This window comes from Pseudoxanthomonas sp. 134C1, assembly GCF_057773065.1.
Window position 1 is genome coordinate 224,462 of the sequence record NZ_JBYMTH010000004.1, and the last position, 112,643, is coordinate 337,104.

Here is a 112,643-nt window from a genome sequence, read left to right on the forward strand (position 1 = left end):
ACCGCCAGCTTCACCGGCGGACGGTAGCCGTCGCGCTCGGCGGGCGGCCGGTTGCCGAACTGCCATTGGTCGCGGTCGAACGGTCGCGGCAGCGCGAGGCCGCGCCGCAGCAGCGCGCGGCCGGCGAACTTGTACAGCGGATCCCCGGCCGGGAGGGCGGCGGCGTCCTTCGACAGGGTCGCGTCATCCAGTCCGGACAGCAGGCGGTCGATCTCGCGGGCATTGTCGGCGCGGGCCTGTCCGGTGAGGACGGCATCCTGCCGCGCCAGCTCAGCCGCACGGGCGACGGCGGCGGACGCCTGGCCCCTGGGCGTGGTCGGACCGCTGACCTGGGTGGTCGCGCAGCCGGCGAACAGCACGGCCAGCAGCAGCGGGGCGAGAATCCTTGCGAAGCGCATTTCCATAGGCATCGGCGACGGCGGGGCGGAGGAACCGGCTACGATTCTACCCCTGCCGAAGGATCCCCACTGAATGCCCGCCGGAACCCTGTTCATCGTCGCCACGCCCATCGGCAACCTGGCCGACCTCTCGCCCCGGGCGCTGGAGACCCTCCGCCAGGTCGCGGCCGTCTGCGCCGAGGACACCCGTCGCAGCGGTCAGCTGCTGGCCCACTTCGGCATCGAGCGGCCATTGATCGCCCTGCACGAGCACAACGAGGACGCGCTGGCCCAACGCATCGTGGCCCGCCTGCAAGCGGGCGAATCGCTGGCCCTGGTCAGTGACGCCGGCACACCGTTGGTCAGCGACCCCGGCTATCGGGTGGTGCGGGCCGCGCGCGCGGCGGGCGTTGCGGTCAGCCCGGTGCCCGGCGCCTGCGCGGCGATCGCCGCGTTGAGCGTGGCGGGCCTGCCGAGCGACCGCTTCGTGTTCGAGGGATTCCTGCCGGCCAAGGCTTCCGCGCGCCGCGATCAGTTGGCCGCGCTGGCGGGTGAGTCGCGCACGCTGGTGTTCTACGAATCGTCCCATCGCATCGCCGAATCGCTGGCCGACATGCGCGCGGCCTTCGGCGACGGACGTCCGGCGGTGCTGGCGCGAGAACTGACCAAGCTGTTCGAGACCGTGCTGGACGGCAATCTGGCCGATCTGCAGCGGAGAGTGGAAACCGACGACAACCAGCGCAAGGGCGAGTTCGTGGTCCTCGTGCAGGGCGCCGGCGAGGACGCCGACGCCCAGATCGCCGAAGGCCGCCGCGTCTACGCGCTGCTCAACACGCACCTGCCGCCCTCGGCGGCCGCCAAACTGGCCGCCGAGATTACCGGCGCTCCGCGCAAGGCGCTGTATGGACAGAAGGACTGAGGTTTTCGCACGCAGGCATCGCATGGATTCAGCACCGCGCGTGCGCGCCGTGAGACAATGACGGCGGCGGAGCCGGCCAGACAGTCGCGTCATGCGCAAGCATGCCGAGGAAAGTCCGGGCTCCACAGGGCACGGTGCCAGGTAACGCCTGGGCGGCGCGAGCCGACGGAAAGTGCAACAGAAAGATACCGCCGAACGGCTTTTCGGAGTGCGTGGCAAGGGTGAAATGGTGCGGTAAGAGCGCACCGCGAGTCCGGCAACGGATCGGCACGGCAAACCCCACCGGGAGCAAGACCAAATAGGGAGGCTATGCCGCGGCCCGCGGTGCTTCCGGGTAGGTTGCTTGAGCGTAGCGGTGACGCTGCGCCTAGAGGAATGACTGTCCACGACAGAACCCGGCTTATCGGCCGGCTCCGCCGCTTCTTATATGCCGGACTACCCAAGAGTTCACGAGAAGTCTGTCCCTTGTGGGTGCTACCCGAAAGTACGGGTAGGGTTGCGCTGGAAGTCGAAAATGAACGTACTCGTCGCCGCAAGGTGGGACGAGTTAATGCAATGGTTGCATCGATGCAATGATTGCACTATGGTTCGTCCTTATGCCGACGATCATTCGTTTTGCGACCAGCGTTATCACCATGTATGCCGCCGACCATCTTCCGCCGCACTTCCATGTGCGCACAAACGATGGACGTGAAGCGTTGATTATCATCGAATCACTCGCGATTCTTTCTGGCAAGTTGAGCCGCCGTGAATTGCTCATCGCGCTTGAATGGGCAGCAGCGAACAAGGTGGTCCTGATCGCCAAATGGCAGGAGTTGAATCCATGAATCATCGTCAATTCGTCGTCACCCAAGTGAAGGCTGTGGACAATTACAAATTGGCTCTGACCTTTGCGGACAGCTTCACCTGCACGGTTGATCTGGGCGAGGTGCTGGCTTCGCATCCATCTCTGAAGAAGGCGCGGATGCCGCATGTATTCCACAAGGTTTCAGTCGATGAATGGAGTCGTGGCGTCATCTTCGATGGTAACGACGCTCTGGTCCTTGCCAGCGACAACCTGCGTGCGCTGGCGGTTGAACAGGCCGGTGACTATTCGCACCAGCAGGTCATTGCATGGATGTATCGTCACGGCCTGACGCTTGATACCGCCGCTGAAGCGTTGGGCCTGAGCCGGCGCATGCTGGCCTACTACCGCAGTGGTGAAAAGCCCGTCCCAAAGACGGTTGGGCTCGCAATGCTCGGATGGGAAGCTGAGCAGGAAGGGTTTCACTACCCCGCAGTTGCGTGACGGGCATCTGCGATTTCGCTGGTGGATTGGGTAGACCCGCGGACGCTGAATCCCTCTGTACAGGGATAGATCTTCACCCTCCCCCCGCCAACCAGATGCGTCATGCTCTGTCCATCCACACGGTTTGCTCGCGTTTGTCCCTTGGATTGGCTTGATCTTGCCAACGCCTATTCAGTGATGGGCGGACCTTTATTCGCTTTTTTTCTGCGGTTATCGTTCACGGGCTTCATCATCAGTGGGAGGACGAATGGCGGAAACCGGAAACAATGAGAATGAGCGGAGAGCTCGGGAGATCACGCGTCTTTATCTTCAGAATGCGACACCGGAGCAGTTGCATCTGTATGTTGCCCGGTCAAATTACGACGGGAACAGGGAGGAACTGAAGTGGCTCGCTGATAATCCGGGATTGGACCGCGCTTCCGCAATGTTGATGTATTGGTCCCTAGGCGCGGCGTGGTATGTGCAATATGCTACGGACGACGAGATACCTTCCTTTGAACGGGATGACTGGCGGTTGATCACGCGGTTGGCTGAGCGTTATCAGCAAGGGTTTTATGCCAACCATGGAATTTGTTTCGATCCCATGCGTTCCGGGAGCGGAAGGCCCGACGACTACCCGGACTTGCCCGTCCGCCGTCCCGTCGCCGCGGCGTTGTTGATGGCGGCGGCGGGGGATGTATGCGTTGATCTGGACGACGCGAACTACGATGACGGTTTGCCCCTCGCCATCGCCGAGGAGATTTTCGCGTTATACGGTTAGTTTTGAACCACTGGCTTGACTTTGGCGTGGATGGTTGCTGGGTGAGCGCGATGCTGCGCTGCGGGTATGTGCTGGTGTTCTTTTTGAATGAACCATGGCCTTGGTGCGGCATGGTCATCGAATATGTGAGTGCGATTCAGTCCGGTCAATAGAAAATTTCCCGGCCTTGATTTGACAGAGACGCTGCAAGCCCATGTCCAAAAAGTCCTACAGCGAGTACCTGCTTGAACGACATCCCGAACTTCACGACCTTTTTCCTTGGTTACGAATCTCTGGGTATGGACGAGTCCGTGCTGTGGGCATTGAGCGAAAGCCGGGGAGAGCCCGCCGTGGCCGTGGCTGCGCTGATTCACGGGTTTTGCAGCGAGGTCGTGGCCGCCGGCGACAGCCGTTGGCTGGAGCAACTGCACCAAGGAGAACTGAACATCAACGACGGCCCGTTGCTCAGCAATGCACGCAAGGCGCTGGGGCGCCTGCGCGAACTGGGTGTTGCCGACGAACTGTTGTTGCCCTTGGTGCGCGCGGCGCAGGCGCAAGCGGTCAATGACATCGCGGCCATGATCGACCTGAGGCCGGATATTGGTTGTCTGCCTTTGCCGCAAGGGAAGGAAGCGCACTGGCAGTTGTTTGACGTGGACGCCGATGACGGCGAGACACCGGGCAAGGGTTTGAGCGGCTTTGCCGTCGTTGTGCGGCAGACGCCGGATCGCTAGAGCTTGCCGCTGCTTTTGGATACGGAACGGGTCGATTGCGACAGACTCGGCCCTACGAAGAGATCCGGTTGGAAAGGGTGGTTTCGCCCAGCAGGTTGCCGTCCGGGCCGAAACGGCGCTCGCTGATCCAGCCGTGGCCTTGACGGTCGATGGCGATGATCGTGCTTGCGCGGGTGCCGTAGATCGGATTGCGGATGAAGGCGGCTGACAGCAGGCGCTCGCGTTCCGGTCCTACGCCGGTATCGGGCAGTTCGCGGTCGGCGGCTAGATGTTCGTCGGCCAGGCCGCGCCAGAGCATGTCCACGTCTTCCTGGCGACTGGACACCCAATCGGTCATCACCCGCATCAACCGGACCGTCTTCGGCCAGGGCTCGTCGAGGTCGCCGTTGGACAGGCCGTGCACGCCGTCGGAGAGCATCATTCGGCGTGGATGCGGGTAGTTGCTGACGTATTCGCAGACGTTCGTGTCCGAAACGAGCAGGTTGAAGGGGGCATAGGCCTCCGCACCCGCTTCGACCGCGCCGGCATAGGCACCCGCGGTGTGGTCGCCACCGAGGAAATCGGCGGCCAATGCCCCTCGCGAAGGCGCCTGGGGCACCACGATGCGGGGATCCCGGACGTTGGTCACCACGGTCATCCGTCCGGAGAGATCCATGCCCGCCCAGGTCCCTCCCGAGCGCAGGTCGCGGCCGGCGAACACCCCCGGGCGATCGGCCCAGGCGGCGAGGGCGGCGGTCGGCCGCTCGTGGGCCTCGTCGCGATTGCCGGCCATGACCAGCCGCCAGCGGGGATGGGTATTCCAGGCGATCGCGAGCAGGCACATGCCACGCATTCTGGCGCCGCGGCATGTCCGGCGTCAGCCGTCGCATTCAATCGTGAGACAAGGATCACGTCACGCTCACGTCGGTGAATCCTCACCGAATCTCAAAATCTGAGACGAAACAGCAACTTGTGGATAAGGCTTGAACAAGTCTCTGAAGTTTGCTGCAAGCCCTTGATACATCAAGCGATTTTTTGTCGATCTGCCTGTTGACAACCTTGTGCGCGATGCTAATGTGGGCATCCGAGGGAAAACCGGGTTTTTCGTGGTTTTTCGTGGTTCAATTACCGCCTTCGTGCGGACGGGCAAGGGCAGGATTCGTGTTTCAGGGTGAGACCGCCATCACGGTTGACGACAAGGGACGGCTAGCGGTGCCTACCGCTTACCGCGACCAGGTCGCGCGTGAGTGCGGCAACCGGCTGGTCATCACCTACAACCCGTTCGAGGCCGGCAGCCTGTACCTGTACCCCGAGCAGGAGTGGCAGCGGGTCCGGGACGAGGTCAGCAAGCTGCCCAGCACCCAGCGCGCCCACCGCAGCCTGCAACTGAAATTGATCGGCGCCGCCACGGTGGTGGAACTGGACGGCAACGGCCGCATCAGCATTCCGGCGAGCCACCGCAGCGCGGTCGGCATCGAGAAGAAGGCCGTGCTGCTGGGCATGGGCGACAAGTTCGAACTGTGGAGCGAGCAGGCACACCACGCACAGATCCGCCAGACCATCGGCGACGAGGATCTCAGCGCGCACATGCTCGAGTTGCGCTTGTGAGGACCGGTGACGGCACGCGGCAGTCCGCGCAGGCCGGTCACCTTTCAGCGCTGCACTTGCCGGTGTTGTACACGCAGGTCATGGAAGGGCTGCAGGTGAAACGGGATGGGACGTATCTGGACGGCACGTTCGGGCGTGGAGGACACGCGCGCGGTGTGCTGGAACGACTGGGACCGGGAGGTCGGCTGCTGCTGATGGACAAGGATCCCGAAGCGATCGCGCATGCCGAACGGACGTTCGCGGGCGATGCGCGCGTCGCGATTCGCCGCGGCAGCTTCGCCGGCATGGCGGAATGGGATGCCACCGCCGACGGTCTGGATGGCGTGCTGCTGGATCTGGGTGTCTCCTCGCCGCAGCTGGATGTCGCCGAGCGCGGTTTCAGCTTCGGCAAGGACGGTCCGCTGGACATGCGCATGGATCCCGAATCCGGCGAGAGCGCCGCGCAGTGGGTGGCCCGCGCCGACGAGCGCGACATCGCCGACGTGCTGTGGACCTATGGCGAAGAGCGCATGAGCCGCCGGATCGCCCGCGCGATCGTCGCGCGCCGCGCCACGCAGGCGTTCACCCGCACCGCCGATCTGGCCGAGGTGATCGCGTCGTCGATGCCGCGCGGCAAGCACGACATCCATCCGGCCACCCGCAGCTTCCAGGCGATCCGCATCCACATCAATCGCGAGCTGGCCGATCTGGAAGCAGGGCTCGACGTGGCATTGGCGCGCCTGAAGACGGGCGGCCGGCTGGCGGTCATCAGCTTCCACTCGCTGGAGGACCGCATCGTCAAGCGGTTCATCGCCGCGCATGCCAAGGCGCCGCCTGCCAACCGCCGCCTGCCGGTGCAGGAACATTTCGTGCCGACCCTGCGCGCCATCGGCGACGCCCGGAAGGGCACGGCGGAAGAGATCGCCGGCAACCCGCGCGCCCGCAGCGCAGTGCTGCGCGTGGCGGAGAAACTGGAGGCGGCCGCATGATGCGCTTCCTGATCGCGGTGCTGCTGCTGGCGAACGTGGCCTCGGCCATCGGCGTGATCTATGCCCGCCACCGCCATCGCCAGCTGTTCGTCGAGCTATCGCGGCTGGAACGCTCGCGCGACGAACTGAACATCGAATTCGGCCGGCTCCAGCTGGAGCAGGCCACCGTGGCCGAGAGCAATCGCATCGACCAGATCGCGCGGGTGCGGCTGGGCATGAAGTTCCCCGAGACCAATGACGTGGTGGTGGTGCGCCCGTGAACTCGCGCAGCACGCCGCCGCTGAAGAACCGCAACCGCGCCCGCTTCAACCTGCGCGGACGGCTGGCGCTGGTGATCGGCGCGCTGGGCCTGTGCTCGGTCAGCTTGATCGGCCGCGCCGCGTACGTGCAGCTGATCAACCACGACTTCTATCAGCGCCAGGGCGATTCGCGCTTCCTGCGCGAGATTCCGATCCCGACCTCGCGCGGCATGATCACCGATCGCAACGGCGAGCCGGTGGCGGTGTCCTCGCCGGTGGAATCGGTGTGGGCCAATCCGCGCGAACTGCTCAAGGCGCCCGACCGCCTGCCGGAACTGGCGCAGGCGCTGGGCGTGCCGGTGGATCATCTGACCAACCGGCTGTCGCAGCGGGCCGACAAGGAATTCGTCTACCTCAAGCGCCGGATCAACCCGGACGAGGCGCACCGGATCCTCGCGCACAAGGTGCCGGGCGTGTTCTCGCAGCGCGAGTTCCGCCGCTTCTACCCCCAGGGCGAGGCGATGGCGCACGTGCTGGGCTTCACCAACATCGACGATCGCGGCCAGGAAGGTCTGGAACTGGCGTTCGACGAATGGCTGCGTGGCAAGGCCGGTGCCAAGAAGGTGATCCGCGACAACCGCGGCCGCATCGTGGAGAACGTCGACCTGGTGCGCTCGGCGCAGCCGGGCAAGGACCTGACCCTCAGCATCGACCGCCGGATCCAGTTCCTGGCGTTCCGCGAACTGCGCAACGCGCTGATCGAGCACCAGGCCAGCAGCGGCTCGATGGTGATCCTGGACGTTGCCACCGGCGAAGTGCTGGCGATGGTCAGTCTGCCCACCTACAACCCGAACGCGATTGGCCAGGTGGGCGCGGAAACCCGCCGCAACCGCGCGGTGACCGACGTGGTCGAGCCGGGTTCGACGATGAAACCGATCACGGTCTCGGCCGCGCTCAAGGCCGGCGCGGTGACTCCGAACACGCTGATCAACACTTCGCCGGGTTACATGTCGCTGGGCCGCTACACGATCCGCGACGTCCCCCGGAACAACGGCGTGCTGACCGTCACCGGCATCATCACCAAGAGCTCGAACATCGGTTCGGTGAAGCTGGCCGAGAAGCTGCCCAACGACTACTTCTATTCGGTGGTGCGCAGCTTCGGCTACGGCAGCGCCCCCGGCAGCGGCTTCCCCGGCGAAGCGGTCGGCATCCTCGCGCCGCCCGCGCGCTGGAACGGCCTGCAGAAGGCCACCATGTCCTACGGCTATGGCCTGTCGGTCACGCCGCTGCAGCTCGCGCGCGCCTATGCCGCGCTCGGCAATGGCGGGCGTCTGGTGACCCCGACTTTCGTCAAGGGCGAGCACCACGACGCGCCGCAGATGCTGGACCCGGCGATCGCCCGCGAAGTGGTCGGCATGATGGAAACCGTCGTCACCCAGGGCGGCGCCAAGCGCGCCGGCGTGCTGGGCTATCGCGTGGCCGGCAAGACCGGCACCGCGCGCATGGCGTCCGGTGGCGGTTACGCGCGCGGGCGCTACGCCTCGTTGTTCGCCGGGCTGGTGCCGGCCAGCAATCCGCGCTTCGCCGCGGTGGTGGTGATCAGCGATTCGCAGGAAGGCGGCTATTACGGCGGCCTGGTCGCCGCACCGGTGTTCCACAACGTCATGGACGGCGCGTTGCGCCTGATGGATGTGCCGCCGGACGACATCGAAACCTGGCTGGCCGTGCAGGCCAAGGCCGAAGGCAAGCTGGCCGGCAACAAGCCGGCCGCCGTCGTTCCGGCCATGCCCGCGAGCCTGGACGATGCCGCCGACATTACCGATTCGCCCACCTTCGACGCGCCGCCGCCGGTGGTCGCACAGGGCACGGGAGGCGTGCGATGAGGCGCATGATGGCCCTCGCCGAACTGCTGCCCGACGTGGACGTGCCGCGCGACATCGTGGTGCGCGGGTTGGTCCAGGACAGCCGCGCGATCGAGCCGGGCGACGCTTTCGTGGCGATCGCCGGCTTCGGCGCGCACGGACTCAACTTCGTCGACCAGGCCCGACAGAAGGGCGCCAGCGCGATCCTGTACGAACCGCCGGCTCCGGCCGACATGGCCGTGCCCCGCGACGCCACCGCCGTGCCGGGTCTGCGCGCGCGGATGGGAGCGATGGCCGATCGCTTCCACGCCTATCCCTCGCGCGACATGAAGGTGGTCGGCGTCACCGGCACCAACGGCAAGACCTCCACCGTGCAGTTGCTGGCGCAGGCCTGGCATATCCGCGGCACCCGCTGCGGCAGCGTCGGCACGCTGGGGGCGGGCATGTACGGGGAAGTCGTGCCGACCGGTTTCACGACCCCGCTGGTGCTGCAGATGCATGCGCTGCTGGCGCAGCTGCGCGACGCGGGCGCCAAGGCGGTGGCGATGGAAGTCAGTTCGCACGCGCTGGATCAGGGACGCGTGGACGGGGTGCATTTCGACGTCGGCGTGTTCACCAATCTCACCCGTGATCATCTCGACTATCACGGCGACATGGCGACGTACGGTGCCGCCAAGGCGCGCCTGTTCGCATGGCCGGAACTCAAGGCGGCCGTGATCAACCTGGACGACGAGTACGGCCGCGTGCTGTATCCGCACCTGCCCGCCGCGGTGCAGGGCGTGGGTGTGAGCTCGCGCGGCCGGCAGGACGCCACGCTGCGCGCGGAAGGCCTGCGCCTGGATGCGACCGGCATCGCCTTCGATCTGACCACGGTCGAGGAATCGCACCCGGTGCAGTCGCGCCTGCTGGGCCGCTTCAATGTCGACAACCTGCTGGCGGTGGCCGGCGTGCTGTACGCCCTGGGCGAAACCCCGCTGGAAATCTCGCGCACCCTGTCGCGCCTGCAGCCCATCCATGGGCGCATGAACCGGTTGGGCGGCAATGTCGACGAGCAGGGGCGTCGCCTGCCGCTGATCGTGATCGACTACGCGCACACCCCCGACGCGCTGGAGCAGGCGCTGTCCAGCCTGCGCGATCACGTGGCCGGCCGGTTGATCTGCGTGTTCGGCTGTGGCGGTGAGCGCGACACCGGCAAGCGTCCGCAGATGGCAGCGGTCGCCGAACGGCTGGCTGACCGGGTGATCGTCACCGACGACAACCCGCGCAACGAGGACGGCGACCGCATCGTTGCCGACATCATGGCCGGCTTCGCGAAGCCGGAAGCCATCACCGTGCTGCGCGACCGTCGCCAGGCGATCGAGCGCGCGGTCGGCGAGGCCGGCGAGGATGACATCGTCCTGATCGCCGGCAAGGGCCACGAGCCGTACCAGGAAATCAACGGCGTGAAGCATCCGTTCGACGACACCGCGGTGGCGCGCCAGACGCTGGAGGCGCGCGCATGAAGCGTCTGCCGCTCTCGCTGCTCGCGCACTGGGCCGGAGGCGAACTCCATGGCGACGATGCCGTGGTGGATGCGATGACCCAGGACACCCGCGCCTTGCAGCCGGGCAGCCTGTACGTGGCCCTGCGCGGCGAGCGCTTCGATGGCCATGACTTTGCCTACGACGCGGCGATGCGTGGCGCCAGCGCGGTGCTGGTCGAGCACGTCGTCAAGGTCGATCTGCCGCAGATCGTGGTCGGCGACAGCCAGCTCGCGCTGGCCCGGATCGCCGCCGGCATCCACCAGGATCAGGCGGGCAAGGTCGTCGCCATCACCGGCAGCAACGGCAAGACCTCGGTCAAGACGCTGCTGGTCGCGATCCTGCAGCGCGCTGGCGTGACCTATTTCAATCCGGGCAACCGCAACAACGAGATCGGCCTGCCGCTGGCGGTCATCGATGCCCCCGACGACGCCGACTTCGCCGTCTATGAAATGGGCGCGGGCCAGCCGGGCGACATCGCCTACCTGACCGATATCGTCGCTCCCGATGTGGCGCTGGTGAACAACGTCGCCGCGGCCCATCTGGAGCGGATGGGATCGCTGCTGGGCGTGGCCGAGACCAAGGGCGCCGTCTACGACGCCCTGCCGGCGTCGGGCACCGCCGTCATCAACGCCGACGACGCGTTCGCCGAATACTTCGCCGAGCGGGTCGCGGATCGCCGGATCCTGCGCTTCGGCCTGGAGGCCAGCGCCGACGTGACCGCGCGCGACATCCGCACCGACGCGAACGGTTCCGCCTTCGTGCTGGTCGCGCCGCAGGGCGAAGTGCCGGTCGAACTGCATCTGCCGGGCCGCCACAACGTGCTCAATGCGCTGGCGGCGGCATCGCTGGCGCTGGCCTGCGACGTCTCGCTGGCGATGATCGCCGAGGGACTGGCCGCGGCGCAGCCGGTGGCCGGCCGCCAGATCGCGCATACGCTGGGCAATGGCGCGGTGCTGATCGACGACAGCTACAACGCCAATCCGGGTTCGCTGGCCGCGGCGATCGACGCGCTGGCCGCGACAGGGAGCGAAGCCTGGCTGGTGCTGGGCGACATGCGCGAACTCGGTGCCGATGCCGAGGCGTTGCACGTCGACGCCGGCCGCCGCGCGCGCACCGCCGGCATCCGTCGCCTCTACACGCTGGGTCCGCTCAGCCAGCACGCCGCGCAGGCGTATGGCGACGGCGCCCGCCATTTCGACACACACAAGACCCTGGCCGAAGCGCTGCGCGCCGATCTGCATGCCGGCGTGCGCTGCCTGGTGAAGGGTTCGCGCGGCAGCGCCATGGACAAGATCGTCACGGCGCTGCTGGCCGAAGGGGAGGGGAAACCGCATGTTGCTTGAACTCGCGCGCTGGCTGCAGAGCCTGGAGAATTTCTTCGGGCTGTTTGGCTATCTGACCTTCCGCGGCATCCTGGCCGCGCTGACCGCGCTGTTCCTGTCGCTGTGGTGGGGACCGGCGGTGATCCGCCGGCTGGCGCAGTTCAAGGGCGGCCAGCCGATCCGCCAGGACGGTCCGCAGACCCATTTCTCCAAGGCTGGCACGCCGACCATGGGCGGTGGCCTGATCCTGATGACCGTGCTCGCCGCCGTGCTGCTGTGGGGCGATCTGCGCAACAAGTATGTGTGGACGGTGGTGCTGGTGATGCTGGCGTTCGGCGCGATCGGTTGGTACGACGACTGGATCAAGATCGTCAAGCGCGATCCCAATGGCCTGAAGTCGCGCTGGAAGTACCTGCTGCAGTCGATCTTCGGCCTGGCCGCCGGCCTCTATCTGTATCTGTATGCCGATGTGCCGGCGGCGACCACCTTCTATGTACCGTTCTTCAAGTCGATCGCGCTGCCGCTGGCGGGCATCGGCTTCGTCGCCATCGCCTACTTCTGGATCGTCGGCTTCTCCAACGCGGTCAACCTGACCGACGGCCTGGACGGTCTGGCGATCATGCCGACGGTGCTGGTGGCATGCGCGCTGGGCATCTTCGCCTACGCCTCGGGCAACGCCGTGTTCTCCAACTACCTGCAGATTCCGCAGGTGCCGGGCGCGGGCGAACTGGTGATCATCTGCGCCGCCATCGCCGGCGCCGGTCTGGGCTTCCTGTGGTTCAACACCTATCCGGCCATGGTGTTCATGGGCGACATCGGCGCGCTGGCGCTGGGCGCGGTGCTCGGCACCATCGCGGTCATCGTGCGCCAGGAACTGGTGCTGGTGATCATGGGCGGCATCTTCGTCATCGAGACGCTCTCGGTGATGATCCAGGTCGCCTCGTTCAAGCTCACCGGCAAGCGTGTGTTCCGGATGGCGCCGATCCACCACCACTTCGAACTGAAGGGTTGGCCGGAGCCGCGCGTGATCGTGCGCTTCTGGATCATCTCGGTGGTGCTGGTCCTGGTCGGACTGGCCACGTTGAAGGTGCGCTGATGAACGATCGCGCCCGCCAGGCGACACGACTGGAGGCCATCGGTGGCCGCTATGACCCGTGGCTGCTGGGCGCGGCGCTGGCGCTCGCCTCGCTGGGCGTGGTGATGGTGGCGTCGAGTTCGATCTCGCAGACCGCCACGCCGTTCTACTACCTGATCCGCCACCTGATGTTCCTGGCCGGCGGCCTGGGCCTGGCGGTGTGGGCGATGCGCACCGAACTGAAGACCGTCGAACACTACAACCAGCTGCTGCTGCTGGGCTGCGTCGGTCTGCTGCTGTTGGTGTTCGTGCCGGGGCTGGGGGTGAGCGTGAAGGGTGCGCACCGCTGGATCAACCTGGGCGTGTCCAACTTCCAGGTGGTCGAGGCGGTCAAGGTGTTCTTCATCGTGTGGCTGGCCAGCTATCTGGTGCGGTTCCGCGACGAGGTCAACGCGACCTGGATCGCGATGCTCAAGCCGCTGGGCGTGGTGGTGGTGCTGGTCGCTCTGCTGCTGATGCAGCCGGACTTCGGTTCGTCCTCGTTGCTGCTGGCGATCACCGCCGGCATGCTGGTGCTGGGGGGCGTGAACATGCCGCGCATGTTCGGACCGGTGCTGGTCGGCCTGCCGGTGCTCGCGGTGATCGCCATCGCCGAGCCCTACCGCATGCGCCGTCTGACCTCGTTCGCCGATCCGTGGGCGGACCCGTTCGGTTCCGGCTACCAGCTGACCAACGCGCTGATGGCGATCGGCCGCGGCGAGTGGGCCGGCATCGGTCTGGGTGGCTCGGTGCTCAAGCTCAACTATCTGCCGGAAGTGCATACCGACTTCATCTTCTCGGTCATCGGCGAGGAACTCGGCTTCGCGGGCATCTGCCTGGTCATCGGCCTGTATGCGCTGCTGGTGGGCCGTGCCTTCTGGGTCGGCCTGCGCTGCGTGGAGATGCGTCGCCACTTCGCCGGCTACTGCGCATTCGGCATCGCCCTGTGGATTGGCCTGCAGAGCTTCGTCTCCATGGGCGTGAACCTGGGACTGTTGCCGACCAAGGGCCTGACCCTGCCGCTGATCTCTTCCGGCGGCTCCAGCGTACTGATGACCTGCGCGGCAATGGGCCTGCTGCTGCGAGTGTCCTATGAACTCGAGCGCGCGCAGCGCCAGGTCGCGCTGCGCGGCGAATTGCAGGCCGGCGCCGAGCCGGCCACGGCGACGGCGGACATGCCTGCCGATGCGCCGGCATCCACGCCCGCCGCCGCTTCGTCCGCCGTTCCCGCAGCCGTTGCGCCCGTGCGTGGCACCAGCCGGCTGCGTCAGCGCATCGAACCCATCTTCGGGAGGACCGCATGAGCGCGGCCCAGCCCGTGATGATCCTGGCCGGCGGTACCGGCGGTCACATCTTCCCCGCGCTGGCGGTGGCGAAGGTACTGCGCGCGCGCGGCGTGCCGGTGACCTGGCTGGGCGCGGACGGCGCGATGGAAACCCGTCTGGTGCCGCCGCATGGCATCCCGCTGGATACGCTGCCCATCGCGGCGCTGCGCGGCAAGGGCAAGCTGGCGCTGCTGGGCGCGCCGCTGCGGGTCGGCCGCGCCATCGCCGGCGCCATGGGCCTGCTGCGCGCGCGGCGTCCCCGCGCGGTGATCAGCTTCGGCGGTTTCGCCGCCGGCCCGGGTGGTGTCGCCGCCCGACTGCTGGGCAAGCCGCTGCTGGTGCACGAGCAAAATCGCGCGCCGGGTCTCACCAACCGCGTGCTGGCGCGCTTCGCCCGCCGGATCCTGAGCGGTTTCCCGGGCAGCTTCGCCAGCGGCGAAGAATATGTCGGCAACCCGGTGCGCGAGGAAATCGCCGCGGTGGCGCCACCGGTCCAGCGCATGGGCGGCCGTGAAGGTCCGCTGCATGTACTGGTCCTGGGCGGAAGCCAGGGCGCGCGCGCGCTCAACCTGGCGATGCCGCGGGCAGTGTCGATGCTGGGCGCGGAAGTCGCGGTGGAGATCCGCCACCAATGCGGCGAAAAGATGCGCGAGGAAGCGGCAGGGGCTTACGCCGAAGCAGGCGTGCCCGCCAGCGTGGAAGCCTTCATCACCGACATGGCCGCGGCCTATGGCTGGGCCGACCTGGTGGTCTGCCGCGCCGGCGCGTCCACACTGGCCGAGCTGTGCGCGGTCGGGGTCGGCAGTGTGCTGGTGCCGTTCCCGCAGGCGGTCGACGACCACCAGACCCGCAACGCCGAGTTCCTGGTCGAGCGCGAAGCTGCCGTCCTGCTGAAGCAGGACGACTACCTGGCCGAACGCCTGCATGGCGTGCTCAGCGATCTCGCCGGGCACCCGGACAAAAGACTGGCCATGGCCGAAGCGGCGCGCGGCCTGGCCCGCACCGATGCGGCCGACCGCATCGCCGACATCATTCTGGAGGAAAGCCGTGATTCGTGATTGGGGACTGGAGATTCGCAACAGCAACGCCACCGGCGACGTCCGGTGGCGCGCGCAAGCGTGCGCGAATCCCCAATCCCGAATCCTCAATCCCGGTCCGGGAGGTGTCGCATGATGGCCGCCGCCCGTGAGCGCCGCCTGCAGCACACCGGCAACCTCGCGCGCGAGTTCCGCCGCGTCCACTTCGTGGGCATCGGTGGCTCCGGCATGAGCGGCATTGCCGAGGTGCTGTGCACGCTGGGCTATGAAGTTTCCGGTTCGGACAACGCCGACAACGCGGCGACCCGCCGGCTGGCGTCGCTGGGCGCGCGCGTGATGCGCGGCCACAACGCCTCCAACGTGCTGGGCACCGATTGCGTGGTCGTGTCCAGCGCGATCAAGCACGACAACCCGGAACTGATGGAAGCGCGTTCCCAGCGGATTCCGATCGTTCCGCGCGCGGCCATGCTCGCCGAGTTGATGCGTTTCCGCCGCGGCATCGCCGTGGCCGGCACGCACGGCAAGACCACCACCACCAGCCTGACCGCGGCGGTGCTGAGCGAGGGTGGTCTGGATCCGACCTTCGTCATCGGCGGGCAGCTGCTGGCGGCGGGCGCCAACGCCAAGCTCGGCGACGGCCAGTGGCTGGTGGCCGAGGCGGACGAGAGCGATGGCAGTTTCCTGCGCCTGAATCCGCTGATCTCCATCGTCACCAACATCGACGCGGATCACCTGGAGAACTACGGCAACGACTTCGAGCGGGTCAAGGCGGCGTTCGCCGAGTTCCTGCAGCGCCTGCCGTTCTACGGCTTGGCGGTGCTGTGCATCGACGATCCCGAAGTGGCCGCGCTGGCCGCGGAAACCCCGCGCCACGTGATGACCTACGGCATCGCCGACAATGCCGACGTGCGCGCCGAGGACGTGGTGCAGGAAGCCGGTCGCATGCGTTTCACCCTGCGCCTGCCGGAGGACGCCAGCATTCCTGTGACGCTGGCGCTGCCGGGCCGTCACAACGTGCTGAATGCTCTGGCCGCGGCCGCGGTCGGCTGGCAGCTGGGCGTATCGCCGGAAAACATCGCCGCGGCGCTGGAAAAGTTCGCCGGCATCGGACGCCGCTTCAACGATCTCGGCGAAGTCGCCACCAGCAGCGGAGCGCGCGTCCGCCTGGTCGACGACTACGGCCATCACCCGAAGGAACTGGCCGCGGTGTTCGCGGCCGCCCGCGGCGGCTGGCCGGACAAGCGCCTGGTGGTGGCATTCCAGCCGCACCGCTACAGCCGTACCCGGGATCAGTTCGACGCGTTCGCCGCGGTGCTGTCGGAAGCCGACGCGCTGGTCCTGAGCGAGGTGTATCCCGCTGGCGAGGCGCCAATCGCCGGCGCCGATGCCCGGTCGCTGGCGCGCGCCATCCGCGCGCGCGGCCGCAACGAACCGGTGGTGGTCAGCCAGGTCGGCGAACTGGTCGAGGTGCTGCCGGATGTGCTGCGTGACGGCGACCTGCTGTTGCTGATGGGCGCCGGCGACATCGGCCACATCGCCCAGCAGATCGCGGCGCATGGTTTCGTCGATCCCAATGGCGCGAAGGCGCAACAACACTCATGAGCAAGTTTTCGTTCCCGTCGCCACGCGTCACCGACCCGGCCCGCTTCGGCCGCGTCGCGGTGCTGCTTGGCGGCACCTCCAGCGAAGCCGAGGTTTCGCGTGATTCCGGCCGCAACGTGCTGGACGCGCTGCGCGCGCGCGGCATCGACGCCACCGCCGTGGATGGCATTCCCGCCCTCGCCGAGGCACTGGTGCAGCGCCGGTTCGATCGCGTCTTCAACATCCTGCACGGCCACAAGGGCGGTGGCGAGGATGGGGTGGTGCAGGGTCTGATGGAAGCTTTCGGCATGCCCTACACCGGTTCGACGGTGCTGGGTTCCGCACTCAGCATGGACAAAGTGCGGACCAAGCAGGTCTGGCTGTCGCTGGGCCTGTCCACGCCGCGTTACGTGCGCCTGCTGAAGGGCGACGACGTGCATGCCGCCGCCCGCGAACTGGGCCTGCCGGTGATCGTCAAGCCGGCCAATGAAGGTTCCAGCATGGGCGTCACCCGCGTGTTCCAGGACAGCGATCTGGATGCCGCGGTGGAACTGGCCATCCGCTACGACGGCGAACTGCTGATGGAGCAGCTGATCGAAGGCGACGAACTGACCGTGGGCATCCTAGGCGGTGTCGCGCTGCCGTCGATCCGGATCGTGCCGAAGGGGCAGTGGTACGACTACCACGCCAAGTACGTGGCCGAGGACACCCAGTACCTGTGCCCCGGCCTGGAAGGCGACGACGAGACGGAGATCCGCCGCATCGCCCTGGCCGCGTTCCAGGCGGCCGGCTGCCGCGGCTGGGGTCGCGTCGACGTCATGCGTGATCGCGCCAGCGGGCGTTTCCATCTGCTGGAAGTAAACACCGCGCCGGGCATGACCAGCCATTCGCTGGTGCCCAAGGCCGCCGGACAGGCCGGACTGGATTTCGCGGAGCTGTGCTGGCGCATCCTGGAACAGACGCTGCCGGAGGTGGACGGCTGATGAACGCCGCGCTGCGCATCCTCGCCTGGCTGCTGGCCGTCGCGCTTGTCGCGCTGCCGGTGGTGGCGGTGGTCAATGGCTGGATCGGCGCCGACCGCTGGCCGCTGACCCGCCTGCGCGTGCACGGCGAATTCGAGCGCGTGGATCCGGCGCAGTTGCGCGCGGTGGTGCTGCCCTATGCGAAGCGGGGCTTTTTCGCGGTCCGCCTGCAGGATGCGCAGGACGCCGTGGAGAAGCTGCCGTGGGTCGAACGCGCCGAAGTGCGCAAGCGCTGGCCCGACGTCATGGAGATCAGCATCACCGAACACCGCCCGTTCGCCCGCTGGGGCAAGGATCGCCTGCTGTCGGAGCATGGCCGGTTGTTCCCGACGCCGAAAGCCCTGCAGGCGCTGAAGCTGCCGCAGCTGGGTGGCCCGGACTCGCAGGTGCAGGAAGTGATCGCGCTGTACAACGAAGCACGCCAGCTGTTTGCGCCGCTCGGGTTCAACGTGGAAACCCTGATCATGGATCGTCGTGGCAGTTGGACGCTGACGCTGGGCAACGGCACCGAAGTGGTGATCGGCCGCGCCGACGCCCGTCCGCGCCTGAGCCGCTTCGTGCGCATGCTCCCGCAGATCCTCGCGCGCCAGGGACAGCCGCTGCTGCGTGCCGACCTGCGCTACACCAATGGTTTCGCGCTCAGTTGGGGCGACAAGCCGGCCATCGGGAATCGGGAATCGGGAATCGAAAACGCCCCGGCATCCCCGTCTCCCCCGGCGATTGCAGCCATCAGCAGGCTTCCGGCAGCGCTTTCATCCATTCCCCATTCCCAATTCCCCATTCCCGGTCTCGCAACATGAATCGCAAGGGCGACAAATCGCTGATCGTCGGTCTCGACATCGGCACCTCCAAGGTCACCGCTCTGGTGGGCGAATACGCCCCCGGCAACCCGATCGAGGTGATCGGCATCGGCTCGCATGAATCGCGCGGGCTGAAGCGCGGCGTGGTGGTCGACATCGAATCGACCGTGCAGTCGATCCAGCGCGCGGTCGAAGAAGCCGAACTCATGGCGGGCTGCGAAATCCGTTCGGTCTATGCCTCGATCTCCGGCAACCACGTGCAGTGCCGCAACTCGCCGGGCATCGTGCCGATCCGTGATGGCGAAGTGACCTGGGGCGATCTGGACAGGGTGCTGGAAGCGGCCAAGGCCGTCGCCATTCCCGCCGACCAGAAAATCCTCCACGCCATCCCGCGCGAGTACAAGCTGGACAACTCGCAGGAAGGCATCCGCAACCCGGTCGGCATGACCGGTGTGCGCCTGGAAGTGGACGCGCACCTGGTGTTCTGCGCGCAGTCCGCCGCGGCCAACATCAGCAAGTGCGTGCAGCGCTGCGGCCTGCAGATCGACGACCTGATCTTCTCGTCGCTGGCCTCCAGCGTCGCCGTGCTGACCAGCGACGAGCGCGAACTGGGCGTGGTCCTGGTCGATCTGGGCGCGGGCACCACCGACCTGGCGGTGTTCATGCAGGGCGCGATCTGCCACACCGCCTCGTTGCCGATCGCCGGCGACCAGGTCACCAACGACATCGCGCACATGCTGCGCACGCCGACTCCGGAAGCCGAGCAGATCAAGGTGCGCTACGCCTGCGCGCTGGCCCAGCTGGCCACCGCCGAAGAGAGCATCCAGGTGCCGAGCGTGGGCGATCGTCCGCCGCGCCGCCTGCCGCGCCATTCGCTGGCGCAGGCGGTACAGCAGCGCTACGAGGAAATCTTCGAGATGGTCCAGGCCGAACTGCGCCGTTCCGGTTTCGAGGAGCGGGTGCGCGCGGGCATGGTCCTGACCGGCGGTGCTTCCAAGATGGAAGGCGTGGTCGAACTTGCCGAGGAAATGTTGCAGATGCCGGTGCGCGTGGGCATCCCGCAGCACGTCACCGGTCTGGGCGAAGTGGTCGGCAACCCGGTCCACGCCACTGGCGTGGGCCTGTTGCTGATGGGCAGCCAGATCGAGCACCCGCGGCGGCCGTCGTTGCCGACGGGCAAGGCGGGAAGCTGGTTCAAGAAGATCCAGAACTGGTATCGCGGTGAGTTTTGATCGCCGGGAATCGGGAATAGGGAATCGATAGTCGTAGAAGCAAAAGCAAGACAGTGGCAGGTTGGAAAGAAGCAAAGCGCGGCAGGCAGGTAGAGACGTAGTTCATTGGCGGTACGCAACATCACTTAAAACACAACAACTCGCCGGTTGCGGCAATGGTGCAGGGAAAGGCTTCTTCGATTCCCGATTCTCCATTCCCGATTCCCGGCCCAAAGAGGACAACGGACATGGCACATTTTGAACTGGTTGAGAAGATGGCTCCGAATGCGGTGATCAAGGTCATCGGCGTGGGCGGCGGTGGCGGCAATGCCGTGGCGCACATGGTCAATGGCAGCGTGGACGGCGTTGAATTCATCACCGCCAACACCGATTCGCAGGCGATCAAGAACTGTGGCGCCAAGCTGCAGCTGCAGCTCGGCGGCAACGTCACCAAGGGCCTGGGCGCGGGCGCGAATCCGGAAGTCGGCCGCCAGGCCGCGCTGGAAGATCGCGAACGCATCATCGAAGCGCTGGACGGTGCCGACATGGTGTTCATCACCGCCGGCATGGGCGGCGGCACCGGCACCGGCGCCGCGCCGGTGGTGGCGCAGCTGGCCAAGGAGATGGGCATCCTGACCGTCGCCGTGGTCACCAAGCCGTTCCCGTTCGAAGGCCGCCGCCGCATGCAGGTCGCGCTGAAGGGCATCGAGGAACTGAGCCACCACTGCGACTCGCTGATCACCATCCCCAACGAGAAGCTGATCACCGTGCTGGGCCGCAACGCGACGATGATCCAGGCGTTCCGCGCCGCCAACGACGTGCTGCTCGGCGCCGTGCAGGGCATCGCCGACCTGATCGTGCGCCCGGGCCTGATCAACGTCGACTTCGCCGACGTGCGCACCGTCATGAGCGAAATGGGCCTGGCGATGATGGGTACCGGCCACGCCCGTGGCGATGATCGCGCCCAGGCGGCGGCGGAGAGCGCCATCCAGAACCCGCTGCTGGACGACGTCAACCTGTCCGGCGCCAACGGCATCCTGGTCAACATCACCGCCGGCCCCGACTTCACCATGGCCGAGTTCGACGAAGTGGGCCGCACCATCGAGGGCTTCGCTTCGGAGGACGCCACCGTGGTCGTCGGCACCGTGCTGGATCCGGACATGCAGGACGAAGTCCGCGTGACCGTGGTCGCCACCGGCCTGAACCGCTCCGTCGCCCGCCAGCCGGTGGGCCGTGGCCTGGACCGCGAGCCGGTGCGCGCGCCGATCAAGCTGGTCCGCGACGCCACCACCGGCCTGCCGGCGTTCGACGCGATGGCCAACGTCGATCCGGTGGCCGACGCCGTTGGCGGCCTGGGCCTGCGCCGTGGCTCGGCGGCTCCGGCCGCCGCCTCGGCACCGTCCTCGGCGCCCGCCTCGGCCGATCTGCCGGCGGACTACCTGGACATCCCGGCGTTCCTGCGCCGTCAGGCGGACTGACCTCCGCCATCTGAACACCCCTCCCGCCGGTCCGGGGGAGGGCGCGGTACCGCCATGTCCCTTCGCTGCCGGGCCTGCCCGGCCCGGCAGCCCTTTCCGTCCCATCGGGAACCGGACAGGCTCGCGCGGCATTGTTTCAGCCGTGGGACAAAGCAATTCTTCCGTTAAGATTCAGCTAATTGCGTGCTATTCTCGCCGCTCTTGGTCAGCACCTTCACCTCGGTCCCCCTCCGATGGCCCAGCAACGCACCCTCAAGAACGTGATCCGCGCCACCGGCGTGGGCCTGCACAGCGGCGAAAAGGTCTACATGACGCTGCGTCCGGCCCCGGTGGATACCGGCGTCGTGTTCCGGCGTGTGGATCTGGATCCGGTGGTGGAAATGCCGGCCAGTGCCGAACTGGTCACCGAGACCACGCTGTGCACCGGCCTGAGCTGCGACGGCGCCAAGGTACAGACGGTGGAACACCTGATGTCCGCGCTGGCGGGCCTGGGCGTGGACAATGTCTACGTCGAACTGTCCTCGGCCGAACTGCCGATCATGGACGGTTCCGCGGGCCCCTTCGTGTTCCTGCTGCAATCCGCGGGCATCGCCGAACAGAAAGCGCCGAAGCGCTTCATCCGCATCAAGTCGCCGGTGGAAGTCACCGAAGGCGACAAGGTCGCGCGGTTCGAACCCCATGACGGTTTCCGGGTCGGCTTCACGGTGAAGTTCGACCATCCGATGATTCCGGCCTCGCAGTCGCGCGCCGAGGTGGAGTTCTCCACCGGCGCCTACATCAAGGAAGTGTCGCGGGCCCGCACTTTCGGTTTCATGCGCGACCTGGAATACATGCGCGAACGCAATCTGGGCCTGGGCGGTTCGATGGACAACGCCATCGTGCTGGACGAGTTCCGCGTCCTCAACGACGACGGCCTGCGTTACGCCGATGAGTTCGTCCGCCACAAGATCCTCGATGCCATTGGCGATCTGTACCTGGCCGGGCGGCCGATCCTGGGGGCCTACGAGGGCTACAAGTCCGGTCACGCCCTCAACAACAAACTGGTGCGCGCGCTGCTGGCCCAGCCCGAGGCCTGGGAAGAAGTGACATTCGAGGACACCGGCCACCCGTCGCCGGTGCTCTACGGCGCCCCCGCGACCGCCACGGCCTGACCGCCAGTCCATTCCCCAGCGAATGTTTTCTCCTGAAACCGTATCCGGCGGGATGCGTCCGGAGTCCATTGTCGTTTATGTGATTCAGGTCTTATTTTGAGCCTGAATTTAACTTGTTTTTAACTTTCGTCTAACGACCCGGGCTGCCATGCCCGGTACCATGCTTTCGCCTTCGCGTCGCGGGACCTAGCGCTTCCGCCCGCCGCGCCGGTTGTCAGGAGCAGTACCTTCTCCGGCGGAGTCCGGGGATTCCAAGGATGCCAGGACAGCCGCAAGCGCTTTACGCGAGGCTTCCGGAACAGGTGGTGCCGTGGTTTCTGCCCGGGAATTCGGGTGGAGCGGGGCGGTTGTTGTTTTGATGGTCACCTCGGTGACCGTCAGTCCGACGGATCGGGCGGCATCAAGCAGTTCGGCGGAGGCGAGCCTGAGTTTGGCTCGCCACACGGGGGAGTCGACGATAAAAACGAGCCGTTCGCCGGCCACGTTTGCCAGACGGCAATGCGGGGCCAGGGCGGGCGGGAGACAGGGGCGGAGTTGCTGTTCCAGGTTGTCGAGCCAGATGGCGCGACGAACCGGGTCGGCGGCAGCGTCCGTCAACGCGGCCTGGAGGGCCGGTTGCGGAGTGCTTGCGCCACGCGGCTTGGACTTCGAATCAGACATCGGTATCTATGGCTTTTCAAAACATCGTAAACAATTCGCGTGCCTGGTTGGTCCAACATCTCGCCGGCCCCGCCTACAAGGTACGCGTCCTGGTCCACGCAAGGCCGCTCACCGTCGCTTCCTGTCTGCTCGCCGTCGGCCTGGTCGCCGGCCTGGCCGGGCGCAGCGCCATGGGCATGGCCCAGGTCTCGCTGCTGCAGGCCAAGACCGAACGCCAGGATGCCGAACTGGAGCAGGTGCGTCGCGGTGCGCAGCAGGAAATCAACGCGATGGCCGCGCGTCTGGGTGAACTGCAGGCACAGGCCAACCGCCTGAATGCGCTCGGTGACCGCCTGACCCGGATGGGCCAGCTGCAGGACGGCGAGTTCGATTTCGAGGAACCGGTGGGCGTGGGCGGCAACGACGCGGCCTATGACATGTCGCCGGCCGAACTGGATCAGGGCGTCGGCCAGCTGGAGCGCCAGTTCGCCGCCTCCGGCCAGCAGCTGTCGGTGCTGGAAGCCCTGCTCTTCAACCGTGAGCTGGACAAGAACGCCACGCCTTCGCGCATGCCGATCGCCAATAGCTATATCACCTCCGGTTTCGGTGGCCGCGCTGATCCGTTCGGCGGTGGCGGTCAGTACCACAAGGGCATCGACTTCAAGGCCAGCGTCGGGGATCCCGTGCTGGCGGTGGCCGACGGCGTGGTCAGCTTCGCCGGCATCAAGGGCGGCTACGGCAACGTGGTCGACGTGGATCACGGCAACGGTTATGTCACCCGCTACGCGCACAATTCCCGTCTGGTGGTGAAGTCCGGTGATCTGGTGCGGGTCGGCCAGGAAGTCGCCAAGGCCGGTTCGACCGGCCGCTCGACCGGCGCCCACGTGCACTTCGAGGTGTGGGAAAACGGCCGCGTGGTCAACCCGCGCAAGTTCCTGGGTGACGGCCCGACCCCGGTCGGCAAGATCAAGCGCGGCTGAGCGCCCGCGCGGGACCTCCGGCAGGGTTGATTCCCCCGGGGGCGCCCCAAGCTACAATACGGTGTTGCCAGACAGGGCGCATAGCGCCCTGTTTCGTTTTGGGGTTCCCGCCAGGGTGATTGACGACGGCCCCCGACGCTCATTTCCAACCGGTTCCTTACATGATCAACAACTTGCTCACCCGTGTCTTCGGCAGTCGCAACGAACGCCTGCTGAAGCAGCTCCAACGCAGCGTCGGCAAAATCAATGCCCTGGAACCGGAGATGGAGAAGCTCTCCGACGACGAACTCAAGGCCAAGACCCCGGAGTTCCAGAAGCGCATCGCCGATGGCGAGTCGGTGGACAAGGTCCTGCCGGAAGCGTTCGCGGTCTGCCGCGAAGCCAGCCGCCGCGTGCTGGGCATGCGCCACTACGACGTCCAGTTGATCGGCGGCATGGTGTTGCATCTGGGCAAGATCGCCGAAATGCGCACCGGTGAAGGCAAGACCCTGGTCGCGACCCTGCCGGTCTACCTCAATGCGCTGGAAGGCAAGGGCGTGCACGTGGTGACCGTCAATGATTACCTGGCGCGCCGCGACTCGGCCTGGATGGGCCGCCTGTATAACTGGCTAGGCCTGTCGGTCGGGGTGGTCTACCCGGGCATGCCGCACAGTGACAAGCATGCGGCCTACGCGGCCGACATCACCTACGGCACCAACAACGAATTCGGTTTCGACTACCTGCGCGACAACATGGCGATGGCCAAGGAGGACCGCTTCCAGCGCGGCCTGCACTACGCCATCGTCGACGAAGTCGACTCCATCCTGATCGACGAAGCGCGCACGCCGCTGATCATTTCCGGCCCGGCCGACGAATCCCCCGAACTCTACCTGCGCGTCAACCAGATCGTGCCGAAGCTGATCAAGCAGGAGAGCGAGGAAGGCGAGGGCGACTTCTGGGTCGACGAGAAGGGCAAGCAGGTCCATCTGTCCGAAGCGGGCATGGAGCATGCCGAAGCGCTGCTGCTGCAGGCCGGCATCCTGAAGGATGAAGAGGACAGCCTGTACGGCGCCAACAACCTCACCGTCGTCCATCACCTCAACGCCGCGCTGCGCGCTCACGCGATCTACCAGCGCGACGTCGACTACATCGTGCGCGACGGCGAAGTGGTGATCGTCGACGAATTCACCGGCCGCACCCTGCCGGGCCGGCGCTGGTCGGACGGCCTGCACCAGGCGGTGGAGGCGAAGGAAGGCGTACCGGTCCAGCGCGAGAACCAGACGCTGGCCAGCATCACCTTCCAGAACCTGTTCCGCATGTACAAGAAGCTGTCCGGCATGACCGGTACGGCGGACACGGAAGCCTACGAGTTCCAGAGCATCTACGGCCTGGAAGTGATCGTCATCCCGACCCATCGCCCCACCGTGCGCAAGGATTCGCCCGACCAGGTGTTCCTCAACCGCAAGGGCAAGTTCAACGCGGTGCTGGCGGACATCCAGGATTGCTACCAGCGCGGCCAGCCGGTGCTGGTCGGCACGACCTCGATCGAAACCTCCGAGATGCTGTCGGAGTTCCTCAACAAGTCCGGCGTGCCGCACGAAGTGCTCAACGCCAAGCAGCACGAGCGGGAAGCGCACATCGTCGCCCAGGCCGGTCGCTCCGGCGCGGTCACGATCGCCACCAACATGGCCGGCCGCGGTACCGACATCGTGCTGGGCGGTTCGCTGGAAGTGGAACTGGAGACGTTGCCGGAAGACGCCACCGACGCGGATCGCCAGCGCGTCAAGGCCGAATGGCAGCAGCGCCATGAAGCGGTCAAGGCCGCCGGCGGCCTGCACATCATCGGCACCGAACGCCATGAATCGCGCCGCATCGACAACCAGCTGCGTGGCCGTTCCGGCCGCCAGGGCGATCCGGGTTCGTCCCGCTTCTACCTGTCGCTGGAAGACAACCTGATGCGCATCTTCGCTTCGGACTGGGTCCAGAAGGCGATGAAGCTGATCGGCATGAAGGAAGACGACGTGATCGAGGATCGCCTCGTCAGCCGCCAGATCGAAAAGGCGCAGCGCAAGGTCGAGGCGCACAACTTCGATATCCGCAAGAACCTGCTGGATTTCGACGACGTCAACAACGACCAGCGCAAGGTCATCTATTCCCAGCGCGACGAACTGTTGGAGGCCGATTCGGTCAAGGAAAACATCGACGGCATCCGCGGCGACGTGGTGGCCGAGAGCGTGGCGCGCTTCGTGCCGCCGAATTCGGTCGACGACCAGTGGGATCTCGCCGGACTGGAACGCGAACTGGCCGAGGAAATGGCCCTGTCGCTGCCGATCACGGCCTGGCCGAAGGAGGCGGACGAACTGGATGCCGAAGCCATCGAGCGGCGCGTCCAGGAAGCGATGGACAGCCATTTCGATGAAAAGGAAACGGTCATCGGCGGCGAAACCATGCGCGCGCTGGAAAAGCACATCATGCTGACCGTGCTGGACAAGAACTGGAAGGAACACCTGGCCCGCATGGACTACCTGCGCCAGGGCATCCACCTGCGCGGCTACGCCCAGAAGCAGCCGAAGCAGGAATACAAGAAGGAAGCCTTCGAGCTGTTCTCCGAGATGCTGGAGCGGGTCAAGCGCGAGGTCGTGACCATGCTGGCACGCGTCCGCATCCGCACCGAGGAGGAAGTGGCGGCGCTGGAAGCGCAGGAGCGCGCGATGGCCGAGGCGCAGGCCAGGCAGATGCAGTTCCAGCACGCCGACGCCGGCGGCTACGGCGCGGACGAGGAAGCCGAGCAGGCCCAGGCCGCACTGGCCGGGCGACCCGTGGCGATGCCGGCCGAAGCCGGTCCCAAGGTCGGCCGAAACGACCCCTGTCCCTGCGGCAGCGGCAAGAAGTTCAAGCACTGCCACGGCCAGCTGGCCTGATCACCGGCAAGTCGATTTGAGAAAAGACAGGCGCCCGCGAGGCGCCTGTCTTTTTTTGGACGTTCTGGCGGTGTGCCAGCACCCAGCAAACCAGATCCGCTCCCTCGTCCCTCCTCGTGAGTCCCGCACCGCGCGGCATGACCCCTCGCATTTGCATTCGTGCGGAAATTACCGGCAAGCTTCAGCCATGTCCTCCGAACCTCTGCGATCGATCCACGTCGTTGCCGGCGTCATCACCGATGCCCGTGGCCGTATTCTGCTGGCCCGGCGTACCGAAGGCCGGGATCTGGCCGGGTGCTGGGAATTCCCGGGCGGCAAGCGCGAAGCGGGCGAAACCGAGGCCGAGGCGCTGATCCGCGAGTTGCAGGAAGAACTGGGCATCACCGCCGAGGTGGGCGAGCCCATCATCAATGTGCCACAGCAGTATCCGGACAAGCGTCTGCGCCTGGATGTCCGCCGGGTGCTGTCCTGGAAGGGCTCGCCGCGCGGGCACGAGGGCCAGGCGCTGGCCTGGGTGGTACCGGAAAAACTACCGCGTTATGCCATGCCGCCGGCCGACCGGCCGGTGGTCGCGGCGCTGCTGCACCCGGACCGGTACCTGGTGACCCCATCGCCCGCGGAAGTGGCGGATGCCGCCTGGCTTGGCGCCTTGCAACGAAGCCTGGCCACCGCCGACGTCCGCCGGATCCAACTGCGCATGCCCGGCGTGGAAGAGGGCAGGCGGCGGCGGCTGACGCAGGCCGCCGTGGCGGCCTGCCAGGCGGCCGGGGTCGACGTCCTGATCAATGCGGACATCGGTCTGGCCCGTGAACTCGGTACCGGCGTGCACCTGCGGGCGGCGCAGTTGCCGGAGCTTTCGGTCCGGCCATTGCCGGATGATCAGCACGTGGCGGCGTCCTGCCATACCGCCGAGGAGCTGCGTCGCGCCGAGGATCTCGGATGTGATTTCGCGGCGCTCGGGAGCGTCCGGGAAACGGCCAGCCATCCGGGCGGCACCCCGCTGGGATGGGAAGGTTTCGCACGCCTGCGCGAAGCGGTGTCGCTGCCCCTGTACGCCATCGGTGGCCTGCGGCCGGATCATATCGGCGAGGCGCGCCAGCACGGCGCGCAGGGCATCGCGGCGATTCGCGGTCTCTGGGGCGGGTGAAGAGACGGGCCGGGCAGAGACGGGTCTGCGCTTGACGTCTGGGGCGGACGGGTTTGCCCCCATCCGCCTTCGGCACCTTCCCCGGCAGGCGGGGGAAGGGACGACCTTGGGGCTGTCCTCTACCGGATGGACTCGGTCGCCAGGCGGCGGTAGCGCGTGTCGAGTTCGCTGACCGCGTGTTCCAGATGACCGATGTCGCCGTCGTTGACGACGATGTCGTCAGCCAGCGCGAGGCGCTCATGGCGGCTGGCCTGGGCGTCCAGCATGCGTTCGGCCAGGGTGTCGTCGATGCCGTCCCGCAGCATCAACCGTTGCTTCTGGACTTCGCGAGGGACATCGACCACCAGGATTCGGGACAGCCACGGATAGGCGGCACGTCCACCGCCCTCGGTCAACAGGGGGATGGTCGCAATGGCGTAAGGGCTGATGGCGTCGCGGCAGAGCGCCTGCATGCGCAGGCGGATGCGGGGGTGGAGGATCTCTTCCAGCACCCGGCGTTCGATTTCATTGCCGAATACACGAGCCCGCAGCGCTGCGCGGTCCAGGTGCCCATCGACCTGCAGCACGCCCTGCCCGAACCGCGCCACGACTTCGGCCAGCGCCGGCGCGCCGGGCTCGACGATCTCGCGGGCGACCCGGTCGGCGTCGGCGATGCCAATGCCGCGCGCGGCGAAAGCCCGTTCCAGCGCGCTCTTGCCGGAGGCGACGCCGCCGGTCAGTCCAATGACGTATTCGCTCATCCGTCCATTATTGGCCGGAACCGCGCCTTTGTAGAGCGGACACCGCCCCGCTGCCGTGGCTTTCTTCCGCTCGCGTGAGCAGGCGCCGGAGACGGGAGGAGGCAATCGGGAAATGCGAACCTGGTCGCCAGGCCGAGCAGGCCCGGCTCTACTTCAGGCCCGCGAACCGCAGGTAGGCGTCGATCAGATCCTGGCCCCAGAAGAACACCACCCAACCGGCGACGGCCAGGTACGGTCCGAACGGGATGGGGGTGGCCCGGTCACGTCCCTTCGCGGCCAACCAGACGGAGCCGATGATGGCGCCCACCAGCGAGGACAGCAGGATGGTGGGCAGCACGCCCTTGAGACCGACCCAGGCGCCGATGGCCGCCAGCAGCTTGAAATCACCGTGGCCCATGCCTTCCTTGCCGGTCAGCTGCTTGAACAGCCACCACACCGACCACAGCGACACGTAGCCGGCAATCGCGCCCAGGACCGCGGCCTTGGGCACCATGTAGAGGTTTTCCAGACTGGCGATCAGGCCCAGCCACATCAGCGGCAGGGTCAACTGGTCCGGCAGCAGCCGGGTGCGCAGATCGATGCCCGACAGGGCCACCAGGAAGCAGCTCAAAAGCGAGGCCCCGAATCCCTGCCAGCCGAAGCCGAAGCGCCAGACCGAGGCCACCACCAGCAGCGCGGTCAGCATTTCCACCAGCGGATACTGCGGCGAGATGGGCGCCTTGCAGTGGCGACACTTGCCGCGCAGGGCCAGCCAGCTGATCAGCGGAATATTCTCGAACCAGGCGAGCTTGTGCTTGCAGTGCGGGCAATGCGAGCTCTCGACCACGATGCCGGGTGGCGGCGGGTCATAGATCTCCGGCTCCTCCAGGATCTCGCGGGCATCGCGCCGCCATTGCCAGTCCAGCTTGCGCGGCAGGCGCAGGATGACCACGTTGAGGAAGCTGCCCACCAGCAGGCCGAGGCCGGCCGCGACCGGAAAGCCGAGGCCGGGGTGTTGATCGAGAAATGCCATGGGGCGAGTTTAAATGGTCGCAGCAAGCTTGAAGATGGGCAGATACATGCCGATGACCATGCCGCCGACCAGGATGCCGATGATGACCATGATGAAGGGCTCGATCAGGCTGGACAGTGCATCCACCGCATTGTTGACCTCCTGCTCGAAATACTCGGCCACCTTGAACAGCATGGTGTCCAGTGCACCTGCCTCCTCGCCGATGGCGGTCATCTGGATGACCATGTGCGGGAACAGGTTGACCTGCTTCATCGACATGTTGAGCGGGTAGCCGACTGACACGTCGTCGCGGATGCGGTGGATGGCCTTCTCGTAGACGGTATTGCCGGTGGCGCCGGCCACCGTGTCCAGCGCTTCCACCAGCGGCACGCCGGCCTTGAAGGTCACCGCGGTGGTGCGTGCAAATCGCGCGACCGCCGATTGGTGCATGATCTGCCCGACCACCGGGACCTTCAGGATCGCGCGATCGACGAAGTGCTGGAACGCCGGCGAGCGCTTGAACATGAAGACGGTTAGAAAGAGCGCACCCAGCACGATGATCAGGATCAGCCACCACCAGCTGACCATGAATCGTGACATGGCGACGATCATCTGGGTGAACGCTGGCAGTTCACCGCCAAAGCTCTTGAAGGTCTCCTCGAACTGCGGCACCACGAAAATCAGCAGGATGGCGCTGACGACGATCGCCACCGCGATCACCATGGCCGGGTAGAACAGCGCCTTCTTGATCTTGCCCTTCAGGCCCTCGATGTTTTCCTTGTAGCTGGCGATGGTGTCCAGCACCGTCTCCAGCACGCCCGCGCTTTCGCCGGCGCGGACCAGGTTGCGGTAAAGCTCGTCGAACTGGACCGGATGCTTGCTGATCGCCTCGGTCATCGACGAGCCGCCCTCGATGTCGGCCCGGATCTGGCCGATCATCTTCTTCATGCGCGGGTTCTTCTGGCCGCCCTCGATGATCTCCAGCGAGCTGACGATCGGCACGCCCGATTTCATCATCGTCGCCATCTGGCGGCTGAAGAAAGCGATTTCCTTCGGCGTGATGGCACGGCCTGTGGTACCGAACAGCGGCTTGGGCTTGACCTTGACGACGTTCGGAGTGATGCCCTGCTTGCGCAATTCAGCGCGCAGCATGTTGGCGTTCTTGGACGCCTGCTCTCCCTTCATCTTGATACCGCGTTTGTCGACGCCTTCCCAGACGAAGGTGCTCAACGGGTTGTCCCGTGCGACAGGCGTGGCGGTTTTCTTGGCGGCAGAACGGCTGATGGCCATCAGGGTATCCCCGTCCGGTTTCCCCGACCGGACTTCATTCCGCATGGTAGCGGTTTACGGCGTGAAGGGAACTCCCCCGGCCTGTGACGCGGGGCAGGATTTGGCAACCTGCCCTGTCCCCAATGGGATCAGGGGTAGTCTGGGTCGATGCCGGGAGAGGTTCAGTCCTTGGTGACCCGGTTGATCTCGGCCAGGCTGGTCACGCCGTTGCGGGCCTTCATCAGCGCCGACTGGCGCAGGTCCCGGACCCCAGCCTGCTGCGCGGCTTCGGCGATCTGGAGGGCATTGCCGCCTTCCAGGACGATGGTGGCGATCTCCTCGCTCATCGGCATGACCTGGTAGATGCCGGTACGGCCCTTGTAGCCTTCCGTGCATTCCTCGCAGCCCACGGCATCGTACAGGGTGAAGCCGGCACTGATTTCGGCTTCGGTGAAGCCCTCGGCCACCAGGGCATGGTGGGGCAGTTCCACCGGCTGCCTGCACTTGGAGCACAGGCGCCGGGCCAGGCGCTGGGCGATGACCAGGGTCACCGAACTGGTGATGTTGTAGGGCGCGATGCCCATGTTCATCAGGCGGGCGATGGTCTGCGGAGCGTCGTTGGTATGCAGGGTGGACAGCACCATGTGGCCGGTCTGGGCGGCCTTGATGGCGATCTCGGCGGTTTCGAGATCGCGGATTTCACCGACCATGATGATGTCCGGATCCTGGCGCAGGAAGCTGCGCAGGGCGGCGGCGAAGGTCATGCCCCGCTTGGTGTTCTGCTGCACCTGGTTGACGCCCGGCAGACGGATTTCGACCGGATCCTCGACCGTGGAGATATTGCGGATCTCGTCGTTCAGGATGCCCAGCGCGGTATACAGCGACACCGTCTTGCCCGAACCGGTCGGGCCGGTGACCAGCACCATTCCGTAGGGCTTGTGGATGGCGTCCTCGAACAGCTTCTGCTGGTCCTTCTCGTAGCCCAGCTTGTCGATGCCCAGTTTGGCCGCGCTGCCATCCAGGATACGCAGCACGACCTTTTCGCCGAACAGGGTGGGCAGGGTACTCACGCGGAAGTCCACCTGCTTGCTCTTGCTGAGATTCAGCTTGATGCGGCCGTCCTGCGGGACGCGCTTTTCGGCGATATCCAGTTGCGCCATGACCTTCAGGCGGGCGGCGATGCGCTGGTTCAGCTTGGTGGGGGCCTTGGCGACCTGCTTGAGGATGCCGTCGATGCGCAGCCGCACCCGATAGTCGTTCTCGTAGGGTTCGAAGTGGATGTCCGACGCACCCCGCTTGATCGCGTCGATCAGGACCTTGTTGACGAACTTGACCACCGGGGTGTCGTCGCCCTTGGCGTCGACACCGGATTCGTTGGCGGCTTCGTCATCGCCGCTGACCTCCAGATTGTCCAGCCCTTCCTCGTCATCGCCGCCGAAGGTGTTGCTTAGGTTGCTGTTGGCGTTGATCCATTGATCGAGCGCCCGCCGCAGCGAATCGTCGTCGACGAGGATGGGTTCCACCACCAGGTTGGTATGGAACTTGATCTCGTCCAGCGCCTGCATCTTGTTGGTCGGATCCGAGACGCCGACGAAGAGCTTGCTGCCGCGCTTGTAGATGGGCAGGACCTGGTGCTTCTGCAACAGCTCTTCGCTGACCAGTTTGACCGCGTTGTGAGCGACATCGAAGGATGCGACGTCCAGCAACGGCATGCCGAACTCGACGGCGTTGGCGGCGGCCATCTGGGAAGGCGAGGCGAGCTTCTTTTCCGCGACCCACTGCGCGAGGGGAACCTTGGCGGCTTGCGCATCCGCCATCGCGCCACGGGCGGTGGTTTCATCCAGGGCCCCATCCATGACGAGACGGCGCGCGATACCGGTGATGCCAACCAGATTGGCGGTGGGGATGGCACTCATGCGCGTTCTCCTGAAATTCGGCTAGATACTAGCCAGACGGGGGATTCCGGAGCAAGCGAGCGGAATCGGCGTCCCGGGCTCAGGCCATGCTCCGGATGATCCGGGCATAGTGAGCCGTACAGGCTTGCCATGACCACCGGCCAGCCAGTCCCTGGGCGGCGCTTCGCAGGGCGCGGAGCCGGTCGGGAGCGGCGGTTATGGAGGCAAGCAAGGTGCGTAGTTCCTGCGCCTGATCGAGGTGATGCTCGTCATGGATGAACACGCCATCGGGAGACGGATCCGCGAAACTGCCCGCGACTTCCGAACTCACCAGTACCGGGAGTCCGCAAGCCAGTGCTTCCTGGACCACGAGCGGAAAGCCTTCGCCCACGCTCGGAAGCACCATCAGGTCCGCCGCACGATACAGGTCCGCCAACTGTTCCGGGGTGAGATCGCTCCGCAGGGTCACATTGTCCATCGGGACGCCCCAGGAGGCAGGGCTTTGCGGGCCTTTGCCGACGAAGGTCCAATCGATGCCGGGAAGATCCATGCAACCACGCAACAGGTGGATGCCCTTCTTTTCCACGAAGCGCCCGACGAACAGCATTTTCAGCGTCTTGTCCCTGGGATGCTCCGGGACAGCGGGATGGAATGTCCCGTGATCCACGCCATTGAAAATGACGTCGTGATGATTCCTGAACTTCACGAATCCGGAAAAGTAGGCATGCACGGTAGGTGAAACAAATGCGACCGCGTCCGCGGACTTCAACATTCCACGAGAGACCGTCCGGTTGGCGAATCCATGCAGGAAGCGGAGCAGACCGGAATGGAACGGAATCGTGCCGATGTGCTGGGTGATCAGGATCTTCTTGCCGCGGACTTTGGCGAAGGTGAAAGCAGCGACCGATGACAGGTAGAGGCAGTCGTGGATATGGACCACCCGCGCCTTGCCGATGGCCTGATACAACTGTCGCAGACTGGAGAGGCCCCACAGCGGTGCCGGCAGGCCGATGGTTCTTTCGAGCGGATCGATAGATGCGGCACGGGTGACGCGAAGGCCCGGGACCGGAACCACGGGTGCCTCGCCCGCCGGTCCGCCTGCGAACCAGTGCAAGGGAAACCCTGCCTGGGCCAGTCGTTCCGACAGGTGGCCGGCGACCCGCTCAATGCCTCCTCCATGTCGGGGGAAAAAAGCGCTGACGACCACGACGGCGGGAAAATCCGGCGGCGTCATGTGGAAGACCGGGAACCCGTGGCCACGATTACGTATACCGCCGAATTCGATTCCCGGATGGTCGCCGGGGTCAGCCAATCCTCCAGCTTCATGCGCAGGTGCATGAAGCTGCAGATGACCGCCGACAGCCATTTGCCGGGTGGGCCGAGGCGGGACAGGATGGTGTGGTAGCCGATGGCCCGGAACTGGGTCGTCCAGGCCAATGGACCTACCAGCGCCTGGATGCTCTCGGGCACGAAGCCGCGATCCGTCAGTTCTCTGACCAGCCCATCACGGGTCCAGCGCCGATAGTCGGTCGGATGGGGGTGATAGAGCCAGGTTCCGTGCGTACTCAGCACCAACCGTCCTTCCGGCTTGAGCACGCGGCCGCACTCACGCAGATAGCCGTCGATGTCCCAGACATGCTCGAGTACCTGGACGGAGAGAACGCAGTCCACCGTGCCGTCATCGAATGGCAGTCGCTGATCCGAGGCCAGGACCACATCCACGCCTTCGCCTGCAGCGATGTCGCAGGCTACATAGTCGCCGAACAGCGGCGAGACGACTTCGCGATACGGCGCGGTCCCGGAACCGTAGTCGACCACGGTGCCCGCAGGCCGGGCCGCCCGCTGGCAGCCGGCCGTGAGCGCGCCTCGCAGCAGGTTCAGCGTATAGGCGTCGTGCTTCCAGAAAGGAGGCTTCAGTCTGCTATCGTCGTGCATCGGCAATCTCCACTCCAGGCCCGCCAGATCCATGGTTTCCCGCAGATCCGCCCCCAGATTCCTCGTCGTAGGCGGTCTCTGCTATGCCTTGAATTTCGTCATTCTTCTTGTTGCCACCGAAGTCGTACATCTTCACTACCTGCCCTCGATGGTGATCTCCATCCTGGTCGTCAACCTGGTGGGGTGGTGGCTCAACCGGACCTGGACCTTCGACGCGGGTGCGACCGAGCTCGCCACAAGTTTCATCCGGTATACGACTGCCTCGATGGCGAGCATGCTGTCCGCGCTGGGGGCCATGATCGTGATGGTTTCCCTGCTGGGCATTCATCCGCTTATCGCCAACGTACTCGTGGCCGCCGCCATGGTGGTGATCAATTTCTTCCTGCACCGGAATTGGTCCTTCAGGAAGAAAACGGATTCCTGCGAAACAGGGAAACATACTGGAGGCGATTGGTAAGCGCCCCCAGCAGCCCTCGATGGCATCTGGCCGGCCAGGTCCTGTGCATCTCCGACCAGCCCAGCGATTCCAGTACCGACTTCCACTCCCACGCCTGCTGATAGTTGTGCGGAGACGGAATTCCAAAGCGCCGGTTTCCCAGTTCATCGAGTACCGCGAGTGCATACTCGCCTGCACGCGTCCGGTAAGTATGATCCTTGATGAGGATGTACTTGTCGGAGACCCGGGCCAGTTCCCGCAGGCTGTCCTCGGGAGAAGGACAGTGATGGAGGACATCTATGGCATAGGCGATGTCGAACGACCTGTCCTGATAGGGAAGAGGCGTATCGCCACCGTAGAGAGTGGGAGTGAAGTGCACGACATCGCGCAGCTTCACGTCGATCGCCTCGATCCGATCGAAGCACTGCCGCTTCAACAACTGGGCGGCATACCAGCCATCGCCTGAGCCGAAATCCAGCGCATTCCTCGCTCCCTCCGCCATCGCAAGCGCGGTTTGGAACTCCTGCAGGGTCCTCTCCTTGTAACCGGTCATGGCAGCAGCCTCCTGCGAGCCGGAATCCGGATGGCTTCCAGCAGAAACGAGGTGATGAACAGTTCGCTGCCAAGCGAGAGGAAAGTGGTCGATGGGACCACCAGTCGCATGGTCTCCCTGGGATCCAGGGCACCGAATCCGGACCGTGCCCAGTCGATGAACGCGGAGGCGCTGATACCCAGCCCGGCAAGCAACAACAGCAGCGAACAGACGATCAGGAACTCCAGTGACGGCTGGTTCATCGCGCGATCGCTGGCGGGCGGCAACCATCCGTTCCTGATGCCGATGGACGTGGATAGGAAAGAGAACATGATCATCTGGAAACCCACCACCACCATGACGCCCGCGTAGGCCATGGTATGGATGTCCAGGCCGATATGGCCAATCACCACCAGGTTCGAATAGATGATCAGCATCAGGGCCGTACCCAGCATACTGAGTCCGATACCGGGGAACAGGAACAACCATCTGGGGCTGTGCAGGAACAGGAATTTGAGGTGACGCCACCCATCCCGCCAGGTGCGCAGGTGAGGAGGCCGGCTGCGGCCATCCTTGCGGAGCGTGGTGGGAACTTCGGCAATCCTGAGGCCGTACATCGAACTCTTGACGACCATTTCGCTGGCGAACTCCATGCCGTCGGAATTCAGGTCCAATTCCAGGATTGCATCGCGCCGGAAACCGCGCAGGCCACAATGAAAATCGCCGATGTCATTGCGATAGAACAATCGCCCGATGGCACTTAGCACGGGGTTCCCAAGATACCGGTGAAGGAAGGGCATGGCGCCAGGTCCGATGCCACCCTTGAACCGATTGCCCATCACCAGATCGTTGCCGGCCCGCAGTGACTGCAACATGAGTTCAAGACGGGAAAAATCGTAACTCTGATCGCCGTCTCCCATGATGATGTATCGACTGCGCGCGTGCTCGATGCCGGATTGGAGCGCGGCGCCGTACCCGCGCCTGTCTGCTCCTATGACTCGCGCGCCCGCCGCCAACGCGAGCTGTTGGGAACCATCCGAAGAACCGTTGTCGGAGACCAGAACTTCGCCGGAAATGTCCAGCCGTTTGAGAAAGGCAACCGCTTCCTGCACGCACGCGGAAATCGTCTCTGCCTCGTTCAGGCAGGGAATGAGGATGGTCAGTTCCAACGGGAGAGGCGTTTCCTCGAATGCCATTTCACTACTTCCGTTCATAGCGTTGCATCTCCGCCTCGAAGCCTGCGAAGCCCCGCTTCCCGTCATAGGGAAGCTTGCATTCGAACTTGCCCACATCGCGCTGCCAAGTATCGGGAGTCCCTACAAGAATCGGCTGAAACTGACCTGTGAAGGCATATGAAATGTACTTCTTTTCGTAGGAGAGGATAAGTACCGCACTGTCGTACTTCGGATAGATTCTCACCCACATGTCGTTCACCTTCTCTATTTGAGGGGCTAGTGGGTGGAAAATTTCCGGGCATGCCTGCTCGAATGCGTCGAATATGCGTTCCGCATTCTGTCGTTGCGCGACGTAGCGGGAAGGAGAGGTGATGACATCGCAAATGACCAGCTCTTCGGGCAGGGCTTCCTCGAGATGTCGATTGATCGGAATGTCCATTGGGGGAGCCGCATTGACGTTCGCTTCCTGGCAGGTTCCTTCCATGATGCGAAGATTCAGGCGATCCAGATAGTCATTGCCCCGACTGATGAGTGCTGCATCCGGAAGGCGTGTGTCGATGAGCGCGGGCCTCTGCAGCACGACTTTGATGTGCCCGGCATGCCTGCGGATGATTCGGAACAACCCTTCGGACGCCGGCCCTTGGCTGGGCAGGGAGTTTTGCCCATTTACCAGAACGACAAATGCGGACTCCGGGTGGACCCGCGTCACCAGTTCGGTGTGGGACTTCTGGGCGAGCGAGATGAAAAGATAGGGCTGTTCGGCAAGTTTGGTAGGCAGGTCGATGGACACCCACTCCTTGGACCACTGCTGGGAGTTCCATCGCTTGACGCCGGCGTCGTAGGTCACGAATGCCTGCAGGAGGAGCAGAAGCCAGCCTGCGAGTATGGCGTACCTGCGCGGCAGGAAAGTACCGAGCAGCAAGGTAGCAGCGGGGCCGAGGGCCATGAACAACGGAATCGCATAGCGTGAATTTCCGGATGTCATCAACCACAGAACATAGGATGCCACGACGAAGATCGCGTACTTCCCTGCATCCGGATATCTGAGGGGCGAAACCGTTCTCCAGTTCCGGCGTGCCAGCAGGGACAGCGCAGCAAGAGCAGCAACGATAACGAGCGCGACAGGTGCGAAGTTGGGAGCGGATACTTCCAGGTGAGACCAGGAATTGTACTTCGCCAACTCCAGCGGACTCAGCATCGCTTCGCTGAAAGTCGCGGGAACGAAGCGTCCGACGACTGCTGCATCGGTGGCATACAAAGGGGATTTGAACAGCGAGTTGAAAAAGGGAAACAGGGGATTTCCCGTGTATTTGTAGAGCAGAAAGCTCCAATAGCCCTGGAACACGGCCAAGCCACCAAGCAAGCCCAACCCGAATAAGAGGTTCCGGCCGAACCATTTTCGGGCGGTCTCCTTCAGCGGAAACGCCGCGCACGCGACAAGTGCGATGGCGAACACCAGATTGGTGAGTTTGACGGCAATCGCCGCGCCAATGAGTACTCCGGCGACGGCATGCGCAACGTTGGTATGCCTGGTCAGAACAAGCCAAAAAGCGCCGAGCACCAGTGCGGAACCTACCGGGTCGGTAAAAGTGGATCCGATATGCGCCAGCAGAATGGGGCAGATAAGGCCCACCAACGTGCCCGGCACCAGAAGCGGTAGCCGTTCCGGCCGACTGCGCACCAGATCCCGGCTGATCAGCAGCAGAAAGATGCCGTTTAGGCTGTGGACGGCGGCCAGGACGATGCCGGTGGCCAGACTGTTGAGCTGGGCTTTCTGCGCGAGCGCGAACGGCAGGAATCCGATGGGATTCAGGAATCCCTGCATGCCCGCGCCGAAGTAGTCCTGGTTGAAGCGATGTCCGAACAACGTCTGGGCCGCATACGCGTGATATGCGAAGTAGTCCCAAGGCGTGTCGCGACCGAGATACACGGAAATGCCTACGAGCGACAACGAGATCAGAAGTGCCAGGACAGGCACTTTGAAAGCGAACGTAATAGAGCGTGTCATGTGCGTAGCGCTGGTGTTCCCCGAAGGGGTTGCATCCCCGAACCGTCAAGTATCCTGTATGGACCGCGCAAGAAAAAAGCCCCGCATCGCGGGGCTTTTTCCGAAATCAGGAAGCTTGAATCACGGGCCTTGGCAGGTGCCGGGACGGTACTGGCTCGGGATGCTGCCGCCACAGGTCCAGGTGACCTGCTGGGTGCTGCTGTTCATCGTCGCGACCAGCGTGATGTTGCCGGTGACGTTCGGAATGGCGCGCGAGGTGGCGGTGATGGTACGGGTACCCGCGTCCCACGCAATGCCGCTGACATAGGTGGAGGACTGCTGTTCCGGCGTCCAGCTGGCGTTCGGCAGGCTGCCGGTACCGGCGGCGTACTCGGAGACGGCGGTGCGCGCGGCGGAAGCGGCCAGGATCACTTCGGAGACCTTGGCCTTCTTGGTGTAGTCCGAGTAAGCCGGTAGCGCGATGGCGGCCAGGATGGCGATGATGGCGACCACGATCATCAGTTCGATGAGGGTGAAACCCTGCATGTTCTTCTTCATGAACTTTCCCCTTTCAGGATTTGGCTTGGATGGTTAAGGACACTCCAGCCCCGTGTCCTTAAGCGGTGGACCGTGGGCGCCGTGCAAGACGACGCACGTGCTTCAAGTCACGTGCAGGATGTGTGCCAACTGTAAGCGCCTCTTTCCCCGTTCCTTGACGGCTCGCGGGAAAGACCCCAGACACCTAAGTCGAGATAACTATGACATCAATCTCGTTGAAGCGGTATCGGGAAAAGGGGGGATCAACCGCGGGAATGATCACAATCTGACAATTTGGCCGTGTGTTGACCGGCATCCGGGAGAAGGGCTTGCAGGTGAAAATATGCGGCACAAAGTGACAATTTGCGTCACTTTCCGGGTCGGAAGATTGACGCATGGGCGTCTGACGAGGGGGAATGGGGGCAGATGCGCAGGGCATCGGGTGCGCCCGTCTGTCAAACGGTCGTCGTTTTTCGACCGCCGTTCGTGGGGAGATCCGTAACAGCCTCGGACAGCCAGAGTGGGAATCGTGCTGAGCCTATGGCCCAGCGGGATGGGACCGAATGCGTTTTTTTGCTTTGTGAGCAGCGGATTACCGACCGGAATCGGCGTTGTTCTCCGTCGATGCTGCGGTCCGTGGAATGGCCTCCGGCGTGCGGGTCATCCTGATCCAAAGGGGAGTATCAAAGCGATAGCTTTGCATTGATAGGCATACACGACAAACCCCGCTTTCGCGGGGCTTGTCGTGTTGGGATTTCGTCAAGCGAATGGTGCGTGTGTGCTTTGTAGCACCACATCCACGCTCTGCGCTAGGTTGCTACTTATGCGCAACCATCGGGCTTGTATTGTGCGTCCATGTCGGATGTGCAGCTCCAGGCGCCATCAGCGTTGCGCGACAGTGTGATCTTCTTGCCGACGAACTTGCCTGCCACGCCATTGATACCCGTGCATTCAATGCCGGTCGCTGTGAGAGCGACGTTGCAGTAGGTAGTTGGATTCTTGATGTTGATGTAGCCGGCATCTGCTGCCGTCAAGGAGGGCGTCTTGCCCCTCGTCACTGCAAGTTCGAAGCCGGTCTTGCCAGGCGAGATTTCGGCGTACGCGGCGGTGGCCTGCGTCTTGACGCTGTAGTCCTGGTAGAGCGGCATTGCGATGGCGGCGAGGATGGCGATGAGGCCCACCACGATCATCAGTTCGATCAGGGTGAAACCCTGCATGTTGTTCTTCTTCATGTGTAACTTCCCCATGTTGCTTGCTTGGTGAATGACGGTGCATCCGTTGCCGTTCCGAAGCGGCGCCGGTGACGCGGCATCGATGGCGAATGCCCTTCGGGAGCGGCGAACGGAAGCCTGATTGAGCGCCTGTACTCGCACCCACCAATGTGGATAGTTCGGGATGCGGTTGTCTGGCGCGGCGGGAAGATATCGACGGATCGACGAGCGAATGACGGGAGAAGTTCACACTTTTTCGCAGAGTGAGGAGGCTCGCAATTGTGGCGACAAGAATCGTCAAGCTGTGTGCTGCGACGCAGTGGCCGTGCCGTGGTGCTGAAGTGAGTCGTGTGCCTTGAAGGCGTGATCCGGAGAGGCAGGCGCGGTCTTCCAATCTGCGGGTTCGCGGGTTGCTCGCGATGAGCAAAAAAAAGCAAATCCCCTCGATCCCCCCTTTTTCAGGAGGGGAGGGGCTGGGATTCCTTGCGAGGATTGCGCGCCGCGGTGTCGGGATGTCCGATGGGCGAGGCGAGCGGCCTGGCCGCTATTCCATGCCGAGCTTCTTCAGCTTGTAGCGCAGGGCGCGGAAGGTGATGCCGAGCTGGGCGGCGGCGCGGGTCTTGTTCCAGCGGTTGTCTTCCAGTGCTTTCTGGATGGCCGCGCGTTCCAGTTGTTCGATGTAGTTGGGCAGTGGACCGCCGGCAGGATCGATGTCGACGGGGGCGGTGCCGGGAACCGCACCGGCTACCGCCTGAGCGGGAGGCGCATCGGCGATACCCGCGCGCGGAGCGGCGGCGGGCTGGGGCAGGTAGAGGTCGCCGATTTCGATGCTGTGGCCGTCGGCCATCGCCAGCGCGCGTTCCAGGATGTTTTCCAGTTCGCGGACATTGCCGGGGAAGGGATAGCGGCGCAGTTCGGCCATGGCGTCGGGCGAGACCGAGGGTGCGTTGCGGCCGTGCTGTTCGGCGAGCCGGTCGAGGATGGTGCTGGTCAGTTGCGGCAGGTCGCTGGCGCGCTCGCGCAGCGGCGGCACCCGCAGTTCGATGACGTTGATGCGGTAGTACAGGTCATGGCGGAAACGTCCGTCGCTGGCCAGTTCGCCGATGTCCTTGTGGGTGGCCGAGAGGATGCGCACGTCCACCTGCACTTCCTGCGAAGCGCCGACCGGGCGCACGGCCTTCTCCTGGATGGCGCGCAGCAGCTTGACCTGCATCGGCAGTGGCAGCTCGGCGACCTCGTCCAGGAACAGGGTGCCGCCGTTGGCGGCCTGGAACAGGCCGGCCTTGTCGGCATGGGCGCCTGTGAAGCTGCCCTTCTTGTGGCCGAAGAATTCGCTTTCCATCAATTCGGCGGGAATCGCGCCGCAGTTGACCGGCACGAACGGACCGCTGGCGCGGGCGCCCTGCTCGTGGATGGTGCGGGCGACCAGTTCCTTGCCGACTCCGGATTCGCCGCGGATGTAGACGGGCGCCTGGCTGCGGGCGACCTTGCCGATGGTGTCGCGCAGGGTGGCCATGGCCGGAGAACCGCCCAGCAGGCGGCTGGCCTGTTCGGGCGGCGGCGCGGGCGCCGGCACGCGCTCGCTGTTGTTGAGTTCCAGGGCGTGCCTGACCAGTCCGCGCAGGACGGTCAGGTCCACCGGCTTGCTGACGAAATCGAAGGCGCCGGCCTTGAGGGCCTCGACCGCCAGTTCGATGTTGCCGAACGCGGTGATCATGGCGACCGGGGTGCGTGGGTAATTGCGGGAAATCTCGCCGACCAGTTCGATGCCGTTGCCGTCGGGCAGGCGCATGTCGGTGAAACAGAGATCGTAGCTGTTGCGTGACAGGAGTTCGCGCGCCTCGCCGAGGTTGGCCGCGGTATCGATGCGCAGGCCCATGCGGCCCAGCGTCAGTACCAGCAGTTCGCGGATGTCACGTTCGTCGTCGACGATCAGGGCGCTTCGGTTTTCGCTCATGGATCCCCCTTCAGCCCCTGTCCGTTCAGTGTACCGGCTGAACAGGAGCGCCCGCTAGTGTGACTCCGTTGATATGAAGGTTGTGGCAGGGCGGCGGATGCGCGCCTCCCTGGCCTGTGATGGCGGGCACTGTCGGGGCCGGCCGTGGCTGGAAATGAGCTTCCCCTTGTTCGAAAGGGGCGATTGAGGGGAACTTGCTTTTCAGCGCCGCGCGGAATCCCCGTCGCCGCGGGCGGGCCGCCCCCTTTGCCAACGAAGTCTGTCAAAGGCAGGGCAGTGGAAGACCCGAAGCAGGCTCCGACTCAGGCAGGCAGGAGCGCGTGCGGGCCGGGCAGGGTGATGCGGAAACAGCTGCCGCCGCCGGGGACCGGGACGTACTCCAGGGTTGCCTGGTTGGCCCGGCACAGCTCGCGGGCGATGTAGAGGCCCAGGCCGGTGCCGTGCTCGGAGGTGGTGAAAAAGGGTCGGAACAACTGGGCGGCCACGGCCTCGGGAATCCCCGGGCCTCGGTCCATGACGTCGATCATCGGGCGGTGGTCGGCCTGGAAAACCCGTACGCGTACCCGCGCCGACTCGCCAGGCAGGCGGCCATAGTTCATCGCGTTCTGCACCAGTACGGTCACGACCTGCTGCAAGTGACGCAGGTCGACCAGTGCCGGCACCGGGCGCGGGCCGATGACGGCTTCCAGGGTATCGGTCTCGATCGACAGCGATTGCTGGTACTCGTCGATGAAACGGCGGACGAAGGTGTTGAGATCCACGTGCTCGGGGCTGGCGCGTTCGCGCCGGGCCAGGCCGAGCACGCTTTCGACGATGCCGTTGGTGCGCTGGCACTGCTGGTGGATGATCTGCAGCAGCCGGCGGTCGCCATCGATGATCTGGCGGGACTCCTCCAGCAGTTGGACCGCGTAGTTGATGGCGGCCAGCGGGTTACGGATTTCGTGGGCCAGGCTGGCGGAAAAACGGCCCAGGGCCGCCAGGGTCAACGACTCGGCGCGGCGCGAGACCACCGTGGCGTCGTCCAGGAAGATCAGCGAGGTCTCGCTGTCGGCCAGCAGGCGCGCGAACCGGGGCTGCACCTCGGGCTGGTCCGGGGACAACTGCATGGGGGTGTCGTCCGCCTGCCAGCCATTGCGCCAGCGCTGCAGGCGACGGGCCAGTTCCGGCGCGGTATGGGTGAGCAGGATGCCGACGCCGTCGCGGGCGCCGTCGCCGCCGTCGCCGTCACCGAGCAGCAGGCTGGCGGCTTCATTCGCCAGCTTGATGTGATTGTCCGCGTCCACCACCAGGACGCCGGTGCGCATGCGGCGGATGATCAGTTCATTGATTTCGACCAGGTTGGCGACTTCGGCGCCGCGCTGGTCGGCCAGGGCTTCGCTGCGGCGGGCGCGCTGGCCGGCCTGGTGGGACAGATAGCCCACCGCCATGTAGCTGATGGCGAACATCATCACTTCGGCTATCGAACGATCGGTTCCGCCGTCATGGAGGAACGTCCAGCCGTACTCGGCGAACTGCATGACCACGGTCAGCCCGACCATCGCCACTGCCCAGCGCCAGGAAGGCATCAGCAGCGCGCCGGCGGCGATGTTGAACAGCAGCATCATCGCCACACCGGCGGTGGCGGCGGGCAGGGCATGGGTGATGATGGCCGCCGCGGTGATATCCACCGCGAGACCCACCACCACGGTCAGGGTCATCCAGCGCGGGCTGCGGACCAGCAGCAGCAGGACCGAAGCCGCCAGATAGGCGATGGTGACCACCAGCCCCAGCATGGGGTGGCGCTGGGAGCCGAGCAGATCGGACAGGGGGCTGAACACCAACCCGGCCAGCACCGCCGCTTCCAGGGTCCGGTACAGGGCGAAGAAATAGAGATCGCGCCGCGGTGCGGATTCGATGCGTCCCAGGATCGAATGGCTTTGCGGCAAGCGCGGACTCCCCCCGTCGGCGGTGACATCAGTATAGGCAGGCTGGCCCCGGCCCGGCGGTTTTGCGCCGTCCGGCCCGGTGGGCGACAATAGGGGGCTGGCTGGCGCCCGCCGGGCGGCCTGTGCACGTCCAAACGCGGTTTTCCGGGACGTCCGGCCTCGCTTACCTGTTCCCTACCCACGGTGACGCATGAATTTCCACGAATACCAGGCAAAACAACTGTTTGCCGAATATGGCATTGCAGTTCCGGCCGGGCGCGTCGCGCGCACGCCGGAAGAAGCGGTTGAAGCCGCGAAATCCATCCCGGGCGACCTCTGGGTCGTGAAGGCCCAGATCCACGCCGGTGGCCGCGGCAAGGCCGGCGGCGTCAAGCTGGCCAAGACCCTGGACGAAGTGAAGCAGTACGCCTCCGCGATGCTGGGTACCCGCATGGCGACCTACCAGTCGGCCGGCGTGGCCCTGCCGATCGATGCGGTGCTGATCTCCGAAGGCACCGACATCGCCAAGGAACTGTACCTGTCCGTGCTGGTCGACCGCGCCACCAAGGCCGTCACCTTCATCACGTCCAGCGAAGGCGGCGTTGAAATCGAGAAGGTCGCCGCGGAAACACCGGAACTGATCCACCAGCTGGACGTGAATTTCGTCCAGGGCCTGCAGCCGTACCAGTGCCGTGAAATCGGCTTCAAGCTGGGCCTGAACGCCAAGCAGGTCAACCAGCTGACCAAGATCATGATGGGCCTGTACAAGCTGTTCAACGAGAAGGATCTGGCGCTGGTCGAACTGAACCCGCTGGCCATTCTCACCAACGGCGATCTGGCCGTGCTGGACGGCAAGGTCAATTCCGACGACAACGCGTCCTTCCGTCATCCGGATCTGGTCGCCATGCGCGACAAGGCGCAGGAAGACGAGACCGAAGTGCTGGCTTCCGAGCACGATCTGAACTACGTGACCATGGACGGCGACATCGGCTGCATGGTCAACGGCGCCGGTCTGGCGATGGCCACCATGGACGTCATCAAGCTCAACGGCGGCGAGCCGGCGAACTTCCTGGACGTCGGCGGCGGCGCGACCAAGGAGCGCGTGACCACCGCGTTCAAGCTGATCCTGTCCAGCGACAAGGTCAAGGCGATCTTCGTGAACATCTTCGGCGGCATCGTCCGCTGCGACATGATCGCCGAAGGCATCATCGCCGCGGTCAAGGACGTGGGCGTCAAGGTGCCGGTGATCGTGCGCCTGGAAGGCACCAACGTGGAAGCCGGCAAGGCGCTGCTGCGCGATTCCGGCCTGGCCATCATCCCGGCCGACGACATCAACGACGGCGCCAAGAAGGCCGTCGCTGCGGTCAAGGCCGCCTGACCCCACGACGAGACTAGGAAGAATTCATGAGCGTTTTGGTCAACAAGAACACCAAGGTCCTCGTCCAGGGCTTCACCGGCCAGCAGGGCACCTTCCACGCGACCCAGATGGTCGAGTACGGCACCCAGGTGGTCGGCGGCGTGACCCCCGGCAAGGGCGGCACCACCCACATCGACCTGCCGGTCTACAACACCATGCGTGACGCGGTGCAGGACACCGGCGCCGACGCCTCGGTCATCTACGTGCCGCCGCCGTTCGCGGCCGACGCGATCCTGGAAGCGGCCGACGCCGGCATCAAGGTGATCGTGGCGATCACCGAGGGCATCCCGGTGCTGGACATGCTGCGGGTGAAGAACACCCTGAAGGGCTACCCGGGCGTCACCCTGATCGGTCCGAACTGCCCCGGCATCATCACTCCGGGCGAGTGCAAGATCGGCATCATGCCGGGCCATATCCACCAGCCGGGCAAGATCGGCATCGTCTCGCGTTCGGGCACGCTGACCTATGAAGCGGTCAAGCAGACCACCGACGTGGGCCTGGGCCAGAGCACCTGCATCGGCATCGGCGGCGACCCGATCAACGGCCTGAACTTCGTCGAGGCGCTGACCCTGTTCAACAACGATCCGCAGACCGAGGGCATCATCATGGTCGGCGAAATCGGTGGTTCGGCCGAGGAAGAAGGCGCCGAGTACATCGCCAAGCACGTCAAGAAGCCGGTCGTCGGCTTCATCGCCGGCGCCTCGGCCCCGGCCGGCAAGCGCATGGGCCACGCCGGTGCGATCGCCTCCGGCGGCAAGGGCACGGCGGAAGGCAAGTTCGCGGCGATGGAAGCCGCGGGCGTGACCACCGTCCGCTCGCCGGGCGATCTGGGTGCGGCGATTGCTGCTCGCCTGAAGTAAGCAAGACCATTTCCGCCTCTGCGGAATGGATGAAAAGCCGCCTTCGGGCGGCTTTTTGTTTGGGGAGGGTGGCGGGCTTCGGTTTGCCCCCACCCCGGCCCTCCCCCGCAGGCGGGGGAGGGGGCTTTGTGCGCGGGAGTGAAGAACGGACGTTGGTTGCGTGTTTGCGGAGTGAATGAAAAGTCGCTTTCGGGCGGCTTTTTTGTTTGGAAGGTGAGCAGATTGGCTGGCTCCAGTCTGTCCCCATCCCAACGGAGGCGGGGGAGAGGTGTTTGCGGGTACGGGTTGCCGGGATTTGTCGATTTGTTATCGAGGAGGGCTTGTTGCTCCTTCCCCCGCTTGCGGGGGAAGGTTGGGATGGGGGCAAGATGCCGACTCACCCGAGCACAGGACGTGCGCATGCGAAAGGGACAGAAGCGGAACGGGGCGCGCGAACTTCGCAAGGACATGACACCCGCCGAGCGCTGTCTGTGGACCATCCTGCAACGGCGTCAGCTCGAAGGCTTCCATTTCCGCCGGCAATGTCCCATCGGCCCCTACATCGCCGACTTCGCCTGCCTGGAGGCGAAACTGCTGATCGAAGTGGATGGCGGCCAGCACATGGACGCCGTGGCGGATGTACGGCGGGACACCTTCCTGTCCCGGGAAGGCTTCCGCGTCCTGCGCTTCTGGAATAATGAGGTCATGACGAACCTCGAGGGTGTTCGCGCGCTGATCGTCTCTCGGCTGGCGGATTCCCATCCCTGTCCCGCCTTCGCCGCCAGCCGGTGAAGGGCAGAACCCGAAGACCGACATGTCCCAGACCCTTCGCATCGCCCTGGCCCAGTTCGATTTCCCCGTTGGCGCGGTGGCGCAGAACGCCGAGCGCATCGCCGCGCAGATTGCCGAGGCGCGCGATGAGTACGGCGCCGATATCGTGCTGTTCCCGGAGCTGGCGATCAGCGGCTATCCGCCGGAAGACCTGCTGCTGCGGCCGCGCTTCCTGGCCGATTGCGAGACCGCGCTGCGCCAGCTGGCCGCCACCACCCACGGCATCGTCGCGGTGGTGGGTTGGCCCGAATCGGCCGGCAGCGTGGTCTACAACTCGGCGAGCGTGCTGCGTGACGGGCACCTGGAAGCGACCTACCGCAAGCGCGAACTGCCGAACTACGCGGTGTTCGACGAGCGCCGCTACTTCGATGTGGACCCGAACGGCGAGACCTGCGTGTTCGAGGTGAAGGGCGTGCCGGTGGGACTGATCATCTGCGAGGACCTGTGGTTCCCCGAGCCGCTGGCCGCCACCGCGCGCGCCGGCGCGCAGTTGACCCTGGTGCCCAACGCCTCGCCGTTCGATCGCGACAAGCATGCGCAGCGCGACGCGCTGCTGGCCGAGCGCACCCGCGAATCGGGCCTGGCGCTGGCTTATCTGAACGTGGTGGGCGGGCAGGATGCGCTGGTGTTCGACGGCGCTTCGGTGGTGGCTGACGGCGACGGCACCGTGCATCCGGCCGCGGCCGCGTTCACCGATCAATGGCTGGTGGTCGACTACGACCCCGAGGGTCGTCGCTTCAGCCCGGTGCTATGGATGGACGATGGCGACGAGAGCCGGGACGCGCTGGCCTGGCGCGCGATCGTGCGCGGCCTGCGCGACTACTGCGGCAAGAACGGCTTCCGGAAAGTCTGGCTGGGCCTGTCGGGCGGCATCGACTCGGCGCTGGTGCTGGCGTTGGCGGTGGATGCGCTGGGCGCGGAAAACGTCACCGCCGTGCGCCTGCCTTCCCGCTACACCGCCGGGCTGTCCAATGATCTCGCGGCCGAACAGTGCGAGGCATTGGGGGTGAAGCTGGAGACCATTCCGATCGAGGCGCCTTTCAAAGGGTTCCTGGAAACGCTGGGGCCGCTGTTCGCCGGACTGCACGCGGATACCGCCGAGGAAAACCTGCAGTCGCGCAGCCGCGGCGTGATCATGATGGCGCTGAGCAACAAGTTCGGCGGCCTGCTGCTGACCACAGGCAACAAAAGCGAGTACGCGGTCGGCTACGCGACCATCTACGGCGACATGTGCGGTGGCTACGCGCCGATCAAGGATCTGTACAAGACCGAAGTGTTTTCGCTGGCGCGGTGGCGCAATACGGTGGGTGGGGCGCCGGTGATCCCGCCGGCGGTCATCAGCCGTCCGCCATCGGCCGAGTTGCGCGAGAACCAGACCGACCAGGACTCGCTGCCGCCCTACGACGTGCTGGACGCGATCCTGTTCCGCCATGTGGATCTGGAGCAGTCGCGCGACGAGATCGTCGCCGCCGGTTTCGACGCCGCCACGGTGGATCGGATGCTGCGTCTGGTCCGGATCAACGAGTGGAAGCGCCATCAGGCCGCACCCGGGCCGAAGATTTCGCGACGTGCCTTCGGCCGCGAACGGCGGTACCCGATTACCAACAAGTACGGCAGCTGAGCGGGACGGCGGTTGGTCCGACGCCGGCTCCGGCCGGCGTCGGGCGATGCCCATGGCGGGGTGGCTTCGGTTTGCCCCCACCCCGGCCCTCCTCCGCAGGCGAGGGAGGGGGACATGCCTTTGCTCCTTCCCCGCTTGCGGGGGAAGGTTGGGATGGAGGCGCTGTTCCCGAGAGAGCCACCCACAAAAAAAGGGCCTCGCGGCCCTTTTTTCATCAACGCATCCGGCAGGAAGCGTTTCGTCAGTCCTTGTCTTTCTTGTGGACCGCGGCGCCGCTGGCCGGCGATTTCTCGCCCGCGAACGGATTGAGCTTGCGGATGGCCCACGGATACTTCGGCCAGTCGCCGGTCAACCAGGGATGCTTCGGATCATTCAGCTGCAGGACCCGGCGGGCGTCGTCGGCCAGGGTCTTGTTGCCCAGGCGGGTGTAGGCCTCGCCCAGCACGGCGACCGCGTCGTTCTGGTACTCGCTCTGCGGATAGGTCTCCAGCAGGTAGCGGGCGCGGGTGGCGGCGGAAACCCATGCATCGCGGCGGATGTAGTACAGCGCGGTGTCCATCTCGTGGCGCGCGAACTGGTTGCGCAGGTAGACCATGCGCTGGCGCGCGTCGGCGGCATAGCGGCTGTTGGGGTAGCGCTCGGCGACGATGCTGAAATCGTTGTAGCCCTGCATCGGCGTGGACAGGTCGCGGCGGCTGGCGTCGAGCTTCCAGACCCGCTGCAGGAACACCGCGTCGCGGGTCGAGTTGGACAGGCCGCGCAGGTAGTACATGTACGGCACGTTGCGATGGGTCGGGTAGGTGCGCAGGAACTTGTCGATCGAGGAAACCGCGTCGTCCAGCTTGCCGGCCTTGTACTGGGCGTAGGCCGATTCCATCAGCGCCTGTTCGGTGTACGGGCCGTACGGGTACTGGGCCACCAGCGCGCGGAAGTTGGTCTGGGCGCGTTCCCAGTTGCCGCTCATCATGGCCTGATGGCCGGTTTCGAACATCTGCTCTACCGGCTGGGCTTCCACGGGGCCCTTCTTGCGCTTGAACATGCCGCAGCCGGTGCCGGTGGCGACGATGACGAGCAACAGCAGGCCGATGCGGGCGACGGCGGTGAAACGGGTGGAAGCACGCTGGGTCATGGGCTGGCGGCAACGCCGCGGCAGGGAAACAGGCTGTCGATGATAGCCTAGGCGGTGCCCAAGCCATGAACAATCGGCGAACATCCCCGGTTTCCGCCGCCCCACCCCTGATGACCGATACCCTTCCCGCCGACGCGCCGCGCACCGCGCACGTGCCCGAATCCGCCGCCGGCCGTCGTTTCGACGCCGTGCTGGCCGAACTTTTCCCCGAATTCTCCCGCTCCCGCCTGGCCGAGTGGATCAAGTCCGGCGACGCCCGCCTGGACGGGCAGGCGGTCAGGCCGCGCGACTCCGTCCGCGGCGGCGAGCTGGCCAGCCTGGCCGTGGTGCTGGAAACCCAGACCCGCGCCGAGCCGGAAGACATCCCGCTGGACGTGCTGTACGAGGACGAGCATGTCTTCGTCCTGGACAAGCCGGCCGGGCTGGTGGTCCACCCCGGCGCCGGCAATCCGACCGGCACCCTGGTGAACGCGCTGCTGCATCGGGATCCGTCGCTGAACACGCTGCCGCGCGCCGGCATCGTCCACCGCCTGGACAAGGACACCTCCGGGGTCATGGTGGTGGCGCGTACCCTGCCGGCCCAGACCGCGCTGGTGGAGCAGTTGTCCTCGCGCGAGGTGCACCGGCAGTACCTGGCGGTGGTGGTCGGTGCGATGGTCTCCGGCGGCACCGCCAATGCCCCGATCGACCGTCACCCGCGCGATCGCCTGAAGATGGCGGTGCGCGACGACGGTCGCGATGCGGTCACCCATTACCGCCTGCGCGAGCGCTTCCGCGCCCACACCGCGCTGGAATGCCGGTTGGAAACCGGCCGTACCCACCAGATCCGCGTGCACATGGCGCATATCCGCTATCCCATCGTCGGCGATCCGCTGTACGGCGGCCCGCTGAAGCTGCCCAAGGGCGCGGGCGAGGACCTGGTGGCGGCGCTGCGCGGCTTCCGGCGCCAGGCGCTGCACGCCGAGACGCTGGAGTTCCGCCATCCGATCAGCGGCGAACCGGTCAGGGTCTCGGCGCCGGTGCCGGCGGACATGCTGGGGCTGATGGCGGCGCTGCGCGCCGATGCCGAGACGCACCGGGGATGAGCGCGATCCTTCCGGCCGACTGGCCGGCGCCGGGAAGTGTCCGCGCGTTCACCACGCTGCGGCATGGCGCGGGCCGTTCGCAGGCACCGTTCGACAGCTTCAACCTGGGCACGCGCTACGGCCAGTACCGCGATGATCCCGCCGTGGTCGAGACCAACCGTGCCGAACTGATCGAGCGTTTCGGACTGCCGTCGCCCCCGCGCTGGCTGCATCAGGTCCATGGTACCGGCGTGGTGCGGTTCGCGCGGGACACCGCGCAGGACGAGCCCGATGGTGATGCCGCCGTCACTACCGACCCGGGCGTGGTCCTGGCCATCCTCACCGCCGACTGTCTGCCGGTGGTGTTCGCCAGCGACGACGGGCGGGTCATCGGCGCGGCGCACGCCGGATGGCGCGGACTGGCCGGTGGCGTGCTGGAGCGGGCGCTGGAGGCGATGCGGGTGAAGCCGGACCGGGTGGTCGCCTGGTTGGGGCCCGCCGCGGGGCCGCAGGCTTACGAGATCGGTGGGGAAGTGCATGACGCTTTCGTCGGCGCGGACCCGCGCGCCGCGTCCGCGTTCGTGCCGACCCGTCCCGGCCACTGGCGCGTGGATCTGTACGCGCTGGCGCGGCTGCGGCTGGGGGATGCGGGCGTCGGCCGGGTCCATGGCGGCGGCCTGTGCACGATCACCGATGCCGAGCGGTTCTATTCGCATCGCCGCGATGCGCAGACCGGCCGGATGGCGACCTTGATATGGATGCAGCCGTAGCGCCTGGTGCGGCCGGGCCCCAGCCCCTGTTCGCCGATCTGCTGGGAGATGAGTTCGCGGCGCTGCCGGTGGTGGTGCGCCGATTGCACCTGCGCGCCGGCCCGGCGCGGTATCGGGGCGAAGTCGAGGTGCGGCGGGGACAAGGTCTGTTGTCGCGCCTGTGTGCCGCGGCCACGCGGCTGCCGCCGGCGGGAAGCGGCGCCATCGCGGTCGATATCGACATCCAGCCGCGGGCCGAACGATGGGTTCGCCACGTGCGCGGGCATGCGATGCCCTCGCGCCTGTGGGGCCAGGACGGCCTGCTGTGCGAGCGGTTGGGGCTGGTGCGATTCGGGTTCCGCCTGCGCGTGCGCGAGGACGGCATCGAGTGGACGGTCGAACGCGTGCATGCGCTCGGGATTCCGCTGCCTGCGGGCTGGTTCCGTGGCGTCCAGGCGCGGGAATCGGCGCGGGGTGATCGCTATGCCTTCGATGTGCGGGCCGCGCTGCCGGGCATCGGCCTGCTGGTGCACTACCGGGGTTGGCTGGATGTCGCCTGAGGCGGACGCCGCAGCGGGCCAGGCGGTCATCGTGTTCGATGGCGCCTGCGTGCTCTGCAATGGTTGGGTGGATTTCCTGCTTCGCCACGATCGCCGCCGGCGTTACCGCTTTGCCGCGATGCAGGGAACGGCGGGAAGCGCGCTGTTGGCGCGGCATGGGCTGGATCCCGATGATCCGGCCTCGTTCCTGTTGCTGGAAGATGCGCGGGCGTGGACGGACACGGATGGAATCCGTCGCGTCCTGGCCGGTCTGGGAGGTGCCTGGACGCTCGCGCACCTGATGGTGCTGGTGCCGCGTCCGGTACGCGACGCGCTCTACCGCCGGCTCGCGCGCAACCGCTATCGCTGGTTCGGCACCACGGCGTGCAGGATGCCGGACGAAGCCGAGCGCGCGCGCTTCCTGGACTGAAGATCGCCCCGTTTGTCGTCATTCCGGTGAAGGCTGGAATCCACGGGGCGTTCGGTGACGGGATCGTCGGGTGGAAGCACGCCGGGTCCCGGCGTTCGCTGGGAGGACGTGCGTTCGTGAAACAAGGTCTGATCGGACGGGCGCCCCACCCGTGACTCTGGCCAGCCAGCTTTCGTCGGGGCGTGCGGTTGCCGCGCGGTCCCGTTCCGCGGCACCCGCCCGATCAGTGCGGTGAAGCCTCCCGCGCCCGGCGCGGGAGGCCTGTACTTCAGAAGCTGTAGCGCACGCGCGTGTAGTAGTACGCGCCGTTGCTGCCGATCGGGGACAGCACGTCGTAGGGCAGGTTGCCGAAGTAGTAGATGTCCTGGTTCGACAGGTCCGGATACTCGTCGGTCAGGTTGAGGCCGCCCAGCGCCACGCTCCATTTCGGGCTGAAGCGGTACTCCACCTCGGCGTCCAGCTGCCACTTCGCCGAATAGGTTTGCTCCGGCTCGAAGCCGCCGCCGAAGTTGAAGATCCGCTTGGCGCTGCCGTGCCGGGTGGCCCGGCCCAGCAGCGACCACTTGTCGTTGTTCCAGTTGGCGCTGAGCACGCTGCGGGTGCGCGGCGCGGCGTCGGTCAGGGTATTGCTCTCCTCGATGCCGAACAGGACGTAGGAGGGATCGATCGCCAGCAGTTCCGACGGCGTGGCGGTGATGCGCTTGATTTCGGTCTTGGCGTAGCTCCAGGTGCCGGTCAACTGCAACTGTCCGCCGCCCAGTGCCTGCCGCCAGTTGGCGACCAGCTCGCCGCCCTCGGTACGGGTGTCGGCGGCGTTGATGAAGAAGTTGACGCTCTGCACGCCGGGTACGCCGAAGTTGTCCTGCACGAACTCGGTCAGCGCATCGCCGCTGATGCGTTCGGTCAGCGCCACGCGGTCGTCGATGTCGATGCGGAACACGTCGAACGACAGGTCGAAGTGTTCGCCGATGCGACTGGTGAAGCCCAGGCTCAGGTTGACCGACTTCTCTGGTTGCAGGTCGCGGGCGCCGAGCGCGCGCGCGATCGGATTGTTGACCGACAGCAACCGGCCCTGCAGCAGCTGGCCGGAGGCGTCGTAGCCGGTCGAGGTCGATTCGAAACCGATCTGGCTCAGCGACGGGGCGCGGAAGTTGTTCGACACCGAGCCGCGCAGCGCGAAGGCCGGGACGAATTCATAGCGCGCCGCCAGCTTTCCGGTCAGTTCGCCGCCGAAGTCGTCGTAGTGCTCGTAGCGCGCCGACACGTCGGTGAAGAACTTCTCGCCGAACTGGCTGCTGAGCGTGGCGTACACGCTGGCGACATCGCGGCTCAGGTCGGCGGTGTCCTGCGGGGTCAGGCCGCCGCCGGCCTGCGAGCCTGTCGGACGATCGGTGTACGGACCGGCCGCATAGGAGGCCGGATCACCGGCGCCGGTTTCATAGTCCTCTCGGCGGAACTCGACGCCGGTCGCGAAGGTATGCGCGCCGAACACGCGGCTGACGTCGAAGTTGAACAGCGCCTGCCGGAACTCGTAATCGCCGGTACGGAAGCGGGTGGGGCTGCTCGGCCCCAACGATGCGTTGAGCGAGTTCTTCAGCCGGTAGGTGAACGCGTTGCGGCCGTAATTCAGGCTGGCGTCGTAGTCCCACTCGCCCCACTGGCCGCGCAGGCCGGCGACCACGGCGGTGTCGCGGTTCTCGCCCAGCGACAGCGGGCGATAGCCATTCGGATAGATCTCCTTCCAGTTGGCCACGCCGTCCGGGTAACGGAAGTAGTTGGCGCCTTCCGTGTCGCTCTGGTGAAAGGTGCCGAAGGCGTAGAGTTCCGCGTTGTCGCTGATCGGCAGTTCCGCGTTGAACCAGCCGTTGATGTCCTCGGACTCGCCGTCGCCCAGCCAGTAGTTGCGCTTGCCGGCCAGGGCCAGATTGTCCGGTGTCTGTTCCTCGAAGAAGGGAATCTGATCGAAGCCGGCGCGGTTGGTGCCGTTGCGCCGCTTGTACTCCAGGCCCACGCGCAGGAAGCCGCCTTCGCTGCCCAGCGCGGTGCCGACCTGGCCGCTGAAGAATCCGGCCTGGCCGTCTGTGACGGTGCGGCGGATCGGCTCGACATCGGTATGGTGCGCGCCGTAGCTCAGTTCCAGCGCGCCGCCTTCGGGCGCGTCATTGAGGATCACGTTGATCACGCCGGCCACCGCGTCGGAGCCGTATTGCGCGCCGGCGCCGTCGCGCAACACCTCGATGCGCTTGATCGCGCTGACCGGGATGGCGTTGAAATCGACCGGTGTATTGCCTTTGCCGATTTTGCTGTCGGTGTTGACCAGCGCGCTGGTGTGGCGACGCTTGCCGTTGATCAGCACCAACACCTGGTTGGGGCTGAGGCCGCGCAACTGCGCGGCGCGGACGTGATCGGCGCCGCCGGAGTTGGACTGGCGCGGGAAATTGAACGACGGCAGCAGCGCCTGCAGGGCGCTGCCGAGTTCGCCATTGAGGACGCCGGCCTTGCGGATGTCCTCGGCGGTCAGCACATCGACCGGCGCGGTGGATTCCAGCACCGTGCGGTCCCGCGCGCGGGTGCCGGTGACGATGACGGTGTCCAGATCGGTGGTGCCGGCGCCGGCGTCCTGGGCCAGGGCGGGAGCGGAGAGGGCGAGAGCGATGGCGACGCCGAGCGGCGCCGCGAGGGGACGGGACATGGAAACTCCTGGAGCGATACGGGAAATCGGGGGGAGGGGCGTGACGGACCTGAGGCCGCCGACGCGGGTCAATGGCGGATGGCCATCAACAGGAACAGCGGATCGGGTGGGAATGCATGCGTTGGGGCCTTGGGGGAGGCGGGACAGTCTAGATCTAACTATCCATCCGGATAAAGCGATATATTAGCGCCCCGGCCCGGAACTGGCCGCACCGCGGTCATGGCCGCTGCCCATCTGCTCATGCCGACGGGTTATTTCGGTGCGCGGGTTCCCAGGCCGACAGTACCGTTCCCCCACGGAGTCGTTCCATGCGCCTGCGCGTCACTTTGCTGTTGTCCCTTGTCCTGGCGCTCGGCGCCTGCGCCACCACCCCGACCGGAACCACGTCCGGCACCGCGCCCGCGCCGGTCACCGCCACCTTCCAGGGCGACGCCACCCGTCCCGCCGAGGCCCAGGGCTGGGTCCGCAGCGAGCTGTATTTCGGCGTGGGCACGGAAGGCGATGCGGCCAGCAACATCAGCGAGGCGCAATGGCGCGCGTTCCTGGACAAGGAAGTGACGCCGCGTTTTCCGGACGGCCTGACCGTGTTCGACGCTTACGGACAATGGCTGTTCCGCGGCAAGGACGGCCCGGAGCGGTTGAACTCCAAGGTGCTGGTGATCCTGCACGAGGACAGCCCGCAGCGCCGGGCCGACATCGAGGCCATCCGCCTGGCGTGGAAGCAGGCGACGCGCCACCAGTCGGTGCTGTGGTCGCGCCAGCCGGCGGAAGTTTCGTTCTGAGGGCATCCGTTCCTTTCCATGCGGGAGGGACGTCAGTCGCGACCGGGCTGGCGACTGACCCATGCGCGCCGACGCGTGCGAGTGTTTCCCGCCATGGCCTGTTTCCGCTGCGGCAGGATGCCCCGTTCGTTCTGGCTCGAACCAGAATCTCCGGCGAGTCGATGCCCACGAGGCATCGAAGTTTCCCGTCGCGACTGACGTCGCCCCCACAAGGCGGGATGGCGTGATGCGGCGACACCTCGGCGACCCGTTCTGACACTATGACTTCCTCTCCCGGCCCCGACTCCCCATGACCGCTCAAACCCGCCCCCGCTGGTTCGTTCCCGGCGATCTCAACGGCTTCTTCGGCCTGGTCGTGGACAACCTGTCCATCCTCGGCTTCATCTCCGCCGCGCTGATCGGCATCTTCCAGTTCCCGGCCGAGGTGGTGTTCACCCGGATGTTCCCGGGCACCGCGCTGGGCGTGCTGGTGGGCAACCTCATCTACACCTGGATGGCGCACCGGCTGGCCGCGCGCACCGGACGCGACGACGTCACCGCGATGCCGCTGGGGCTGGACGCGCCGACCAGCATCGGCATGGCGCTGCTGGTGCTCGGTCCTTCGTTCGTCGCCTTCAGGCAACAGGGAATGGACCCGCAGGCGGCGGCCATCGCCACCTGGCAATTGGGCATGGCCTCGCTGGTGGTGATGGGCGTGCTGAAGCTGGTGCTGTCGTTCTGCGGCGACGCCATCACCCGCGCGGTCCCGCGCGCGGCGTTGCTGGGGTCGATCGGTGGCGCGGCGTTGACCCTGCTGGGCTTCCTGCCACTGATCGAGACCCTGCGCTCGCCGGTGGTGGGCTTCGTCACCTTCGGACTGCTGCTGTACGTGCTGATCGCCAAGGGCAAGCTGCCGGTGAAGATCCCGGGCGTGCTGCTGGCCTTCATCGTCGGCACCGCGCTGTACTACGGACTGGGTCTGGCCGGTCTGGGCACGCCGGGCTTCAAGCTGCCCGATGCGGTGCCGCTGAGTTTCACCCTGCCGCTGCCGACGCTGGGTTTCCTCGACGGCCTGCCGCACACCGTCCCGTATCTGCCGCTGCTGCTGCCGTTCGGCCTGCTGATGGTGGTCGGTGGCATCAACGTCAGCGAGAGCGCGCGCGCGGCCGGCGACGACTACCGCACCCGCGACGTGCTGCTGGCCGAGGCCATCTCCACGCTGGTGGCCGGGTTCTGCGGCGGCGTGGCGCAGACCACGCCCTATATCGGCCAGCCGGCCTACAAGCACATGGGCGCGCGGCTGGGCTACACGCTGCTGACCGGATTGTTCATCGGTCTGGGCGGCATCCTCGGTTACGTGTCGGGCCTGGTGCAGTGGCTGCCGATCGCGGTGCTGGCGCCGATCATCGTCTACGTCGGCCTGGACATCACCGTGCAGGCCTTCCACGAAAGTCCGCGCCCGCACGCGCCGGCGGTGGCGTTGGCGTTCCTGCCTTCGATCGCCTATCTGCTGGTGATCAAGGTCGGCAATCCGGCCTGGATCGCGCCGGACAATTTCGCCGCGCTCTACAACGGCGTGGATGGGCACGGTCTGCCGGATCTGGCCGCGATCGTGACGCTTGGCAACGGTTTCATCATCACCGCGATGATCTGGTCGACCGCGCTGGTCGCGATGATCGATCAGCGCTTCCGCCGCGCCGCGGTGGTGCTGCTGATCGGCGCCGTGCTGACCCTGTTCGGCTTCATCCACTCGGTGGATCCGCGCGGCAGCATTTACCTGCCGTGGGATGTGCAGGGGCTGCCGAAGGCGATCCTGTGGCAGTTCTTCGGCGCGTATGTCGCGCTGGCGACGCTGCTGGGGTTGCTGTCGCTGCAGAAGCAGGGCCAGGACTCACATTGATTGGAACTGTGCGGGGTGACCTGAAATCGCCCCGCCCGCTGCCTAGCATGCGCCTTCGTCGGGTGGGCAAGGAAACGGCGCGTGGTTTCAACAAAAGGCGGGCACATGTCCGCGGTCGTCTTCGCGGCGGCGCTTTTATGCGTTGCGGTGCCCTGCATGGGTGCCTCGTTCGATTGCCGCAAGGTGGCCACGGAAGTCGAGCATCTCATCTGTGGTTCGGCTGAAGTCGACCATGCGGACAAACGGATGGGCGAAGTCTACGCCGCACTGATGGCGGACCTGCCGGAACCGGCGAGGCGGGAATTGCGGAACGACCAGCGCAAGTGGTTGGCATTCCGGGATCAATGCCTGGGCCAGCGGAACAGCCAGGATTGCCTTGTCGTCAACATCAATGTGCGGCGGGACGAGCTGCGTGATCGCCTGGATGCGATCCCCGGCCGGCCCGTCGATGTCTACCCGCCCCCTCCGTGCGTTCCCCGCCAATCGCCGCCCATGACGGGTTTGCGGGGCATCCTGTGGCTGGTTTTTTCCTCCAAGGCCGATCGAGAGGAGCGGGCGCGGCGTGACGCCGCGGCGCAATGTCGCTGAGCTCAAAGGCATCCATCGAAGCAGCGCGACTCTTGCCGGATCCCAGGGGCAGGAGAAGCGTAGATTGCTGAGAGGCAGGAGCCTTTCTATGCCAGCAGCCAGGCCAGCTTGCGCGCCTTTGGCAAGCGCTTGATCTCCCATTCCGCGCGCGAGGCGCTGGCGCGATCCGGGTAGGCGCGGCTGCCGAGGATCCGCTCGGGAGGATGCGCGCGGGTATAGCGGGCGCCCCTGCCGGCCAGATGGGCCTGGAAGCGGGCCTCCAGATCGGTGGTGATGCCGGCGTAATAGCTGCCGTCCCGGCACAGCAGCAGGTAGAGGTGCCAGGAAGGGGACGGGACGGCCATGGTCGGATTATGGCCGCTGAACCCGCGTCTCAACAGACCTTGAAACAGCCTTCGCCAGCCGCATCTGGGTACCATTGCCGGCGCTCGCCCGGCCTCTTCTTCCCGAGGTACTCCCGATGCGGATGGACAAGCTCACCTCGCGTTTCCAGCAGGCGCTGGCGGACGCGCAGTCGTTGGCCGTGGGCCGCGACAACACCATGATCGAACCGGTCCACGTGCTGACCGCGCTGCTCGACCAGACCGGCGGCAGTACCCGGCCGCTGCTGGCCCAGGCCGGCGCCAACATTCCCCTGCTGCGCGAGCGGCTGGGCGAAGCGCTGGACAAGCTGCCCAAGGTCAGCGGCCAGCCGGGCAATCTCTCGATCGGCAACGATCTGGGCCGCCTGCTCAACGTCACCGACAAGCTGGCGCAGGAAAACGGCGACCAGTACATCGCCAGCGAATGGTTCCTGCTGGCGACGCTGGACGATACGGGCGCGGCCGGCCAGGAACTGAAATCCAGCGGCGCCAACAAGCAGAAGCTGCGTGCGGCCATCGACAAGCTGCGGGGAGGCGAGAAGGTGCAGTCCGAGAACGCCGAGGAACAGCGCCAGGCGCTGGAGAAGTACACCATCGATCTGACCGAGCGCGCCGAGAGCGGCAAGCTGGATCCGGTGATCGGCCGTGACGAGGAAATCCGCCGCACCATCCAGGTCCTGCAGCGCCGGACCAAGAACAATCCGGTGCTGATCGGCGAACCCGGTGTGGGCAAGACCGCGATCGTCGAGGGGCTGGCGCAGCGCATCGTCAACGGCGAGGTGCCCGAGGGCCTGCGCGGCAAGCGCGTGCTGTCGCTGGACATGGGCGCGCTGATCGCCGGCGCCAAGTTCCGCGGCGAGTTCGAGGAACGCCTGAAGGCCGTGCTGAACGATCTGTCGAAGAACGAGGGCCAGATCATCCTGTTCATCGACGAACTCCACACCATGGTCGGCGCCGGCAAGGCCGAGGGCGCGATGGATGCCGGCAACATGCTCAAGCCGGCGCTGGCGCGCGGCGAACTGCACTGCATCGGCGCGACCACGCTGGACGAGTACCGCAAGTACGTGGAGAAGGACGCCGCGCTGGAGCGCCGCTTCCAGAAGGTCTTCGTCGGCGAACCCAGCGTCGAGGACACCATCGCCATCCTGCGCGGCCTGAAGGAAAAGTACGCCGTGCACCACGGCGTGGAGATCACCGATCCGGCCATCGTTGCCGCCGCCACGCTGTCGCACCGCTACATCGCCGATCGGCAGTTGCCCGACAAGGCGATCGACCTGATGGACGAGGCGGCCAGCCGCATCCGCATGGAAATCGATTCCAAGCCGGAAGAGATGGACCGGATGGAGCGGCGCCTGATCCAGCTGAAGATCCAGCGCGAGGCGCTGAAGAAGGAAAAGGACGCGCAGTCGAAGCAGCGTCTGGCCGATCTGGAAAGCGAGATCGACAGCCTGCAGAAGGAGTTCAGCGATCTGGAGGAAATCTGGAAAGCCGAAAAGGCCACCCTGACCGGCGCGACGAAGATCAAGGAGCAGATCGAGCGCGCCAAACTCGACCTGGAGGCCGCGCAGCGCCGGCAGGACTACGCGCGCATGAGCGAAATCCAGTACGGCCAGCTGCCCTCGCTGGAGAAGCAGCTCACCGCCGCGCAGGAGGCCGAACAGAAGGGCTTCAGGCTGTTGCAGGACAAGGTGACCGACGAGGAGATCGCCGAAGTTGTCTCGCGCTGGACCGGCATTCCGGTCAGCAAGATGCTGGAAGGCGAGCGCGAGAAACTGCTGAAGATGGAAGATGTCCTGCGCCATCGCGTGATCGGCCAGGAGGAAGCTATCAAGGTGGTTTCCGACGCGGTGCGGCGTTCGCGCGCCGGCCTGTCCGACCCCGACCGGCCCTCGGGGAGCTTCCTGTTCCTCGGCCCGACCGGTGTCGGCAAGACCGAGCTGTGCAAGGCGCTGGCCGAGTTCCTGTTCGACTCGTCCGATGCGATGGTCCGCATCGACATGAGCGAGTTCATGGAGAAGCACGCGGTCAGCCGCCTGATCGGCGCGCCCCCGGGCTACGTGGGCTACGAGGAAGGCGGCTACCTGACGGAGGCGGTGCGTCGGCGTCCGTACAGCGTGATCCTGCTGGACGAAGTGGAAAAGGCGCATCCGGATGTATTCAACATCCTCCTGCAGGTGCTGGACGATGGTCGCCTGACCGACGGCCAGGGCCGCACGGTGGATTTCCGCAATACCGTGATCGTGATGACCTCCAATCTGGGCTCCAGCCTGATCCAGGAGCTGTCCGATGACAGCCCGGAGAGCTATACCCAGATGAAGGCCGCGGTGATGGGCGTGGTGCAGGCGCATTTCCGGCCGGAGTTCATCAACCGGCTGGACGATATTGTCGTGTTCCATCCGCTGGACAAGGCGCAGATCCGCGAAATCGCGCGCATCCAGACCCGCTACCTGGCCAAGCGCCTGGCCGAACGCCAGATCACGCTGGAGATCGACGACTCGGCGCTGATGCTGCTGGGCAATGTCGGCTTCGATCCGGTATACGGCGCGCGGCCGCTGAAGCGCGCGATCCAGGCCCAGCTGGAGAACCCGCTGGCGCAGAAGATCCTGTCCGGCGAGTTCGGTCCGGGGGACGTCGTGCGGGTCAGCGCCGAAGGCGGACACCTGGCGTTCCACAAGCGCGGCTGACGCGGCGTGACGGCCATCGGGACGGTTGTTCCGTGGCCGTCGGTGGCGCTCCTGGCCGGTTCCGGGGTTCGATTGCGTTCCGGAGGTAGTGGACGTGCCCGATGCGCGTCCCTCTACCAGGGAAGCAAGTGAGCCCACAGCCAACGACAGGATGGTGGCGAAGCCGGACCGGCAAGATCCTCCTGTGGGGCCTGCTGTGCGTGCTCGCGCAGCAGGTGGCCATCGGTTATCGCATCGATTTCTTCGGCGGTACCGCCGAGGCGTCGCTGATCCACCTGCATGCCGGCCTGCTGCTGGCGTTGGCCCTGCTGGAAACCGATCGCCGGGTGGTGCTCGCCACCCTCGGCATCACCGCCGTGGGCTGGGCGGCGCGGCAATGGTCGATGGAGCCGGGACAGACGGCGCCGCTGGTGTGGGGCGCACTGATGTGGGTGCTGCTGTGCGCATGGACCCTGGCATGCGCGCAGTGGGCCGGCGGACCGGAGGCGCATGGCCGCCTGGATCGGCACGGACTTAGTCGTTTGGCGTTGTATGGCCTGCTGGTGTATCCGGCCGGATGCGCATTGCTGGGTGTCACCATGGTGGTGATCGCACCGCCCGCCGAGGCGCTGAGCGCGGCGTTCCAGATGTTCTTCGCCAAGCAGTTCGGGGTGGCGGTGATCACCCTGCCGCTGGTGGTGGTCTGGCGCGAAGGCCGGCAGTCGTTCCGCCGTGATCGCGCCGCCGGCTGGGCGTGGCCGCTGGCGCTGATCGCCGGCCTGGGCCTGAGCCTGTGGGCCTCGCAGGCGGTGCATGGCGGGCTCGCGGATCGTCCCGCCGTGGTGCTGATGGACTACCGCTTCGCCCTGTTCGTGGTGCTGGCCTGGTTCGTGCTGCGGCTGCCCCCGCGGCGCTCCATGCTCGCGCTGTCGGCGGCGCTGTTCTGCCTGGTGCTGGCGGTGTCCGAGAGCGCGGCCTACGGCAATACGGTGCTGGGTCTGTTCAACCTGCTGCATCTGGCGGCGGAGGTGAACATCCTGTTGCTGGCGATGCTGTACCTGTGGGTGATCAGCCGGGATCGGCGCGAACTGTCGCGCCGGCTGGCCGAGGAAATCCAGCGCGATACCCTCACCGGGCTGCCCAACCTGCGCGCGCTGCGCCGGCGCATGGCGGTGGCGCCGCCGCGACGGCGCGAACTCGGCTTCCTGTTGCTGGACAAGACCGATTCGCTGGTGACCGGCTACGGCCTAGACATGCAGGCCGCGGTGGTGGGCAGCATGGCCGAGCGCCTGTCGGATCTGGCGGATGTGTACGTGCTGGGCACCGGCCAGCTCGCATTGGTACCGGCGACAGACGCCGACGATGATGTCTGGGAGCGGTTGATCGTGCGGGTGGAGCATGCCGAGTTCGTGGCGGATGGCCAGCCGGTGCGATTGCTGCCCTATCTGGGCGTGGCCTCGCTGCCGGAGCCCGGGAGCGAACCGCTCGCCGACGTGGTGGATACCGCGCTGCTGAATGCATCGCACCTGGCCTTCGACGCTCGCCAGCACGGTGAAGTGCGGCCGCGCTACAGCGATATCGACGACGGCCGGCTGCGCCGCGCCCACCGCCAGCAATTGCAGGACGCGGCGACCGCGCTGGCCTGCCTGCGCAACGAGCGGCTGGTCCTGCACTTCCAGGCGATTCGTCGGCTGGAGCACGCGGCCGAACCGGCGCTGACGATTTCCGGCGAAGTCCTGTGCCGACTGCGCGACGAGGATGGCCGGCTGATTCCACCGGCGCGCTTCATGCGTCCGATCGAAGCCGCCGGCCGCGGCGCGGAACTGGATCTGGCGGTGATCAAGGCGTTGTTCCGGCTGCTGCGCAAGTATCCGGAGGCGCTGCCGTACTGCGAGCGCATCGCCATCAATCTGACCGGCCAGAGCCTGGCCTCGATGAGCTTCCAAGTGGAACTGCGCACCCTGCTGGCCGACTCGCCGCTGCCGTTGTCGGCGCTGTGCTTCGAGGTCACCGAGTCCGCCGCCATCTTCAGTACCTCGGTGGCGAGCCGGCTGCTGCGCGATCTGCGCGCGCGGGGCTGCCAGATCGCGATCGACGATTTCGGCACCGGAATGCAGAGTTTCGCGCGGCTGAAGGAACTGCCGGCGGACGTGATCAAGATCGACGGATCGTTCATCCGCAATGTCGCCCAGCACGGCAGCGATCACGCCCTGGTGCAGGCGACGGTGGCGGTGGCGGGCGTGTTCGGCGCCGAGACGGTGGCCGAGTTCGTGGAGAACGAGGTCACCGCCGAATGCCTCAGGGAACTGCGCGTGGACTGGGTGCAGGGCGATCTCTACTCGCCGCCCCGGCCGCTGTCGGAAATACTCGCCGAGGCGCTGCCGCGCGAACTGCAGTACGCGCCCTGATCGTTCCGGCCGGCGGTGTCAGCCGGTCGTGCGCAATGCGCGGTACGGCGGCGTGGCCATGACCATTTCCGCCAGCGAGAACGCCAGTTCGCGTTCGGCCAGCACCGCGCCGTCGGCGCCGTGCTCCAGCAGATGGCGCACTTCGGCGTCGCTGTGGGCGCGTGCCAGCAGGGTCAGGCCGGGGTTGATCGCGCGCAGCTTGGCGATGGCCTCGCCGGCCTCCAGCGGTTGCGGAATGGCCAGCACCGCGATCTTGGCGTTTTCCGGATGCGCCTCGGCCAGCACCTTGTCGGCGGCGGCGCTGCCGCGGATCGCGGGAATGCCCGCCGCGTGCGCGCGCTCGACGTGCTCGCCGTTGTCGTCGATGACGATCAGCGGCACGCCACGCTCGTGCAGCACATGCGCCAGCGAACTGCCCACCCGGCCATAGCCGATGATGATGGCGTGGTCCTGCACGTCCAGCGACGGGCCGGGCGGCGGTTCCGGCTCGACTTCCTTGGGCGCGGCGGCGTCCTGGCGCGCCTGCCAGCGGTCCAGCAGGCCGAAGATCAGCGGGTTGAGCATGATCGAGATCAGCGCGCCCGCCAGCACCAGATCATGGCCTTCCTTCGGCAGGATCTTCAGGTCCATGCCGAGGCCGGCGATGATGAAGGCGAATTCGCCGATCTGCGCGAGGCTGGCGGAAATGGTCAGCGCGGTCGAATTGGGGTGGCCGAACGCGCGCACGATCAGGTAGGCGGCGGCCGACTTGCCGAACAGGATGATGAAGGCGGTACCCAGCACCTCAAACGGATGCTCGACCAGGATGTTCGGATCGAACAGCATGCCGACCGAGACGAAGAACAGCACCGCGAAGGCGTCGCGCAGCGGCAGCGAGTCGTTGGCGGCCTTGTGGCTGAGCTCGGACTCGTTGAGCAGCATGCCGGCGAAGAACGCGCCCAGCGCGTAGGACACGCCGAACAGGGTCGCCGAACCGAACGCCACGCCCAGCGCGATGGCCAGCACCGACAGGGTGAACAGCTCGCGCGAACCAGTGCTGGCGGTGCGCTCCAGGATCCACGGAATCACCCGCCGGCCGACCACCAGCATCACCGTCACGAACAGGGCCAGCTTCAGCAGTGTCCAGCCCAGGCTGGCGATGATCGCGCCCGCGCTCAGCCCGCCGGTCTCGCCCTGCTGGCCGGCCAGCCCGCCAATCACCGGCATCATCACCAGCGCCAGCACGCACGCCAGATCCTCGACGATCAGCCAGCCCACCGCGATGCGTCCGCGCGAGGTGTCGAGCAGGCGCCGCTCCTCCATCGCGCGCAGCAGGACCACGGTACTGGCGGTGGCCAGCGAGAAGCCGAAGATGATGCCGTACAGCGTCGGCCAGCCCATCAGCGCGGCCAGGCCCCAGCCCAGCAGCGTGGCGGCGCTGATCTGCACCAGCGCGCCGGGGATGGCGATCCATTTGACCTCCATGAGGTCCTTCAGCGAGAAGTGCAGGCCCACGCCGAACATCAGCAGCATCACGCCGATCTCGGCGAGCTGCTTGGCCAGTTCCTGATCGCCGACGAAGCCGGGGCTGAAGGGCCCCACACAGATGCCCGCCACCAGATACCCGACCAACGGAGACAGCCGCAAGCGATTGGCCACCGCGCCCAGGACGAAGGCGAGGGCTAGGCCAATGGCGACGATGTTGATCAGGTCGGTGTCATGGTGCATCGAGGCTCGCGTTTTCTGGGGGAAAGGAGGTCGAGTTTCGCCGATGCGGCGTCGCTGCGGCAAACGGAAAACTGAGTGGCCTGTTCAGTTCCTGTCACGGGGAACGTTTCAGCAGGTTCCTGATGGTTACTATGATTCTCCCTTTTTCGCGCAACAAGACCGTGTCACCCAGAACCTGGATTCTTCCGACGACCGGATGGCTGTTTGCATGTCTGACCGTATCCGCGATTGCCGCGCCCACCAGAACCGAACGCCGCTGCGGCTGGTTCGAGAACCCGACGCCGGCCAATGCCACCCTGACCGACCGTGACGGGGTCTGGGAAATCGCTGCCCAAGGGGGATACCAGGCCAACGGCGACTGGCCACGGTTCGATGATGCGCAGTGGGTCAGGACCAATCGCCACCATGGGTACGGTTGTGCGTGTATCACCGCCGACGTCGATGCGCGTGACCGCAGGCTGGACAATCTCAGGCAGGCCAGCAGCCGTCCGCTTGAGGTCTGTCGCGAAGACAGATACCTGAGGGAGCCCGAAAGGCCCTGAGATCTCCGGCACAGGGAAGTACGCGCGAAGTCGGCGTCGAGCAAGAAAAAGCCCCGCGATGCGGGGCTTTTTTCATGTACGGGGACGGAGCCGGAGCATCACCAGTTGTAGCCGATGCGCCCGTACACGTAGGCGCCGTTGAAGCCCGCCGGCGACTGGCTGCTGTAGGGGAACTGGCCGCTGTTGGAGTTCGGGAAGATGGTGCGGTCCGGGTACTCGTCCAGCAGGTTGTCCGCGCCCAGGGTGAAGGTCCAGCCGTCCAGGCGATAGTTGGCCGAGGCATCCACCGTCCAGAGCGCGCCGTACTTCTGATCGTTGACCGGATTGCCGGTTTCGCTGACCCGGGTGGTGAATTCGCCGTAGCGGGTGGTGCCCAGGGCGAAATCCCATGCGGCCAGGTTCCAGACCGCGTTGAGGGTGAACTTGTCGCGCGGGTAGCCTTCCTCGATGCGGCCCTGTTCGTCGCGGCCCACGCGCCACAGGTTTTCGCCCAGCGCGGTCAGCTCCGGCGGGTTCGGCGCGATGCGGGTGATCTCGGTCTTGTTGCGGTTGTAGCCGGCGGTGAGGTTCAGCGTGCTGGAGGCCAGCGGGATCGAGTAGGTGCCGACCACGTCGACGCCACGCGTGCGGGTGTCGATGGCATTGTTGAAGTAACGCGCACTGGTCACGCCGTTGATGCCCAGGCTCGCGAGCAGCGCCTGCGCGGCGGTGTTGTTGGCCAGCAGCAGGTTGGACGAGAGCACGATGCGGTCGTCGATGTCGATCTGGTAGGCATCGATGGTGACGTACAGGCGTTCCACCGGTTGCAGCACCAGGCCCAGGCTGTAGGACAGCGACGTCTCCGCCTTCAGCGCCTCGGCGCCGAGCGCCTGCGCGACCGCGCTGGTGGCCGGGAAGGTGCCGGATTCGAAGAAGCGATCCACGCTCGCGTTGTACTGTGAGGTCACCACCTGGTAGTACTGCTGGGCCAGCGCCGGCGCGCGGAAGCCGCTGGCGACGGTGGCGCGCAGCGCGACCTTGTCGGTGAACGCGTAGCGGGCCGACAGCTTGCCGGAGGTCTCGCTGCCGAAATCCGAGTAGTCCTCGTAGCGCGCGGCGATGCCGGCGGAGAACCTGTCGCTGAAGTCCGCCTCCAGGCCGACGTAGGCGGCATAGCTGTGGCGATCCTCGTGCACGGCGTTGGCGGGGGTGAAGCCGCCGAAGCCCTGCGCGCCGCCGCCGGTGTAGGAATTCGGGTTGCCTGGCGACTGGTTCCACTTCTCGCTGCGGTACTCGGCGCCGAACGACAGCGTGGCCGGATAGGCCAGGCCCCAGTCCAGGGTCTTGGTGAAGTCGGCATTGAACAGGTTCTGGGTGTACTCCAGCGCGCCGTCGTAGAAGCGGCGCGGGCTGTTCGCGCCCAGGCTGTAGTTGATGCTGTTCCGGGTGTAGAAGAACAGCTTGTTGTAGCCGTAGTTGTAGCTGACGTCCCAGGTCCAGCCGCTGTCGGTGCCGCCCTTGAGGCCGGCGACCAGCGAACGATCCTTGGACACCTGGTTGATTTCCGGCACGTAGCCGTTCGGATAGACCTGCGGCACCAGCGCGTTGTGGCCCGGCGAGCGGTAGAACGCGAACGAGGTGATGTCGCGGTTGCTCAGGATCGTCGTCGCGTAGGCGCTGATGTTGTCGCTGAACTCGAAACCGGCGTTGGCCGATACCGCTTCGGCTTCCACCTTGGGGTCGCCATACACATAGGCGACCTCGCCGATGTCGGGATTGTTGCCGGTATTCGGCGACGTGCCGCGATACGGACCCGCGCGATCGGTCTCGTCCTGGCGGGTCACCTGGCCGGCCACGTGCACGAAGCCGCGCCCGTCGCCGAAACCGACGCCGGCGTCGCCGGCCAACTGGTACTGGCGGCCATCGCCCGCCGAGTACTGGCCTGCGTCGAGCACCAGGCTGCCGCCTTTTTCCGCGCCCTTGAGCACGATGTTGACCACGCCGGCGATGGCGTCCGAACCGTATTGCGCCGAGGCGCCGTCGCGCAGCACTTCGACGCGCGCGATCGAGGACACCGGAATGGCATTCAGGTCCACCGCCGAGGAGCCGCGGCCGATGGTGCCGTTGACATTGACCAGCGCGGACAGGTGGCGGCGCTTGCCGTTGACGAGGATCAGCACCTGGTCGGGAGACAACCCGCGCAGCTGCGCCGGGCGCACGCCGCTGGTGCCGTCGGTGATGGCCGGGCGCGGGAAATTCAGCGAGGGCAGGGCGCGCGCCAGGGCGGTCGCCAGTTCGGTGGTGCCGGTGGCCTGCAGCGCTTCCGGGGTGAGGATGTCGATGGGGGACTGGGATTCGGCCGCGGTGCGGTCGGCGACGCGCGTACCGGTGACAATGAGGGTGTCCAGGGTCTGCGGTTTCTGTTCGCTCTGGGCGAAGGCGGGCGCGGAGGCGAGGGCGAGGACGATGGCGGCGGACAGCGGAGAAAGCGTGCGGATCATGGGTACTCCAGTGCTCGGAACGGGATGCAGCGGCCGTGATGCGGCGGGTGCCGGCGGGGCGACGAGGCATGCCCGGAGGCATTGCTGCACCACAACATAACGTCAATTATTCGTTAACGAGTAGAATCGCGTCGCAGAACTTCTGCTTATGTGCTTATGCCGGTCGACGCGATCCCAAGGTCGTGATAGCCGGTGGCGGAAGTGCGTGTCAACGATTTATTAACAAATGTGAGACCTGTGTGGCGCCGTTCCGGCGCCGGCCCGGTTTCCGAGAACGGACTTTTTCATCGTGATTTCCCTGCGTAATTTCGCTCTCCGGCGCGGTGAGCGCCTGCTCCTGTCCAATGTCGATCTGGCTCTGCACGCGGGTTACCGCGTGGGCGTGGTCGGCCGCAACGGCACCGGCAAATCCAGCCTGTTCGCGGCCATCCGCGGTGAGCTGGAAGCCGACAAGGGCGACGTGGATCTCCCCGGCAAGGTGCGCATCGCCAGCGTGGCCCAGGAAACCCCGTCGCTGCCGGATCCGGCCATCGACTTCGTGCTGGGTGGCGACACCGAGGTGTCGGCCGCGCTGAAGGCCGAAGCCGACGCGATGGCGGCCGAGGACTGGGAAGCGGTGGCCACCGCGCACATCCGCCTGGAAGAAGTGGGGGGCTATGACGCCGCCGCGCGCGCCGGCAAGCTGCTGCACGGCCTGGGCTTTCCCGCCGATACCCACCAGCGCGCGGTGTCCGCGTTCTCCGGCGGCTGGCGCGTGCGCCTGAATCTGGCGCGCGCACTGATGATGCCCAGCGATCTGCTGCTGCTGGACGAACCGACCAACCACCTCGATCTCGACGCGGTGCTCTGGCTGGAGCAGTGGTTGCTGAAGTATCCCGGCACGCTGCTGCTGATCTCGCACGATCGCGAATTCCTCGACAACGTCGCCACCCACACCCTGCACCTGCATGGCGGCGGAGCGAAGTTGTACACCGGTGGCTACACCGACTTCGAGCGCCAGCGCGCCGAACAATTGCGCCAGCAGCAGATCGCGTTCGAGAAGGAACAGGCCGAACGCGCGCACCTGCAATCATTCATCGATCGCTTCAAGGCCAAGGCCAGCAAGGCGCGCCAGGCGCAAAGCCGGATGAAGCGGCTGGCGAAGCTGGCCGGCACCGAGGCGGTGCGGATGGAACGCGAGTTCCGCATCGAGTTCTCCCAGCCCAACCGCCTGCCGCATTCGCTTATCCGCATCAACCACGGCGAAGCCGGCTATTCCCTTCCCCCGCAGGCGGGGGAGGGAGCCATGGTCATCCTGCATGACGTGGGTTTCGGTCTGGAGGCCGGCGATCGCATCGGCCTGCTCGGTCCCAACGGCGCCGGCAAATCGACGCTGGTGAAGACGCTGGTCGGCGAACTTCCGCTGGTCGATGGCGAGCGCAGCGCACATCCGGATCTGCGCATCGGTTACTTCGCCCAGCACACGGTGGAGTCACTGCATGAAGGCCAGTCGCCGATCGACCACTTCCGCGAGCTCTCGCCGGATGCGTCGACCCAGTCGTTCCGCGATTTCCTCGGCAAATGGAATTTCCCCGGCGACCGCGCGTTCGAATCGGTGGATGGTTTCTCCGGCGGCGAGCGCGCGCGCCTGGCGTTGGCGCTGATCGCCTGGCAGCAACCCAACGTGCTGCTGCTCGACGAACCGACCAACCACCTGGATCTGGAAATGCGCGAGGCGCTGGCCGAGGCGCTCAGCGATTTCGACGGCGCCATCGTCATGGTCTCGCATGATCGTCATCTGATCGGCCTGGTCTGCGACACCTTCTGGCGGGTGGCCGACGGCAAGGTGGAACCGTTCGCGGGTGACCTGGACGAATACGCCGCCTGGCTGCGCACCCGTCCGGCCGCGCAGGGCACCAAGATACGCATGGCCGAAGCCGCGCCCACGCCGCCGCCCAAGCCGGCGCCGGCGCGCAAGCCGCCGAATCCGCACAAGCTGGCGGAAGCCGAGGCGCGCATGACCGGGCTGGAGGAACAACTGGCGGCGGTGGATGCCGAAATGGCGGATCCGCGCAGCTATGCCGATGCCGCGCGGGCGGCGGAACTGGGCCAGCAGCGCACGCGCCTGCAACAGGAACTGGAACAGGCCGAGCAGGCCTGGTCGGCGCTGTACGAGGCGGGTTGAGTGAACGGGCGGGGATCCACGCATCCCCGTCAGTGCGCGTTTCCCTCCGCCTCCAGCCAGCCGCGCAACCGCGCGGCCGCTTCGGATTCCTGTCGTGAGCGCAGGCGGGTGAGCCAGTAGCGACCCAGATCCAGCGTCTGCGCAAAAGGCTGCAGCAGCCGTCCGGCCGCCAGTTCGTGGTCGAACATCGCCAGCGGCAGCAGCGCCACGCCCGCGCCCCGCGAGACCGCGCTGGCCAGGGTCAGCGAGGAGTCGAACTGCGGCCCGCGCGCCTGCAGGCCGGTGAGGCCGGCGGCCGCCAGCCAGCGCGGCCATTCGTCGGCGCGGAACGAACGCAGCAGGGGCACGTGGGCGAGATCGCGCGGCTGGCGCAGGAGCTCGGCCAGCGCGGGGGCGCACACCGGCGCGAACGGCGTCGGCCACAGGGCCGTGCAGGCTTCGCCCGGCCAGTCGCCGTCGCCGAAGCGGATCGCCATGTCCAGCCCTTCGCCGGCCAGATCGGCGCGGTTGTTGTGGGTGGAGACGCGTAGTTCGATGTCCGGATGCGCCGCCGCGAACGCCGGCAGGCGCGGCAGCAGCCAGCCAATGGCGAAGGTGCCGACCACGCCGACGGTCAGCACTTCGCGGGCATTGCCGCCAGCCAGCCGGTCCAGGCTCAGGCCGATGCGATCGAAGGCTTCGGTCAGCACCGGCAGCAGCGCCGCGCCCTCGTCGGTCAGCGCCACGCCGCGCGGCAGGCGCTGGAACAGGACCGTGCCCAGCCGTTCCTCCAGTGCCTTGATCTGGTGGCTCAGGGCGGCCTGGCTGACGCACAGTTCGTCGGCCGCACGGGTCAGATTCTGGTGGCGGGCGGCCGCTTCGAAGGCACGCAGCGCATTGAGCGGTAATTGGGGTCTGAGCATGAGCTGCCATGAGCCTGGCTAATCGATGGCATTGAATAACCTCGCTGGTGGCACCCGGTCAATGCGGAAACAATCAGGTTTTCTCACAGGAAGCCTCCCGATGATCGCCCGCCGCCAGTTCCTGCTTGTGACCGCCGCCACGCTTGCCACCCTGCCCGCCGCGCGCCTGCTGGCCGGCGAGGACACCACTGGCACGCCGGAAGACGCCGGTTTCGCCGAAGCCCTGGCGACGCTGGAACGCGCCAGCGGCGGACGCCTCGGGGTCTGTCTGCTGGACGGCGCCAGCGGGCGGCAGTGGGGACGCCGCGTGGACGAGCGTTTCCCGATGTGCAGCACGTTCAAGTTCCCGCTGGCCGCCGCGGTGCTGGCGCGGGTCGAGCGGGGCGAACTGAAGCTGGACCAGCGCATCGCAATCCGGCGCGAGGACATGCTCGCGCATGCGCCGGTGACGGAGAAGCATGTGGGCGGGCATCTGAGCGTGGGAGAGCTGTGCCAGGCGACCATGATCTGGAGCGACAACCCGGCCGCGAACCTGCTGCTGCCGCACGTGGGCGGTCCGGCCGGGGTGACCGCGTTCCTGCGCGCCAGCGGCGATGCGGTCACCCGCAACGACCGCAACGAACCCGAGGTCAACCGTTTCAGTCCCGATGACCCGCGCGATACGACCTCGCCGGCGGCGATGGCCGGCAGCCTGCGCCGGCTGGTCTTCGGCAAAGCGCTCGGCGCGGATTCCCGCCATCGGCTGGCCGAGTGGCTGATCGGCAACCGCACCGGCGACCGCCGCCTGCGCGCCGGGTTGCCGGCGGGCTGGAAGGTCGGCGACAAGACCGGCAGCAATGGCGAGGACACCACCAACGACATCGCCATCGTCTGGCCCGACCGCGGCCGGGCGCCCTGGCTGCTGACCAGCTATCTGCAGGGCGCGAAGGTCGACGCCGATGCCCGCGACGACGTGCTGCGGCGGGTCGGGGCGGCCGCGGCGCGGTTCATTGCCTGAGGCGCGGCGGTCGGCCGACCGTTGAATCCCCGGCGCCAGGCCCCAGAATAGGGGCCTGCGTTTCCTTCCTCGCGTTTTTTCGCCATGCCGATCTATGCCTTCGAGTGCGCCGAGTGCGGCCATTCCTTCGACCGCCTGCAGAAATTGTCAGACCCGGATCCCGATGCCTGCCCGTCCTGCGGCCGGCCGGCGGTCAAGCGTCAGTTGACCGCGCCTTCCTTCCGCCTGGCGGGTGGGGGCTGGTACGAGACGGACTTCAAGAAGGACGGCGACAAGAAACGCAACCTGGCCGAGGGCGGCGGCGCGGCCGCCCCGTCCTCCGGCGACAGCGCGGCGCCGGCCAAGCCCGAATCCAAGCCGGCGAGCACGCCGTCCACCGGCTGAGCGGAACCGGCGACGGGAATTTCCTCCCGGCGCCACCCTTGAGCGGATCTCCCTAACGCGCGCCGAAGCGCGCGTTGCAGCCGCCGCGCACCCAGATCTCCTGGCGATTGGCGTCGTAGCCCCAGCCGCGACCTTCCGCCCCGCAGACCCGTTGCGAATACTCCTGCTGCAGCCGTGGCCGTCCCTGACGGCCGTCCCAATGGCACCGGGTGAGCCGCGGGTCCCCCGGCTTGCTGGCGCATTGCACGCCATAGCCGGGATTGCCGCCGCCCCAGCCACCGCCGGCCACGCCGAAGCGCGCGCGGCAGCCGTTGTTCACCCAGATGGTGTTGCGTTGATGGCCCCAGTTGCTGCCTTCGCGGCACTGTGCCTTGGACAGGTTCTGCACCACCATCGGGCGACCCCGGCGGTCGTCCCAGGCGCACGTGCGGTAGCGGGCATCCTCGCTGGAGCAGGTCACGGTATAGCCGGCATCGCCGCCGCCGTTGCCCCAGCCTTGCGTGGTCTCCATGAACTCGCCCCGGCAGCCGTTGCGGACCCGGATCACCCCGGGTTGCTGCTGCCAGGACTGGCCCTCGACGCAGGCGCCGCTGGACAGCTGGCGGGACAGCCGGGCGCGGTTGGCGAAGCCGGTCTGGCAACTGCGTTCCCGTTGATCCTGGCTCTCGCACCGGATCGTGCGGCCGGGCGCCGGACCGGGATTCCAGCTGCCGTTGCCGCCGCCCAGCGAACGGGTGATGTCCTGCTTGATGCGGCTGAATGGCCAGCCGGACAGCCGCACCTGATCCAGGTAGAAGCGCAGCTGGTCGTCCGGAATCCGGCGTCCGCGCGACTGCTCGCCATACTCCAGGCTGATCACCCGGGTCTGCTCGGCCACGGTCAGGGTCCGCAGGTTTTCCGGCGCGTAGGCCCGGGTCTGGACCTGGGCCGGAGCATGACTGGCCAGCAAGGCCAGGAAGAGTGCGCACAGCGACTTCATCACAGCCTTGTTCATGGTGGTCTCCCGTCGGGAGCGGCCAGCTTAATCCTCTCCCGGGAGGGCCGCGCAAGGTCCATTTCCGGGGTCGGGGACAGCCGGGCCGGGTTAGACTATGCGGCTTTCCGGCCCTCGCCGGATGCAACTCGCGGAGCCCCCATGCGTACCCATTACTGCGGCCTCATCAACGAGGCCATGATCGGCCAGACCGTCACCCTGTGCGGCTGGACCGACGTTGCCCGCAACCTCGGCGGCGTGTGCTTCATCGATCTGCGCGACCACGAAGGCATCGTGCAGGTGACGGTGGAGCCAGCGGCTGGCGATCGGAATGCCGCCGACGCATTCGCGGTGGCCGTGGATCTGGGCTACGAGGACGTGCTGCAGGTCGAAGGCGTGGTGCGCGCGCGCCACAGCGTCAACGAGAAGATTCCCACCGGCAAGGTGGAAATCGTCGCCACCCGCATCAGCGTGCTCAACAAGGCGCAACCGTTGCCATTCCACGCGCACGAGAACGCCGGCGAGGACATCCGCCTCAAGTACCGCTACCTGGATCTGCGCCGCCCGGAGATGCAGCGCATGCAGCGCACCCGCATCAAGCTGGTGCAGGCCCTGCGCCGCTGGTTGGACGCGCGCGGTTTCCAGGACATCGAGACGCCGATCCTGACCAAGGCCACCCCGGAGGGCGCGCGCGACTTCCTGGTGCCCGCGCGCCTGCATCCGGGCGAGTTCTACGCGCTGCCGCAGTCGCCGCAGCTGTTCAAGCAGATCCTGATGGTCGCCGGCTTCGATCGCTATTACCAGATCGCGCGCTGCTTCCGCGACGAGGCGCTGCGCGCCGATCGCCAGCTGGAGTTCACCCAGCTGGACATGGAGTTCGCCTTCGTGCGCGAGCGCGACGTGCAGGACACCGTGGAAGGCATGATCCGCGACATCTTCAAGGAAGTGATGTCCGCCGACCTGGCCGATCCCTTCCCGCGCATGACCTGGGCCGAGGCGATGCGCCGCTACGGTTCGGACAAGCCGGACCTGCGCATCGATCTGGAACTGGTCGACGTCGCCGCGCTGGTCAAGGACAGCGAATTCGCCGTGTTCACCGCCGCCGCCAACGATGCCGACGGCCGCGTCGCCGCACTGCGCATCCCGGGCGGCGCCAGCCTGTCGCGCAAGCAGATCGACGAGTACGCCGCGCATGCCGCCAAGTACGGCGCCAAGGGCCTGGCCTACATCAAGATCGCCGACAACGGCGAAATCAGTTCGCCGATCCAGAAGTTCTTCGGCGAGGACGCGTTCGCCGCGCTGCTGGCGCATGTGGGCGCGGGCAACGGCGACATCGTGTTCTTCGGCGCCGGCGGCTACAACAAGGTTTCCGATTTCATGGGCGCCCTGCGCCTGAAGGCCGGCAAGGAATTCGGTCGTGTTGCCGACGGCTGGCGTCCGCTGTGGGTCACCGACTTCCCGATGTTCGAATGGGACGAGGAAGCGCAGCGCTACGTCGCCCTGCACCATCCCTTCACCGCGCCCGCGGTGGACGACATCGCCGATCTGCGCGCGAATGCGAAGACCGCGGTGTCGCGCGGCTACGACATGGTGCTCAACGGCAACGAGATCGGCGGCGGTTCGATCCGCATCCATCGCCCGGACATGCAGAGCGCGGTGTTCGAGCTGCTGGGCATCGATGCGGAAGAGGCGGAGGCCAAATTCGGCTTCCTGCTGGACGCGCTCAAGTTCGGCGCGCCGCCGCATGGCGGCATCGCTTTCGGCATCGATCGCATCGCCGCGCTGATGGCGGGCACCGAATCGATCCGCGACGTGATCCCGTTCCCCAAGACCACAACCGCGCAGTGCCTGATGACCGGCGCACCCTCGCCGATTCCCGACGCGCAGTTGGCCGAGCTGCACGTCCAGGTGCGGCCGGTCGCGCCGAAGGCGCAATGAAACAACGCGCGGCTCCGCCTTGGCGGGGCCGCGTCCTCCTCCGGGCGGCCTTCAAGCGGCGTGCCCCGGAGGATGCTTCTCCCATCCGTCGGGCGGCGTTCGCCACCTGATTCCCCATGAGGGGACTTTCTTTCTTCCGGAGCAATGGCATGACCGAGTTCGCGTTTTCGCTGCAGTGGGAAAAGCTGGGCAATGAAGGGACCGACGCCGGTCTGGTGACCGAGCGCGCCCGCGTGTTCGGTGGCTGGGTGGTGCGCATCGGCACCTCGCCCGCCGCGATGGCGCTGACCTTCGTGCCGGACGGCGAGGGTCGCTGGGATGGCGAGGACTTCGGCGAAGACGATTACGAGTACGAAGACGAGGAAGAAGGCGAGGACGACGAGGACGCCGAAGAGGAAGACGAGTCGGACGAGGACGACGAGGAAGAGTGACCGTGGAGATCCGCCGCGCCACCCCGGAAGACGCCGGAACCCTGTCGGCGCTGGCGGCGCGCACGTTCGTCGAGACCTTCGGCCACCTGTATCCGCCGGAAGATCTGCAGGCCTTCCTGGCAGACGCCTATGCGGTGGACAAGCAGCGCATCATCCTGGCCCACCCCGACTACGCGGTATGGCTGCTGGAAGCCGATGGCGTGGCGGTCGGCCACGCCGCGGCGGGCCCGTGTGGCCTGCCGCATGCGGACGTGGCCGCCGGTGATGGCGAACTCAAGCGCCTGTACGTGCTGAAAACGCACCAGAACGGCGGCTGGGGCGCGCGCCTGTGCGACACCGCGCTGGCCTGGCTGGAACGCGACGGGCCGCGCACGCTGTGGATCGGCGTGTGGTCGCGGAATTTCGGCGCCCAGCGTTTCTATGCCCGCTACGGTTTCGAGAAGGTGGGTGACTACGAATTCCCGGTCGGCCGCGTGCGCGACCACGAGTTCATCCTGCGACGGATCGCCCGCGCCGAGCCGCAGGCACGCCCATCCGATCGATTGGATTGCCACGCCTGATTCGGCCAGACTGGGATCATGGCGCCTTCCTCCGCACCCCGTCCCCGCGTCCTCATCCTCCATGGCATCTGGAACGCCCGCTCCTGGGTCGCGCCGCTGGCCTGGCGACTGCGCGCGGAGGGATTCGATGCCGAGGTCTTCGGCTATGACAGCGTGTTCGGAGGGCCCGAGAACGCCATCCCGCGCCTGATCGACCATTTGCATGCCAATGACGGTCCCACCGCCCTGGTCGGCCACAGCCTGGGCGGCATCGTCGCCCTGGAAACCCTGCGGCGCGCGCCGGAGCTGCCGGTCGCGCGGGTGGTCTGCCTGGGTTCGCCGCTGCGCGGCAGCCTGACCGCACGCAATCTGGCCCGGCATGCCTGGAGTTCCCACGCACTGGGGCGCAGCGGCCCGTTGCTGCTGTCCGGTTGCCGGACCTGGGAGGGAACGGCGCAGGTGGGCATGGTCGCCGGCAATGTCGCGCGCGGATTCGGCCGCCTGCTGGCCCGGTTCGAGGGAGATTCCGACGGCACGGTGTCGGTGGAGGAAACCCGGCTGCCCGGCCTGAGTGATCATTGCATCGTCGCCGCCAGTCATACCGGCCTGGTGTTTTCCGCCGAGGCCGCCCATCAGGCGGCCTGCTTCCTGCGCCATGGCCGCTTCGCCCATCCGGAAGCGCGTGAAACCGGGGCGACGGCCGGTCCCGGCGTGAATCGTGAAACCCCGGCGGGTAACGGCCGGGCCGGCGCGATGGAGTAGAATCGCGGCCCCGCCAGCAGCCTTGTTCCGGAAGACCCATGGGTAGAGGACCCTCGATCGAAGCCCGCAAGAACGCCAGCGACGCCAAGCGCGGCAAGATCTTCACCAAGATCATCCGTGAAATCGGCGTGGCCGCGAGGGCGGGCGGGGGCGATCCCAACAACAATCCGCGCTTGCGGGTGGCGATGGACAAGGGCCTGGTGGCCAACATGTCCAAAGACGTGATCGAGCGCGCCGTCAAGAAAGCCACCGGCGAGCTGGAAGGCGTGGTCTACGAGGAAGTGCGCTACGAAGGCTACGCGCCCGGCGGCGTGGCGGTGATCGTCGACTGCCTGACCGACAACCGCGTGCGCACCGTGGCCGATGTCCGCCACGCGTTCAGCAAATGCGGCGGCAACATGGGCACGGAAGGCTCGGTGGCCTTCATGTTCAAGCGACTGGGCGTGCTCAGCTACGCGCCCGGTGCGGACGAGGAGAAGATCACCGAGGCCGCCATTGAATCTGGCGCGGACGACGTGGTGGTGTATGCCGACGATGGTTCCATCGACGTCATCACCGCACCCGACGCCTTCCAGGCGGTGAAGGATGCGATGGATGCCGCCGGCCTGGCGGCTGACCAGGCCGAAGTGACCTTCCGCGCCGACAACGACATCGCCGTGCAGGGCGACACCGCCAAGCAGGTCGTCAAGCTGCTGGACATGCTCGAGGATCTGGACGACGTGCAGAACGTCTATTCCAACGCCGAACTCGGCGCGGATGCGTATGCGTAACAGCGACGGGAATCGGGAATCGGGAATGGAGAATCGTCAGCCAGTCCTCTTTCCGATTCCGGGCGAGCAAGGTTCCGCCGTAGGGAGCCGCTCTTTCGATTCCCGATTCCCGATTGCCGATTCCCGCCCAGAATGACCCGCATCCTAGGCATCGATCCGGGTTCGCAGCGCACGGGCGTCGGCATCATCGATGTGGATGGCGCCGGGCGGACCACGCATGTGCATCATGCGCCGCTGGTGCTGCTGGGCGCGGAGGATTTCCCGCAGCGGCTCAAATGCCTGCTGACCGGGCTGGCCGAAATCATCGAGATCTGGCGCCCCGATGAAGTCGCCATCGAGAAGGTGTTCATGGCCCGCAACCCGGATTCCGCGCTGAAGCTGGGCCAGGCGCGCGGCGCGGCGATCTGCGCGGTGGTCCTGCGCGATCTGCCGGTGCACGAATACGCCGCCAAGGAAGTGAAGCTGGCCGTGGTCGGCAAGGGCAGCGCCGAGAAACACCAGATCCAGCACATGGTCGGCATCATGCTGGGCCTGCACGGCAAGCTGCAGGCCGACGCCGCCGATGCATTGGCGGTGGCCATCACCCATGCGCACGTGCGCGCCACCGCCAACCGCCTGGGCGTCAATGCCCGCCAGGCATGGAGTCGCAAGTGATTCTCCATGGGAATCGAGAATGGGGAATGGGGAATGGATGGAGGCCGTCGAGGCGCTCTTCCGATTCTCCATTCCCGATTCCCTATTCCCGTGCCCGGAGGGCAGCATGATCGGACGACTGCGCGGCATTCTTTCGCACAAGCAGCCCCCGTGGCTGATCATCGACGTGGGCGGGGTGGGTTACGAACTGGAGGCGCCGATGAGCACCTTCTACGATCTGCCCGACATCGGCCGCGAGGTCACCCTGTTCACCCACTATGCGCAGAAGGAAGACAGCGTCTCGCTGTACGGATTCCTGCGCGAGGGCGAGCGCCGCCTGTTCCGCGATGTGCAGAAGGTCAGCGGCATCGGCGCCAAGATCGCGCTGGCGGTGCTGTCCGGCGTCAGCGTCGACGAGTTCGCGCGGATGGTCCAGGCCAGCGACGTGACCGCGCTGACCCGCATTCCCGGCATCGGCAAGAAGACCGCCGAGCGCATCGTGGTGGAGCTGCGCGATCGCGCGGCGGATCTGGGCGGCGGCGGCATGAGCGCCAGCCTGCCGGTGGATCCGCAATCCGAAGCCACCATCGCGCTGCAGCAGCTCGGCTACAAGCCGGCCGAGGCCGCGCGCATGGCCCGCGACGCCGCCGGCAACGGCGACGACGCGGCCACCATCATCCGCAAGGCATTGCAGTCGGCCCTGCGCTGAACTGTCTAGAGCCTTTCCTCACTTCCCGCGCGCTAGCCTCTACCCCGCCATGTCCGCATCCGCTTCCTCTCCTTCGGCCGCTTCGTCCTCCGGCGGCCACGGCCACGGCCATCCGCATGGCACGCAACAGGGCCTGCCTGGCCTGGTCATCGCCGCGGCCGGCGTGGTGTTCGGCGACATCGGCACCAGCCCGCTGTACACGCTGAAGGAAGCCTTCTCGGAACACTTCCACCTGCAGGCCAACCACGACACCGTGCTGGGCATCCTGTCGCTGGTGTTCTGGGCCATGATGATCGTGGTGACGGTGAAGTACGTCTCCATCATCATGCGCGCCGACAACGAAGGTGAAGGCGGCATCATGGCGCTGATGGCGCTGACCCAGCGCACCCTCAAGAAGGGCTCGCGCACCGCCTACGTGGTCGGCATCCTCGGCATCTTCGGCGCCTCGCTGTTCTTCGGCGACGGCGTGATCACCCCGGCCATCTCCGTGCTGGGCGCGGTGGAAGGCCTGGAGGTCGCCGCCCCGGCGCTGGATCGCTTCATCGTGCCGATCACCATCGTGATCCTGCTGGCGGTGTTCATGGCCCAGCGGTTCGGTACCCAGAAGGTCGGCCGCGTGTTCGGGCCCATCATGGTCGTGTGGTTCCTGTCGCTGGCGGCGATCGGCATCGGCAACATCATCGACGCGCCGGAAGTGCTCAAGGCGCTGAACCCGCTGTGGGGTGCCCGCTTCTTCATCCAGCATGGCTGGCAGTCGGTCCTGATCCTGGGCGTGGTCGTGCTGGCGGTGACCGGCGGCGAGGCGCTGTACGCGGACATGGGCCATTTCGGCATCAAGCCGATCCGCTATGCCTGGTACATCCTGGTGTTGCCGTGCCTGTTCCTGAACTACCTGGGGCAGGGCGCGTTCGTGCTGGATCATCCGGCCGCGGTGGTGAACCCCTTCTACGAGTCCGTGCCGCGCTGGGCGCTGTATCCGATGATCGTGATGGCCACCCTGGCGGCGGTGATCGCGTCGCAGGCCGTCATCACCGGCGCCTTCTCGGTGGCGCGCCAGGCCATGCAGCTGGGCTACATCCCGCGCATGCAGATCAAGCACACCTCGCACGACACCATCGGCCAGATCTACATCCCGGGCATCAACTGGATCCTGATGGTGGCGGTGCTGACCGTGGTGCTGATGTTCCAGGATTCGACCCGCCTTGCAGCGGCCTACGGCATCTCGGTGTCCGCGACCATGCTGATCGACACGTTGCTGCTGGCGCTGGTGGCGCGTGCGTTGTGGCCGAAGGGCAGCGGCGTGGTCATCGCGTTGTGCGTGGTGTTCTTCGTGGTCGACGTCGGCTTCGTGTTCGCCAACGGCGCCAAGTTCTTCCAGGGCGCATGGTTCCCGGTGGTGCTGGGCATCCTCGTGTTCACCCTGCTGCGCACCTGGCGCCGCGGCCGTGAACTGCTCAGCGCCGAGATCCGCAAGGAAGGCATCCAGCTGGACACTTTCCTGCCCGGCCTGATGCTGGCGCCGCCGGTGCGGGTGCCGGGTACGGCGGTGTTCCTGACCGCGCAGACCGGCATGGTGCCGCACGCGCTGCTGCACAACCTCAAGCACAACAAGGTGCTGCACGAACGCAACGTGTTCCTGACCGTGGAAACCCTGCCGGTGCCATTCGCACCGATGGAGAAACGCCTGAAGATCGACTCCATCGGCGACGAGTTCTACCGGGTCATCGTCAAGTTCGGCTTCATGGAGACACCGGACGTGCCACAGGCGCTGATGCGTTCCTGCGATCGCGGCGGCATCTATTTCGATCCGATGGAGACGACCTATTTCGCCAGTCGCGAAAGCATCGTCGCCACCGCCCATCGGGGCATGCCGGTCTGGCGCGACAAATTGTTCGCGGTCATGCATCGCAACGCGGCGCCCGCGACCGGCTTCTTCCGCATTCCCGGCAATCGCCTGGTCGAGCTGGGCGCGCAGGTCGAGATCTGAGCCACGCCCGGGCCGGATGGCATCGACATCCGGCCCTTTTTCCATGGCGGTTTGCCCCATAATGGCGGCATGACCGAAGACCGCATCATCGCCTCCGGCGCCACCCGCGAAGACGAGGCCATCGAGGCCAGCATCCGGCCCAAGCGGCTGGACGAATATCTCGGCCAGAAGCCGGTGCGGGAGCAACTGGACATCTACATCCAGGCGGCCAAGGGGCGCGGCGAGGCGCTGGATCACGTGCTGATCTTCGGGCCCCCGGGGTTGGGCAAGACCACCCTGAGCCACGTCATCGCCAACGAGCTGGGCGTCAACATGCGGGTCACCTCCGGCCCGGTCATCGAGAAGGCCGGTGATCTGGCCGCGCTGCTGACCAACCTGCAGCCGCACGACGTGCTGTTCGTGGACGAGATCCACCGCCTGTCGCCGGTGGTCGAGGAAGTGCTGTATCCGGCGATGGAGGACTTCCAGATCGACATCATGATCGGCGAGGGCCCCGCCGCGCGCTCGATCAAGCTGGATCTGCCGCCCTTCACCCTGATCGGTGCGACCACCCGCGCCGGCCTGCTGACCGCGCCGCTGCGCGATCGCTTCGGCATCGTCCAGCGGCTGGAGTTCTACAGCGCCGAGGAGCTGACCAGCATCGTGCGCCGCTCGGCGCGGATCCTGGACATCCCCTGCGAGCCCGAAGGCGCGGCGGAAATCGCGCGCCGCTCGCGCGGCACCCCCCGCATCGCCAATCGGCTGCTGCGGCGGGTCCGCGACTACGCCCAGGTCCGCGCCGCCGGTCATATCGATCCCGCGGTCGCCAATGCCGCCATGCAGATGCTGAAGGTCGATCCGGAGGGTTTCGACGAACTGGATCGCCGCATGCTGCGGACCATCATCGACAGTTTCGATGGCGGACCGGTGGGAGTGGAATCGCTGGCCGCCGCGCTGTCCGAGGAGCGCGGTACGCTGGAAGACGTGATCGAGCCCTACCTGATCCAGCAGGGCTACCTGATCCGCACCGCCCGCGGCCGCATGGCCACATCCAAGGCCTACCGGCATCTCGGGCTGAAGCCGAGGCGGGAACAGGCGCCGGGTGCCGCCGGCAGCGAAGACCTTTTCTGAGCCGGATGGCCCGATTCCCGTTCCCCGTTTCCGGAGAAGCCCGCTTTTGAGCGCCCAATCGCAGACCAATGAGGCCGTTTCCCGGCTATTCAGTTGGCCGACACGCGTCTATTGGGAAGATACCGACGCTGGCGGCGTGGTGTACCACGCGCAGTACGTGGCGTTCCTGGAACGCGCGCGGACGGAATGGCTGCGCGCGCGCGGCCATAGCCAGGAATGGCTGCGCGGAGACCACGATCTGGTCTTCGCGGTCCGCGCGATGACGCTGGATTTCCTGAAACCGGCGCGCCTGGACGACCTGCTGCGAGTGGAACTCGTGTTACGCCGGTGCAAGCGGGCCAGCGTGATCTTCGCCCAGCGCGTCCTGCGCGGCGAAGAAGTCCTGCTGACGGCGGAGGTGAAGGTCGCGGCGCTTTCCGCCGCGGGGTTCAGACCCAAACCGCTGCCTGATGCGTTGTACGAAGAATTCAAGCTGTTCGAAACACCGAACTGACCAATCCGAAACATCGAGGAATACCGGATGATCGCACCGCTCCTGGCCGCCGTGGTCGAAGCCCTGCCCGAGGACACCGCCGCCGCCGCCGTCCAGGCGACCGCCGCCGCCACCCACAGCGGCATCAACTACCTCGAGCTGATGCTCAAGGCCAGCCTGCCGGTCAAACTGATCGTCGTGCTGCTGCTGGCAGGTTCGCTGATCAGCTGGATCATCATTTTCCGCAAGGCACGAGTCTTCAAGGCCGCCAACCGCGACGCCGACGACTTCGAGAGCCGCTTCTGGTCCGGCGCCGAACTGAGCAAGCTCTACGCCAGCGCGGCCGATCGCAACCGGGTGGTCAACGGCCTGGAAGCCATCTTCGAGGCGGGATTCCGCGAATTCGCCCGCCTGCGCGACAAGCGCAAGCTGGATCCGCGCGCGCAGTTGGAAGGCGCCCAGCGCGCCATGCGCGCGACCTATGCGCGCGAGGTCGATCAACTGGAACGCAACCTGGAACTGCTGGCCAACATCGGTTCCACCGCCCCGTACGTCGGCCTGGTCGGCACCGTGTTCGGCATCATGGTCACCATGCACGACATGCTCAACAGTGGCGAGCAGGCGGGCATCGCCTCGGTCGCGCCGGGTATTTCCGAAGCGTTGTTCGCCACCGCCATCGGCCTGTTCGTGGCGATTCCGGCGGTATGGGCCTACAACCGCTTCACCACCCGGATCGAGCGCATCTCGGTGCGTTATGAAACCTTCGCCGAGGAGTTCAGCTCGATCCTGCAGCGCCAGTCCTCGGGCGACGAATAAGCGGAGTCCGCCATGACCGCCGCCATTTCCCGCGTGCGCAAGCGCCGCAAGCTCAAGTCCGAAATCAACGTCGTGCCGTATATCGACGTGATGCTGGTGCTGCTGATCATCTTCATGGTGACCGCTCCGCTGTTGACCCTCAGCGTGGACGTGGATCTGCCGAAATCGAACGCCCGTTCGGTCGAGAGCAAGAAAGATCCGATCATCGTCAGCGTCAACACCGATGGTGCCTACACGCTGACCCTGGAAAGCGGCAAGCCGGAGCGACTCGACGGCCCGACCCTGGCCGCCAAGCTGAAGGCCTTCGTCAGCCAGAATCCCGATGCGCCGGTGTTCATCGCGGCGCCGGGCGCCTCGGATTACCAGCGCGTCATGGACACGATGGTGATGCTGCAGCAGGCCGGGGTGAAGAAAGTCGGCCTGATGAGCCAGCCGGGTGGCAATGCACGCTGACGCGCTCCCGCCCCGGCATCGGGCCGAACAGGACGATCTCGCTGTTCCGATCGCACTGGCGATCGGCGTGCATGTCCTGATCGCGCTGCTGTTCCTGGCCGCCTACCTGTGGTCGCCGTCTCACAATTTCGACGCGGCTGCGGGTTCGCCGGTGATCGAAGCGTCGCTGGATATCTCCAGCGCCGACATCCGGGCCGCGCAGCAGGCGATGGAGAATGCGCCCAAGCCCGAACCCATGCCGACTCCGATCGAGGAAACCGCCGAGGAAGAGACGGTTCCGCCGCCGCAGGCGCTGCCCGAGCCACGCCCCCAGGATTCGCCGGTGGCGCCCCAGCAGCAGGCCCAGGAACGCATTCCGGTGCCGGATACCGAGGATCAGGACGCCGCCAGCCGGCTGGCCATCTCCCAGCAGAAGGCGCTGGAAGAACAGGAAGAGAAGCGCCGCCAGGAGCAGATCGACCTGACCGAACGCGCGCGCCAGCAGGAAGCCGAGCACAAGCAGCGACTGGCCAAGCAGCAGGAAGAGGCCGACCGCGACAAGAAGCTGGCCGATCTCCGCCGCCGCCGCGAGCAGGCCGCCCGTGAGGCCCAGATGGCCGAACAGAAGCTGCGCCAGCTGCAGAACGTGCAGGCCCAGCGCGCCACGGCCACCGCCAGCGCGGCCACGCCGGCCACCAGCCGGGCCAGCGGCGGCCAGCCGGGGCAGGGCGGCACCAGTACCGATCTGACCGCCCAGTACGCCGCCGCCATCCAGCGCGCCGTGAGCGACAAGTGGAACCGGCCCGATACCGTGCCGTTGGGCCAGCGCTGCCGCATCACCATTCGCCAGTTGCCCGGCGGCGAGGTCATCGACGCCAAGGTCGATTCGAGCTGCCCGTATGACGAGGCGGGGCGCCGGTCGATCGAAGCCGCGGTCCTGCTGGCGCAGCCGCTGCCCTACCGGGGTTTCGAGAGCGTGTTCTCCCGCACCCTGTTTTTCACATTCGAAGCGCAGGAACGCTGACAGAATCGCGAGCCTGAACGGCCTCGTTCATGATTGCGAAAACGTTCACGCACAAGCTGCTATCCCTTCCCGTTCAGACAGACCGAGAAACCCCGACCTGCCATGAAGACGCTGCCGCGCTGGCTTTCCCTCCTGACTCTCCTGCTGCTGTCATTCGCCGCCTCCGCGCAGGAGCGGGGCCTGGACATCGACATCATCGGCGGAAACGCCTCGGCCCTGCCCATCACCGTCGTGCCGATGCCCTACCAAGGCTCCGCCGGCGCGCCACAGACGGATGTCGCCGGCGTGGTCCGCGCGGATCTGGAGCGGTCCGGCTCCTTCCGCACCCTGCCGGAAGCCAGCATCGTCGAACGCCCGACCCGGGGCGGCGAAATCCAGTACCCGACCTGGCGCGCGCTCAAGCAGAACTATCTGGTGGTTGGCCGCGTGGTCGACGCCGGTGACGGCGGCTACCGGGTGGAATACGAGCTGTTCGACGTGGCCAAGCAGGAGCGGCTGCTGGGTCTGGCGATGACCGCCCGCGCCAATGCCATGCGCGATGTCGCCCACCAGATGGCCGACGCCATCTACGAAAAGATCCTGGGCATTCCCGGCGCGTTCTGGACCCGGATCGCCTACGTCACCGCCAGTGGTGCCGGCAAGGGCGCGCGCTACGCGCTGATGATCGCCGATTCGGACGGCTTCAATCCGCAGACCGTGGTGCGTTCCTCCGAGCCGCTGCTGTCGCCGTCCTGGAGCCCGGATGGCCGCCGCCTGGCCTATGTCAGCTACGAAGGCGGCAACTCGGCCGTCTTCATCCAGGACATCACCACCGGCGCGCGCCAGAAGGTCTCCGGCTTCCGCGGCATCAACGGTTCCCCTTCGTTCTCGCCGGACGGCGGCCGCCTCGCGCTGACCCTGTCGCGCAGCGGCAATCCGGAAATCTACGTGATGGACATCGCCAGCCGGCAACTGCGCCAGCTGACCAACCAGTCCAGCATCGACACGGAACCGGTCTGGAGCCCGGACGGCGCCACCCTCTACTTCACTTCCGATCGCGGCGGTCGCCCGCAGATCTATCAGGTGCCGGCCAGCGGCGGATCCGCAAGCCGGGTTACGTTTGAAGGCAGCTACAACGCCTCGCCCAAGATTTCCTACGACGGCAAGAAGATCGCGGTCGCACAGGGCAGCGGCAATACCTATCGCATCGCGCTGATGGACCGCAGCCTGGGTTCGCCGCGCTGGTCGACCCTGTCGCCGGGCTCGTTGGACGAGTCCCCGAGCTTTGCCCCCAATGCCAGCATGGTCCTCTACGCCGCCCGCGAAGGTGGAAGAGGCGTACTGTATGCGGTGTCCGCCGATGGCCGGGTCCGCCAGCGGCTGGTGCTGGCTGATGGCGATGTACGCGAACCGGCATGGTCGCCGTACCGTGCAAAGCGTTAAGATGACGTCTACGGTTTTACCCCCATCCCTGCGAGAAGCCGAAGGAATGACGATGAACAACACTGCCCGTGTTTTGATGCTGTCCCTGATGTCCGTGGCCGTGCTGGCCGGTTGCAAGAAGGCGGTCAAGGAGACCCAGCCGACCGATACCACCACCACCACGCCCACCACCCCGACCGAACCCACCACCTCCGGCGTCTACGGCCCGAACGACCTGGACACCGATGCCTGCCTGCGCCAGCGCGTGGTGTACTTCGACCTGGACCAGGATTCGCTGAAGCCCGAATTCCAGGCAATCATGGGCTGCCATGCCAAGTACCTGCGTGACCGTCCGTCCTCGCGCATCACCCTGGAAGGCCATGCCGACGAGCGCGGCAGCCGCGCCTACAACCAGGGCCTGGGCGAGCGCCGCGGCAACGCCGTGTCGTCCGCGCTGCAGGCCAACGGCGGCTCCGGCAGCCAGCTGAGCGTGGTGAGCTACGGCGAAGAGCGTCCGATCTGCACCGAATCCAACGAGTCGTGCTGGGCGCAGAACCGTCGCGTCGAGATCGTCTACACCGCCAAATAAGCGATGAGCGCGATGTCGATCGGCAAGCGTTTTCTGCTGGTCACGGCGGCGGCCCTGGTGGCCGCCGCTCCAGCCTGGGCGCAGCGACAGAGTCTGGCGGACCGCGTCACGGCGCTGGAAGCCAAGGCCAACAACTCGCAGGCCAACATGGAATTGTTGAACCGCCTGAGCCAGCAGGAAGGTGAAATCCGTGAATTGCGGGCGCAGCTCGAGAAGCTCCAGCACGATCTGCAGGAGTTCCAGCAGCGCAACCGTGATCAGTACCTGGATCTGGATGGCCGGCTGAACCGCATGGAAGGCGGTGCGACGCCGCCTGTTGCGGCACCCGCGACCAGCGGCGGCGGTACTTCGCCGGCGAATCCGCCGGTGGCGGCAGCGGTCGAACCGGCGCCATCCGTGCATGGCGACCCCGGCTCCCTGGCCCAGGCCGGGGACGAACGCACCGCCTACAACCAGGCGTTCGAAAAGCTGAAGTCCGGCGACTATGTCGGGTCGGCGCAGCTGTTCACCGCGTTCCTGCAGGCGTACCCCAGCGGTGTTTACGCGCCCAATGCGCTGTACTGGCTCGGCGAAAGCTACTACGTCACCCAGAACTATGCCCTGGCCGCGGAGCAGTTTCGCGCGCTGATGGAGCGATATCCCACCCACGACAAGGCCCCGGGCTCGCTGCTCAAGCTGGGCTTGTGCGAGTACGGATTGGGCAAGGTCGATGCCGCCGAACGTACTCTGGCCGACGTGGTCAGCCGGTACCCGGGCAGCGATGTCGCCCGTACCGCCGATGATCGGCTGAAGGCCATCCAGCTCGGTCGGCTGCGCTGAGCTGGCGTCCGACAACGGCCCTCCTGGCCCGGATTCGGGGTGTTTGCCGGATGTATCTTCCGCCCGCCGATCCTCGCTGAACGCAATTCCCTGAAACCGCCCGACGGCCGGCCCGCCGACAGGCGATAATGTGCCGCCATGAACGCTGTCCCCACGTCCGAGTCCGTTGCCCAGGAACGCCTGAAGCTGACGGAAATCTTCCTGTCCCTGCAGGGCGAGGCCAATACCGCTGGCTGGCCCACGGTGTTCGTGCGCCTGACCGGCTGCCCGCTGCGTTGCCAGTATTGCGATACCGAGTACGCGTTCTATGGCGGCCAATGGTGGGACATCGACGCCATCCTGGTGGAAGTGGCCCGCCACGGCGTCCGTCATGTCTGCGTGACCGGTGGAGAACCCCTGTCGCAGAAGCGCTGCCTGATCCTGCTTCGTCGTCTGTGCGATGCCGGTTACGACGTTTCGCTGGAAACTTCCGGAGCGCTCGATATCGCCGAAGTGGACCCACGGGTTTCGCGGGTGGTGGATCTGAAGACGCCCGGCTCCCGCGAAATGGATCGCAACCGGTTGGAGAACCTGCCGCTGCTCACCCCGCGCGATCAGGTGAAGTTTGTCCTGTGCGGGCGCGCCGATTACGACTGGGCGCGCGACATGGTGGCGGGGCATCGCCTTGCCGAGCGCTGTGACGTGTTGTTCTCGCCATCCAAGTCCGAACTGGAGCCACGCCAGCTGGCGGACTGGATCGTCGAGGACAAGTTGCCGGTACGCTTCCAGATGCAACTGCACAAGCTGCTCTGGAACGACGAGCCGGGCCGCTAGCACCGGAAGCAGGCGCCGTCCGTATCGTATCGGGTGTCGCGCGCGAAATGCCGGTAGCCCTTTTTCAACGGGGCAAAAGCCGGACGCTCTTTCCCGATTTCCCGATTTCCCGATTTCCCGATTTCCCGATTTCCCGATTTCCCGATTCCCCCATGAAAAAAGCCGTCGTCCTTCTCTCCGGTGGCATGGATTCCGCCGTCGTTGTCGCCATCGCCCGTGAGCACGGCTATGCGGTGCACGCCCTGAGCGTGCGCTACGGTCAGCGCCATACCTCGGAACTGGAGGCCGCCGACCGCGTCGCCCGTTCACTGGGTGCCGTCGCGCACAAGACCGTGCACGTGGATCTGCGCAGCATTGGCGGCTCCGCCCTGACCGACGATATCGACGTGCCCGAGGCCGGCGGTGGCGGCATCCCGGTCACCTACGTGCCGGCCCGCAACACCATCATGCTGTCGGTGGCGCTGGGCTGGGCCGAGGTGCTGGGCGCGGCCGACATCTTCTGCGGCGTCAATGCCGTCGACTATTCCGGCTATCCCGACTGCCGGCCGGAGTTCATCGACGCGTTCGAGAAGCTCGCCAACCTGGCCACCAAAGCCGGTGTGGAGGGCGCGGGGCTGCGCATCCACGCGCCACTGATGAAGATGGGCAAGGCGGATATCGTGCGCGAGGGCCTGCGCCTGGGCGTGGATTTCTCGGAGACCGTGTCGTGCTACCAGGCCGACGAGCAGGGACGCGCCTGCGGTCATTGCGACGCCTGCCGGCTGCGCGCGGCGGGCTTCGCCGATGCCGGCGTGGCGGATCCGACTCGCTACACCTGAACCCCGGGTTTTTCAGCCGCCCCAAGCTGGGGTAGAATTCGCACCCCGGCGCAATGCCGGGTGCATGGGCCGTTAGCTCAGTCGGTAGAGCAGAAGACTTTTAATCTTTTGGTCGAAGGTTCGAATCCTTCACGGCCCACCAATCACGTCAATCACTTACGTGTGCCCCGCGACCCCGAAATAGGCGGTTTGGGAAAATTCTTGGGAAAATTCGCGCCTCGCGCGATGTTCCACGCCTTCCTGCAGGACGAAAAAAACCCGCCGGGGCCGGCGGTTTTTTTGGGTCGTACACTCATGACTTCTGCCGCTCCGGTGGCTTCACCGTCTGCAGCTTGTGGTGGTATCGAATCGCCATCGTCGGCGTCACGTGCCCGGCCGCGTCCTGCACGTCGGCGATATTCCCGATCGTGTCGCTCATCCCGCGATGTTTCAGGCCGTGCAGGCTAAAGCGCTCGCTTTCCGGCAGAACGCCGTCCTGAATCGCCGTGGCGATCGCACGCTGCCACGCAGAATCCAGCGCCGACTTGCTCAACGGTGTCCCGGTTTCTGTCACGAGGAGCCGGCGAAGCGCGGGGCGAATCGGCACCGGCCGGTCATTTTTCTCCATCACCTCGCTACGATAGGCGGTCAGCCAATCCCACGCGGCGCGCATCTCTTCGTTCCACAGCGTGATGTTGTCCCGAGAACCTTCCGACGACTGGTCAGGATGCCGCCCTCGGTGTAGTGGGCGTCGGTCAATGTGTTGACCTCGATGCCTCGCGCGCGCAGGTTGTAGGCCAGCGTGCAGACCGCGTGCAGGTAGGGCGGAACGCTGCCGCGTGTGTGGGCCTTGCGCCGACCGCGCACCTGCAGGAATTCCTGCATGATCGCGAATGCCTCGGGTGAGGGCATCTTGTGGTCGCCGACTTCCTCCACCTGCTTCACGCCCGCACAGGGGTTGTGTTTGCAGTAGCCGTGCCGGATGCCCCAATTGAACAACAGGCGCAGGAATCGCAGCATGTGATTGGCCTTGCTCGGATAGGGCTTGAGTTCGGGCTGCGGGCCCTTGGCAGGGCGGCCTGCGGCGATGGACTCAATCAATCGCTGCATCATCGGCACGGTGAAGGTGTGGGACGCTATCGAACTGGAACCCATGCAGACGCGAATGGAAAAGGCCAACGAATGGATCGGTGACGACGTGATCCGATTCCGACCGCTTGAGCTGGGCAGGAGTGCGACCTGAACAAGGGGGGATTAGAGAACCCTGTTTATTTCGTCGCAGAGTTCCCTGATCCGGGAAACTCTAGCTGAGTCGACTTGTCTATTAGTGCCCTGAAATGTCCCACCGGTAACCACATCATAGAGCTCTGACAGCGCCAATTCGGCTCTCTCGAAAGCATCGCTTGAGATGTGCCTGCGCGATCGCAGCAGGTCCAGTTTGCTACCGAGTGCTTCGAGCTTGGTAATAATGAGCCGCTCCGTGGGATCATTCTTCCCACTGGATCGCCAGTACGCCATCGAAAGTTCTCGGAGGCCATCGACCAGCACTTCGGCTTGGTCGATCCTGCTATGTGCGCGATTCTGCTTCGCGAAATAGTGGTTGACAGCCCAAGACGCAAGCCCGCCGGAAACCGCTCCGACGACGCCGCCAACAACGGCAGCGATCGTCCCATCCCAAGGGCTACCGGGCATCTATTTAGTCCGCGTCGTTGATGTAGTCCAAGATCTTCTTACGGTAACGCTGACTTGGTGCAGCGTTTGCAATGATCACGAGGTGCTTCTTCAAGAAGTCCTTGGTAAACCCGTTGCGTACCAGCCCGCCAAACGCCTCTTCCAGAAAGGATGAGCCGAATCCCTCGGTGTTATCTAACACTACTTCGACGCGCTCATACTGTTGGAGTGCAGGCTTGAGCATCGTGTCGCGGAACTCTTGCCCACTATAGTCACCGTCCTCAGGATGCCTGCCCGCAGGCACTCTCGAGAAGTCAAGGCCAATATCAATGGTCTTCTGGCGCATGGCCGTAGTCCTCGATGTCCCATTGAATGAATGTGCCGCCAAACTCGCTTGGAAGCGCGCCTGCGGTTGTTGTGCTTCGTAGTTGGTCGCGCTCATAGCGATACCGGGCTTTATTGGTGATGACGTGCAGGGCAGCACTTGAATTGTGTGTATCAACATAGGAATCAACGTAGCCCTTTACGTCTTCCCGCAAACCTTTGCCACGATTCTCCAGACCTGTGGAAGAGCGGTTTGTTCCCTCCACGTTGAACGCCGCTTCAACTAGCAGCGAGTCGTTCCTAGACCTGTCACCTAGCCAGTCTCGGACCTCTTCCCAGACTCCACTTTTTGGGAGGGTCCTCGCGATACCTTGCCCATGGTCGACAACCATGACGGTTAGATGGTTGGTACTCAAATTCACTGAAGCCGAGATCCACCACAAATGCCAAAGCGAGTTACCGCTTCGGTAGGCGTGTTTGTTGACGTTGGTCATTGCTTCTACCAAGCCATCGTAGAGAGCCGACCGATCAACAACCTGAGGCCCGAAGCTTTCGATACTTGTTCGCAATGTTCTGGCCGGCTCACCTGGACTTTTAGTCCCACTGAGGAACGGAACAAACTGATCTTCGCCCTCCACTGGCTGATCTTTAACGCTACATGTGGCGCCTAGTACCTGAAAAAAGCCCATTTCTGCCAGTCTCCGGCGAACGCTAGGCTCCCATTCATCAACTTCCAAGGCTCTTAGCTTTTTGCCGCCAGTCTTTAGCCGCCACCGATCACATTCGGCCGTCAGCAACAGAGCAGCAGCCGGGCTAATGAACTTCACCAAGCGCATGTCGAGCATGAACCTGGCCGAATAAACATCCGCCGCTAAGCGAATGTCTCTCAAGAGCTGGATCGTCTGAGCGTAATTCTCCTCCAGATCCAAGGCGGCGGGGGGAGAAATTGTAGGGACAGACCGTCTCGAGCCAGCGTGAGACTGGGGAGGCGCGACGAGCGCTGCGACAGTACGGCGGACATATCTTCTTTCAAGCCGCGTTCTCCTTCTTCGGCGACGCCGCAGGCACCGACGCTGTCGGGCTTGCGCAAGCCGTAGTTCCTTCCAGTGCGATGGCTTTGCCAAGGCTCATGTCCGTATGAACGTTCACAAAACGATAACACATGCACATTACGCAATCGGTACCTGGCGCGCGCAGTCGTCGCCCCGCCACGCCTGCGGTCTAAACCGCCCGGATTTCCGCACCCCTGCGGACGGCGCTTCGGGCCGCCGTAGCAGGCGCGAGCGGCCCACGGACCGGCGCGGCGTAGGCGAGCCTGCGGAACCCTGCGAAGGCGGCACGCGTACAGCGCCGTTCTTGCGCGATCCAGCGGCCTCGACGGGCAGGCCGAAAAATTTGGATGCCCATCGGAACGGGGTAACAGGTAATTTGCCCCCTGAAATCCTGTCCAACCCATTGATTCTATAGCGGTTATCGATGTTACCTCTGGAGGTAATCTGAGGTAACACGGGAGGTAACATCAAGCCAAGCCATTGATTTAAAAGGGTTCCATTTTCGCCTGATGTTACCTTCGGAAAAGGCAACAAGATTAACCGCCGTTACCCTTTTATTACCTTTGAAATTGTCTCTTAACTCTCTGATATGACAGGAGAATTAGCCCTGTTTTTCGTCGTATTACCTTTATTACCTGTTTCCGATGGTCATCCCAAAATTCCGAACTTATATAAGGCTCGGCATGTGGTCGCCGCAGGTTTGCTATGACGCCGGGGCCTGACCAGCGCCGCTGGCCAGCGCGTCGGCATCGCGCTTGATGAGACAGCCAGGCCTAGAATCGCCGCCATGCGCCGCCCGCTTCCGCCCTCGTATCGCGTTGGGAACACCACACCAGGATGAGCGTCCTGATGTGGAACTACGGTGCGATGGCGTCTGCTCATCACGACGGCCGCCTAGATCTGAGATGGGCGGGAAAGCAAAAGGAGGTGCGCGCGGCGAGCTACCGGCAGGCGATGCGTTTCGCCGAGTGCTGGATCGGGGGCAGGCTGGATCCCCATCGCGATCGATGGAAGAAAGTCACCAGGCCATCGCCGGACCCCGAGGAGTTGGCGGCCATGCGCGAGCTGCTGTCACCGGCAAGGGTGAGTCCTTTGGCGTCGCGCGTCGCCGGCATTCCGGACGCGCCAGAGTTTGAATCAATAAACTGGCGGAAGCTCCTGCCCGACAGCGATTTGCTGTGGTGATGAGCTAAGAAAGTGAACGCGTTCGGAGTGCCAACAGCAGGCGCTCCACAAGTTGCTAAGCGCGCGCGGACACGAACGATTGCCCCAGCCGAAGCCGGGGCAATCCGTTTAACGCAACAGATGAACGATCATGGCGATCGAAACCACTGTCACCACCCAGGCCATGGCAGACTTCGCGCGTTTGCGCGAGACCGCATTCTCAATTCGCGCGATGGCGTAGCTGTTCGATGCGAGCAGGCCCAAGTAGGCAATACCTAAGGCGACAGTCAATCCGTTCATCACCACTTCCCAGGGCCAGGATATCGACTGTTGCACATCTTACCCTTTCGGCTCATCTGGCGCATGCTCACCCCGATAGCGCCGATGGACGCGCCACAACCGATGGCGGGGGCAATGAACTCGACAGTCGAGCATGTTCCGAGCGCGGCACCTAGTCCGAGCCCGGCCGTCAGTGCGGCATCGGTCTGATCGTCACACGCATCCTGGCGCGCGCGCTCGAAGTTGGCTCTGTCGATAGCGATGATTTCCGGTGACCACCCGCTTAAATCCGGGCCAGTGTTCGGCGGCGGCCGCAGGTCAATGCGAATGGAAGAACCGTAGCCGTTGTACCAAGCCGGCGTGCATGGCGAAAGGTCGCAGTCGGACGGAAGCGGATTCCAAGGCTCGCTCTCCCGGAAGCTGCGCGACTGATACGACAAGACGCCAGACCGGTCGGATGCGAGCTGCCGGAAAGCCTCGATGGCCTGTTGCTGAAGCGCGGAGTTGCCAGGATGCATCGCGGTCGCGACTTGGGTAAAAGAAAACGACTGCACCTGAGTACCCTTGGCGACATACAGCGAGTCGGTGGCGAGGTCGAAGTTCGCGGCAATAGCGCCGCGCGTCTGGTGAACAAACGATAGCGAGTAGCGGTTAACGTTGCGTTCGATGCCGGCGTTCACTCGATCGACACTGATGAACTGAGGATTGACCGGCTGGGCGGGCGTGTAAATCGGTTCGCCGGAGCCGGCAACGGCCGGCGATGTCGCGGAAGCAAGAAGCACTAGCGGAATCAACTTGCGAAAGTCCATGTCATCTCCTTGTGCCACATCATGTGGCGGCGGAGATGCTTCCACCCCTCTTGGGCCTTGCGCAACCGTGTTCAGGTGGGGAAAAATGCCCCGATCGGCCATGGGAAAATTCCCGATGCCACCTAGCAATGCCAACAGTTTCACGGCATGGCCTTGGGAAAATTGGATGAGCTAAGTTACTGAAAACCAAGCTCACGCCGTATAACTTCTAATCTTTTGGTCGAAGGTTCGAATCCTTCACGGCCCACCAGACCGCAACCAACCGCCGGACCTCCTCGATGAGAACGCGTCGAGCGGAGTCGGACGGACGGTTGGAAACAAGCAAGACGCATACGATGTATCCGACGCGGAGCCCGGAAATCTGGCGCGCGGCATGTTCCATGCCCATGCTGCGGGGAATGAGCTGATCATCGTCGGCAGAAGCGAGAGTCTTGGCTGGCCGGGATTCTGTTGCTACAAAGACAGCCGTTTCCCGCAAGGAAGTGACATGCGAATTTTCGAAGTCGTCCGTTGGGGAAACGATACCGACCATCCCCTGGCGGGTGGCCCCAACGGTCCGGATACCTGTTTTCTCGTGCGTGCGAGCACCGTCGAGGAAGCCGCCGAAATCGCGGATGCCCGGCTGGCGGAACTCACGCATGAGCGCGTCCAGCCGTGGTCGCATGTGGTCTATCTGCTGGGCGAGGACCTGGCTTCGCAGGCAACAGCCTCGCTCCTTCGCGGCCCATACATCCAGTCGGCCTATTGCCACGGGTGGCGTCAATGGCACCGCGACGGAAAGGACGAAGCCTGGCGGGAACAAAATTCCTGATGCCATCATGGTTCGGTATGCTTGTGGCCAGGTTGCCGCATGCGGGCTTTGCCGGACGATGCGCGACATGTCGCAGGAGTGGAGGGATTGCCGGCGCCTTTCCCGGTACCGACATCCCGTCATCGAATTCCTGTCCGCTGCGCGACCGGCTACAGCACGACGCGATACAACCCACCACCGAAATGGACATACCAACTGCCCTGCAGCCAGGCGCTGCCGGTGCCTTCGGCAAAGGGTGATACCAGCACGGGCGCCGCGCCGGGGCGTCCCAGGTAGAGGTAGCCACCGCTGACGAACATCACCTGGCCCCCTGCGATCGCATTGATCGATGCGTCCGCATCCGAGCGTGAGACAGCGGTCAACTGGCCTTGTGGCGAGCGCAGCCAGACCTGCCGGACGGTGTTGCCGTTAACCGTGTTCAAGCGGGTGAAACCAACCCATCCACTGCTGGGAAGATAATCAGCCCGGGGCGTGAAGTGGTCGCTGCCGGCATCGCGCAGGATCACCTCGCCGAGATTGTCGTTGTACATGACGATCCGGGAAGCGGTGGCCGATACCTGCTTGCGGTAGACCACGTTGATGCCGTCGGTCAACGGATTGAAATGCGAATAGGTCGAATCATGGGTCAATTGCACGGTCTGTCCGGCCCGGTAGCGGAACACGTTGTAGGGTGCCGGCCCTTCGGTGTATACGACCTCGCCGCCGTCGCCGACGTCGGCCAGATCGGCGACGCGGCCGTTGCCGACCAGGGTGTCCTTGGAGAGCATCACATCGCGCAGATTCAGGTAGCGTCCCGGGCGCCAGGTCGGCCAGATGACGTAGCGCTTGTCGTTCGGACTGACGCGCATGCCGCGCGGCGTTCCGTCATTCCACAGTGGCGTGGCGGCGCCGTTCCATTCGTACACCGATGTTTCGTCGTCTTCCGTGATCCCGTACACCACGCCGCGCGCGGTCAGCTTCTCGTAACCCGGTGTATGGCCAGTCCCATCCGGGACCGCACGCAGACTTCCGGTCGCACGGTTGTAGACCTTCAATATCGGCCGTCCGTCCTCGATGACGAAGAACAGGATCCGCTGGGGCGTGATGTCGGTGATGGTGCCATCGACTTCCGTCACGTACTCCAGATGCGCGGCCTGGCTGGCGAGTGGCGCTGCGGCGGCGAGCAGCATGAGTGCCGTGCGCAGGAACAGCGAAGGGAAATGCCGTTCGATGAAATTCGTTTTCATGGCGGGCTCAGCAGCATCCTGTGACGGGAATCGAGCGTGCGAGCGGGAATGTGAAACGGATGTCAAGCAGGTTCAGGAATGGATGGCGGACGGAGCGTTCGCGATGAAGTTTTCCGCGTGCCGCGCCGGAGTGACGATATCGCGCCGAAAAAAAACCCCGCGATCGCGGGGCTTTTCTTTCGTTCAATGAAACGCGCTTCCGTCAGGTGTCGTAACCCACCTGACCCTGGCTGAAGCCGCGCGTCTTGCGTATCGCCAACTGGTTGGTCACGCCCAGCAGTTCGTAGTGCCCTGCCAGGGTGGCGAGCAGGCCATCGACGCCGAGCTTGGGCGTTTCCGTCGGGACGGTGGCGATCTGTCGTTCCAGTGCGTCGCGACGCCAGTCGCGTCCCCGCAGCTTGGCCCAGTTGCGCACCAGCGCATTGGGCTTCCGGGGGGCCTGTTTGGGTGGTACCCACAGGTAGTCGTCGAAGATCATCACGCCACCGGACTTGAGCAGCGGCCAGGTCATCACGCCATCGGCGAGCGCGCCGAATGCCGAGTGCCAGCCATCGATGTAGATGAAATCGAACTCGCCTTCGAGCCGGCGTAGGGAGTCGAAACTGTAGCCCGCGTGCTCGGTGATGCGGTCCGCGAAGGCCGCCGTGTTGTGGCGGAAGCGGGCGTGGTAGTCGCCATAGACCGGATCCGGCGCAAACAGATCGACACAGTCGATGCGCGCACCTGTCCCGGTAAGGATGTTCTGGCACAGCCAGAGCGTGGAGCGGCCTTCGAAACTGCCGATTTCCAGCGCGCGGACGCCGGGCTGATCCCGGAACCCGCCCAGCCATTGCTGCCAGTGCGGGATGTTGTGATCGAACCAGTTCTCGCTATACGGATTCTGCATCTGTTCCGACATCGTTTCCTTCAGCACGATAAGAAGTTCCCCTGGCCAGCCATTGGCGAGCTGGACGGAATTCTAAGCGGATCCACCGTTGTCGCGAAGTCCGCGCAGCGGTGCGCAGCCTTCTCCCCTGACGCTAAGGTAGCGTACCCGCGCCCTTTGGGCGCATTCCGGAGGTCACATGCTGCGAATCCTGGGCAAGCCCACGTCGATCAATGTCCGCAAGGTACTTTGGCTCTGCGAAGAGCTGGACCTGCCCTTTGAACTGGAGGAGTGGGGAAGCGGCCACCGTTCGACCCGGGATCCCGCGTTCCTGGCGTTGAACCCCAATGCGCTGGTGCCGGTGCTCCAGGACGGCGACACCGTGCTGTGGGAATCGAACACCATCTGCCGCTATCTGGCGGGCCGGGAGGAACGCATCGACCTGTTGCCGCAGGCCACGGTCGAACGCGCCCGCGTCGAGCAATGGATGGATTGGCAGGCCACGGAGCTCAACAACGCCTGGCGCTATGCCTTCATGGCGCGGGTGCGGCAAAGCGCCAGTCACGCCGATCCCGCGCGGATCGAAACCAGCGTGCGGGAGTGGAACCAGCGGATGGGCATCCTCGATGCGCAACTGGCCAGGACCGGTGGCTACGCGGCGGGGTCGTCCTTCACCCTGGCGGATGTCGTGCTGGGCCTGTCCGTGAACCGGTGGCGGATGACCCCGATGGTGCGTCCGGAGCTGCCGGCGGTGGCGGCCTATCTGCGCAGGTTGGAGGAGCGGCCGGGTTTCCGGCGCCACGGAGGAAACGGCGTGCCCTGAGTGCGCCCGGTGCCTGGATGCGAAAGAGGCGCCGTGAGGCGCCTCTTTTCCGTCCGGGGCAGGCTCCGCTCAGGGGCGCATCGGCGAGCCGCCGAAACCGCGGGGTGGCGGCGGACCCACGTCGCCCGGCAGCCGGTGATAGCCATGGAAGCCGGGACCGTCATACCGGCTTACGCCGATGTTGAGATTGAACGCGCGCGATTCACCGTCGTCATTGGTGTAGGACTTGCACAGATTGACGTTGGCGGCATTCCAGTGGCTGCTGCCATATCCCTTGGTGTAGCCGATGCCGGTGGCGACGCTGCCGGAAACGTCGACCTTGCCGTCATCCTCGTCGACCGGCTTGCCGCAGGCATTGCGGGCCACCGGCGCCGGGCGCAGCGCTTGCGCTGGACGCCCGCTGGTGTCCCCGTAGTAGGTGCCCGGCGGATCGGCCGAGTAGAGCGCGGGCCGTGGCAGAGTGAGGTCGAGCGACTCCGCCGATTGGGCGAAGGCGCCCCCGGAAGCCAGCAGACTCAGCAGCAGCGGGGTGATTGCCTTCATGGGGACCTCGGTCGGGAATGCGGATTCTCGCGCGATCCGTGCGCCAGTCGCCAGACGCTAGCAGCCGCTGGTTGAACCCAGGCTGGCTTCCTCCTGAACTTTCCGGCTAGGACGAAGGTCATGGTGACTTGATGGCGTCGCCACGCTTTCCCGTAGTCGGGATCATGGCATCACTGGACCGTACCGATGGGTTCCCGTCGTTCCCGCGGGGCGGTTTCCCTCATAACAACCACAATATAGCTGTGCTCTCTCATCGCGGTCGCAGGGGTCCTGCGGCCGCATTTTGTTTGCGCGTGTCCCGCTCTCAGCCGGCCGCGCGGATCGCTTCCAGCACCTGTTCGCCATAGCGGGCCAGCTTGGTCCCGCCGATCCCGCCGACCTGGGCCAACTCGTCCAGCGTGCCGGGGCGATGTTCGGCGATGTTGCGCAACGTGCTGTCGTGGAAGATGACGTAGGCCGGGACGTTCTGCTGCTTGGCCAACTGCGCGCGCAGGTCGCGCAGGGCGCCGAACAAGGGCTGGTCGGTCGATGCGACGACAACGCCACTGCGCGGGGAACGCTCGCGTTCGCGCGCCGGGGCCTCCTTGCGCAGCAGCAGGCGACGTTCACCCCGCAGCACCGCCCGGCTGGCCTCGGTCAACCGCAGGCTGCCATAGCCTTCCGCATCGACTTCCAGCAGGCCCGAAGACACCAATTGCCGGAATACGCTGCGCCACGCCCCGGCATCCAGATCCCGGCCAATCCCGTAGGTGGTGAGACGGTCGTGCCCGCACTGGCGGATCTTCTCGCTCTCGCTGCCGCGCAGGACGTCGATGATATGGTTCACGCCGAAACGCTGGCCGCTGCGGTAGACGCAGCTCAGTGCCTTCTGCGCGGCCTCGGTGGCGTCCCAGGTGGCGGCCGGGTGCAGGCAGTTGTCGCAGTTGCCGCATTCCTGGGGATAGGTCTCGCCGAAGCTCGCCAGCAGCACCTGCCGCCGGCACTGCATGGATTCGCAATAGCCCAGCAGCTGATCCAGTTTGCGCCGTTCCAGCCGCTTGCGTTCCTCGCCTGCCTCGGACTGCTCGATCATCTGCTTGAGCAGGACCACGTCGCCGAGGCCATAGCAGAGCCAGGCGTCGGCGGCTTCGCCATCGCGGCCGGCGCGGCCGGTTTCCTGGTAGTAGCCTTCCAGCGACTTGGGCAGGTCCACGTGCGCCACGAAGCGCACGTCGGGCTTGTCGATGCCCATGCCGAACGCGATCGTCGCCACCATCACGATGCCTTCCTCGCGCAGGAAGCGGCGCTGGTGATGCGCGCGTACCTCTGCGTCCAGGCCGGCGTGATAGGGCAGGGCGTTGAACCCCTGCTCCAGCAGATAGTCTGCGAACTGCTCCACCCGCTTGCGCGACAGGCAATAGACGATGCCGGCCTCGCCCTTGTGGGCCTGGAGGAAATCGCGCAGCTGGCGCTTGGCGTTGTCCTTCTGGGTGACCGTGTAGCGGATGTTGGGACGATCGAAGGAACTGACGAAGCGCTGCGCCTCGGTCAGGCCCAGCCGCTCGGCGATCTCGCGCTGGGTCGGCGGATCGGCGGTGGCGGTGAGGGCGATGCGCGGCACCTCCGGCCAGCGCTCATGGAGAATCGTCAGCTCCAGATACTCGCGTCGGAAATCGTGGCCCCAGGCCGAGACGCAATGCGCCTCGTCGATGGCGAACAGCGCGATGCGGCTGCGATCCAGCAGCGACAGGAAGCGCGAAGTCAGCAGTCGCTCCGGAGCGACGTACAGCAGATCCAGCTCACCCTTCAGCAGCGCCCGTTCCACCTCGGCGGCGGCGGCGGCGTCCAGGGTCGAGTTGAGGAAGGCGGCGCGCACGCCGAGCTGACGCAGCGCTTCCACCTGATCCTGCATCAGCGCGATCAATGGAGACACCACGATGCCCACGCCTTCGCGCAGCAGGGAGGGAATCTGGTAGCACAGCGACTTGCCGCCGCCGGTCGGCATCAGGACCAGGGCGTCCTGGCCGGAGACGAGCTGTTCGACGATGGCCTGCTGGTGGCCGCGGAAGCGGGAATAGCCGAAGACCCGCTGCAGCAGGTCCGTGGGACGTTCTGACATGGTCGATAGGGTAGCAGGCCGGCAGGGGTGGGGCATTCGGACAAGTGACCGGACAGGCCTCCGTGGAATCAGGACCCGGGCGTCGGCCTTTTCCGGCGGCAGGACGAAGGGACCGGCGCGGCCGTCGCCCGAAAAAAAAAAGCGCCCGGACGGGGGCCGGGCGCGGGTACTCAGATCGCGGGTTGCGGGCTCATTCCAGCAGCGAGCGCAGCATCCAGGCGTACTTTTCGTGGGTCTGCAGGCGCTGGGTCAGCAGATCCACGGATGGGTCGTCACCGGCGTCGTCGGCGGTCTTGAGGACCTTGCGGGCCGTCCGGCACACCGCTTCGTTGCCGGTCACCAGCTGCTTCACCATGCCCTGCCAGCCCGGCACGCCATCGGCGCCGGATTCCTCCTGGACGGAGGACAGGCGGACGAATTCCCCGTACGAACCCGGGGCGTTGTAGCCCAGGGCGCGGATGCGCTCGGCGATTTCGTCCAGCGCGGTCCACTGTTCGGTGTACTGGGTTTCGAACATCGTGTGGAGCGAGTTGAACATCGGCCCGGTGACGTTCCAGTGGAAGTTGTGGGTCTTCAGGTACAGCGTGTAGCTGTCGGCGAGGAACCGCGACAAGCCTTCGGCGATCTTCTTGCGATCGCCCGTGGTGATCCCGATGTCGATGTTCGGGGACGTGGCCGCGGGCGCGGCGGCCTGCCTGGTCTTTGCCTTGGTCTTGGACATCTGCACTCTCCTTATGGGGGTCAATGGCTCACAATAACTACCCTAAACCCGTTTGGGTAATAAAACGTTTCACCCGATTGGATTGATGAACGCTATCGAAACTTCCCCGGACCGCGATCTCCAGGCTGCCCGCCGCGCCATCGATGGCGCGCTCAGCCGGGACCGCGGACGCCTGCATGGACTGTGGTCGCGCTGGCAGGCGCGACCCACCGATCCCGCCGCGCGCGAGGCCTTTGCCCGGGCGCTGGCGGGCTCGGTGTCGCAGCGCGAGGCGCGGGCGGCATCGGTACCGGCGGTGAGTCTGGACGAGGCGCTGCCGATCGCCCGTGAAGGCGAGCGGATCATCGAACTGATCCGTCGTCACCCCGTGGTCGTCATCGCCGGCGAGACCGGCTCGGGCAAGACCACCCAGTTGCCCAAACTGTGCCTGGCGGCCGGTCGCGGCGTGGCCGGCATGATCGGCTGTACCCAGCCACGCCGGATTGCCGCGCGCGCAGTGGCGCGGCGGGTGGCGGAGGAACTGAAGACCGGCATCGGCGATGCGGTGGGTTACCAGGTGCGCTTTACCGATCAGGTGGGCGAGAACACCCGCGTCAAGTTCATGACAGACGGCATCCTGCTGGCCGAAATCGCCAGCGACCGCTGGCTGTCGGCGTACGACACCATCATCGTCGACGAGGCCCACGAGCGCAGCCTCAACATCGATTTCCTGCTGGGCTACCTCAAGCAGTTGCTGCGCAAACGCCGCGACCTGAAGGTCATCGTCACCTCGGCCACCATCGACACCGAGCGCTTCGCGCGTCATTTCGACGACGCACCGGTGATCAGCGTGGAGGGACGGACCTATCCCGTCGACGTCCGTTACCGGCCGCTGGAAGGCGAGGGCGAGCAACAGGGCGAGCGCACCGTCAACGACGCCATCGTGGCGGCGGTGGACGAGATCACCCGCCAGGATCCGCGCGGCGACGTGCTGATGTTCCTGCCGGGCGAGCGCGAGATCCGCGATGCCCACCAGGCGCTGGAACGCCGCAAGTACCGCGAGACAGAAGTGCTGCCGCTGTACGCGCGCCTGTCCGCGCGGGATCAGGACCGGGTGTTCAATCCCGGCCCGAAGCGCCGGCTGGTGCTGGCCACCAACGTGGCGGAAACCTCGCTGACCGTGCCGCGCATCCGCTACGTGATCGATCCGGGCTACGCGCGGGTCAAGCGCTACAGTCCGCGCCAGAAGCTGGATCGCCTGCACATCGAGCCCATCTCGCAGGCCAGCGCCAACCAGCGCAAGGGCCGCTGTGGTCGCATCGCCGAAGGCATCTGCTATCGCCTGTACGCGGAGACCGACTTCCAGGCGCGGGCCGAGTTCACCGATCCGGAAATCCGGCGCTCCAGCCTGGCGGGGGTCATCCTGCGGATGCTGCAGTTGGGACTGGGGCGGATCGAGGACTTCCCGTTCCTGGAACCGCCGGACGAGCGTGCCATCGCGGATGGCTGGCAGCAGCTGACCGAACTGGGCGCGGTGGACAAGGATCGCAAGCTGACCACCGTCGGCCGGCAGATGGCGCGGTTGCCGGTGGACGTGAAGCTGGCGCGCATGCTGGTGGCGGCGCAGCAGCACGGCTGCGTGCGCGAAATGATCATCATCGCGGCCTTCCTCGGCATCCAGGACCCGCGTGAGCGGCCGCCGGAGGCCCGCGAGGCGGCGGACAGCGCGCATGCGACCTTCGCCGATACCCGCTCGGAGTTCCTCGGCATCGTCAATCTCTGGGATGCCTACCGGCAGGCCCACGAGGATCTGACCCAGTCGAAGCTGCGCGACTGGTGCGAACGCCACTTCCTCGGCTTCCTGCGCATGCGCGAGTGGCGCGAACTGCATCGCCAGTTGCTGCTGCTGTGCGAGGAACTGGGGTGGACGCTGGAACCCGCGTCCGGTGCCGAGGCACCGCCACGCAGGGCGGCGGAGCGCGCGCGCAGGGCCGGCGACACGAATTCGGGTGTCGCCTCAGCGGAAAGCCCAACCGAGAAACAGCGTCAGGCGGCCTACGTCGCCCTGCATCGCGCCTTGATCGCAGGCCTGCCGACCCAGGTGGGACATCGCGGTGAAAAGGGCGACTTCCAGGCGCCTCGCCAGCGCCGCTTCCAGATTTTCCCGGGCTCGGCGCTGGCGAAAAAACCGCCGCCCTGGGTCCTCAGCGCCACCCTGCTGGATACGCAGCGCGTGTGGGGACTGACCAACGCGGCGGTCGAACCGGATTGGGTCATCGCCGAGGTGCCGCACCTGTTGATGCGCAAGCACTTCGATCCCCATTGGTCACGTGCGCAGGGCCATGTGCTGGCGTCCGAGCAGATCAGCCTGTTCGGACTGGTGCTGGCGCCGAAGAAGCCGGTCCACTACGGTCGGATCGCGCCCGTGGAAGCCCACGACATTTTTGTCCGCCAGGCGCTGGTGACCGGCGAAATCAATACGCGCGCCGGCTTCGTCGCCGACAACCTGAAGACCCTGGAACTGGCGCGCGAAGAGGAAGCCAAGCTGCGTCGGGCCGGCATCGTCGCGGACGAAGACTGGCAGGCGCGCTGGTACCTGGATCGGGTTCCGCCGGACATCCACTCCGCCGCCGGCCTGGACGCCTGGTGGAAGGGACAATCGCCGGAAGCGCGCCGTCGACTGGTGTGGACGCTTGCGGATCTGTTGCCGGGTGAAGGCAGCGAAGAAGATCGTTTTCCCAAGTACTTCGCGCTGGGCGATGCGAGGCTGCCGTTGCACTACCGCTTCGAGCCCGGCGCCGTGGACGACGGGGTGACCCTGGAAGTGCCCCTGCACCTGCTCAACGCGCTGGACCCCGCGCGGCTGTCCTGGCTCGCGCCCGGCTTCATCGGCGACAAGGCTTCGGGCCTCATCCGCAGCCTGCCCAAGGCGATGCGGCGCAACTACGTGCCAGCGCCGGATTTCGGCCGGGCCTTCTTCGAAGCCCACCCGCAGCCCGCCGCCGACGATATCCGCGGCGAACTCGCGCGCTTCCTGTCGCGCGCCACCGGCGCCGCGGTGACCGCGCTCGATTTCGACGAATCCGCGCTGGAACCGCACCTGCGCATGAACCTGCGCCTGCGCGAGGATCCGCGCAAGGGCGGCGAAGCGCGGGTGCTGGCCGAATCGCGGGATCTGGATGAACTGCGCGCGCGCTTCGGCGAACGCGCCGGCCAGGCGTTCGCCGCGCGCGCCGGACGGGCGATGGCGGCGAGCGGGTTGCGCGAGTTCCCGTCCCAGCCGATTCCCCTGCAGGTGCCGGGTGAAGCGGGCGTTCCCGCGTTTCCGGCGCTGCGCGACGACGGTGACAGCGTGGCGCTGCAGGTGTTCGCCGATCGCGCCGCGGCCGAGGCGGCCCATCCACGCGGCGTGCGCCGCCTGCTTGAAATCGCGTTGGTCGACCGGGTCCGCCAGGCGCGCAAGCAGCTGCCGGTGCCGCCGAAGGTGGGGCTGCTATATGCCGCCATCGAACGCTTCGCCGAGGGCGACAGGGCGGGCGAGAAGGAGCGCTTGCGCGCGGACATCGTCGATGCGGCGCTCAATGCCGTGCTGGCGGAAGGACTGGAGGGCATCCGCGATCGCGCCGCGTTCGAACGACGCCGCGACGACGCGGGCCGGAGCCTGTTCGGCGAGGCCATGGAGCGGCTCAAGCTGGCGGAAGCCATCCTGTCGGCGGTCGCGGAGTTGAAGCCGCAACTGGAATCGCCGCTGATGGGCTGGGCGCGCGGCAACCTGGATGATCTGCGCACGCAGCTGAAGGGCCTGGTGCACCCGGGTTTCCTGCGCGGGACCCCCGCATCAGCACTGGCGGAATTGCCGCGCTACCTCAAGGCCATGCGCCTGCGCGCCGAGCGTGCCCTGCGCGATCCGACCCGCGACCAGGCCCGCATGCTGGAAATAAAGCCGTTCGCCGATGCCCTGGAGGACGCGACGCGGCTGGGCGTGTCGGGACAGCCGGACTGGCAGGCGCTGCGCTGGGAACTGGAGGAATTGCGCGTCTCCGTGTTCGCCCAGGAACTGGGCGCGCGTGGAGGCGTATCGCCGAAGAAGCTGGCCCAGCGATTGCAGGCCCTGCGTGGTTAGCGGCACACAACCGGCGGGCATGAACGGAATGCGTGGCGAGACTGTTCGTCGGCCGTGCGTGCGGGTAACGTACTGAAGTCCCGCCGTCAGGATCCGATCGTGTTCTCCGTCCCGCGCGAAGCCTTGTTGGAACTGCTGCAACGGCCCTCGGCCGTGGCGCTTCCGGCGACCTCGCGCCAGCTCGTCGCGATGCGCCTCGAAGCCTGGTCCGGACAGGACCTGCCGTTGCAGGATCCCTTGGCGGTGCTGGCCGATACGCTGGAGACACTGACGGCGCTGTCCGCCGATGGCGAGGTGATCGCCGCCGCCTGGCTGTTCGCGTTGCCATCGCCCGAACCCGCGCCCGGCGCCAAGCCGGCCGTCCTGCCCGCCGGCATCGTCGATCTGCTGGAAGGACAGCAGGCCGCCGCGCAGGTGTGGGCGCTGCACGCCGAACAGCATCGCGCCGCGAACAATGAAGGACTGCGACGCCTGCTGCTGGCGATCGTGCGGGATCTGCGCGTGGTGCCGATCCTGCTGGCGCGGCAACTGGCGCGGATGCGCAATGCCGGAGCGCTGGAAGACACGCAACGGCGCGCACTGGCCAAGCTGACCCGCGACATCCACGCGCCACTGGCCAACCGGCTGGGCATCTGGCAGCTGAAATGGGAACTGGAGGATCTGGCGTTCCGCTACCTGGAGCCGGAAACCTACCGCCAGATCGCCGCGCAACTGGACGAAAAACGCGTCGGGCGCGAGCGCTACATCGAAGCGGTCAAGACGACCCTGCGCCAGGCACTGGCCGGACATGGCATCGGCGCCGAAATCAGCGGCCGTCCGAAGCACATCTACAGCATCTGGCGAAAGATGCAGCGCAAGCAGGTGTCCTTCGACGAACTCTACGACCTGCGCGCGGTGCGTGTGACCGTGGACGACATCGGCGCGTGCTATGCGGCGCTGGGCGTGGTGCATGCGCTGTGGACACCGGTGCCGAGCGAGTTCGACGACTACATCGCCCGCCCCAAGGCCAACGACTATCGATCCCTGCACACCGCCGTCGTCGGCCCGGAAGGGCGCACGCTGGAAGTGCAGATCCGGACCCACGAAATGCATGCGCAGGCCGAGCTCGGCGTGGCCGCGCACTGGCGCTACAAGGAAGGCGGCGGCGATCGCGCCTTCGATCGCAAGATCGCCTGGATGCGGCGATTGCTGGATCATTCGCAAGAGGGTGGCGAAGGCGCCGGCCTGGCGGGCGACCTGGATTCGGAACTGGTCGAGGATCGGGTCTACGTGCTGACGCCAAAGGGCGAGGTGATCGATCTGCCGCATGGCGGCACCGTGCTGGATTTCGCCTATCACGTGCACACGATGGTCGGCCACCGCACCCGCGGCGCCAAGGTCAACGGCCGCATCGTGCCGCTGAACCATGCCGTGCGCAGCGGCGACCGGATCGAAATCATGACCTCCAAGACCGGCGAACCACGCCGCGACTGGCTGCTGCCGGCCAATGGCTTCCTCGCTTCCGGCCGTTCGCGCGACAAGGTGCGCGCGTGGTTTCACAAACTGGACCGCGCGCGCAACCTGCAGGCGGGCCGTGAGTTGCTGGAAAAGGAACTCAAGCGCCTCGGCCTCCATCAGGCCGACCTTTCCGGCGTCGCGAAGAAGTTCCATGCCGAGAATGTCGAGGAACTCCATATCCAGGTGGCGCTGGGCGATGTCGGGCCCAACCAGGTCGTGCGCGCGCTGCACGAGGAGCAGCGTGCCGCCGCCCAGCCGGCCACACCGCCGTCGCTGCCGTTGCGCAAGCCGGGCGGGCGCAAGCCGGCACCGCCCTCCAAGTCGCGTTTCACCGTGGAAGGGGTCGGCAACCTGCTGGTGCAACTGGCGCGCTGCTGCCAGCCGGTGCCCGGCGAGGCGATCAGTGGCTATCTGACCCGCGGTCGCGGCGTCAGCGTGCACCGGACCGATTGCATCGCGTTCCAGCGCCTGGCCGCCGCCAGTCCGCCGCGCGTGCTGCCGGTGGAATGGGGACAGACCGGGGGCGGTTACGAGGTGGACGTGCAGGTGCGTGCGATCGATCGCAAATGGCTGCTCAAGGACATCACCACCCTGATCGCCCAGGAGGATGCCCACGTGCTGGGGATCAACAGTGATCAGGCCGGCGCCAGTGGTCGGGTGCAGCTGCGCCTGCGCCTGAAGGTCGCCGACTTCGGCCAACTGTCGACCCTGCTGGGCAAGCTCGACGCGGTGCCGGGGGTGGAGGAAGCGCGACGTTCAGCCTGAATGGTTATGCTGGGCCGGTCATGCCCGAGCACAGCCACGAGCAGCCCCGCCAGGACGGCCGGATCGAACCGATCGCCGACTGGGAGCACCTGCGTTTCCGCGGTGACCACACGCCTCCACGCAGTGCGCCGCCGCTGTGGCGGGCGCGACGCACCTGGCGCTGGGGTGCGTTGGTGGTGGTGACGCTGCTGATCCTGCTGGCGGTATTCCGGCAGCCGCTGGCGAACCTGTTCTGGCCCGACACGCGCATCCAGCAGTTGCTGGACAACGGCCAGGCCGCGCTTGGCGCGGGCCGGCTGACCGCGCCCGACGGCACCGGTGCCCGCCAGTATTTCGAAGCCGCGCAGGCCCTGGACAGCGACCGCAGCGAGGCGCGTGACGGTCTGGCGCGGGTGGCTCGGACGGCGCTGGAACAGGCACGCCGCGCCACCGCGCACGGGGATCTCGCCGCCGCGCACACCGCGCTCGCGTTGGCCAATGAATTGCAGGTGCCCCGCGCGGAAGCCACGGCGGTGGCCGAACAGTTGCGGGAACGCGAGGCCGCCGACGCAGGCATCGAGTCGCTGCTGCGGCAGGCAAGGCAGGCGCAGGCGGGCGGACGCCTCGATGGGGAGCCCGCCGCGGCGCTACCCCTGTTCCAGCGCGTGCTGGCGCTGCAACCCGGTCGCATCGAGGCGCTCGAGGCGCGCGAGGACATCCTCAGCGATCTGCTGCAGCAGGCCGGCACGGTGATGGCGCGCGGCGAGCTCGAAGCGGCCGGCCGGCTGATCACCCAGGTACGCGGCTACGACAGCGGCCACGTGGATCTGCCTGCGGCGCAGGCCTCGCTGGCGCGCGCCATCGACGAACGTCTCCGACGCGCCGATGCGGATCTGCGACGCGGGCGGTTGGCGAAGGCGGCGGAAGGCTATCGGGCGGTGCAGTCCGCGGCGGGAGAGGACGCGCGCGCGCGCCAGGGCATTGAACGGCTCGGGACCGCCTACGCCGAAACCGCGCGACGCCAGGCGGGCGACTACCGATTCAGCGAGGCCGAGTCCGCGCTGGCGCAGGCGCGCGAGCTGTCGCCGCAATCGCCGGCGGTGCGGGAAGCCGCGCAGTACCTGGAACGCGCGCGCGCTTCCCGGGCCAGCCTGCCGCCATCGGTGCCGCCGCGCGAGCGGCAGCGCAGGATGGAAAACCTGCTGGCGGGAATGGCGCAGGCCGAGGCACGCGGGGACTGGATGACGCCACCGGGTGAAAGCGCGTACGACAAATTGCGCGCCGCGCAGGCGCTGGCGCCGGATGACCCGCGTGTCCGGCGCGCCGCGACCCGCGTGCTCTCGGCGGCGCAACAGTGCTTCGAGCAGGAATGGCGCGGCAATCGTGTGCGCCGCGCGCAATCGTGCCTGTCGGCCTGGCAGGCCATCCGGCCCGGCGATCCCGTGCTGGTGGAAGCCCGTCGGCGCATGGCGCAGAAATGGATCGCGGTGGGCGACGAGCGCCTGGGGGCCGGGGATGTCGTCTTCGCCGCGCAGGCGCTGGACGAGGCGCGTGGAATCGATGCCCGTGCGCCCGGCCTGTCCGATTTCGCCGAGCGGGTGAGGCTGGCGCGCCAGGCGCAGCGTTAGCGCGCGGGACTGCGCAGCACCTGTTCGGAGATTTCCTCCAGCCGGGCTGCAAGCGCCGGCCAACTGTAGTTGGAGACGATGTCCTGACCCAGGTCGAATCCCTGATCCAGCTCGCCGCGCTTCTTCAGGGCGCTTGCCTGGTCGAACCAGCGCTGCAACGACGGCAGCGAACCATCGTTGACCCAGCCACGCCGCAGGGCGGCGATCAGATCCGAACTGGTGTCGTGCTGGCGGGTGACATGCAGGATGGGACGACCTGAACCCAGATATTCGTAGAGTTTTCCGGGCACCTGCGAAGGATCGGCGTTGGCGATGTTGATGAGCACATCCGCGGATCTTTGCAGTTGGAGGATATGCCGGTGCGGAAGGAAACCCAGCAGGCGAATCTGCTCCGGCATGGTTTCCGCGGCGCGCAGCAGCGACTCCGGAACAGTGACGGAGGCGATGTTGAGCCTGGCACCGGGATGCGCCGCGATCGCGGCCACCAGGTCATCGGGTTTGCGGAACTGATAGAAACTGCCGGTATAGAGCAGCTCCAGTCGCCGGGGATCGAAGGGCATATCCGTGAGGGCAGGGAGAGCTTCGGGTGCAAAGCCTTGCGATATCACGCTGGTCCGAGTTCCCGGGCCATGGCGATCTTTCAGCAATCTCTCGGCGCCAGCATGGGTAACGATCAGGTGATCGGCCTTGCGCCAGGTTTCCAGCTCCACACGCAGTGCGCGGTCACGCCAGCGCGGCGGCGTGTAGGGTGCCAGCACGGGATCTCCCAGATCGGCGATCCAGCGATATCCCTTTGCCTTGGCGAGCAAGCCAAGCTCCAGCGACGTCGCCGGTTCGTGGGAACTGATGACGACGTCAGGGGCGAATTCCTTCAGGCACCGGGCAAGGGCTGGCCTGGCCCAGGGCGACCATTCACCACGCACGTCTGGAAAGACGAAACGCGCCGCCAGGTTCTGTGCGGTTTCGGAGAATGACTGCTTCCAGCTGCGGGGCGGGCGCAGCGGGGAGGCGGCGGCGGCGAAAGTGTTCCCCATGGGTGACTGCTGGGCATGCTTGCGATCCCGCAGGTAGGCCAGCAGACCCCGCAAGGGACCCGCGAACGTGCGATGTGTTTCAAGCGCGGATGGAAGTTCCGGCAGCCCGGGCGTCTGGCCACCCAGATGGATGGTCAGGACCTTGACCTGGTGTCCCCTGGCCACCAGTTCGCGCGTCAGATACGCCCAGCGCAAGGATTGCGGGGAAGGACTGGGCGGGAATTCGTAGGCGATCAGGAGAAATCGCATGTCATCGTTCTTTCATCGACGCGGCGAGAATCATCGGTGTGCCGGGATTGGGGTCACGGGAAGAGGAAACGTGCGCATTACGGCCGGCAGCATTGCGTCCGCCGAGAAATGGCGCTGCACGCTCGCCAAACCGTTCCGGGACAGGCGTTCCCAGAGTTCCTGCTCCGCATGGAGTCGTTCGATGGCAATGGCAAAGTCCTCCTCGTCGTCAGCGAGCAGTACGTCACTTCCGTCGATCAGGTGCATGGCTTCGGCGGCACAGGAGGTCGCTACCGTCGGCAGCCCATAGGACATGTACTGGTTGATC

The 112,643-nt window shown here is 65.9% G+C and carries 100 protein-coding genes, 1 tRNA gene, 1 other RNA gene and 1 pseudogene (2 of these 103 running past the window's edge); 67 read left to right on the forward strand and 36 right to left on the reverse strand.

Annotation, left to right across the window (positions count from 1 at the left end; translation table 11 throughout):
* Positions 1 to 278, reverse strand: a pseudogene (locus AC3DEZ_RS10290) (penicillin-binding protein activator); its annotated part reaches 970 nt to the left of the window's first position; the annotation flags it as partial.
* Positions 279 to 471: 193 nt separating this feature from the next.
* Between AC3DEZ_RS10290 and rsmI the strand changes: the two are divergent.
* The 6 genes from rsmI to AC3DEZ_RS10320 all read left to right on the forward strand — a co-directional run bounded on the left by rsmI (position 472) and on the right by AC3DEZ_RS10320 (position 4,057).
* The gene (gene rsmI / locus AC3DEZ_RS10295) at positions 472 to 1,296 is read left to right on the forward strand and encodes a 16S rRNA (cytidine(1402)-2'-O)-methyltransferase (protein ID WP_488388121.1); all 825 of its coding nucleotides are present in this window, start codon (positions 472 to 474) and stop codon (positions 1,294 to 1,296) included.
* A gap of 68 nt (positions 1,297 to 1,364) precedes the next feature.
* Positions 1,365 to 1,715, forward strand: an RNA gene (rnpB, locus tag AC3DEZ_RS10300) — RNase P RNA component class A.
* 177 nt (positions 1,716 to 1,892) lie between these two features.
* On the forward strand, positions 1,893 to 2,123 hold the full coding sequence (locus AC3DEZ_RS10305) for a DUF4160 domain-containing protein (RefSeq protein WP_488388122.1): 231 nt from the start codon (positions 1,893 to 1,895) through the stop codon (positions 2,121 to 2,123).
* Positions 2,120 to 2,584: a DUF2442 domain-containing protein gene (locus AC3DEZ_RS10310; protein ID WP_488388123.1), complete on the forward strand. Its 465-nt coding sequence runs from the start codon at positions 2,120 to 2,122 to the stop codon at positions 2,582 to 2,584. The genes AC3DEZ_RS10305 and AC3DEZ_RS10310 overlap by 4 nt, the downstream gene beginning before the upstream one ends.
* Positions 2,585 to 2,831: 247 nt before the next feature.
* On the forward strand, positions 2,832 to 3,344 hold the full coding sequence (locus AC3DEZ_RS10315) for a DUF4274 domain-containing protein (protein ID WP_488388124.1): 513 nt from the start codon (positions 2,832 to 2,834) through the stop codon (positions 3,342 to 3,344).
* 224 nt (positions 3,345 to 3,568) lie between these two features.
* Complete coding sequence (locus AC3DEZ_RS10320; RefSeq protein WP_488388125.1) at positions 3,569 to 4,057, forward strand: TetR family transcriptional regulator C-terminal domain-containing protein; 489 nt, start codon at positions 3,569 to 3,571, stop codon at positions 4,055 to 4,057.
* A gap of 52 nt (positions 4,058 to 4,109) precedes the next feature.
* Here the strand turns inward: AC3DEZ_RS10320 and AC3DEZ_RS10325 are convergent, their stop codons facing one another.
* Positions 4,110 to 4,880, reverse strand: coding sequence for an NRDE family protein (locus tag AC3DEZ_RS10325; protein ID WP_488388126.1), 771 nt, complete (start codon positions 4,878 to 4,880; stop codon positions 4,110 to 4,112).
* A 317-nt stretch (positions 4,881 to 5,197) separates the two neighbouring features.
* Between AC3DEZ_RS10325 and mraZ the strand changes: the two genes are divergently transcribed.
* The 15 genes from mraZ to lpxC all read left to right on the forward strand — a co-directional run bounded on the left by mraZ (position 5,198) and on the right by lpxC (position 22,277).
* Positions 5,198 to 5,644 carry a division/cell wall cluster transcriptional repressor MraZ gene (gene mraZ / locus AC3DEZ_RS10330; protein WP_488388127.1) on the forward strand — a complete coding sequence of 149 codons (447 nt, stop codon included), beginning with the start codon at positions 5,198 to 5,200 and terminating at the stop codon, positions 5,642 to 5,644.
* Entirely contained in the window at positions 5,641 to 6,612 is a 972-nt protein-coding gene (gene rsmH, locus AC3DEZ_RS10335; RefSeq protein WP_488388128.1) for a 16S rRNA (cytosine(1402)-N(4))-methyltransferase RsmH, read from the forward strand. The genes mraZ and rsmH overlap by 4 nt, the downstream gene beginning before the upstream one ends.
* A complete protein-coding gene (ftsL, locus tag AC3DEZ_RS10340) occupies positions 6,609 to 6,872 on the forward strand; it encodes a cell division protein FtsL (RefSeq protein ID WP_454570895.1) in 264 nt (87 codons plus the stop codon). Before rsmH ends, ftsL begins: the two co-directional genes overlap by 4 nt.
* The gene (locus AC3DEZ_RS10345) at positions 6,869 to 8,734 is read left to right on the forward strand and encodes a peptidoglycan D,D-transpeptidase FtsI family protein (protein WP_488388129.1); all 1,866 of its coding nucleotides are present in this window, start codon (positions 6,869 to 6,871) and stop codon (positions 8,732 to 8,734) included. The genes ftsL and AC3DEZ_RS10345 overlap by 4 nt, the downstream gene beginning before the upstream one ends.
* Positions 8,731 to 10,215, forward strand: a complete 1,485-nt coding sequence (locus tag AC3DEZ_RS10350) for a UDP-N-acetylmuramoyl-L-alanyl-D-glutamate--2,6-diaminopimelate ligase (protein ID WP_488388130.1) — start codon at positions 8,731 to 8,733, stop codon at positions 10,213 to 10,215. Before AC3DEZ_RS10345 ends, AC3DEZ_RS10350 begins: the two co-directional genes overlap by 4 nt.
* Positions 10,212 to 11,579 carry a UDP-N-acetylmuramoyl-tripeptide--D-alanyl-D-alanine ligase gene (locus AC3DEZ_RS10355; protein ID WP_488388131.1) on the forward strand — a complete coding sequence of 456 codons (1,368 nt, stop codon included), beginning with the start codon at positions 10,212 to 10,214 and terminating at the stop codon, positions 11,577 to 11,579. The genes AC3DEZ_RS10350 and AC3DEZ_RS10355 overlap by 4 nt, the downstream gene beginning before the upstream one ends.
* On the forward strand, positions 11,569 to 12,654 hold the full coding sequence (mraY, locus tag AC3DEZ_RS10360) for a phospho-N-acetylmuramoyl-pentapeptide-transferase (RefSeq protein ID WP_141455685.1): 1,086 nt from the start codon (positions 11,569 to 11,571) through the stop codon (positions 12,652 to 12,654). Before AC3DEZ_RS10355 ends, mraY begins: the two co-directional genes overlap by 11 nt.
* Positions 12,654 to 13,976: a putative lipid II flippase FtsW gene (gene ftsW, locus AC3DEZ_RS10365; RefSeq protein WP_488388132.1), complete on the forward strand. Its 1,323-nt coding sequence runs from the start codon at positions 12,654 to 12,656 to the stop codon at positions 13,974 to 13,976. Before mraY ends, ftsW begins: the two co-directional genes overlap by 1 nt.
* Positions 13,973 to 15,055, forward strand: a complete 1,083-nt coding sequence (gene murG, locus AC3DEZ_RS10370; protein ID WP_488388133.1) for an undecaprenyldiphospho-muramoylpentapeptide beta-N-acetylglucosaminyltransferase — start codon at positions 13,973 to 13,975, stop codon at positions 15,053 to 15,055. Before ftsW ends, murG begins: the two co-directional genes overlap by 4 nt.
* A gap of 111 nt (positions 15,056 to 15,166) precedes the next feature.
* Positions 15,167 to 16,636, forward strand: a complete 1,470-nt coding sequence (gene murC / locus AC3DEZ_RS10375) for a UDP-N-acetylmuramate--L-alanine ligase (RefSeq protein ID WP_447103287.1) — start codon at positions 15,167 to 15,169, stop codon at positions 16,634 to 16,636.
* Complete coding sequence (locus AC3DEZ_RS10380) at positions 16,633 to 17,598, forward strand: D-alanine--D-alanine ligase (protein ID WP_488388134.1); 966 nt, start codon at positions 16,633 to 16,635, stop codon at positions 17,596 to 17,598. The genes murC and AC3DEZ_RS10380 overlap by 4 nt, the downstream gene beginning before the upstream one ends.
* Complete coding sequence (locus tag AC3DEZ_RS10385) at positions 17,598 to 18,437, forward strand: cell division protein FtsQ/DivIB (RefSeq protein WP_488388135.1); 840 nt, start codon at positions 17,598 to 17,600, stop codon at positions 18,435 to 18,437. Before AC3DEZ_RS10380 ends, AC3DEZ_RS10385 begins: the two co-directional genes overlap by 1 nt.
* Positions 18,434 to 19,669: a cell division protein FtsA gene (ftsA, locus tag AC3DEZ_RS10390; protein WP_141455691.1), complete on the forward strand. Its 1,236-nt coding sequence runs from the start codon at positions 18,434 to 18,436 to the stop codon at positions 19,667 to 19,669. The genes AC3DEZ_RS10385 and ftsA overlap by 4 nt, the downstream gene beginning before the upstream one ends.
* A 227-nt stretch (positions 19,670 to 19,896) precedes the next feature.
* A complete protein-coding gene (ftsZ, locus tag AC3DEZ_RS10395) occupies positions 19,897 to 21,126 on the forward strand; it encodes a cell division protein FtsZ (RefSeq protein ID WP_488388136.1) in 1,230 nt (409 codons plus the stop codon).
* Positions 21,127 to 21,359: 233 nt separating this feature from the next.
* A complete protein-coding gene (gene lpxC, locus AC3DEZ_RS10400) occupies positions 21,360 to 22,277 on the forward strand; it encodes a UDP-3-O-acyl-N-acetylglucosamine deacetylase (protein WP_488388137.1) in 918 nt (305 codons plus the stop codon).
* A 186-nt stretch (positions 22,278 to 22,463) separates the two neighbouring features.
* Here lpxC and AC3DEZ_RS10405 read toward each other — a convergent pair whose 3' ends face one another.
* A complete protein-coding gene (locus tag AC3DEZ_RS10405; protein WP_488388138.1) occupies positions 22,464 to 22,937 on the reverse strand; it encodes a DciA family protein in 474 nt (157 codons plus the stop codon).
* 8 nt (positions 22,938 to 22,945) lie between these two features.
* On the opposite strand from AC3DEZ_RS10405, the gene AC3DEZ_RS10410 reads away from it, so the two are divergent.
* From AC3DEZ_RS10410 to AC3DEZ_RS10420, 3 genes are all read left to right on the forward strand, one after another.
* Positions 22,946 to 23,896: a peptidoglycan DD-metalloendopeptidase family protein gene (locus AC3DEZ_RS10410; RefSeq protein WP_488388139.1), complete on the forward strand. Its 951-nt coding sequence runs from the start codon at positions 22,946 to 22,948 to the stop codon at positions 23,894 to 23,896.
* A gap of 161 nt (positions 23,897 to 24,057) precedes the next feature.
* Positions 24,058 to 26,796, forward strand: a complete 2,739-nt coding sequence (gene secA / locus AC3DEZ_RS10415) for a preprotein translocase subunit SecA (protein ID WP_488388140.1) — start codon at positions 24,058 to 24,060, stop codon at positions 26,794 to 26,796.
* A 187-nt stretch (positions 26,797 to 26,983) separates the two neighbouring features.
* The gene (locus tag AC3DEZ_RS10420) at positions 26,984 to 27,943 is read left to right on the forward strand and encodes a Nudix family hydrolase (RefSeq protein WP_488388141.1); all 960 of its coding nucleotides are present in this window, start codon (positions 26,984 to 26,986) and stop codon (positions 27,941 to 27,943) included.
* A gap of 119 nt (positions 27,944 to 28,062) precedes the next feature.
* On the opposite strand, the gene coaE is transcribed toward AC3DEZ_RS10420, so the two are convergent.
* The 6 genes from coaE to AC3DEZ_RS10450 form a co-directional block, all read right to left on the reverse strand.
* On the reverse strand, positions 28,063 to 28,683 hold the full coding sequence (gene coaE / locus AC3DEZ_RS10425) for a dephospho-CoA kinase (protein ID WP_488388142.1): 621 nt from the start codon (positions 28,681 to 28,683) through the stop codon (positions 28,063 to 28,065).
* A 148-nt stretch (positions 28,684 to 28,831) separates the two neighbouring features.
* A complete protein-coding gene (locus AC3DEZ_RS10430) occupies positions 28,832 to 29,695 on the reverse strand; it encodes a prepilin peptidase (RefSeq protein ID WP_488388143.1) in 864 nt (287 codons plus the stop codon).
* 9 nt (positions 29,696 to 29,704) lie between these two features.
* On the reverse strand, positions 29,705 to 30,964 hold the full coding sequence (locus tag AC3DEZ_RS10435) for a type II secretion system F family protein (RefSeq protein WP_488388144.1): 1,260 nt from the start codon (positions 30,962 to 30,964) through the stop codon (positions 29,705 to 29,707).
* 161 nt (positions 30,965 to 31,125) lie between these two features.
* Entirely contained in the window at positions 31,126 to 32,859 is a 1,734-nt protein-coding gene (gene pilB / locus AC3DEZ_RS10440; RefSeq protein WP_488388145.1) for a type IV-A pilus assembly ATPase PilB, read from the reverse strand.
* A 79-nt stretch (positions 32,860 to 32,938) separates the two neighbouring features.
* Positions 32,939 to 34,072 (reverse strand): glycosyltransferase family 4 protein, encoded by a 1,134-nt coding sequence (locus tag AC3DEZ_RS10445; protein WP_488388146.1) that lies wholly within the window; start codon positions 34,070 to 34,072, stop codon positions 32,939 to 32,941.
* On the reverse strand, positions 34,069 to 34,773 hold the full coding sequence (locus tag AC3DEZ_RS10450; RefSeq protein ID WP_488388147.1) for a class I SAM-dependent methyltransferase: 705 nt from the start codon (positions 34,771 to 34,773) through the stop codon (positions 34,069 to 34,071). Before AC3DEZ_RS10450 ends, AC3DEZ_RS10445 begins: the two co-directional genes overlap by 4 nt.
* Before the next feature lie 31 nt (positions 34,774 to 34,804).
* Between AC3DEZ_RS10450 and AC3DEZ_RS10455 the strand changes: the two genes are divergently transcribed.
* Positions 34,805 to 35,230 carry a GtrA family protein gene (locus AC3DEZ_RS10455; protein WP_488388148.1) on the forward strand — a complete coding sequence of 142 codons (426 nt, stop codon included), beginning with the start codon at positions 34,805 to 34,807 and terminating at the stop codon, positions 35,228 to 35,230.
* On the opposite strand, the gene AC3DEZ_RS10460 is transcribed toward AC3DEZ_RS10455, so the two are convergent.
* From AC3DEZ_RS10460 to AC3DEZ_RS10490, 7 genes are all read right to left on the reverse strand, one after another.
* The gene (locus tag AC3DEZ_RS10460) at positions 35,175 to 35,762 is read right to left on the reverse strand and encodes a class I SAM-dependent methyltransferase (RefSeq protein WP_488388149.1); all 588 of its coding nucleotides are present in this window, start codon (positions 35,760 to 35,762) and stop codon (positions 35,175 to 35,177) included. The two genes, AC3DEZ_RS10455 and AC3DEZ_RS10460, sit on opposite strands and share 56 nt — an antisense overlap.
* Positions 35,759 to 36,910: a glycosyltransferase family 2 protein gene (locus AC3DEZ_RS10465; protein ID WP_488388150.1), complete on the reverse strand. Its 1,152-nt coding sequence runs from the start codon at positions 36,908 to 36,910 to the stop codon at positions 35,759 to 35,761. Before AC3DEZ_RS10465 ends, AC3DEZ_RS10460 begins: the two co-directional genes overlap by 4 nt.
* A gap of 31 nt (positions 36,911 to 36,941) precedes the next feature.
* Positions 36,942 to 38,924: a glycosyltransferase family 87 protein gene (locus tag AC3DEZ_RS10470; RefSeq protein ID WP_488388151.1), complete on the reverse strand. Its 1,983-nt coding sequence runs from the start codon at positions 38,922 to 38,924 to the stop codon at positions 36,942 to 36,944.
* Between the two features lie 120 nt (positions 38,925 to 39,044).
* Positions 39,045 to 39,461, reverse strand: a complete 417-nt coding sequence (locus tag AC3DEZ_RS10475) for a pilin (protein ID WP_447103268.1) — start codon at positions 39,459 to 39,461, stop codon at positions 39,045 to 39,047.
* 800 nt (positions 39,462 to 40,261) lie between these two features.
* Positions 40,262 to 40,672, reverse strand: coding sequence for a pilin (locus tag AC3DEZ_RS10480; RefSeq protein ID WP_488388152.1), 411 nt, complete (start codon positions 40,670 to 40,672; stop codon positions 40,262 to 40,264).
* A 523-nt stretch (positions 40,673 to 41,195) separates the two neighbouring features.
* The gene (locus AC3DEZ_RS10485) at positions 41,196 to 42,608 is read right to left on the reverse strand and encodes a sigma-54-dependent transcriptional regulator (RefSeq protein ID WP_488388153.1); all 1,413 of its coding nucleotides are present in this window, start codon (positions 42,606 to 42,608) and stop codon (positions 41,196 to 41,198) included.
* Between the two features lie 302 nt (positions 42,609 to 42,910).
* Positions 42,911 to 44,533 (reverse strand): sensor histidine kinase, encoded by a 1,623-nt coding sequence (locus AC3DEZ_RS10490; RefSeq protein ID WP_488388154.1) that lies wholly within the window; start codon positions 44,531 to 44,533, stop codon positions 42,911 to 42,913.
* Positions 44,534 to 44,723: 190 nt separating this feature from the next.
* Here AC3DEZ_RS10490 and sucC point away from each other — a divergent pair, with 190 nt between their 5' ends.
* The 4 genes from sucC to AC3DEZ_RS10510 all read left to right on the forward strand — a co-directional run bounded on the left by sucC (position 44,724) and on the right by AC3DEZ_RS10510 (position 49,220).
* A complete protein-coding gene (gene sucC, locus AC3DEZ_RS10495) occupies positions 44,724 to 45,890 on the forward strand; it encodes an ADP-forming succinate--CoA ligase subunit beta (protein WP_488388155.1) in 1,167 nt (388 codons plus the stop codon).
* A 26-nt stretch (positions 45,891 to 45,916) separates the two neighbouring features.
* On the forward strand, positions 45,917 to 46,789 hold the full coding sequence (sucD, locus tag AC3DEZ_RS10500) for a succinate--CoA ligase subunit alpha (RefSeq protein ID WP_141455714.1): 873 nt from the start codon (positions 45,917 to 45,919) through the stop codon (positions 46,787 to 46,789).
* Positions 46,790 to 47,188: 399 nt separating this feature from the next.
* Positions 47,189 to 47,560 carry an endonuclease domain-containing protein gene (locus AC3DEZ_RS10505; protein WP_488388156.1) on the forward strand — a complete coding sequence of 124 codons (372 nt, stop codon included), beginning with the start codon at positions 47,189 to 47,191 and terminating at the stop codon, positions 47,558 to 47,560.
* A gap of 22 nt (positions 47,561 to 47,582) precedes the next feature.
* Positions 47,583 to 49,220 (forward strand): NAD+ synthase, encoded by a 1,638-nt coding sequence (locus AC3DEZ_RS10510; RefSeq protein WP_488388157.1) that lies wholly within the window; start codon positions 47,583 to 47,585, stop codon positions 49,218 to 49,220.
* A 241-nt stretch (positions 49,221 to 49,461) separates the two neighbouring features.
* On the opposite strand, the gene AC3DEZ_RS10515 is transcribed toward AC3DEZ_RS10510, so the two are convergent.
* Entirely contained in the window at positions 49,462 to 50,349 is an 888-nt protein-coding gene (locus AC3DEZ_RS10515) for an outer membrane protein assembly factor BamD (RefSeq protein ID WP_447103261.1), read from the reverse strand.
* A 110-nt stretch (positions 50,350 to 50,459) separates the two neighbouring features.
* On the opposite strand from AC3DEZ_RS10515, the gene rluD reads away from it, so the two are divergent.
* The 4 genes from rluD to AC3DEZ_RS10535 are packed head-to-tail and all read left to right on the forward strand — an operon-like array spanning position 50,460 to position 53,131.
* On the forward strand, positions 50,460 to 51,434 hold the full coding sequence (gene rluD, locus AC3DEZ_RS10520; protein WP_488388158.1) for a 23S rRNA pseudouridine(1911/1915/1917) synthase RluD: 975 nt from the start codon (positions 50,460 to 50,462) through the stop codon (positions 51,432 to 51,434).
* Complete coding sequence (pgeF, locus tag AC3DEZ_RS10525; RefSeq protein WP_488388159.1) at positions 51,431 to 52,183, forward strand: peptidoglycan editing factor PgeF; 753 nt, start codon at positions 51,431 to 51,433, stop codon at positions 52,181 to 52,183. Before rluD ends, pgeF begins: the two co-directional genes overlap by 4 nt.
* Positions 52,168 to 52,722, forward strand: coding sequence for a DUF4166 domain-containing protein (locus AC3DEZ_RS10530; RefSeq protein WP_488388160.1), 555 nt, complete (start codon positions 52,168 to 52,170; stop codon positions 52,720 to 52,722). Before pgeF ends, AC3DEZ_RS10530 begins: the two co-directional genes overlap by 16 nt.
* Entirely contained in the window at positions 52,712 to 53,131 is a 420-nt protein-coding gene (locus AC3DEZ_RS10535; protein WP_488388161.1) for a thiol-disulfide oxidoreductase DCC family protein, read from the forward strand. The genes AC3DEZ_RS10530 and AC3DEZ_RS10535 overlap by 11 nt, the downstream gene beginning before the upstream one ends.
* A gap of 268 nt (positions 53,132 to 53,399) precedes the next feature.
* Here AC3DEZ_RS10535 and AC3DEZ_RS10540 read toward each other — a convergent pair whose 3' ends face one another.
* Complete coding sequence (locus tag AC3DEZ_RS10540; protein ID WP_488388162.1) at positions 53,400 to 55,823, reverse strand: TonB-dependent receptor plug domain-containing protein; 2,424 nt, start codon at positions 55,821 to 55,823, stop codon at positions 53,400 to 53,402.
* Between the two features lie 308 nt (positions 55,824 to 56,131).
* Between AC3DEZ_RS10540 and AC3DEZ_RS10545 the strand changes: the two genes are divergently transcribed.
* The 3 genes from AC3DEZ_RS10545 to AC3DEZ_RS10555 all read left to right on the forward strand — a co-directional run bounded on the left by AC3DEZ_RS10545 (position 56,132) and on the right by AC3DEZ_RS10555 (position 59,072).
* Positions 56,132 to 56,605: a DUF3574 domain-containing protein gene (locus AC3DEZ_RS10545; protein ID WP_488388163.1), complete on the forward strand. Its 474-nt coding sequence runs from the start codon at positions 56,132 to 56,134 to the stop codon at positions 56,603 to 56,605.
* A 289-nt stretch (positions 56,606 to 56,894) separates the two neighbouring features.
* Positions 56,895 to 58,484 carry a SulP family inorganic anion transporter gene (locus tag AC3DEZ_RS10550; RefSeq protein WP_488388164.1) on the forward strand — a complete coding sequence of 530 codons (1,590 nt, stop codon included), beginning with the start codon at positions 56,895 to 56,897 and terminating at the stop codon, positions 58,482 to 58,484.
* A 105-nt stretch (positions 58,485 to 58,589) separates the two neighbouring features.
* On the forward strand, positions 58,590 to 59,072 hold the full coding sequence (locus AC3DEZ_RS10555) for a lysozyme inhibitor LprI family protein (protein WP_488388165.1): 483 nt from the start codon (positions 58,590 to 58,592) through the stop codon (positions 59,070 to 59,072).
* Positions 59,073 to 59,158: 86 nt separating this feature from the next.
* On the opposite strand, the gene AC3DEZ_RS10560 is transcribed toward AC3DEZ_RS10555, so the two are convergent.
* Complete coding sequence (locus AC3DEZ_RS10560) at positions 59,159 to 59,416, reverse strand: GIY-YIG nuclease family protein (RefSeq protein WP_488388166.1); 258 nt, start codon at positions 59,414 to 59,416, stop codon at positions 59,159 to 59,161.
* A 116-nt stretch (positions 59,417 to 59,532) separates the two neighbouring features.
* Between AC3DEZ_RS10560 and clpB the strand changes: the two genes are divergently transcribed.
* Both clpB and AC3DEZ_RS10570 read left to right on the forward strand, forming a co-directional pair.
* Complete coding sequence (gene clpB, locus AC3DEZ_RS10565) at positions 59,533 to 62,118, forward strand: ATP-dependent chaperone ClpB (protein ID WP_488388167.1); 2,586 nt, start codon at positions 59,533 to 59,535, stop codon at positions 62,116 to 62,118.
* Positions 62,119 to 62,246: 128 nt separating this feature from the next.
* Positions 62,247 to 64,505, forward strand: coding sequence for an EAL domain-containing protein (locus AC3DEZ_RS10570; protein WP_488388168.1), 2,259 nt, complete (start codon positions 62,247 to 62,249; stop codon positions 64,503 to 64,505).
* A gap of 18 nt (positions 64,506 to 64,523) precedes the next feature.
* On the opposite strand, the gene ybaL is transcribed toward AC3DEZ_RS10570, so the two are convergent.
* Positions 64,524 to 66,212, reverse strand: coding sequence for a YbaL family putative K(+) efflux transporter (gene ybaL, locus AC3DEZ_RS10575; protein WP_488388169.1), 1,689 nt, complete (start codon positions 66,210 to 66,212; stop codon positions 64,524 to 64,526).
* Positions 66,213 to 66,334: 122 nt separating this feature from the next.
* Here ybaL and AC3DEZ_RS10580 point away from each other — a divergent pair, with 122 nt between their 5' ends.
* Positions 66,335 to 66,754 carry a DUF4087 domain-containing protein gene (locus tag AC3DEZ_RS10580; RefSeq protein ID WP_488388170.1) on the forward strand — a complete coding sequence of 140 codons (420 nt, stop codon included), beginning with the start codon at positions 66,335 to 66,337 and terminating at the stop codon, positions 66,752 to 66,754.
* 98 nt (positions 66,755 to 66,852) lie between these two features.
* On the opposite strand, the gene AC3DEZ_RS10585 is transcribed toward AC3DEZ_RS10580, so the two are convergent.
* A complete protein-coding gene (locus AC3DEZ_RS10585; protein WP_488388171.1) occupies positions 66,853 to 69,234 on the reverse strand; it encodes a TonB-dependent receptor plug domain-containing protein in 2,382 nt (793 codons plus the stop codon).
* Between the two features lie 289 nt (positions 69,235 to 69,523).
* Here AC3DEZ_RS10585 and abc-f point away from each other — a divergent pair, with 289 nt between their 5' ends.
* Positions 69,524 to 71,398: a ribosomal protection-like ABC-F family protein gene (gene abc-f, locus AC3DEZ_RS10590; protein WP_488388172.1), complete on the forward strand. Its 1,875-nt coding sequence runs from the start codon at positions 69,524 to 69,526 to the stop codon at positions 71,396 to 71,398.
* Positions 71,399 to 71,427: 29 nt separating this feature from the next.
* On the opposite strand, the gene AC3DEZ_RS10595 is transcribed toward abc-f, so the two are convergent.
* The gene (locus AC3DEZ_RS10595; protein ID WP_488388173.1) at positions 71,428 to 72,300 is read right to left on the reverse strand and encodes a LysR substrate-binding domain-containing protein; all 873 of its coding nucleotides are present in this window, start codon (positions 72,298 to 72,300) and stop codon (positions 71,428 to 71,430) included.
* A gap of 100 nt (positions 72,301 to 72,400) precedes the next feature.
* On the opposite strand from AC3DEZ_RS10595, the gene bla reads away from it, so the two are divergent.
* Together bla and AC3DEZ_RS10605 are read left to right on the forward strand one after the other, a co-directional pair.
* Entirely contained in the window at positions 72,401 to 73,297 is an 897-nt protein-coding gene (gene bla / locus AC3DEZ_RS10600) for a class A beta-lactamase (RefSeq protein WP_488388174.1), read from the forward strand.
* Positions 73,298 to 73,381: 84 nt separating this feature from the next.
* Positions 73,382 to 73,681 carry an FmdB family zinc ribbon protein gene (locus AC3DEZ_RS10605; RefSeq protein WP_488388175.1) on the forward strand — a complete coding sequence of 100 codons (300 nt, stop codon included), beginning with the start codon at positions 73,382 to 73,384 and terminating at the stop codon, positions 73,679 to 73,681.
* 52 nt (positions 73,682 to 73,733) lie between these two features.
* Here AC3DEZ_RS10605 and AC3DEZ_RS10610 read toward each other — a convergent pair whose 3' ends face one another.
* A complete protein-coding gene (locus tag AC3DEZ_RS10610; RefSeq protein ID WP_488388176.1) occupies positions 73,734 to 74,675 on the reverse strand; it encodes a DUF3011 domain-containing protein in 942 nt (313 codons plus the stop codon).
* 141 nt (positions 74,676 to 74,816) lie between these two features.
* Here AC3DEZ_RS10610 and aspS point away from each other — a divergent pair, with 141 nt between their 5' ends.
* The 19 genes from aspS (at position 74,817) to AC3DEZ_RS10705 (ending at position 90,859) form a co-directional block, all read left to right on the forward strand.
* Complete coding sequence (gene aspS, locus AC3DEZ_RS10615) at positions 74,817 to 76,592, forward strand: aspartate--tRNA ligase (protein WP_488388177.1); 1,776 nt, start codon at positions 74,817 to 74,819, stop codon at positions 76,590 to 76,592.
* A gap of 149 nt (positions 76,593 to 76,741) precedes the next feature.
* Positions 76,742 to 77,023: a DNA primase gene (locus AC3DEZ_RS10620; RefSeq protein ID WP_488388178.1), complete on the forward strand. Its 282-nt coding sequence runs from the start codon at positions 76,742 to 76,744 to the stop codon at positions 77,021 to 77,023.
* A 2-nt stretch (positions 77,024 to 77,025) separates the two neighbouring features.
* Positions 77,026 to 77,583: a GNAT family N-acetyltransferase gene (locus AC3DEZ_RS10625; protein ID WP_488388295.1), complete on the forward strand. Its 558-nt coding sequence runs from the start codon at positions 77,026 to 77,028 to the stop codon at positions 77,581 to 77,583.
* A gap of 18 nt (positions 77,584 to 77,601) precedes the next feature.
* Positions 77,602 to 78,324 carry an esterase/lipase family protein gene (locus AC3DEZ_RS10630; RefSeq protein WP_488388179.1) on the forward strand — a complete coding sequence of 241 codons (723 nt, stop codon included), beginning with the start codon at positions 77,602 to 77,604 and terminating at the stop codon, positions 78,322 to 78,324.
* Between the two features lie 38 nt (positions 78,325 to 78,362).
* Positions 78,363 to 79,094: a YebC/PmpR family DNA-binding transcriptional regulator gene (locus tag AC3DEZ_RS10635; protein WP_488388180.1), complete on the forward strand. Its 732-nt coding sequence runs from the start codon at positions 78,363 to 78,365 to the stop codon at positions 79,092 to 79,094.
* Between the two features lie 132 nt (positions 79,095 to 79,226).
* Entirely contained in the window at positions 79,227 to 79,748 is a 522-nt protein-coding gene (ruvC, locus tag AC3DEZ_RS10640; RefSeq protein ID WP_249888633.1) for a crossover junction endodeoxyribonuclease RuvC, read from the forward strand.
* A 106-nt stretch (positions 79,749 to 79,854) separates the two neighbouring features.
* Entirely contained in the window at positions 79,855 to 80,436 is a 582-nt protein-coding gene (gene ruvA / locus AC3DEZ_RS10645) for a Holliday junction branch migration protein RuvA (RefSeq protein WP_488388181.1), read from the forward strand.
* A 49-nt stretch (positions 80,437 to 80,485) separates the two neighbouring features.
* Positions 80,486 to 82,423, forward strand: a complete 1,938-nt coding sequence (locus tag AC3DEZ_RS10650; protein ID WP_447103237.1) for a potassium transporter Kup — start codon at positions 80,486 to 80,488, stop codon at positions 82,421 to 82,423.
* Between the two features lie 69 nt (positions 82,424 to 82,492).
* The gene (gene ruvB, locus AC3DEZ_RS10655) at positions 82,493 to 83,533 is read left to right on the forward strand and encodes a Holliday junction branch migration DNA helicase RuvB (protein WP_488388182.1); all 1,041 of its coding nucleotides are present in this window, start codon (positions 82,493 to 82,495) and stop codon (positions 83,531 to 83,533) included.
* Between the two features lie 46 nt (positions 83,534 to 83,579).
* Positions 83,580 to 84,026, forward strand: a complete 447-nt coding sequence (gene ybgC, locus AC3DEZ_RS10660; protein ID WP_488388183.1) for a tol-pal system-associated acyl-CoA thioesterase — start codon at positions 83,580 to 83,582, stop codon at positions 84,024 to 84,026.
* 27 nt (positions 84,027 to 84,053) lie between these two features.
* Positions 84,054 to 84,821, forward strand: coding sequence for a protein TolQ (gene tolQ, locus AC3DEZ_RS10665; RefSeq protein WP_488388184.1), 768 nt, complete (start codon positions 84,054 to 84,056; stop codon positions 84,819 to 84,821).
* 12 nt (positions 84,822 to 84,833) lie between these two features.
* The gene (tolR, locus tag AC3DEZ_RS10670) at positions 84,834 to 85,274 is read left to right on the forward strand and encodes a protein TolR (protein ID WP_447103233.1); all 441 of its coding nucleotides are present in this window, start codon (positions 84,834 to 84,836) and stop codon (positions 85,272 to 85,274) included.
* Positions 85,264 to 86,277: a cell envelope integrity protein TolA gene (gene tolA / locus AC3DEZ_RS10675; protein ID WP_488388296.1), complete on the forward strand. Its 1,014-nt coding sequence runs from the start codon at positions 85,264 to 85,266 to the stop codon at positions 86,275 to 86,277. The genes tolR and tolA overlap by 11 nt, the downstream gene beginning before the upstream one ends.
* Positions 86,278 to 86,379: 102 nt before the next feature.
* On the forward strand, positions 86,380 to 87,699 hold the full coding sequence (gene tolB, locus AC3DEZ_RS10680) for a Tol-Pal system beta propeller repeat protein TolB (RefSeq protein ID WP_447103232.1): 1,320 nt from the start codon (positions 86,380 to 86,382) through the stop codon (positions 87,697 to 87,699).
* Between the two features lie 52 nt (positions 87,700 to 87,751).
* Positions 87,752 to 88,267, forward strand: coding sequence for a peptidoglycan-associated lipoprotein Pal (gene pal, locus AC3DEZ_RS10685; protein ID WP_440470310.1), 516 nt, complete (start codon positions 87,752 to 87,754; stop codon positions 88,265 to 88,267).
* 12 nt (positions 88,268 to 88,279) lie between these two features.
* Positions 88,280 to 89,086, forward strand: coding sequence for a tol-pal system protein YbgF (ybgF, locus tag AC3DEZ_RS10690; protein WP_488388297.1), 807 nt, complete (start codon positions 88,280 to 88,282; stop codon positions 89,084 to 89,086).
* A gap of 138 nt (positions 89,087 to 89,224) precedes the next feature.
* Positions 89,225 to 89,899: a 7-carboxy-7-deazaguanine synthase QueE gene (queE, locus tag AC3DEZ_RS10695; protein WP_488388185.1), complete on the forward strand. Its 675-nt coding sequence runs from the start codon at positions 89,225 to 89,227 to the stop codon at positions 89,897 to 89,899.
* A gap of 152 nt (positions 89,900 to 90,051) precedes the next feature.
* Entirely contained in the window at positions 90,052 to 90,717 is a 666-nt protein-coding gene (gene queC / locus AC3DEZ_RS10700) for a 7-cyano-7-deazaguanine synthase QueC (RefSeq protein WP_488388186.1), read from the forward strand.
* Between the two features lie 66 nt (positions 90,718 to 90,783).
* Positions 90,784 to 90,859, forward strand: a tRNA-Lys gene (locus tag AC3DEZ_RS10705).
* Positions 90,860 to 91,009: 150 nt separating this feature from the next.
* Here AC3DEZ_RS10705 and AC3DEZ_RS10710 read toward each other — a convergent pair.
* The 4 genes from AC3DEZ_RS10710 to AC3DEZ_RS10725 form a co-directional block, all read right to left on the reverse strand.
* On the reverse strand, positions 91,010 to 91,369 hold the full coding sequence (locus AC3DEZ_RS10710) for a site-specific integrase (protein WP_488388187.1): 360 nt from the start codon (positions 91,367 to 91,369) through the stop codon (positions 91,010 to 91,012).
* Positions 91,345 to 91,851 carry a hypothetical protein gene (locus AC3DEZ_RS10715; protein ID WP_488388188.1) on the reverse strand — a complete coding sequence of 169 codons (507 nt, stop codon included), beginning with the start codon at positions 91,849 to 91,851 and terminating at the stop codon, positions 91,345 to 91,347. Before AC3DEZ_RS10715 ends, AC3DEZ_RS10710 begins: the two co-directional genes overlap by 25 nt.
* Before the next feature lie 541 nt (positions 91,852 to 92,392).
* Entirely contained in the window at positions 92,393 to 92,713 is a 321-nt protein-coding gene (locus AC3DEZ_RS10720; RefSeq protein WP_488388189.1) for an STAS-like domain-containing protein, read from the reverse strand.
* The gene (locus AC3DEZ_RS10725; RefSeq protein WP_488388190.1) at positions 92,694 to 93,536 is read right to left on the reverse strand and encodes a hypothetical protein; all 843 of its coding nucleotides are present in this window, start codon (positions 93,534 to 93,536) and stop codon (positions 92,694 to 92,696) included. The genes AC3DEZ_RS10720 and AC3DEZ_RS10725 overlap by 20 nt, the downstream gene beginning before the upstream one ends.
* A 1,044-nt stretch (positions 93,537 to 94,580) precedes the next feature.
* Here AC3DEZ_RS10725 and AC3DEZ_RS10730 point away from each other — a divergent pair.
* Complete coding sequence (locus tag AC3DEZ_RS10730; RefSeq protein WP_488388191.1) at positions 94,581 to 94,928, forward strand: hypothetical protein; 348 nt, start codon at positions 94,581 to 94,583, stop codon at positions 94,926 to 94,928.
* Between the two features lie 108 nt (positions 94,929 to 95,036).
* Here the strand turns inward: AC3DEZ_RS10730 and AC3DEZ_RS10735 are convergent, their stop codons facing one another.
* Both AC3DEZ_RS10735 and AC3DEZ_RS10740 read right to left on the reverse strand, forming a co-directional pair.
* On the reverse strand, positions 95,037 to 95,207 hold the full coding sequence (locus tag AC3DEZ_RS10735; protein ID WP_488388192.1) for a hypothetical protein: 171 nt from the start codon (positions 95,205 to 95,207) through the stop codon (positions 95,037 to 95,039).
* Positions 95,207 to 95,995 (reverse strand): hypothetical protein, encoded by a 789-nt coding sequence (locus AC3DEZ_RS10740; RefSeq protein ID WP_488388193.1) that lies wholly within the window; start codon positions 95,993 to 95,995, stop codon positions 95,207 to 95,209. The genes AC3DEZ_RS10735 and AC3DEZ_RS10740 overlap by 1 nt, the downstream gene beginning before the upstream one ends.
* Positions 95,996 to 96,368: 373 nt before the next feature.
* Here AC3DEZ_RS10740 and AC3DEZ_RS10745 point away from each other — a divergent pair, with 373 nt between their 5' ends.
* A complete protein-coding gene (locus tag AC3DEZ_RS10745) occupies positions 96,369 to 96,806 on the forward strand; it encodes a hypothetical protein (RefSeq protein WP_488388194.1) in 438 nt (145 codons plus the stop codon).
* A gap of 149 nt (positions 96,807 to 96,955) precedes the next feature.
* Here AC3DEZ_RS10745 and AC3DEZ_RS10750 read toward each other — a convergent pair whose 3' ends face one another.
* Both AC3DEZ_RS10750 and AC3DEZ_RS10755 read right to left on the reverse strand, forming a co-directional pair.
* Positions 96,956 to 98,032, reverse strand: a complete 1,077-nt coding sequence (locus AC3DEZ_RS10750) for a hypothetical protein (protein WP_488388195.1) — start codon at positions 98,030 to 98,032, stop codon at positions 96,956 to 96,958.
* Between the two features lie 202 nt (positions 98,033 to 98,234).
* On the reverse strand, positions 98,235 to 98,918 hold the full coding sequence (locus AC3DEZ_RS10755; RefSeq protein ID WP_488388196.1) for a class I SAM-dependent methyltransferase: 684 nt from the start codon (positions 98,916 to 98,918) through the stop codon (positions 98,235 to 98,237).
* Between the two features lie 178 nt (positions 98,919 to 99,096).
* Between AC3DEZ_RS10755 and AC3DEZ_RS10760 the strand changes: the two genes are divergently transcribed.
* Positions 99,097 to 99,720: a glutathione S-transferase family protein gene (locus AC3DEZ_RS10760; protein WP_488388197.1), complete on the forward strand. Its 624-nt coding sequence runs from the start codon at positions 99,097 to 99,099 to the stop codon at positions 99,718 to 99,720.
* Positions 99,721 to 99,789: 69 nt separating this feature from the next.
* Here the strand turns inward: AC3DEZ_RS10760 and AC3DEZ_RS10765 are convergent, their stop codons facing one another.
* The 3 genes from AC3DEZ_RS10765 to AC3DEZ_RS10775 form a co-directional block, all read right to left on the reverse strand.
* Positions 99,790 to 100,263: a hypothetical protein gene (locus AC3DEZ_RS10765; RefSeq protein WP_488388198.1), complete on the reverse strand. Its 474-nt coding sequence runs from the start codon at positions 100,261 to 100,263 to the stop codon at positions 99,790 to 99,792.
* Positions 100,264 to 100,567: 304 nt separating this feature from the next.
* The gene (recQ, locus tag AC3DEZ_RS10770; RefSeq protein ID WP_447103224.1) at positions 100,568 to 102,361 is read right to left on the reverse strand and encodes a DNA helicase RecQ; all 1,794 of its coding nucleotides are present in this window, start codon (positions 102,359 to 102,361) and stop codon (positions 100,568 to 100,570) included.
* Between the two features lie 190 nt (positions 102,362 to 102,551).
* A complete protein-coding gene (locus AC3DEZ_RS10775) occupies positions 102,552 to 103,082 on the reverse strand; it encodes a Dps family protein (protein ID WP_488388199.1) in 531 nt (176 codons plus the stop codon).
* An 85-nt stretch (positions 103,083 to 103,167) separates the two neighbouring features.
* On the opposite strand from AC3DEZ_RS10775, the gene hrpA reads away from it, so the two are divergent.
* The 3 genes from hrpA (at position 103,168) to AC3DEZ_RS10790 (ending at position 111,053) form a co-directional block, all read left to right on the forward strand.
* Entirely contained in the window at positions 103,168 to 107,184 is a 4,017-nt protein-coding gene (gene hrpA, locus AC3DEZ_RS10780) for an ATP-dependent RNA helicase HrpA (RefSeq protein ID WP_488388200.1), read from the forward strand.
* 96 nt (positions 107,185 to 107,280) lie between these two features.
* Entirely contained in the window at positions 107,281 to 109,446 is a 2,166-nt protein-coding gene (locus tag AC3DEZ_RS10785; protein ID WP_488388298.1) for a RelA/SpoT family protein, read from the forward strand.
* A 20-nt stretch (positions 109,447 to 109,466) separates the two neighbouring features.
* The gene (locus tag AC3DEZ_RS10790; protein ID WP_488388201.1) at positions 109,467 to 111,053 is read left to right on the forward strand and encodes a hypothetical protein; all 1,587 of its coding nucleotides are present in this window, start codon (positions 109,467 to 109,469) and stop codon (positions 111,051 to 111,053) included.
* On the opposite strand, the gene AC3DEZ_RS10795 is transcribed toward AC3DEZ_RS10790, so the two are convergent.
* Positions 111,050 to 112,336 carry a glycosyltransferase gene (locus tag AC3DEZ_RS10795; RefSeq protein ID WP_488388202.1) on the reverse strand — a complete coding sequence of 429 codons (1,287 nt, stop codon included), beginning with the start codon at positions 112,334 to 112,336 and terminating at the stop codon, positions 111,050 to 111,052. The two genes, AC3DEZ_RS10790 and AC3DEZ_RS10795, sit on opposite strands and share 4 nt — an antisense overlap.
* 30 nt (positions 112,337 to 112,366) lie before the next feature.
* On the reverse strand, positions 112,367 to 112,643 hold the end of the coding sequence (locus AC3DEZ_RS10800; protein ID WP_488388203.1) for a glycosyltransferase. 1,043 nt of this gene lie beyond the right edge of the window; only the last 277 of its 1,320 coding nucleotides appear in the window; its start codon lies off the right edge, out of view; its stop codon occupies positions 112,367 to 112,369.

Excerpts from the sequence above, each read along its gene's own strand:
- rsmI (WP_488388121.1), top strand. The coding sequence starts at position 472 with ATGCCCGCCGGAACCCTGTTCATCGTCGCCACGCCCATCGGCAACCTG.
- AC3DEZ_RS10305 (WP_488388122.1), top strand. The coding sequence starts at position 1,893 with ATGCCGACGATCATTCGTTTTGCGACCAGCGTTATCACCATGTATGCC.
- AC3DEZ_RS10310 (WP_488388123.1), top strand. The coding sequence starts at position 2,120 with ATGAATCATCGTCAATTCGTCGTCACCCAAGTGAAGGCTGTGGACAAT.
- AC3DEZ_RS10315 (WP_488388124.1), top strand. The coding sequence starts at position 2,832 with ATGGCGGAAACCGGAAACAATGAGAATGAGCGGAGAGCTCGGGAGATC.
- AC3DEZ_RS10325 (WP_488388126.1), bottom strand. The coding sequence starts at position 4,880 with ATGTGCCTGCTCGCGATCGCCTGGAATACCCATCCCCGCTGGCGGCTG.
- ftsL (WP_454570895.1), top strand. The coding sequence starts at position 6,609 with ATGATGCGCTTCCTGATCGCGGTGCTGCTGCTGGCGAACGTGGCCTCG.
- AC3DEZ_RS10350 (WP_488388130.1), top strand. The coding sequence starts at position 8,731 with ATGAGGCGCATGATGGCCCTCGCCGAACTGCTGCCCGACGTGGACGTG.
- AC3DEZ_RS10355 (WP_488388131.1), top strand. The coding sequence starts at position 10,212 with ATGAAGCGTCTGCCGCTCTCGCTGCTCGCGCACTGGGCCGGAGGCGAA.
- mraY (WP_141455685.1), top strand. The coding sequence starts at position 11,569 with ATGTTGCTTGAACTCGCGCGCTGGCTGCAGAGCCTGGAGAATTTCTTC.
- ftsW (WP_488388132.1), top strand. The coding sequence starts at position 12,654 with ATGAACGATCGCGCCCGCCAGGCGACACGACTGGAGGCCATCGGTGGC.
- murG (WP_488388133.1), top strand. The coding sequence starts at position 13,973 with ATGAGCGCGGCCCAGCCCGTGATGATCCTGGCCGGCGGTACCGGCGGT.
- murC (WP_447103287.1), top strand. The coding sequence starts at position 15,167 with ATGATGGCCGCCGCCCGTGAGCGCCGCCTGCAGCACACCGGCAACCTC.
- AC3DEZ_RS10380 (WP_488388134.1), top strand. The coding sequence starts at position 16,633 with ATGAGCAAGTTTTCGTTCCCGTCGCCACGCGTCACCGACCCGGCCCGC.
- AC3DEZ_RS10385 (WP_488388135.1), top strand. The coding sequence starts at position 17,598 with ATGAACGCCGCGCTGCGCATCCTCGCCTGGCTGCTGGCCGTCGCGCTT.
- ftsA (WP_141455691.1), top strand. The coding sequence starts at position 18,434 with ATGAATCGCAAGGGCGACAAATCGCTGATCGTCGGTCTCGACATCGGC.
- ftsZ (WP_488388136.1), top strand. The coding sequence starts at position 19,897 with ATGGCACATTTTGAACTGGTTGAGAAGATGGCTCCGAATGCGGTGATC.
- lpxC (WP_488388137.1), top strand. The coding sequence starts at position 21,360 with ATGGCCCAGCAACGCACCCTCAAGAACGTGATCCGCGCCACCGGCGTG.
- AC3DEZ_RS10405 (WP_488388138.1), bottom strand. The coding sequence starts at position 22,937 with ATGTCTGATTCGAAGTCCAAGCCGCGTGGCGCAAGCACTCCGCAACCG.
- AC3DEZ_RS10410 (WP_488388139.1), top strand. The coding sequence starts at position 22,946 with ATGGCTTTTCAAAACATCGTAAACAATTCGCGTGCCTGGTTGGTCCAA.
- secA (WP_488388140.1), top strand. The coding sequence starts at position 24,058 with ATGATCAACAACTTGCTCACCCGTGTCTTCGGCAGTCGCAACGAACGC.
- AC3DEZ_RS10420 (WP_488388141.1), top strand. The coding sequence starts at position 26,984 with ATGTCCTCCGAACCTCTGCGATCGATCCACGTCGTTGCCGGCGTCATC.
- coaE (WP_488388142.1), bottom strand. The coding sequence starts at position 28,683 with ATGAGCGAATACGTCATTGGACTGACCGGCGGCGTCGCCTCCGGCAAG.
- AC3DEZ_RS10430 (WP_488388143.1), bottom strand. The coding sequence starts at position 29,695 with ATGGCATTTCTCGATCAACACCCCGGCCTCGGCTTTCCGGTCGCGGCC.
- AC3DEZ_RS10435 (WP_488388144.1), bottom strand. The coding sequence starts at position 30,964 with ATGGCCATCAGCCGTTCTGCCGCCAAGAAAACCGCCACGCCTGTCGCA.
- pilB (WP_488388145.1), bottom strand. The coding sequence starts at position 32,859 with ATGAGTGCCATCCCCACCGCCAATCTGGTTGGCATCACCGGTATCGCG.
- AC3DEZ_RS10445 (WP_488388146.1), bottom strand. The coding sequence starts at position 34,072 with ATGACGCCGCCGGATTTTCCCGCCGTCGTGGTCGTCAGCGCTTTTTTC.
- AC3DEZ_RS10450 (WP_488388147.1), bottom strand. The coding sequence starts at position 34,773 with ATGCACGACGATAGCAGACTGAAGCCTCCTTTCTGGAAGCACGACGCC.
- AC3DEZ_RS10455 (WP_488388148.1), top strand. The coding sequence starts at position 34,805 with ATGGTTTCCCGCAGATCCGCCCCCAGATTCCTCGTCGTAGGCGGTCTC.
- AC3DEZ_RS10460 (WP_488388149.1), bottom strand. The coding sequence starts at position 35,762 with ATGACCGGTTACAAGGAGAGGACCCTGCAGGAGTTCCAAACCGCGCTT.
- AC3DEZ_RS10470 (WP_488388151.1), bottom strand. The coding sequence starts at position 38,924 with ATGACACGCTCTATTACGTTCGCTTTCAAAGTGCCTGTCCTGGCACTT.
- AC3DEZ_RS10475 (WP_447103268.1), bottom strand. The coding sequence starts at position 39,461 with ATGAAGAAGAACATGCAGGGTTTCACCCTCATCGAACTGATGATCGTG.
- AC3DEZ_RS10480 (WP_488388152.1), bottom strand. The coding sequence starts at position 40,672 with ATGAAGAAGAACAACATGCAGGGTTTCACCCTGATCGAACTGATGATC.
- AC3DEZ_RS10485 (WP_488388153.1), bottom strand. The coding sequence starts at position 42,608 with ATGAGCGAAAACCGAAGCGCCCTGATCGTCGACGACGAACGTGACATC.
- sucC (WP_488388155.1), top strand. The coding sequence starts at position 44,724 with ATGAATTTCCACGAATACCAGGCAAAACAACTGTTTGCCGAATATGGC.
- sucD (WP_141455714.1), top strand. The coding sequence starts at position 45,917 with ATGAGCGTTTTGGTCAACAAGAACACCAAGGTCCTCGTCCAGGGCTTC.
- AC3DEZ_RS10505 (WP_488388156.1), top strand. The coding sequence starts at position 47,189 with ATGCGAAAGGGACAGAAGCGGAACGGGGCGCGCGAACTTCGCAAGGAC.
- AC3DEZ_RS10510 (WP_488388157.1), top strand. The coding sequence starts at position 47,583 with ATGTCCCAGACCCTTCGCATCGCCCTGGCCCAGTTCGATTTCCCCGTT.
- AC3DEZ_RS10515 (WP_447103261.1), bottom strand. The coding sequence starts at position 50,349 with ATGACCCAGCGTGCTTCCACCCGTTTCACCGCCGTCGCCCGCATCGGC.
- rluD (WP_488388158.1), top strand. The coding sequence starts at position 50,460 with ATGACCGATACCCTTCCCGCCGACGCGCCGCGCACCGCGCACGTGCCC.
- pgeF (WP_488388159.1), top strand. The coding sequence starts at position 51,431 with ATGAGCGCGATCCTTCCGGCCGACTGGCCGGCGCCGGGAAGTGTCCGC.
- AC3DEZ_RS10530 (WP_488388160.1), top strand. The coding sequence starts at position 52,168 with ATGGATGCAGCCGTAGCGCCTGGTGCGGCCGGGCCCCAGCCCCTGTTC.
- AC3DEZ_RS10535 (WP_488388161.1), top strand. The coding sequence starts at position 52,712 with ATGTCGCCTGAGGCGGACGCCGCAGCGGGCCAGGCGGTCATCGTGTTC.
- AC3DEZ_RS10540 (WP_488388162.1), bottom strand. The coding sequence starts at position 55,823 with ATGTCCCGTCCCCTCGCGGCGCCGCTCGGCGTCGCCATCGCTCTCGCC.
- AC3DEZ_RS10545 (WP_488388163.1), top strand. The coding sequence starts at position 56,132 with ATGCGCCTGCGCGTCACTTTGCTGTTGTCCCTTGTCCTGGCGCTCGGC.
- AC3DEZ_RS10550 (WP_488388164.1), top strand. The coding sequence starts at position 56,895 with ATGACCGCTCAAACCCGCCCCCGCTGGTTCGTTCCCGGCGATCTCAAC.
- AC3DEZ_RS10555 (WP_488388165.1), top strand. The coding sequence starts at position 58,590 with ATGTCCGCGGTCGTCTTCGCGGCGGCGCTTTTATGCGTTGCGGTGCCC.
- AC3DEZ_RS10560 (WP_488388166.1), bottom strand. The coding sequence starts at position 59,416 with ATGGCCGTCCCGTCCCCTTCCTGGCACCTCTACCTGCTGCTGTGCCGG.
- clpB (WP_488388167.1), top strand. The coding sequence starts at position 59,533 with ATGCGGATGGACAAGCTCACCTCGCGTTTCCAGCAGGCGCTGGCGGAC.
- ybaL (WP_488388169.1), bottom strand. The coding sequence starts at position 66,212 with ATGCACCATGACACCGACCTGATCAACATCGTCGCCATTGGCCTAGCC.
- AC3DEZ_RS10580 (WP_488388170.1), top strand. The coding sequence starts at position 66,335 with ATGGTTACTATGATTCTCCCTTTTTCGCGCAACAAGACCGTGTCACCC.
- AC3DEZ_RS10585 (WP_488388171.1), bottom strand. The coding sequence starts at position 69,234 with ATGATCCGCACGCTTTCTCCGCTGTCCGCCGCCATCGTCCTCGCCCTC.
- AC3DEZ_RS10595 (WP_488388173.1), bottom strand. The coding sequence starts at position 72,300 with ATGCTCAGACCCCAATTACCGCTCAATGCGCTGCGTGCCTTCGAAGCG.
- bla (WP_488388174.1), top strand. The coding sequence starts at position 72,401 with ATGATCGCCCGCCGCCAGTTCCTGCTTGTGACCGCCGCCACGCTTGCC.
- AC3DEZ_RS10605 (WP_488388175.1), top strand. The coding sequence starts at position 73,382 with ATGCCGATCTATGCCTTCGAGTGCGCCGAGTGCGGCCATTCCTTCGAC.
- AC3DEZ_RS10610 (WP_488388176.1), bottom strand. The coding sequence starts at position 74,675 with ATGAACAAGGCTGTGATGAAGTCGCTGTGCGCACTCTTCCTGGCCTTG.
- aspS (WP_488388177.1), top strand. The coding sequence starts at position 74,817 with ATGCGTACCCATTACTGCGGCCTCATCAACGAGGCCATGATCGGCCAG.
- AC3DEZ_RS10620 (WP_488388178.1), top strand. The coding sequence starts at position 76,742 with ATGACCGAGTTCGCGTTTTCGCTGCAGTGGGAAAAGCTGGGCAATGAA.
- AC3DEZ_RS10630 (WP_488388179.1), top strand. The coding sequence starts at position 77,602 with ATGGCGCCTTCCTCCGCACCCCGTCCCCGCGTCCTCATCCTCCATGGC.
- AC3DEZ_RS10635 (WP_488388180.1), top strand. The coding sequence starts at position 78,363 with ATGGGTAGAGGACCCTCGATCGAAGCCCGCAAGAACGCCAGCGACGCC.
- ruvC (WP_249888633.1), top strand. The coding sequence starts at position 79,227 with ATGACCCGCATCCTAGGCATCGATCCGGGTTCGCAGCGCACGGGCGTC.
- ruvA (WP_488388181.1), top strand. The coding sequence starts at position 79,855 with ATGATCGGACGACTGCGCGGCATTCTTTCGCACAAGCAGCCCCCGTGG.
- AC3DEZ_RS10650 (WP_447103237.1), top strand. The coding sequence starts at position 80,486 with ATGTCCGCATCCGCTTCCTCTCCTTCGGCCGCTTCGTCCTCCGGCGGC.
- ruvB (WP_488388182.1), top strand. The coding sequence starts at position 82,493 with ATGACCGAAGACCGCATCATCGCCTCCGGCGCCACCCGCGAAGACGAG.
- tolQ (WP_488388184.1), top strand. The coding sequence starts at position 84,054 with ATGATCGCACCGCTCCTGGCCGCCGTGGTCGAAGCCCTGCCCGAGGAC.
- tolR (WP_447103233.1), top strand. The coding sequence starts at position 84,834 with ATGACCGCCGCCATTTCCCGCGTGCGCAAGCGCCGCAAGCTCAAGTCC.
- tolA (WP_488388296.1), top strand. The coding sequence starts at position 85,264 with ATGCACGCTGACGCGCTCCCGCCCCGGCATCGGGCCGAACAGGACGAT.
- tolB (WP_447103232.1), top strand. The coding sequence starts at position 86,380 with ATGAAGACGCTGCCGCGCTGGCTTTCCCTCCTGACTCTCCTGCTGCTG.
- pal (WP_440470310.1), top strand. The coding sequence starts at position 87,752 with ATGAACAACACTGCCCGTGTTTTGATGCTGTCCCTGATGTCCGTGGCC.
- ybgF (WP_488388297.1), top strand. The coding sequence starts at position 88,280 with ATGTCGATCGGCAAGCGTTTTCTGCTGGTCACGGCGGCGGCCCTGGTG.
- queE (WP_488388185.1), top strand. The coding sequence starts at position 89,225 with ATGAACGCTGTCCCCACGTCCGAGTCCGTTGCCCAGGAACGCCTGAAG.
- queC (WP_488388186.1), top strand. The coding sequence starts at position 90,052 with ATGAAAAAAGCCGTCGTCCTTCTCTCCGGTGGCATGGATTCCGCCGTC.
- AC3DEZ_RS10710 (WP_488388187.1), bottom strand. The coding sequence starts at position 91,369 with ATGCGCGCCGCGTGGGATTGGCTGACCGCCTATCGTAGCGAGGTGATG.
- AC3DEZ_RS10715 (WP_488388188.1), bottom strand. The coding sequence starts at position 91,851 with ATGGGTTCCAGTTCGATAGCGTCCCACACCTTCACCGTGCCGATGATG.
- AC3DEZ_RS10720 (WP_488388189.1), bottom strand. The coding sequence starts at position 92,713 with ATGCGCCAGAAGACCATTGATATTGGCCTTGACTTCTCGAGAGTGCCT.
- AC3DEZ_RS10725 (WP_488388190.1), bottom strand. The coding sequence starts at position 93,536 with ATGCTCGACATGCGCTTGGTGAAGTTCATTAGCCCGGCTGCTGCTCTG.
- AC3DEZ_RS10730 (WP_488388191.1), top strand. The coding sequence starts at position 94,581 with ATGAGCGTCCTGATGTGGAACTACGGTGCGATGGCGTCTGCTCATCAC.
- AC3DEZ_RS10735 (WP_488388192.1), bottom strand. The coding sequence starts at position 95,207 with ATGAACGGATTGACTGTCGCCTTAGGTATTGCCTACTTGGGCCTGCTC.
- AC3DEZ_RS10740 (WP_488388193.1), bottom strand. The coding sequence starts at position 95,995 with ATGGACTTTCGCAAGTTGATTCCGCTAGTGCTTCTTGCTTCCGCGACA.
- AC3DEZ_RS10745 (WP_488388194.1), top strand. The coding sequence starts at position 96,369 with ATGTTCCATGCCCATGCTGCGGGGAATGAGCTGATCATCGTCGGCAGA.
- AC3DEZ_RS10750 (WP_488388195.1), bottom strand. The coding sequence starts at position 98,032 with ATGAAAACGAATTTCATCGAACGGCATTTCCCTTCGCTGTTCCTGCGC.
- AC3DEZ_RS10755 (WP_488388196.1), bottom strand. The coding sequence starts at position 98,918 with ATGCAGAATCCGTATAGCGAGAACTGGTTCGATCACAACATCCCGCAC.
- AC3DEZ_RS10760 (WP_488388197.1), top strand. The coding sequence starts at position 99,097 with ATGCTGCGAATCCTGGGCAAGCCCACGTCGATCAATGTCCGCAAGGTA.
- AC3DEZ_RS10765 (WP_488388198.1), bottom strand. The coding sequence starts at position 100,263 with ATGAAGGCAATCACCCCGCTGCTGCTGAGTCTGCTGGCTTCCGGGGGC.
- recQ (WP_447103224.1), bottom strand. The coding sequence starts at position 102,361 with ATGTCAGAACGTCCCACGGACCTGCTGCAGCGGGTCTTCGGCTATTCC.
- AC3DEZ_RS10775 (WP_488388199.1), bottom strand. The coding sequence starts at position 103,082 with ATGTCCAAGACCAAGGCAAAGACCAGGCAGGCCGCCGCGCCCGCGGCC.
- hrpA (WP_488388200.1), top strand. The coding sequence starts at position 103,168 with ATGAACGCTATCGAAACTTCCCCGGACCGCGATCTCCAGGCTGCCCGC.
- AC3DEZ_RS10790 (WP_488388201.1), top strand. The coding sequence starts at position 109,467 with ATGCCCGAGCACAGCCACGAGCAGCCCCGCCAGGACGGCCGGATCGAA.
- AC3DEZ_RS10795 (WP_488388202.1), bottom strand. The coding sequence starts at position 112,336 with ATGCGATTTCTCCTGATCGCCTACGAATTCCCGCCCAGTCCTTCCCCG.